This window comes from Maribacter stanieri (assembly GCF_900112245.1).
Lineage (GTDB): Bacteria > Bacteroidota > Bacteroidia > Flavobacteriales > Flavobacteriaceae > Maribacter > Maribacter stanieri.
The window spans coordinates 532,870-648,212 of sequence record NZ_FOYX01000001.1; the positions used below are offsets into that span (position 1 = coordinate 532,870).

At 34.4% G+C, this 115,343-nt stretch carries 105 protein-coding genes (2 of these 105 only partly in view); 60 read left to right on the forward strand and 45 right to left on the reverse strand.

What is annotated here, in order from left to right; genetic code table 11:
- Nucleotides 1-2,135: the 5' portion of a TonB-dependent receptor gene (locus tag BM296_RS02310; RefSeq protein WP_091901163.1), read on the reverse strand. It extends 607 nt beyond the left edge of the window; the window shows 2,135 of its 2,742 coding nt (coding positions 1-2,135); its start codon is at nucleotides 2,133-2,135; its stop codon lies off the left edge, out of view.
- A gap of 108 nt (nucleotides 2,136-2,243) precedes the next feature.
- Between BM296_RS02310 and BM296_RS02315 the strand changes: the two genes are divergently transcribed.
- Nucleotides 2,244-3,290, forward strand: coding sequence for an endonuclease/exonuclease/phosphatase family protein (locus tag BM296_RS02315; protein WP_091901166.1), 1,047 nt, complete (start codon nucleotides 2,244-2,246; stop codon nucleotides 3,288-3,290).
- On the opposite strand, the gene BM296_RS02320 is transcribed toward BM296_RS02315, so the two are convergent.
- From BM296_RS02320 to uvrC, 9 genes are all read right to left on the reverse strand, one after another.
- Nucleotides 3,287-3,883 (reverse strand): 3-keto-disaccharide hydrolase, encoded by a 597-nt coding sequence (locus tag BM296_RS02320; protein WP_091901168.1) that lies wholly within the window; start codon nucleotides 3,881-3,883, stop codon nucleotides 3,287-3,289. The two genes, BM296_RS02315 and BM296_RS02320, sit on opposite strands and share 4 nt — an antisense overlap.
- A 17-nt stretch (nucleotides 3,884-3,900) precedes the next feature.
- Entirely contained in the window at nucleotides 3,901-4,341 is a 441-nt protein-coding gene (locus BM296_RS02325; protein ID WP_027065769.1) for a hypothetical protein, read from the reverse strand.
- A 94-nt stretch (nucleotides 4,342-4,435) separates the two neighbouring features.
- The gene (locus tag BM296_RS02330) at nucleotides 4,436-7,117 is read right to left on the reverse strand and encodes a TonB-dependent receptor (RefSeq protein WP_027065768.1); all 2,682 of its coding nucleotides are present in this window, start codon (nucleotides 7,115-7,117) and stop codon (nucleotides 4,436-4,438) included.
- Between the two features lie 170 nt (nucleotides 7,118-7,287).
- Nucleotides 7,288-8,925, reverse strand: a complete 1,638-nt coding sequence (gene pgi, locus BM296_RS02335; RefSeq protein WP_091901170.1) for a glucose-6-phosphate isomerase — start codon at nucleotides 8,923-8,925, stop codon at nucleotides 7,288-7,290.
- A gap of 1 nt (nucleotide 8,926) precedes the next feature.
- Nucleotides 8,927-10,207 (reverse strand): peptidoglycan DD-metalloendopeptidase family protein, encoded by a 1,281-nt coding sequence (locus BM296_RS02340; RefSeq protein WP_091901172.1) that lies wholly within the window; start codon nucleotides 10,205-10,207, stop codon nucleotides 8,927-8,929.
- On the reverse strand, nucleotides 10,207-11,178 hold the full coding sequence (locus BM296_RS02345; RefSeq protein WP_091901174.1) for a tryptophan 2,3-dioxygenase family protein: 972 nt from the start codon (nucleotides 11,176-11,178) through the stop codon (nucleotides 10,207-10,209). The genes BM296_RS02340 and BM296_RS02345 overlap by 1 nt, the downstream gene beginning before the upstream one ends.
- Before the next feature lie 7 nt (nucleotides 11,179-11,185).
- Nucleotides 11,186-11,965 carry a DUF3108 domain-containing protein gene (locus tag BM296_RS02350; RefSeq protein ID WP_027065764.1) on the reverse strand — a complete coding sequence of 260 codons (780 nt, stop codon included), beginning with the start codon at nucleotides 11,963-11,965 and terminating at the stop codon, nucleotides 11,186-11,188.
- 354 nt (nucleotides 11,966-12,319) lie between these two features.
- Entirely contained in the window at nucleotides 12,320-14,611 is a 2,292-nt protein-coding gene (locus BM296_RS02355) for a patatin-like phospholipase family protein (protein WP_245786956.1), read from the reverse strand.
- The gene (gene uvrC, locus BM296_RS02360; RefSeq protein ID WP_091901176.1) at nucleotides 14,592-16,382 is read right to left on the reverse strand and encodes an excinuclease ABC subunit UvrC; all 1,791 of its coding nucleotides are present in this window, start codon (nucleotides 16,380-16,382) and stop codon (nucleotides 14,592-14,594) included. Before uvrC ends, BM296_RS02355 begins: the two co-directional genes overlap by 20 nt.
- A gap of 493 nt (nucleotides 16,383-16,875) precedes the next feature.
- Between uvrC and BM296_RS02365 the strand changes: the two genes are divergently transcribed.
- Nucleotides 16,876-17,445, forward strand: a complete 570-nt coding sequence (locus tag BM296_RS02365; RefSeq protein ID WP_091901178.1) for a 5-formyltetrahydrofolate cyclo-ligase — start codon at nucleotides 16,876-16,878, stop codon at nucleotides 17,443-17,445.
- On the opposite strand, the gene BM296_RS02370 is transcribed toward BM296_RS02365, so the two are convergent.
- From BM296_RS02370 to ileS, 4 genes are read right to left on the reverse strand one after another with little or no spacing between them, the layout of a single operon-like run.
- A complete protein-coding gene (locus BM296_RS02370) occupies nucleotides 17,442-18,095 on the reverse strand; it encodes a lipoprotein signal peptidase (protein WP_091901180.1) in 654 nt (217 codons plus the stop codon). The genes BM296_RS02365 and BM296_RS02370 overlap by 4 nt on opposite strands.
- A 33-nt stretch (nucleotides 18,096-18,128) precedes the next feature.
- Nucleotides 18,129-18,749: a DUF4097 family beta strand repeat-containing protein gene (locus tag BM296_RS02375; protein ID WP_143099034.1), complete on the reverse strand. Its 621-nt coding sequence runs from the start codon at nucleotides 18,747-18,749 to the stop codon at nucleotides 18,129-18,131.
- 38 nt (nucleotides 18,750-18,787) lie between these two features.
- Entirely contained in the window at nucleotides 18,788-19,171 is a 384-nt protein-coding gene (locus BM296_RS02380) for a TraR/DksA family transcriptional regulator (RefSeq protein ID WP_027065758.1), read from the reverse strand.
- A gap of 3 nt (nucleotides 19,172-19,174) precedes the next feature.
- Nucleotides 19,175-22,573 carry an isoleucine--tRNA ligase gene (gene ileS, locus BM296_RS02385; RefSeq protein ID WP_027065757.1) on the reverse strand — a complete coding sequence of 1,133 codons (3,399 nt, stop codon included), beginning with the start codon at nucleotides 22,571-22,573 and terminating at the stop codon, nucleotides 19,175-19,177.
- Nucleotides 22,574-22,761: 188 nt separating this feature from the next.
- Between ileS and BM296_RS02390 the strand changes: the two genes are divergently transcribed.
- Nucleotides 22,762-23,166, forward strand: a complete 405-nt coding sequence (locus BM296_RS02390; RefSeq protein ID WP_091901184.1) for a hypothetical protein — start codon at nucleotides 22,762-22,764, stop codon at nucleotides 23,164-23,166.
- Between the two features lie 54 nt (nucleotides 23,167-23,220).
- On the opposite strand, the gene BM296_RS02395 is transcribed toward BM296_RS02390, so the two are convergent.
- The 4 genes from BM296_RS02395 to BM296_RS02410 form a co-directional block, all read right to left on the reverse strand.
- Nucleotides 23,221-25,650 (reverse strand): TonB-dependent receptor plug domain-containing protein, encoded by a 2,430-nt coding sequence (locus BM296_RS02395; protein WP_091901186.1) that lies wholly within the window; start codon nucleotides 25,648-25,650, stop codon nucleotides 23,221-23,223.
- The gene (recO, locus tag BM296_RS02400) at nucleotides 25,625-26,353 is read right to left on the reverse strand and encodes a DNA repair protein RecO (protein ID WP_027065754.1); all 729 of its coding nucleotides are present in this window, start codon (nucleotides 26,351-26,353) and stop codon (nucleotides 25,625-25,627) included. Before recO ends, BM296_RS02395 begins: the two co-directional genes overlap by 26 nt.
- Before the next feature lie 118 nt (nucleotides 26,354-26,471).
- Nucleotides 26,472-27,815, reverse strand: coding sequence for an NADP-specific glutamate dehydrogenase (gdhA, locus tag BM296_RS02405; protein ID WP_027065753.1), 1,344 nt, complete (start codon nucleotides 27,813-27,815; stop codon nucleotides 26,472-26,474).
- A gap of 160 nt (nucleotides 27,816-27,975) precedes the next feature.
- Complete coding sequence (locus BM296_RS02410; protein ID WP_091901188.1) at nucleotides 27,976-29,130, reverse strand: cystathionine gamma-synthase; 1,155 nt, start codon at nucleotides 29,128-29,130, stop codon at nucleotides 27,976-27,978.
- Between the two features lie 84 nt (nucleotides 29,131-29,214).
- On the opposite strand from BM296_RS02410, the gene BM296_RS02415 reads away from it, so the two are divergent.
- Nucleotides 29,215-29,958 carry a PdaC/RsiV family protein gene (locus BM296_RS02415; protein ID WP_091901190.1) on the forward strand — a complete coding sequence of 248 codons (744 nt, stop codon included), beginning with the start codon at nucleotides 29,215-29,217 and terminating at the stop codon, nucleotides 29,956-29,958.
- 2 nt (nucleotides 29,959-29,960) lie between these two features.
- On the opposite strand, the gene BM296_RS02420 is transcribed toward BM296_RS02415, so the two are convergent.
- On the reverse strand, nucleotides 29,961-30,452 hold the full coding sequence (locus BM296_RS02420) for a DinB family protein (RefSeq protein ID WP_231500519.1): 492 nt from the start codon (nucleotides 30,450-30,452) through the stop codon (nucleotides 29,961-29,963).
- Between the two features lie 102 nt (nucleotides 30,453-30,554).
- On the opposite strand from BM296_RS02420, the gene BM296_RS02425 reads away from it, so the two are divergent.
- Together BM296_RS02425 and BM296_RS02430 are read left to right on the forward strand one after the other, a co-directional pair.
- Nucleotides 30,555-30,908: an arsenate reductase family protein gene (locus BM296_RS02425; RefSeq protein ID WP_027065749.1), complete on the forward strand. Its 354-nt coding sequence runs from the start codon at nucleotides 30,555-30,557 to the stop codon at nucleotides 30,906-30,908.
- Complete coding sequence (locus tag BM296_RS02430) at nucleotides 30,905-31,807, forward strand: DMT family transporter (RefSeq protein WP_091901192.1); 903 nt, start codon at nucleotides 30,905-30,907, stop codon at nucleotides 31,805-31,807. Before BM296_RS02425 ends, BM296_RS02430 begins: the two co-directional genes overlap by 4 nt.
- On the opposite strand, the gene BM296_RS02435 is transcribed toward BM296_RS02430, so the two are convergent.
- Both BM296_RS02435 and BM296_RS02440 read right to left on the reverse strand, forming a co-directional pair.
- A complete protein-coding gene (locus BM296_RS02435) occupies nucleotides 31,804-32,421 on the reverse strand; it encodes a GntR family transcriptional regulator (protein WP_027065747.1) in 618 nt (205 codons plus the stop codon). The genes BM296_RS02430 and BM296_RS02435 overlap by 4 nt on opposite strands.
- Nucleotides 32,422-32,472: 51 nt before the next feature.
- Entirely contained in the window at nucleotides 32,473-32,946 is a 474-nt protein-coding gene (locus BM296_RS02440; protein WP_091901193.1) for an acyl-CoA thioesterase, read from the reverse strand.
- Between the two features lie 122 nt (nucleotides 32,947-33,068).
- Here BM296_RS02440 and BM296_RS02445 point away from each other — a divergent pair, with 122 nt between their 5' ends.
- The 5 genes from BM296_RS02445 to trxA all read left to right on the forward strand — a co-directional run bounded on the left by BM296_RS02445 (nucleotide 33,069) and on the right by trxA (nucleotide 36,849).
- Complete coding sequence (locus tag BM296_RS02445; RefSeq protein WP_027065745.1) at nucleotides 33,069-34,043, forward strand: NAD(P)H-dependent flavin oxidoreductase; 975 nt, start codon at nucleotides 33,069-33,071, stop codon at nucleotides 34,041-34,043.
- A gap of 27 nt (nucleotides 34,044-34,070) precedes the next feature.
- Nucleotides 34,071-35,033 carry a YheT family hydrolase gene (locus BM296_RS02450; protein ID WP_091901195.1) on the forward strand — a complete coding sequence of 321 codons (963 nt, stop codon included), beginning with the start codon at nucleotides 34,071-34,073 and terminating at the stop codon, nucleotides 35,031-35,033.
- Nucleotides 35,034-35,203: 170 nt separating this feature from the next.
- Complete coding sequence (locus tag BM296_RS02455; RefSeq protein WP_027065743.1) at nucleotides 35,204-35,683, forward strand: c-type cytochrome; 480 nt, start codon at nucleotides 35,204-35,206, stop codon at nucleotides 35,681-35,683.
- Between the two features lie 143 nt (nucleotides 35,684-35,826).
- The gene (locus tag BM296_RS02460) at nucleotides 35,827-36,516 is read left to right on the forward strand and encodes a DsbA family oxidoreductase (RefSeq protein WP_091901197.1); all 690 of its coding nucleotides are present in this window, start codon (nucleotides 35,827-35,829) and stop codon (nucleotides 36,514-36,516) included.
- Nucleotides 36,517-36,552: 36 nt separating this feature from the next.
- Complete coding sequence (gene trxA, locus BM296_RS02465) at nucleotides 36,553-36,849, forward strand: thioredoxin (protein WP_027065741.1); 297 nt, start codon at nucleotides 36,553-36,555, stop codon at nucleotides 36,847-36,849.
- Here the strand turns inward: trxA and BM296_RS02470 are convergent.
- From BM296_RS02470 to BM296_RS02480, 3 genes are all read right to left on the reverse strand, one after another.
- The gene (locus tag BM296_RS02470; protein ID WP_091901199.1) at nucleotides 36,846-37,955 is read right to left on the reverse strand and encodes a lactonase family protein; all 1,110 of its coding nucleotides are present in this window, start codon (nucleotides 37,953-37,955) and stop codon (nucleotides 36,846-36,848) included. The genes trxA and BM296_RS02470 overlap by 4 nt on opposite strands.
- Before the next feature lie 68 nt (nucleotides 37,956-38,023).
- On the reverse strand, nucleotides 38,024-38,380 hold the full coding sequence (locus BM296_RS02475) for a DUF2237 family protein (protein WP_091901201.1): 357 nt from the start codon (nucleotides 38,378-38,380) through the stop codon (nucleotides 38,024-38,026).
- Between the two features lie 61 nt (nucleotides 38,381-38,441).
- Nucleotides 38,442-38,819, reverse strand: coding sequence for a DoxX family protein (locus BM296_RS02480; RefSeq protein WP_245786957.1), 378 nt, complete (start codon nucleotides 38,817-38,819; stop codon nucleotides 38,442-38,444).
- Between the two features lie 51 nt (nucleotides 38,820-38,870).
- Between BM296_RS02480 and BM296_RS02485 the strand changes: the two genes are divergently transcribed.
- Nucleotides 38,871-39,245, forward strand: coding sequence for a DoxX family protein (locus BM296_RS02485; RefSeq protein WP_091901203.1), 375 nt, complete (start codon nucleotides 38,871-38,873; stop codon nucleotides 39,243-39,245).
- 125 nt (nucleotides 39,246-39,370) lie between these two features.
- A complete protein-coding gene (locus BM296_RS02490; RefSeq protein WP_091901205.1) occupies nucleotides 39,371-39,640 on the forward strand; it encodes a hypothetical protein in 270 nt (89 codons plus the stop codon).
- A 28-nt stretch (nucleotides 39,641-39,668) separates the two neighbouring features.
- Here the strand turns inward: BM296_RS02490 and BM296_RS02495 are convergent, their stop codons facing one another.
- Nucleotides 39,669-41,294: a SulP family inorganic anion transporter gene (locus tag BM296_RS02495; protein ID WP_091901207.1), complete on the reverse strand. Its 1,626-nt coding sequence runs from the start codon at nucleotides 41,292-41,294 to the stop codon at nucleotides 39,669-39,671.
- Nucleotides 41,295-41,377: 83 nt separating this feature from the next.
- Entirely contained in the window at nucleotides 41,378-42,352 is a 975-nt protein-coding gene (locus BM296_RS02500; protein WP_091901209.1) for a phytanoyl-CoA dioxygenase family protein, read from the reverse strand.
- Nucleotides 42,353-42,496: 144 nt separating this feature from the next.
- Between BM296_RS02500 and BM296_RS02505 the strand changes: the two genes are divergently transcribed.
- Both BM296_RS02505 and BM296_RS02510 read left to right on the forward strand, forming a co-directional pair.
- Entirely contained in the window at nucleotides 42,497-43,345 is an 849-nt protein-coding gene (locus BM296_RS02505) for an AraC family transcriptional regulator (RefSeq protein WP_091901211.1), read from the forward strand.
- Between the two features lie 124 nt (nucleotides 43,346-43,469).
- On the forward strand, nucleotides 43,470-43,997 hold the full coding sequence (locus BM296_RS02510) for a DUF421 domain-containing protein (protein WP_027065734.1): 528 nt from the start codon (nucleotides 43,470-43,472) through the stop codon (nucleotides 43,995-43,997).
- Nucleotides 43,998-44,052: 55 nt separating this feature from the next.
- Here BM296_RS02510 and BM296_RS02515 read toward each other — a convergent pair whose 3' ends face one another.
- A complete protein-coding gene (locus BM296_RS02515) occupies nucleotides 44,053-44,967 on the reverse strand; it encodes a hypothetical protein (RefSeq protein ID WP_027065733.1) in 915 nt (304 codons plus the stop codon).
- Between the two features lie 110 nt (nucleotides 44,968-45,077).
- Between BM296_RS02515 and BM296_RS02520 the strand changes: the two genes are divergently transcribed.
- A complete protein-coding gene (locus tag BM296_RS02520) occupies nucleotides 45,078-46,079 on the forward strand; it encodes an NAD(P)H-dependent glycerol-3-phosphate dehydrogenase (RefSeq protein ID WP_027065732.1) in 1,002 nt (333 codons plus the stop codon).
- Here the strand turns inward: BM296_RS02520 and BM296_RS02525 are convergent.
- The 3 genes from BM296_RS02525 to BM296_RS02535 form a co-directional block, all read right to left on the reverse strand.
- Nucleotides 46,076-47,743, reverse strand: a complete 1,668-nt coding sequence (locus tag BM296_RS02525) for a glycerol-3-phosphate dehydrogenase/oxidase (RefSeq protein ID WP_091901213.1) — start codon at nucleotides 47,741-47,743, stop codon at nucleotides 46,076-46,078. The two genes, BM296_RS02520 and BM296_RS02525, sit on opposite strands and share 4 nt — an antisense overlap.
- Nucleotides 47,744-47,857: 114 nt before the next feature.
- Nucleotides 47,858-49,351, reverse strand: coding sequence for a glycerol kinase GlpK (gene glpK / locus BM296_RS02530; RefSeq protein ID WP_091901215.1), 1,494 nt, complete (start codon nucleotides 49,349-49,351; stop codon nucleotides 47,858-47,860).
- Between the two features lie 163 nt (nucleotides 49,352-49,514).
- Entirely contained in the window at nucleotides 49,515-49,871 is a 357-nt protein-coding gene (locus tag BM296_RS02535; RefSeq protein WP_027065729.1) for a hypothetical protein, read from the reverse strand.
- An 82-nt stretch (nucleotides 49,872-49,953) separates the two neighbouring features.
- Between BM296_RS02535 and BM296_RS02540 the strand changes: the two genes are divergently transcribed.
- From BM296_RS02540 to BM296_RS02575, 8 genes are all read left to right on the forward strand, one after another.
- A complete protein-coding gene (locus BM296_RS02540) occupies nucleotides 49,954-50,478 on the forward strand; it encodes a CvpA family protein (protein WP_027065728.1) in 525 nt (174 codons plus the stop codon).
- Nucleotides 50,479-50,666: 188 nt separating this feature from the next.
- On the forward strand, nucleotides 50,667-51,146 hold the full coding sequence (locus tag BM296_RS02545) for a CAP domain-containing protein (RefSeq protein WP_027065727.1): 480 nt from the start codon (nucleotides 50,667-50,669) through the stop codon (nucleotides 51,144-51,146).
- Between the two features lie 268 nt (nucleotides 51,147-51,414).
- Nucleotides 51,415-51,918, forward strand: a complete 504-nt coding sequence (locus BM296_RS02550; protein ID WP_177214909.1) for a CAP domain-containing protein — start codon at nucleotides 51,415-51,417, stop codon at nucleotides 51,916-51,918.
- 111 nt (nucleotides 51,919-52,029) lie between these two features.
- Nucleotides 52,030-52,572, forward strand: coding sequence for a 3-hydroxyanthranilate 3,4-dioxygenase (locus BM296_RS02555; protein WP_091901219.1), 543 nt, complete (start codon nucleotides 52,030-52,032; stop codon nucleotides 52,570-52,572).
- Nucleotides 52,569-52,940 carry a DUF1304 domain-containing protein gene (locus BM296_RS02560; RefSeq protein WP_091901222.1) on the forward strand — a complete coding sequence of 124 codons (372 nt, stop codon included), beginning with the start codon at nucleotides 52,569-52,571 and terminating at the stop codon, nucleotides 52,938-52,940. The genes BM296_RS02555 and BM296_RS02560 overlap by 4 nt, the downstream gene beginning before the upstream one ends.
- A gap of 80 nt (nucleotides 52,941-53,020) precedes the next feature.
- Entirely contained in the window at nucleotides 53,021-54,574 is a 1,554-nt protein-coding gene (amaB, locus tag BM296_RS02565; RefSeq protein WP_091901224.1) for an L-piperidine-6-carboxylate dehydrogenase, read from the forward strand.
- 582 nt (nucleotides 54,575-55,156) lie between these two features.
- Nucleotides 55,157-56,065, forward strand: coding sequence for an OmpA family protein (locus BM296_RS02570; RefSeq protein WP_091901226.1), 909 nt, complete (start codon nucleotides 55,157-55,159; stop codon nucleotides 56,063-56,065).
- Between the two features lie 32 nt (nucleotides 56,066-56,097).
- Nucleotides 56,098-56,763: a hypothetical protein gene (locus BM296_RS02575; RefSeq protein ID WP_091901228.1), complete on the forward strand. Its 666-nt coding sequence runs from the start codon at nucleotides 56,098-56,100 to the stop codon at nucleotides 56,761-56,763.
- 55 nt (nucleotides 56,764-56,818) lie between these two features.
- Here BM296_RS02575 and BM296_RS02580 read toward each other — a convergent pair whose 3' ends face one another.
- The 4 genes from BM296_RS02580 to BM296_RS02595 all read right to left on the reverse strand — a co-directional run bounded on the left by BM296_RS02580 (nucleotide 56,819) and on the right by BM296_RS02595 (nucleotide 60,880).
- Nucleotides 56,819-57,817 (reverse strand): acyl-ACP desaturase, encoded by a 999-nt coding sequence (locus BM296_RS02580; RefSeq protein ID WP_027065720.1) that lies wholly within the window; start codon nucleotides 57,815-57,817, stop codon nucleotides 56,819-56,821.
- A 64-nt stretch (nucleotides 57,818-57,881) separates the two neighbouring features.
- Complete coding sequence (locus tag BM296_RS02585; RefSeq protein ID WP_091901231.1) at nucleotides 57,882-58,616, reverse strand: metallophosphoesterase family protein; 735 nt, start codon at nucleotides 58,614-58,616, stop codon at nucleotides 57,882-57,884.
- Nucleotides 58,613-59,695 (reverse strand): TFIIB-type zinc ribbon-containing protein, encoded by a 1,083-nt coding sequence (locus BM296_RS02590; protein ID WP_091901232.1) that lies wholly within the window; start codon nucleotides 59,693-59,695, stop codon nucleotides 58,613-58,615. The genes BM296_RS02585 and BM296_RS02590 overlap by 4 nt, the downstream gene beginning before the upstream one ends.
- 51 nt (nucleotides 59,696-59,746) lie before the next feature.
- The gene (locus tag BM296_RS02595; RefSeq protein WP_027065717.1) at nucleotides 59,747-60,880 is read right to left on the reverse strand and encodes an SPFH domain-containing protein; all 1,134 of its coding nucleotides are present in this window, start codon (nucleotides 60,878-60,880) and stop codon (nucleotides 59,747-59,749) included.
- Nucleotides 60,881-61,066: 186 nt separating this feature from the next.
- Between BM296_RS02595 and BM296_RS02600 the strand changes: the two genes are divergently transcribed.
- Together BM296_RS02600 and BM296_RS02605 are read left to right on the forward strand one after the other, a co-directional pair.
- Nucleotides 61,067-62,011, forward strand: a complete 945-nt coding sequence (locus BM296_RS02600; RefSeq protein ID WP_027065716.1) for a carbohydrate kinase family protein — start codon at nucleotides 61,067-61,069, stop codon at nucleotides 62,009-62,011.
- 1 nt (nucleotide 62,012) lies between these two features.
- Nucleotides 62,013-63,953: an amylosucrase gene (locus tag BM296_RS02605; RefSeq protein ID WP_091901234.1), complete on the forward strand. Its 1,941-nt coding sequence runs from the start codon at nucleotides 62,013-62,015 to the stop codon at nucleotides 63,951-63,953.
- Here BM296_RS02605 and BM296_RS02610 read toward each other — a convergent pair.
- From BM296_RS02610 to BM296_RS02620, 3 genes are read right to left on the reverse strand one after another with little or no spacing between them, the layout of a single operon-like run.
- Nucleotides 63,940-65,076, reverse strand: a complete 1,137-nt coding sequence (locus tag BM296_RS02610; protein ID WP_091901236.1) for an ATP-binding protein — start codon at nucleotides 65,074-65,076, stop codon at nucleotides 63,940-63,942. The two genes, BM296_RS02605 and BM296_RS02610, sit on opposite strands and share 14 nt — an antisense overlap.
- Before the next feature lie 45 nt (nucleotides 65,077-65,121).
- Nucleotides 65,122-65,874, reverse strand: coding sequence for an SDR family NAD(P)-dependent oxidoreductase (locus BM296_RS02615; RefSeq protein ID WP_091901238.1), 753 nt, complete (start codon nucleotides 65,872-65,874; stop codon nucleotides 65,122-65,124).
- A gap of 12 nt (nucleotides 65,875-65,886) precedes the next feature.
- A complete protein-coding gene (locus BM296_RS02620) occupies nucleotides 65,887-66,750 on the reverse strand; it encodes an aldo/keto reductase (RefSeq protein WP_091901240.1) in 864 nt (287 codons plus the stop codon).
- A 171-nt stretch (nucleotides 66,751-66,921) separates the two neighbouring features.
- Here BM296_RS02620 and BM296_RS02625 point away from each other — a divergent pair, with 171 nt between their 5' ends.
- The 21 genes from BM296_RS02625 to BM296_RS02725 all read left to right on the forward strand — a co-directional run bounded on the left by BM296_RS02625 (nucleotide 66,922) and on the right by BM296_RS02725 (nucleotide 90,621).
- Complete coding sequence (locus BM296_RS02625) at nucleotides 66,922-67,923, forward strand: AAA family ATPase (protein WP_027065711.1); 1,002 nt, start codon at nucleotides 66,922-66,924, stop codon at nucleotides 67,921-67,923.
- Between the two features lie 96 nt (nucleotides 67,924-68,019).
- Nucleotides 68,020-68,886, forward strand: a complete 867-nt coding sequence (locus BM296_RS02630; RefSeq protein ID WP_091901242.1) for a DUF58 domain-containing protein — start codon at nucleotides 68,020-68,022, stop codon at nucleotides 68,884-68,886.
- 5 nt (nucleotides 68,887-68,891) lie between these two features.
- On the forward strand, nucleotides 68,892-70,553 hold the full coding sequence (locus BM296_RS02635) for a hypothetical protein (RefSeq protein ID WP_091901244.1): 1,662 nt from the start codon (nucleotides 68,892-68,894) through the stop codon (nucleotides 70,551-70,553).
- Nucleotides 70,554-71,552 (forward strand): vWA domain-containing protein, encoded by a 999-nt coding sequence (locus BM296_RS02640; protein WP_091901247.1) that lies wholly within the window; start codon nucleotides 70,554-70,556, stop codon nucleotides 71,550-71,552.
- 1 nt (nucleotide 71,553) lies between these two features.
- Nucleotides 71,554-72,600 (forward strand): VWA domain-containing protein, encoded by a 1,047-nt coding sequence (locus BM296_RS02645; protein ID WP_091901249.1) that lies wholly within the window; start codon nucleotides 71,554-71,556, stop codon nucleotides 72,598-72,600.
- Nucleotides 72,593-73,456, forward strand: a complete 864-nt coding sequence (locus tag BM296_RS02650) for a tetratricopeptide repeat protein (RefSeq protein WP_091902932.1) — start codon at nucleotides 72,593-72,595, stop codon at nucleotides 73,454-73,456. Before BM296_RS02645 ends, BM296_RS02650 begins: the two co-directional genes overlap by 8 nt.
- 59 nt (nucleotides 73,457-73,515) lie before the next feature.
- The gene (locus BM296_RS02655) at nucleotides 73,516-75,240 is read left to right on the forward strand and encodes a BatD family protein (protein WP_091901251.1); all 1,725 of its coding nucleotides are present in this window, start codon (nucleotides 73,516-73,518) and stop codon (nucleotides 75,238-75,240) included.
- A gap of 2 nt (nucleotides 75,241-75,242) precedes the next feature.
- Nucleotides 75,243-76,004 (forward strand): tetratricopeptide repeat protein, encoded by a 762-nt coding sequence (locus BM296_RS02660; protein WP_036145879.1) that lies wholly within the window; start codon nucleotides 75,243-75,245, stop codon nucleotides 76,002-76,004.
- A 58-nt stretch (nucleotides 76,005-76,062) separates the two neighbouring features.
- Nucleotides 76,063-76,356: a hypothetical protein gene (locus tag BM296_RS02665; RefSeq protein WP_027065703.1), complete on the forward strand. Its 294-nt coding sequence runs from the start codon at nucleotides 76,063-76,065 to the stop codon at nucleotides 76,354-76,356.
- A gap of 72 nt (nucleotides 76,357-76,428) precedes the next feature.
- Entirely contained in the window at nucleotides 76,429-78,021 is a 1,593-nt protein-coding gene (locus BM296_RS02670) for a SulP family inorganic anion transporter (RefSeq protein ID WP_091901252.1), read from the forward strand.
- Between the two features lie 39 nt (nucleotides 78,022-78,060).
- Nucleotides 78,061-78,888, forward strand: a complete 828-nt coding sequence (locus BM296_RS02675) for a universal stress protein (protein WP_091901254.1) — start codon at nucleotides 78,061-78,063, stop codon at nucleotides 78,886-78,888.
- 16 nt (nucleotides 78,889-78,904) lie between these two features.
- Complete coding sequence (locus BM296_RS02680) at nucleotides 78,905-79,534, forward strand: carbonic anhydrase family protein (protein WP_027065700.1); 630 nt, start codon at nucleotides 78,905-78,907, stop codon at nucleotides 79,532-79,534.
- A gap of 166 nt (nucleotides 79,535-79,700) precedes the next feature.
- A complete protein-coding gene (locus tag BM296_RS02685; RefSeq protein ID WP_091901257.1) occupies nucleotides 79,701-81,575 on the forward strand; it encodes a SulP family inorganic anion transporter in 1,875 nt (624 codons plus the stop codon).
- A gap of 71 nt (nucleotides 81,576-81,646) precedes the next feature.
- Nucleotides 81,647-82,666, forward strand: a complete 1,020-nt coding sequence (gene pheS, locus BM296_RS02690; protein WP_091901260.1) for a phenylalanine--tRNA ligase subunit alpha — start codon at nucleotides 81,647-81,649, stop codon at nucleotides 82,664-82,666.
- Nucleotides 82,667-82,675: 9 nt separating this feature from the next.
- Nucleotides 82,676-83,071, forward strand: a complete 396-nt coding sequence (locus BM296_RS02695; RefSeq protein ID WP_091901262.1) for a hypothetical protein — start codon at nucleotides 82,676-82,678, stop codon at nucleotides 83,069-83,071.
- Between the two features lie 49 nt (nucleotides 83,072-83,120).
- Complete coding sequence (locus BM296_RS02700) at nucleotides 83,121-83,582, forward strand: hypothetical protein (RefSeq protein ID WP_091901264.1); 462 nt, start codon at nucleotides 83,121-83,123, stop codon at nucleotides 83,580-83,582.
- Between the two features lie 180 nt (nucleotides 83,583-83,762).
- Nucleotides 83,763-84,242 carry a GbsR/MarR family transcriptional regulator gene (locus tag BM296_RS02705; protein ID WP_027065696.1) on the forward strand — a complete coding sequence of 160 codons (480 nt, stop codon included), beginning with the start codon at nucleotides 83,763-83,765 and terminating at the stop codon, nucleotides 84,240-84,242.
- Between the two features lie 101 nt (nucleotides 84,243-84,343).
- Entirely contained in the window at nucleotides 84,344-85,429 is a 1,086-nt protein-coding gene (locus tag BM296_RS02710) for an efflux RND transporter periplasmic adaptor subunit (RefSeq protein ID WP_091901266.1), read from the forward strand.
- A 37-nt stretch (nucleotides 85,430-85,466) separates the two neighbouring features.
- Nucleotides 85,467-88,613, forward strand: coding sequence for an efflux RND transporter permease subunit (locus BM296_RS02715; RefSeq protein WP_091901268.1), 3,147 nt, complete (start codon nucleotides 85,467-85,469; stop codon nucleotides 88,611-88,613).
- Nucleotides 88,614-88,620: 7 nt separating this feature from the next.
- Nucleotides 88,621-90,024, forward strand: a complete 1,404-nt coding sequence (locus BM296_RS02720; RefSeq protein WP_091901270.1) for a TolC family protein — start codon at nucleotides 88,621-88,623, stop codon at nucleotides 90,022-90,024.
- A gap of 18 nt (nucleotides 90,025-90,042) precedes the next feature.
- Nucleotides 90,043-90,621, forward strand: coding sequence for a TetR/AcrR family transcriptional regulator (locus BM296_RS02725; RefSeq protein ID WP_091901272.1), 579 nt, complete (start codon nucleotides 90,043-90,045; stop codon nucleotides 90,619-90,621).
- 17 nt (nucleotides 90,622-90,638) lie between these two features.
- Here the strand turns inward: BM296_RS02725 and BM296_RS02730 are convergent, their stop codons facing one another.
- Nucleotides 90,639-91,109: a CYTH domain-containing protein gene (locus tag BM296_RS02730; RefSeq protein ID WP_091901274.1), complete on the reverse strand. Its 471-nt coding sequence runs from the start codon at nucleotides 91,107-91,109 to the stop codon at nucleotides 90,639-90,641.
- A 52-nt stretch (nucleotides 91,110-91,161) separates the two neighbouring features.
- Between BM296_RS02730 and dinB the strand changes: the two genes are divergently transcribed.
- The 6 genes from dinB (at nucleotide 91,162) to BM296_RS02760 (ending at nucleotide 99,518) form a co-directional block, all read left to right on the forward strand.
- Nucleotides 91,162-92,265: a DNA polymerase IV gene (dinB, locus tag BM296_RS02735; RefSeq protein WP_091901276.1), complete on the forward strand. Its 1,104-nt coding sequence runs from the start codon at nucleotides 91,162-91,164 to the stop codon at nucleotides 92,263-92,265.
- A gap of 109 nt (nucleotides 92,266-92,374) precedes the next feature.
- Entirely contained in the window at nucleotides 92,375-92,794 is a 420-nt protein-coding gene (locus BM296_RS02740) for a hypothetical protein (RefSeq protein ID WP_027065689.1), read from the forward strand.
- Between the two features lie 146 nt (nucleotides 92,795-92,940).
- Nucleotides 92,941-94,026: an efflux RND transporter periplasmic adaptor subunit gene (locus tag BM296_RS02745; protein ID WP_091901278.1), complete on the forward strand. Its 1,086-nt coding sequence runs from the start codon at nucleotides 92,941-92,943 to the stop codon at nucleotides 94,024-94,026.
- Between the two features lie 17 nt (nucleotides 94,027-94,043).
- Nucleotides 94,044-97,292, forward strand: coding sequence for an efflux RND transporter permease subunit (locus BM296_RS02750; protein WP_091901280.1), 3,249 nt, complete (start codon nucleotides 94,044-94,046; stop codon nucleotides 97,290-97,292).
- Nucleotides 97,279-98,727, forward strand: coding sequence for a TolC family protein (locus tag BM296_RS02755; RefSeq protein ID WP_091901282.1), 1,449 nt, complete (start codon nucleotides 97,279-97,281; stop codon nucleotides 98,725-98,727). Before BM296_RS02750 ends, BM296_RS02755 begins: the two co-directional genes overlap by 14 nt.
- Before the next feature lie 266 nt (nucleotides 98,728-98,993).
- Nucleotides 98,994-99,518 (forward strand): PAS domain-containing protein, encoded by a 525-nt coding sequence (locus BM296_RS02760; RefSeq protein ID WP_091901284.1) that lies wholly within the window; start codon nucleotides 98,994-98,996, stop codon nucleotides 99,516-99,518.
- 74 nt (nucleotides 99,519-99,592) lie between these two features.
- Here BM296_RS02760 and pyk read toward each other — a convergent pair whose 3' ends face one another.
- From pyk to BM296_RS02785, 5 genes are all read right to left on the reverse strand, one after another.
- Nucleotides 99,593-101,035: a pyruvate kinase gene (gene pyk, locus BM296_RS02765; protein ID WP_027065684.1), complete on the reverse strand. Its 1,443-nt coding sequence runs from the start codon at nucleotides 101,033-101,035 to the stop codon at nucleotides 99,593-99,595.
- Nucleotides 101,036-101,037: 2 nt separating this feature from the next.
- Nucleotides 101,038-101,502, reverse strand: a complete 465-nt coding sequence (locus BM296_RS02770) for an IPExxxVDY family protein (RefSeq protein WP_027065683.1) — start codon at nucleotides 101,500-101,502, stop codon at nucleotides 101,038-101,040.
- A gap of 115 nt (nucleotides 101,503-101,617) precedes the next feature.
- On the reverse strand, nucleotides 101,618-102,352 hold the full coding sequence (rnc, locus tag BM296_RS02775; RefSeq protein WP_027065682.1) for a ribonuclease III: 735 nt from the start codon (nucleotides 102,350-102,352) through the stop codon (nucleotides 101,618-101,620).
- A gap of 8 nt (nucleotides 102,353-102,360) precedes the next feature.
- Nucleotides 102,361-103,611, reverse strand: coding sequence for a beta-ketoacyl-ACP synthase II (gene fabF, locus BM296_RS02780; RefSeq protein ID WP_027065681.1), 1,251 nt, complete (start codon nucleotides 103,609-103,611; stop codon nucleotides 102,361-102,363).
- Between the two features lie 107 nt (nucleotides 103,612-103,718).
- Nucleotides 103,719-103,952 carry an acyl carrier protein gene (locus tag BM296_RS02785; RefSeq protein ID WP_008269813.1) on the reverse strand — a complete coding sequence of 78 codons (234 nt, stop codon included), beginning with the start codon at nucleotides 103,950-103,952 and terminating at the stop codon, nucleotides 103,719-103,721.
- Nucleotides 103,953-104,242: 290 nt separating this feature from the next.
- On the opposite strand from BM296_RS02785, the gene purN reads away from it, so the two are divergent.
- From purN to BM296_RS02805, 4 genes are all read left to right on the forward strand, one after another.
- Entirely contained in the window at nucleotides 104,243-104,818 is a 576-nt protein-coding gene (gene purN / locus BM296_RS02790) for a phosphoribosylglycinamide formyltransferase (RefSeq protein WP_091902933.1), read from the forward strand.
- Nucleotides 104,818-105,453: a ribonuclease H1 domain-containing protein gene (locus tag BM296_RS02795; RefSeq protein ID WP_091901287.1), complete on the forward strand. Its 636-nt coding sequence runs from the start codon at nucleotides 104,818-104,820 to the stop codon at nucleotides 105,451-105,453. The genes purN and BM296_RS02795 overlap by 1 nt, the downstream gene beginning before the upstream one ends.
- Before the next feature lie 114 nt (nucleotides 105,454-105,567).
- The gene (locus tag BM296_RS02800; RefSeq protein WP_091901289.1) at nucleotides 105,568-106,494 is read left to right on the forward strand and encodes a PfkB family carbohydrate kinase; all 927 of its coding nucleotides are present in this window, start codon (nucleotides 105,568-105,570) and stop codon (nucleotides 106,492-106,494) included.
- Nucleotides 106,495-106,538: 44 nt separating this feature from the next.
- Entirely contained in the window at nucleotides 106,539-108,437 is a 1,899-nt protein-coding gene (locus BM296_RS02805; protein ID WP_091901291.1) for an amidophosphoribosyltransferase, read from the forward strand.
- Nucleotides 108,438-108,518: 81 nt separating this feature from the next.
- Here the strand turns inward: BM296_RS02805 and BM296_RS02810 are convergent, their stop codons facing one another.
- Together BM296_RS02810 and BM296_RS02815 are read right to left on the reverse strand one after the other, a co-directional pair.
- On the reverse strand, nucleotides 108,519-108,698 hold the full coding sequence (locus BM296_RS02810; protein WP_091901293.1) for a hypothetical protein: 180 nt from the start codon (nucleotides 108,696-108,698) through the stop codon (nucleotides 108,519-108,521).
- A 603-nt stretch (nucleotides 108,699-109,301) separates the two neighbouring features.
- The gene (locus BM296_RS02815) at nucleotides 109,302-109,910 is read right to left on the reverse strand and encodes a superoxide dismutase (protein WP_027065675.1); all 609 of its coding nucleotides are present in this window, start codon (nucleotides 109,908-109,910) and stop codon (nucleotides 109,302-109,304) included.
- A gap of 119 nt (nucleotides 109,911-110,029) precedes the next feature.
- Between BM296_RS02815 and BM296_RS02820 the strand changes: the two genes are divergently transcribed.
- From BM296_RS02820 to BM296_RS02830, 3 genes are all read left to right on the forward strand, one after another.
- Nucleotides 110,030-113,125, forward strand: coding sequence for a UvrD-helicase domain-containing protein (locus BM296_RS02820; RefSeq protein ID WP_091901295.1), 3,096 nt, complete (start codon nucleotides 110,030-110,032; stop codon nucleotides 113,123-113,125).
- Between the two features lie 6 nt (nucleotides 113,126-113,131).
- On the forward strand, nucleotides 113,132-114,325 hold the full coding sequence (gene kbl, locus BM296_RS02825; RefSeq protein WP_091901297.1) for a glycine C-acetyltransferase: 1,194 nt from the start codon (nucleotides 113,132-113,134) through the stop codon (nucleotides 114,323-114,325).
- A 113-nt stretch (nucleotides 114,326-114,438) separates the two neighbouring features.
- Nucleotides 114,439-115,343: the 5' portion of an OmpA family protein gene (locus BM296_RS02830; protein ID WP_091901298.1), read on the forward strand. The gene runs 439 nt beyond the window's last position; 905 of the gene's 1,344 nt are visible here — the first part of the coding sequence; its start codon is at nucleotides 114,439-114,441; its stop codon lies beyond the right edge, outside the window.

Genomic DNA, 115,343 nt, shown 5'->3' on the forward strand with positions numbered 1-115,343 from the left:
AAAGAGAGCTTAACCGCACTAGATAACTGATACTCTATACCAAGCTCTGCACCTAAATGTAATTTGTCTAAGTCAGTTAAAACTTCTTGAACAAAATCTGAACCTACACCTGAGTCAACAAAAAAGAAATTTACATCTGTAGTATTCTGAAAACGGGTATAAAAGCCAGTTAACCGCCCGGTAAGTTTTGGCATTCTTAAAAAATAACTGGCATCTACACTGGTTATTCTTTCACTTTGTAAATCGGGAACTATCGCATTATTTTCTCTGGGATTGATAAATATATTTTGCAGAACCGGTCCTCTGTTAATATGTGCGGTATTTACAGCTACCCAATGCCTACCTGTTATAGTATATGTTGCACCAGATTTAATAGACCAATTTGAGAATTTTATTTGCTCACTTTCCCCGATAGAATTATCAAGGAACCGTTCATTCTGGAACAAACCATTTCTTCGAAAATTATCTAAAACGTACTTTCCTGTCACAAATACTTTAACCTTGTTATAATTTGCATTTAACTGGGTAAAAATTGCTGTATTACTACCGTTCAAGTTATAATTGTAATTGAATATTTCTTCTTCAAATTTATTTACATCAGATGAAGTATCGTTGAGCGTTTCTGAAAATGTATCAATATCACGATGATATGCTGCCCCCAACAAATCATTTATTTGAGCAAAGTTTTTTGAACTAAGTCTTTTATGTGTAAAACCAATATCAACTTTTAAATGACTGTTGACATCAATGTTCGAGGTTATGTTTGCGGTAAATTGATTATCCTTAATTACATCATCATATAACACATAAGCTGCCTCTCCCCCTTGACTTATACTACTATTAGCTTTATACAAATTTTCCCAATCTAATTGTGGATTTAATACAAACCCCTCCTTTGCTTGAATAGCACTTTCATAGTTTGCACCTATTGGTGAGTTCAGATAAAAACTTGGTAAATACCTGTAATAAGTGGGGTCAGGATTGGGTGCATTAAAATAACCTAATCTACTTCGCTTGTAGCTCCCTGTTTGATATCCCAAACCTGCATTAATGCGTAAACCTTTGGACTCATGATTATAATTCAACAAAAACAAAGGTTCACTAATATTACGCTCTCTAGAATTTCGAATTTTCCCGTATTGCAGACCTGAATAAGGATTGTATTTATTTCCTTGAATTTCATAAACCTCTTCTGTAATGGCAGATGAACGCCCTCTTCTGTTTGATGCAACTATTGCGGTAGTAGAAATTGTATTTTTTTCATTTAGGAGATATTCGAATGAACCATAAACCGAATAAGAATCATACAATGTACCATCAATATAACCTTGTTTTGCCCAACGTCTAGAAGCAGAAATTATATATGCAAATTTCTCATTTTTAACTCCAGAATTATAGGTAGCCATGAGTCTGCCGCTATAAGTTCTGTTAGATATTGATGAAGATAATCTAGTACCCGGTCTTAAACCAGATGGTCGTAAGTCAATATTTGTATTTCCTAAAATACCACCAAAAGTAAAATCTGAAGCACCTAAACCATTAGAATATTGCTGATTTCTAATTACATCATTTAAGCCTCCCCAATTATTCCATTGAGGTCTGCCATCGTACATTTTATTCATTGGCAACCCATTAAGGTGTACTTCTCCATATTGTGAATCGTAGCCTCTAACCCTAAAAAATGCCTGTCCGAAATCAAAAGCGGCCCTGTTTAGAAAAATATCTTTCGTTGATTGTAATAAAGCTAGTGCGTTAGAATTTACCTCATCATCTAACAATTCGTCATCAGTAATATTGACTAGGTTAATTTCTTTCTCAACCGTAATATCACGTTCTAAAAAAATTACACCTAAATCAATTTCATTTCCAATTAGATGTAACGGTATTCGTTTCGGATTATAATCTGGTGCATATATTTGTAAAATATAATCTCCAGTAATTGAGACGACCATAGCAAACTGTCCCAAATTATTGGTTGTAATTGAGTTTGCCTCACCTTCTAACATTACTTCTACATCCGTAATTAGCTCACCTTTAATTTTATCCTTCACCACTCCTCTAATGGTAGACGTATTTTGAGCCTGAAGTGAAAATATTCTAAGAAAAAATAATAATAAAAGCGCATTCCTAATCATACGATACCTTAACACCTTATTAGTGAGCCCTTAAGATACTATTTTAAGAAATAATTAACATTAAAAATCCGTATACTCGCTATTTATTAAGATAAAATACCCTCAACAATGCGCTTTTTATGTTTTTTGTTCTTTCTGTTCCCACTATACTTATTAGCTCAAGACGGTAGTACCTATCAAATTAGAACCATAGCATTTTATAATCTAGAAAATCTATTTGATACTAAAAATGATACCTTAATTTTTGACGACGATAGAACTCCTACAGGAAAAGATAATTGGACAGAAGAACGTTATCAGCAAAAAATAGAGCAAATGTCAAAGGTTATATCTGAAATTGGCTCAATAGATAACGACACCGCACCAGATATTGTAGGTGTTTGTGAAGTAGAAAACCTAAATGTTTTACAAGACTTAATACAACATAAAAATCTGTCTATTTACAACTATGGAATTGTACATTATGATTCTCCTGATGAGCGAGGCATTGACGTAGCCCTACTTTACAAAAAGAGTGCTTTTGTTCCCGTAAATTTCAATAGCCACAGGTTATTACTCTTCAATTTAGATGGAAAACGAGATTACACCAGAGATCAGTTAATTGTTGAAGGGTTATTAGATAATGAAAAAGTACTTTTTATTGTTAATCATTGGCCATCTAGAAGTGGAGGCGAAGCAAGAAGCAGACCATATAGATTAGAAGCCGCAAAATTAAATAAACGTATTATAGATTCCGTTAGAAGACAAGACCTAAATGCTAAAATAATAAGTATGGGAGATTTCAACGATGACCCTATAGACCCTAGTTTCAAAAAAATTCTAAAAGTACAGAAGAATTTTAAAAGCTTAGATTCCGTTGGATTATACGGACCTATGGAAAAACTATTTAAAAAAGGAAGGGGATCATTAGCATACCGAGACAGATGGAATCTATTTGATCAACTTTACATGACTTCTAGCTTTATAAACAAAGAAAAAGATAGTTACAGCTACTGGAAAGTAGGTATATTTTCTCCCAACTATCTAATGGATCCAAAAGGAAAATATGAGGGCTACCCTTTTAGAACATATGCTGGCGGCAGCTATATTGGTGGTTATAGCGACCATTTTCCTGTCTTTCTTCATTTAATTAAGAAAGTAAATAAATCAGATTAATCTAATTCTTCAATTTCTATATTTTTCCACTTTACTTTAATACCTCCACCAGAGTGTATTTGTAACAAAATTGCACCTTCTCCTTTACCAATACGCCTATCCTTTAAAGAAACCATTTCAACACCGTTTATCCAAGAGGTTACCACTTTGCCTTCAACTTTGATTTTCATATGGTTCCAATCCCCAAATTTTAAAGCTTCGTCTTTATCTGCTGTTGGCTTAATTAACCATTCTCTACCGTAAGATTCATAAATACCGCCTGTAAAAGCACCTGGAGGGGCAACTTCCACTTGCCAACCACTAACAGTTGTACCTTCTACATTAGAGCGAATAAACACACCGCTATTACCATCAGCTTCTTGTTTAAAATCTAAATCAAGTATAAAATTCTTATAATCCTTATCCGTTCCTAAATACCCATACTCAGCATCAGGTCCGCTTTCACATATTAATAAACCTCCTTCTACATACCATTTTTCAGTTCCGTAGATAGTCCAACCATCTAAATTTTGTCCATTGAAAAGTTCTTGCTTTTGAGCGAACATTGAAGCACTAAAAAGCACCATCAATATTATTGACGAAATTTTATTCATTATAAAATTTTATAAGATTAGTTAAACCATTGACCCCAAGGAATTCTGCTAAGAATTAGCAACAATCCTATTCCGTAAAATATAGCAATACTCTTAAATTTCTTATTGCCTTCTACAAACTTCTTGTGTCTAGACCAGCCAATAGTTATAGCTGCTATTGCCAGTATGTTAATGAAAGGATGCTCTACCGCCAATAAACGTGCCGCCGAAGACAAACCACCCATGCCAAATTCTTGAATTGCACTTAACCCACTTGGAGAAACAAAGTATAGTATTAACCCTATTAATAATTGAATATGGCATAAAATAAGTGCAAACAGGCTTAATCTAAGATCTTTGCCCATATTAAAAATTCTCTTTCCTACTAGACCAGAAATAGCGTTGATAACCGCTAAGACCAATACAGCCAATGCTATATATGCCAAGTAAGAATGTAACATGTGAATAGTTTCGTACATAGTTCTATAATTTAAGTTTTAAATGTACTGATTTTTGGGCATAAAAAAACCCTGACTTTGCAGTCAGGGTCTATTTTTACTCTTAATATTTTTACTAGAATTCGTAACGTAAAGTAACGTTCCAAGTTCTACCCCAACCAAAGTAACCTTGGTTAGATACAGCTATACCTTTATACAATTCATCACCAGCTTCTGCAAAATTAGCAGTAGTCAATGTTGAAAGATACTCAGTATCAAGTAAGTTGTTAATGTTACCTCTTATTTTCAACTGCTTTAATTTATCAGCACCTAAAGGAACTCTAAAAGTAATACCAGCATCTAACAAGTTGTAAGAAGGTAATTTCAAATTCTCTTTAACAGCACCAACATCAGAATATAAATTATCATAATATCTCCAATCAGAATCGATAGAGAATTTTTGGTTGATTTTATAAGCAAAACCTAAACCACCAGATAATTGTGCAGCACCACCAACTTTACCACCGTCGTAATCAACGGTTTCAAAGCTAATTATGTTTCTATCTTCATCAGCAACCTGCGTAGTTGCATCACCTTTATATTCCCAATCTCCTACAGAAAATTGACCATTTATAGATAGGTCTGCAATAGGTCTAAGTTTAAAATCTACTTCAACACCAGAGTGTAATTGCTCAGTACCAAAATTGGTTGTAAACTGAAGAACATCATCAACTATGTTAGAGCTAGATACAACTCTATCTTTCCAAGAAGTTCTATACAAGTTAACGTTAGCAGAGAATATTGAACTTTTGAAACCATAACCAGCTTCTAAACCAAAAATCTTTTCATTTTCAGTTAACGGGTTTACTTGGTTTGTAAAGTTTAAGTAAATATTATCGTGGTAAGGCTGACGATTGTAGTAACCAGTGTTTACATAAAATGCGTGAGCTTCAGAAACTTTATAGCTTAAACCTGCTTTAGCGTTGTAACCTAAGTTATCTACTTTTTCAGAATCTGTACCAGGAGTAATACCAGCTGGTATAGGCTCATCTGTACCTTGACTAGAAGTACCATCGATTAATGCTTGATCCGCATATTGAAAAAAGTCAAATCTTTGGTGAGATTGGTTAGAAACCGAACCTTGGAAAAATGCAGACATATTATCTGTAGCATACTCTAATTGCGTAAACAAACCACCGTAAGAAATACGCTCATCATTGCTATATGCAATTTTTTGATCTTCAGGATAAGAATCAAAAGCAGCAGCCCAACCAGAAGGTCTAAAGCTTTCTGTTGCCAATACATTCTTATAAGTACCAAAAGTACCATATCTCTCGTGATTGTTATTTTGATCTCTTAAACGAATTGTTTCTGCCCAAGAATCAAGACCATGAAAATCAGAAACAACTCTAAAGTGCTTACCGTAATATGTTCTTAAATCAAAACCTACATTCCAAGAAAGTTCATCTGTAATTTTAGTTTCGAAGTTTGAAATTAAACCGTACCAGCTATGTAAGTTCATAGAAGAACGAGTAACATAACCTCCACCAGCTGTAAAATAACCACCAGCTCCATTTTCAATTTCACCGTTAGCAGCGTAAATAGCATCATAATCAATACGACCTTCGGCAGTTCTAATTCTGTTACCACGGTCACCAGTACCACCACCATTACCCCAAGAGGCATATAATACAGTAGAAAGGTTTGATTTATCACTGATAGTAAAATCCCAGTTTAAGTTAGCAACCGGTTTATGGTAAAAGTTTCTTCTTTCAGTTTTGTACTCACCATTGTAAGTACCCCAGTTATTATTGTAACGTAAACCATATTGCTGATAATCAGCTATAGATTTTGTAAAGTTTTGATCGTGAAATTGTGGTGCACCAGTTAATAACAAGTTAAAACCATGCTTTTCATTTGGTCTAAAACCAGCAGAAATAAAATAAGTTTGACCTTCACCAAAGTTACCTTCGTTGTAACCATCTCCTTGCCAGTGTGAAAGCATTACACTTAAACCCCAACCTTTTTCAGAAACACCTGTGTTATAACCTGCAGAAGTTTTAATATAGTTATCGTTAGCTACAGTTGCATAACCAAAACCACCTTCGTTCATTTCTGTTGCTTTAGTTACGAAGTTAACCGTACCACCAACAGAGGAAATCGCCAATTTAGAAGAACCTAAACCACGTTGAATTTGAACTCCACTTGCAATATCATTTAAACCAGACCAGTTAGACCAGTACATTTTACCGTCTTCCATACCGTTAATTGGCTGACCATTTAAAAGAAAGGCAGTGTTATCTTGCTCAAAACCACGAACTCTCATATCAGAATCACCAAAACCACCTGCTTGACCAGATACATATACAGAAGGAGTATTAACCAATGTCATGGTAATATCTTGTGTACCTATCTTCTCTTGAATAATCTCAACAGGAATAGAAGAAACAGCAATTGGAGTTTGTCTATCACTAGCAAGGTCAATAATACCTCTACCAACAACAACAACACCTTCTAATTCTTCAGCATTAGGCTCTAAAACAATTGAACCAATATTACCAGCAGAAGTAAAAGCAATCTGCTTTGAATCGAAACCGATATAAGAAATAACCAATGTTCCAGATTCAGCACTTACATTGATTGTAAAATTTCCATCAAAATCAGATGAAGCACCATTTGTAGTACCCTTTACCATTACGGTAGCACCAGGCAGTGGTGAATTTGTGTCACCATCTAATACGGTACCTGTAATAGTGCCTTGTGAAAAAGCAGTTACGGTCATTAAAAATGCCGCTATTGCAAAATACATTTTTTTCATTTTTTCAAGTATTTGTTAGTTTTTTAACTTGCTGCAAAAGTCTTTTAATTTTTGTCCTCTAACGTTAAGGTAACGTTAAATCAGCAGTGCAAAAATACCGTAAAAAATGAAACAATGAAACTGAATATTAAATAGTTATAGTTTTTAGATTAAGATTGTAGAATTGCCAATTATTTCTTAAAATATCGAAGAAGTTGCAACGTTGAGCTGTCATGTTTTGATATTTCTGAATTTTTAATATCATCTAAAATTGTACCCGCCAATTGTTTTCCTAATTCTACACCCCATTGATCATAGCTAAAAATATTCCAAATAACACCTTGTACAAAAATTTTATGCTCGTAAAGCGCTATTAATGAGCCTAATGACTTTGGAGTAAGCTTTTCTATCAATATTGTATTCGTAGGCTTGTTACCTGTGAACACTTTAAATGGAGCAAGCTTGTTAATTTCTAATTCTGATAAATTTTTAACTTTTAACTCTTCTACGACTTCTTCTTTCGTCTTACCATTCATTAAAGCCTCTGTCTGTGCAAAATAATTAGCCATCAATTTATCATGATGATCTTTATCTCCATGCAAAGAATGCTTGAACCCAATAAAATCTGTAGGAATCAATTTAGTCCCTTGATGTATTAATTGAAAGAACGCATGCTGAGAGTTAGTGCCTGGTTCTCCCCAGATTATTGTACCTGTTTCATAACCAACGGTATTGCCAGCTCTATCTACACTTTTACCATTACTTTCCATTATGCCTTGCTGTAAATATGCAGAGAACCTACTTAAGTATTGAGCGTAAGGAATTATAGCTTCTGTTTCAGCGCCATAAAAATTATTATACCACACACTTACCAATGCCATAATTACAGGAATATTCTCTGAAAATTCAGTTTCCTTAAAATGAACATCAACCTCATTGGCACCTTCTAATAGCGCATCAAAATTTTCATATCCAACTGCTAAGGCAATTGTAAGACCAACAGCACTCCATAATGAGAATCTACCACCTACCCAATCCCACATAGGAAATACATTCGCCAGATCAATACCAAATTCAGCAATTTTCTCACTGTTTGTTGAAACTGCCGCAAAATGTTTTGCTATATCTTCTTGTGTACCATGCTTTAAAAACCATTTCTTAATAGTAGTAGCATTACTTAAGGTTTCTTGGGTTGTAAATGTTTTAGAAACAACCACGAATAAAGTCGTTTCTGGGTCTAACGTTTTTAAAATTTCATGAACATGGTCTCCATCTACATTACTAACAAAATGAATGGATAAATGATTCTTATAAAATTTCAACGCCTCGGTTACCATCGCCGGACCTAAGTCTGATCCTCCAATACCAATATTTACTACATCAGTAAAAGCCTTACCAGTGTATCCTTTTAAATCTCCGTTGATTACTGAACTAGTAAATTCTTTTATATGTTCTTTTACTTCATAAATCTCTGGTATTACATTTACGCCATCTACCAAGACTTCATCATCTTTCTTAGCACGTAACGCGGTATGCAAAACAGCTCTACCCTCTGTTTCATTAATTAAGGCACCATCATAATAATCCTTAATAGCTCCTTTTAAATTAACCTCGTCAGCCAACTTAAGTAACAACTGCATTGTTTTCTCAGAAATTCTGTTTTTAGAATAATCAAAAAGAAAATCGTTCCATTGTAGCGTGAACTTTTCTGCCCTATTGGCATCCGAAGAAAATAAACTTCTTAGGTGTGTACCTTTAGTTTCTTCATAATGAGCCGTTAACTTTTTCCAAATGTCAGTTTGTTGTGGGTTAATTTTATCTAGTGCCATTTTATTGATTAAGTGTTAGTAAATCCTCTTCATCTTCTAATAAAACCTTAGGATATATAATACAATCCAATTGTTCTTTATAGGTAGAGATATATGTAAAATATTCTTCTTTTAATGAATCATGCAAGGGTTCTGCTTGTGGCAATTCCTCTCTTAAAGGATCAACCTGTCTTCCATTTTTCCAAAAACGATAACAAACATGTGGACCTCCTGTATTACCTGTCATACCTATCCAACCTATTACATCGCCTTGCCTTACAAATTCGCCCTTTTTAACATTTTGAGCTTTCATATGCAGATACTGGGTAGAGTATGTAGCATTATGCCTAATTTTTACATATTTACCATTACCACCCCTTCTCGTTGATTCTTCAACCGTACCATCGGCAGTTGCCATTATAGGCGTTCCAATAGGTGCAGCATAATCAGTACCCTTGTGTGGACGCAATTTGTACCCGTAATATTTAATTCTTCTTTTTAGATTGTATCTAGAAGATAACCTACCATATTCAACAGGCATTCTTAAAAATGTTCTTCGAAGATTATTTGCTTCTTCATCAAAATAATCTACAATACTTCTTAAAGAATCATTTTCATAAGCAAAGGCATAAATAGGTTTACCGTTATGCTCAAAATAAGCGGCCTCTATTGGCTCAGCACCTGCATAAACCGTATCGTTTATATATTTTTCATTGTAGATAATCTTGAACTTATCATTCTTTTGTAGTCTAGAAAAATCAATAGTCCAAGCATATACATTTGCCAAGTTGTGAGTAACATTATAATCTACCCCTTGATCCAATATCGCCTCTGACAAACTGGATTCTATAATCCCGGAAACTTCACGTTGAACAAATTTCACCTTGTTTTTATCCTTATACACCTTCACGCTATCACGTAAATCTACTACCGTATAATTAATTGGGTCGTTCTCATAAATAAATACCTGAGCCTGTGCCAATGTATCTTTAGATTGTAAGATAACATATGGCTTACCTACCCTAATTTTACGAACATCAAAACTGTCTCTAAAATTTTCTGAAATAGATAAGACCTTTGGATAATCAACTTTATGCTCTTGCATTAATTCACCAAAACTATCACCATACCTCACTGTATCTAGTTTAACATTGAATTCATCTAAATTAAAACCAAATCTTTCATTTACTTCTGGCACTTCAATTACACCAATCTCTTGCGCTATATCTTTCTTCTGGTCATTAGCGTCTTTGCATGATGCCATTAAAGTCAACACTAATATTATGCCCCAATATTTCTGCATTACTCTACTCTTGATTTATCTGGATTTAACATATGGTCTACCCATTGCTTACCCCAATTATTTAATTCTTGCTCTGTATACAATTCTGGAAAAAACACAATCTTCTGAAAGCTTGGTGGTAAATACTCTTTCCAATTTGTACCTCCCGTAGCCTCAATATCACCAGTATCTTTTCTTAAATACCTATGGGCAGAACCCATATGCATTAATTGCCAATTTATATTGGCGTTCATATCTAAAGTTTTTAACGCACTTACCAATGCACTATCTTCTCTTTGCTCTTTGGGTAAACTTAAGTATTTATGATATATTGTTGCGTTTTCCACCTGTTTGGCAATTCTTATTAACCTTGGCGTATATCGATACTCAAACTGTTTTAATGTTAAAGTTTTTTCTCCGGTAGATAAGTCTGTCGCTCCCTTTTTCCAATAGATATATTCGTACAATTCTTCAATGGAATCTTTTGATGAAAACTGAGCCCTATCTGTAACGTGAACCAAATTTTCTAAAGGAGTAGCGTACAACTCAATCATTCTAAATTGCGCTGATTGAAAACCACTTGCAGGAAGCAATGCCATACGGTATTGCAAAAACTGCTCACGCTCCATACCCTTTATCATTACACTAAAAGAGGATATAAGTACTTTATAATAGCTATTGACCCTTCTAACTTTTTCTATAAAAAATTCTAAGTTTCCACTTTTATCATCTACCAATTGTTTTTGCTCATGCAAAATCAATTTAAAATACAGTTCAGTTATTTGATGGTACATGATGAAAATTTCTTCATCAGGAAAGTGTGTTCTTGGAACCTGTAAGCTAAGTAAGGTATCTAAATGAATATAGTCCCAATAGGTAAGATAACGCTGGTGTAATAAGCCATCTAAATAAGAGCCTAAATCTTGCCCTGAATCTTTATATTTTTCTTCTAGTTTAGATATCTGGGATTCGATTTTCTCTTTATCTTCCATTTACGGTCTAATCCATTATAATTTTAAACTGATGCTTAAGACCATTATACCCGTCTAAATCTGCTTTTATAGCACCTACCGCTAAATCTGCTTTAATTCTTATGGGAATTCTGTTGTCATCATTCGACACCCATAACGATAAGCTTTCTTGCTCTTTAAATACACGCCCAGATTGAACTAGTGGTCTAAATTTTAAGCATTCTACTTTACCGTATTTTGTATTTAAAACTTCTAAACCTAAATACTTAAGTTTAAAGTCGAAAATACCATCATCATCATAAAGCATTTTCAAGGTAATCGCTTTTCCTACTTCAAGGTCCTCTGTTTTATAATTGTTCCTTAAAAAATAAAAAGCGGATATTAAGTCCTGTATATTGTTCTCTAATGTAAAATTAAGCTTTTTCTTGTTTTTCTTATCATTAAGTTCGGCTTTAGACGCATTATGATCAAAGTTTATTTCAACGTCTTTAGTATAACCGCCTTCATCAATTTTTCGAACAAACCTATATGGCTTGCCGTCTCTTTTATCGAAATAGCTTTCATAAGTATCATCTACTTTAAAAAACCAACTAGCGACACCAGTTGTTTCTCCATGCCCAACCACATGATATACAGGCTTGTCATCTATTGTTGTAGAATTAACTTGAAGTGTAGCATAACTGGCATTTAAAAAGCCATAGTGCATTCTAAATTTTAACCACTCACCTGTTTTAAAGGCAGATTGGGAGCTTTGACTTTGGACACCAAAATATGTTAAGAAAAGGGCGAATAAAAATATTTTTTTCATAGTCCGTAGTTTAATGTAAAAATAGTAATTGATCTTAATCAATCACTTTCGTTACAATATCTTAAACAATATTTATTCCAAAGTATTGTATAAAAAAAGCCCAGTCTAAAAACTGGGCTTTTCCTAAATAACCAACCAAACTTTAAATTATGAAAAACCACTACTTAAAGTTGTAAGGGAACCACCCCTTAGCTGATGTAAATTTAAGGCACATTATTATACCTATAGTACGGTTTAACTTACTTTAATGATAAACTTAACAGTTATTCACACTTCTAATTGATAATTGGGAATTTCTTAAGAAAACAAAATGTAGTTTAAGCTTTTTGAGCCATTATTATTTCTTGGTCATGATCAAAACCAATAGCCAATACTAACAAAAAACTGAGACCTTTCTATTTCTGGCGTCCATGAGTACATAAGGTTTATAGGTCCCAAAAAAGATTCCCAACCATAACCAATACCGTAGCCAGAATACGTTGGTGCCTGAAACCAATCTCCAGTTCTAAACAAATCATCATCTACATTGGCAAAGTTAGCGGAGAATAAGGCATGGTTCTTTTTAGCAAATTCATAATCTAACCTAGCATAGGCTTTCACAAAACTATTACCGGGCAGACTAATAAAATCATAGCCAACAAAAGGTACTAGGTTATTTATAAAATCTGTACCGTAACCTCCTAATATAAAATCGAACGAGGTTACTTTAGATGTACCTAATTTAAAACCACCTTCTGTTTCTATATTAATAGATAGATTTTTAACTAACGGTATAGCCATACCCATACGAGCTTTTGATACTGAAAAATCCTTAAAATTATTATTATAATCTGATGACAATACATAGTAATGCATATCACCACTAAAATATAATCCTCTAGATGGAAAATATTTATCATCGTACGTATCTAGTTTTAATTGACCATAAGTACTAACAAAATTACTTCTTTCAAAATACGTTCTACCACTGCTAGTAGTATTATCTGGCACAGTGGTGTCAGGTATATCCCCAAAAGTTCTAGTACTATATTGTAAGTGTTTAAATTCTGCCCCTAAAGTAAAAGCAAACTCTTCTTTAACTACGGTTTGAATATATAGTTGATTTGTAAAGTCAGATACATTCAAATTAATTGTATTAATTCGGCTTCCTGTGCCAACCTCAAAATTATCCTCTATTAAATCGAAATTTATTTCCTGTTCAAAATCATTGAATCTAGAATTAAAACCAAAACTCCAATACGAACCTTTATCTACATAATACTCGAAATTATATCTAATATTATCCCCTAAAATTAAATCAAAGGAAGCAACATCATCCTTTGATAATATTCTATGCTTTGTCAGGTTAATAATTGCAGCACTTTTATACAAATCATCAAAGTGAGCTCCTAATCTTAAAAATGAGGTATTCCTAGTTTCATCTAAAGGAAGAATTAAATCTTCTCCTCCATTTAAATTATCTAGCAATTTGTATTTTATGGTTCTAAAATTACCTGTTGCAGATAAATTACTAATACCCTGTTGTAGTTTTTTAAAATTAATAGATTCATCTAAATTGAATCGTAATTTACCTTTTACATACCCTCTTGTATGATTAGTATTACCATCAATCAACAATCTATTTACCGTAAGTTCTTCATCTGCCTCAATTACAGAGATTGAATTTTTGTTCTTCTTATAATCTGTTGCCAGCTCTCTTAATTCTTCTATTTTTAAATTTGCAGCATCTTCACCGGTTTTAACTATGTCTGCCAATTTATTGAAATCCAATACGGTATAATCTTCTATTTTAGGTTTTATATAAATATCGGTTTTTGCAGACTTAACTTTCATATCCGCAACCGTTCTATAATTATTAATCTGCAATAGAATTTCAGTAGCGGACAACAATGCTTCCCTGTCAGATAAATCATGCTGAACATCTACACCAATTATTATATCTGCTCCCATAGCCCTTACTTCATCTATAGGATAATTATTAACCACACCACCATCTATTAAAACTTTATCATTAATAACGGTAGGCTCAAATAAAGACGGCAAAGTACCACTTGCCAAAATAGCCTCTGGCAAATAACCAGAATTCAAAATTACTTGTTTACCTGTTTCAATATCGGTTGCTATGCAGACAAATGGGGTAGGCAATTTATTAAAGTCATCTATATCTTTCACATGATACAAAAGTCTAACAAACTCATTATATATATTCTGACCACTAGAAAATGCTGGTGGTACAGTTACTTTAAAGTTTTTAAAAGGCAGCGTTAATGCGTACCGTTCAGAGTCCTCTTTTTCATAAAAAGTCTTAGCACTTCTAGGGAGATTATCTTGTATTAACGAGCCTATATTTGTCGCTTTAAATAACGAATCTAATTCATTAGCGGTGTAACCTGCGGCATATAATGCCCCAACAATAGCACCCATACTAGAGCCACCAATATAATCGATTTCAATACCAGCTTCCTCAATTACTTTTAAAGCACCAATATGTGCCATCCCTTTTGCTCCGCCACCACTTAAAACAAGACCTATCTTTGGCTTCTTCTTTTCCTCCACATTTTGAGACATTAAAGAACTAGCGGTTAACATTGCCACCACTACCCAGATTATTGTTTTATCCAAATTATTATTTATGAAAAGACTCATATATCTTTTTTGCTTTTGACACACCTACCTCTTGACTTAAACTCTCTACCGAAGCTTCTTTGATACGCTTTACCGATTTAAATTTTTTCAATAATTGCTGTGCCGTTTTTTCACCCACTCCATCTATACTTTCTAGCTCAGAATTAATAGCTCCTTTACTTCTTTTATTCCTATGAAGGGTAATACCAAATCTATGCGCCTCATTTCTTGCAGTCTGAATGATCTTTAAACTTTCAGATTTTTTATCTAAATAGAGCGGAATTGGATCTTCTGGAAAATAAATTTCCTCTAACCTTTTTGCAATTCCTACAATAGCAATTTTACCTCTTAAACCTAAAAGGTCAAGACTTTTTAAAGCTGAAGATAGCTGCCCCTTACCACCGTCAATAACAATTAACTGAGGCAAAGGTTGCATTTCTTCCTGTAATCTTTTATACCTGCGATACACAACCTCTTCCATCGAGGCAAAATCGTCAGGTCCGGTTACTGTCTTTATATTATAATGTCGGTATTCTTTTTTCGACGGTTTACCATCTTTAAAGACAACACATGCAGCTACAGGGTTACTACCTTGTATATTACTATTATCAAAACATTCAATATGCCTAGGCTCTGCAGATAATCTGAGATCTTTTTTCATTTGTGCCATAATCCTATTGGTATGGCGATCGGGATCAATTATTTTAATTTGGTTGAATCGTTCTTGCCTAAAAAATTTGGCATTACGTTCAGACAGATCAAGTATCCGTTTTTTATCCCCTAGTTTAGGAACAGTTACCTTAAGACCTGGTGACACTGCAATTTCAAAAGGGACATAAAGTTCTTTTGAATCTGAGTTGAATCTTTCCCTTATTTCAACAACGGCCAATTCTAAAAGATCTTCATCTTGCTCTTCAAGCTTCTTTTTTATCTCCATGGTATGAGACCTAATTATAGAACCATGTGCCAATTGAAGAAAATTTACATAAGCAAAAGAATTGTCTGATATAATACTGAATACATCAACATTACTAATCTTAGGGTTTACAATGGTAGATTTAACCTGATAGTTTTCAAGTACATCTATCTTATCTTTAATTTCCTGAGCTTCCTCATATTTCATTTCAGCAGCCAAAGCTTTCATTTGACTTTTAAAATAAGTAATAGACGATTTAAAATTACCCTTAACAATTTGCCTTATATCATCTATTTGACGTTCATATTCGGTTATAGATTGATACCCCTCACAAGGTCCTTTACAATTCCCTAAATGATATTCTAAACATACCTTATACTTACCTGCATTAATTTTCTCTGCGGATAAATCATAATTACAAGTTCTTAAAGGATATACACTTTTAATAAGGTCTAAAAGGACTCTTACCGTTTTCATACTAGTATAAGGTCCAAAATATTCTGAGCCATCCTTTATCACCCTTCTCGTCGGGAATAATCTTGGAAACCGTTCATTTTTCAAGCATAACCAAGGATATGATTTATCATCCTTTAATAACACGTTGTACCTAGGTCTTAGCTCTTTTATTAAATTGTTCTCTAACAAAAGGGCATCTGATTCCGTAGGGACTACTATATGTTTTATAGCCCTAATTTTTTTTACTAAAACACGTGTTTTTCCGTACTCATGATTCTTATTAAAATATGAGGAAACACGTTTCTTTAAATTCTTTGCTTTCCCTACATATAAAATACTGTCATTACTATCATAAAATTGATAAACCCCCGGTCCGGTAGGCAATGCACTTAATTGTATGTTTAAGGGAATTTCTGTCATAATTCAACACCACTAATTTAGTCTATAATAGCCACTTTATATTACACAACAATGCTTAATTATTAATGCTAAAACCATAATTGCAGTTTACGAATTTGATATTTTTATAAATCTGAAATTGACAATTAAATAAAATTACAAACGTTAAATTATAACATTAATAATGTGTTTAAATCTTGATATAATTAATTTATTGATTTTCAGGTGATTAGATTAATAAATGTTGAGAAATATATACCATAATGTTAATTTTATTATAAAAAAGTGCATTTCAACGAGAAAAAAGTGCATTTCAAGGATAGTGTATTAATTATTTTACCTATTTTTAACTCAACAACAACGATTATTGGCTCATTTACAAAAAACAAAGACTATGGACAGTTATATCATCACCTTGGGAACTTATCTTATTTTAATGTTATTTTTTAAGGTATTTTTTGCTGTTGCAGGTAAAGAATAATTTGATAAATAATATCATTATACTCTCTTCACTATGCTGAAGAAAGATTTACGCATAAAATATTCTCTGCTACGTAGTTCCTTATCTACCCAAGAATTATCATCTAAAAGTATTGCAATTGCAAATTCAGTTTTGCAATTGCCAATATGGAATAATCAATATTTCCATATTTTTCTACCTATTGAGCAAAAGACTGAAATAGATACAGAAGGCATTATATCTATACTTCTTGGTTTGGATAAAAATGTAATTGTCCCAAAAGTTATTTCACCTACTCAACTGGAACACTTTCTACTTACTGACAATACAAAGTTTACAACCAATAATTTAAATATACCTGAACCTGTTGATGGTATTACCATTGAAACTAGCAAACTGGATGTAATATTTATTCCGCTTTTAGCTTTTGATGAATCAGGAAATAGAATAGGATACGGCAAAGGATACTATGATCGTTTTCTTAAAAATTGTAGAAAAGATGTCATAAAAATAGGTCTATCATTTTTTGAAGCTGAGGAAAAAATAGATGATATTGCACCAACAGATATACCGTTAGACTATTGTGTTACCCCTTATAAGACCTACTCTTTTAGAACTTCTTAATCTTGCAAAGTTTCATTTGCTTCAACAGCAACTTCTTCCTCTTTGTTAAAAGCACGTTTATTGAAAACAAGTAGAATACCAACACCTGTACTTATTGCTGTATCTGCAATATTGAATACTGGTTCAAAAAATCTAAAATTCTGACCTCCTACCATAGGCATCCAAGAGGGCCACGTAGAATCTACCATTGGGAAATATAACATATCCACTACTTTACCATAAAACAATTTACCATATGGCTCATCAGAAAAGAGCGTTGCTACTTCATTATAACTTTCATTGAAAATTGCACCGTAGAAGACTGAATCTAAAATATTCCCCAAAGCTCCCGCAAATATTAATGAAACTGCCCAAATCAAAGTATTGGATGCTTTTTTCTTAATAACATCAAAAAGCCAATAGCCAATGCCAAAAATTGCAAATAACCTAAAAACGGTCAGTACTAGTTTTCCTATATTATCTGATATAGGTAAGACATCACTTAGCTTTGCTCCCCAGGCGGCTCCTTCATTTTCAATGAAAAGAATTTTAAACCAGTTAAACACTTCAACAGATTCTCCCAACACAAAATGGGTCTTTATATAAATTTTACTCCATTGATCAATTATTAATATCAATAAAATAAATAGTACAGATTTTTTAATGTTCATGGGCTTTAATCAATGAGCGCAAAAATATAAATATTATTCGGTTTTACTAAGATCTATATTTCCGGTAACAGTTTCTAATTTATAAGTAGATGTTCCATAGGGAATAGAATTAAAAGATACTTTGCCATATTTACTTGTAGCGTTAATTTGAGCTGACTCAGAGACTACTTTTATATTACCACTCTGCGATTTAACCGTAGCATCTGCATCTACATTATTCAACAAGCAAGTGCCATCAGATAAGGACACGTTAAGCTCTTTATATACTCCATCTATGACAACTCTAGAATTAGTACCGAAGATTTCTAACTTTTTATGTACAGGCATGTTCAACCTCAACAAAATAGAAATTACTTTATGTGCACTTAATTTATCATTAGGATTTTCAAAACTTGGTGTAAAACCTGTTTCTACAATCAATGTATTACCATTTGTTACAACCTCTAAACCTAAATCTTGACTATACTCGCCTTCTATTTCTGCCTCTACGCTAATCTCGTTCCCTAAGCTAGTATGCACTTCTACAATGTAGCAATTGGTAGCATCTATTTGTATTAAGCCTATATGATCTGCTAATATTTTATTGTAAATTTTCTTTTGAGCATTAAGCCCCAAACAAAGCAATAGCAGAAAATACAGTAAACACTTCTTCAAAATATAGCTATTAAAAAACGCCCCTAAAGGCGTTTTAATTATGATTGCATATTCTTAGCTTCAATACTAAGCGTGGCATGCGGCACAAGTTTTAACCGTTCTTTGTTGATTAGTTTTCCTGTAACACGACAAATGCCATATGTTTTATTTTCTATACGTAGCATTGCATTCTTAAGATCACGAATAAATTTTTCTTGTCTAATAGCCAATTGCGTATTAGCTTCTTTACTCATTGTTTCAGAACCTTCTTCAAAAGCTTTAAAGGTAGGCGATGTATCATCTGTACCATTATTACCATCATTCATATAAGCACTTTTTAATAGCTCTAAATGACTTTTAGCCTTTTCTATTTTCTCTTCGATTAATACCTTAAATTCTGCCAAATCTTTGTCAGAATACCTCACTTTTAAATCTTCTGCCATCTCTTAATGTTTTTCAATAAACAATTTTGTGTTCACCTCGTCAAAAGTAATTTCAACACCTTCGTCCAATTTTTCTTCAAAAACCAATTCTGCTGTTAAAGTCTCCGTTTTAATATACTCAATATTATTCTGAACAGCTACTTCAACAAAACCGTCTTTTAAAATTTTAACCGTAATCTTATCAGTTACTTCAAAACCAGAATCTTTTCTTATGTTTTGAATTCTATTCACTAATTCCCTTGCAACACCTTCATTCCTTAATTCCTCATTGATGGTAACATCTAAAGCAACGGTTAATTTTCCCGAAGTTGCCACCATCCATCCTTCAATATCTTGCGAAGAGATTTCTACATCTTGTAACTGTAAAGTAATACTTTTATTATTTAATTCGATTGTTAATTCGCCATCCTGCTCAATTTTTTGGATGTCATTCTGAGTAAACCCGTTAACAACTTGAGCAATTTGCTTCATTTCCTTTCCGAATTTTGGACCTAAAGTCTTGAAATTCGGCTTAATACGTTTTACCAATATTCCAGATGCATCATCTAGCAATTGAATTTCCTTAACGTTAACTTCAGATTTTATTAATTCTGATACTGCTTCAATTTCTTCTCTGTCCTTATTATCTAGAACAGGAATCATAATTTTCTGCAATGGTTGACGGACTTTTATCTTCTCTTTTTGGCGAATAGATAATACCAAAGACGAAATTGTCTGTGCTTTCTCCATTTTAACCTCTAAGCTTGTATCTATCAAGGTTTCATCTGCTACAGGGAAATCTGCCAAATGAACACTTTCAAATCCTTTTTTCACGGTTGCTTTATTTAAATCTAAATACAAACGATCCATAAAAAACGGAGCAATCGGTGCCGACAATTTAGCAACTACATCTAAACAGGTATACAAAGTTTGATAAGCCGCAATTTTATCTTGAGCATATTCCCCTTTCCAGAAACGTCTTCTGCACAAACGTACATACCAGTTACTTAAGTTCTCTTGAACGAAATCTGATATTGCTCTCGCTGCCTTGGTAGGCTCATATTCTTCATAAGCCGTGTCTACAATCTTTATTAACGAATTCAATTCTGACAAAATCCAACGGTCAATCTCTGTACGTTGAGCCATTGGCACGTCTTCCTCGGCATATGTAAACTTGTCTAAATTTGCATATAGACCAAAAAACGAATACGTATTATATAAGGTTCCAAAAAACTTACGCTTAACCTCTGCTATACCTTCTGTGTCAAATTTTAAGTTGTCCCAAGGGTTGGCATTGCTAATCATATACCATCTTGTGGCATCTGCACCATGAGCGTTCATAGTCTCAAAAGGATCCACGGCATTGCCCAATCGCTTAGACATTTTCTTACCATCTTTATCTAAAACCAGACCATTAGAGACTACGTTCTTATATGCGACCGAGTCAAATACCATTGTTGCTATAGCATGCAATGTGTAGAACCAACCACGAGTTTGATCCACACCCTCTGCAATAAAATCTGCAGGAAATGTCTTTCCTTCATCTATCAACTCTTTATTTTCAAATGGGTAATGCCACTGGGCATAAGGCATAGAACCACTATCAAACCAAACATCGATCAAATCACTTTCTCGTTTCATCGGCTTACCTGAAGCCGAAACTAATGTAATTTGGTCAACAATATTTTTATGTAAATCTATTTTATCATAGTTCTCTTCAGACATATCGTCCACTACGAAATCTGCATAAATATCCTTTTCTAAAACTCCAGCCTCAACAGCCTTTTTCATTTCAGATTTTAATTCCGCAACAGAACCAATGATTATTTCTTCCTTACCATCTTCTGTTCTCCAAATTGGTAATGGAATACCCCAATATCTTGAACGAGACAAATTCCAGTCATTGGCGTTTGCCAACCAATTTCCAAATCTACCTTCACCTGTTGCTTTTGGTTTCCAGTTAATGGTTTTGTTCAACTCAAACATCTGATCTTTTACATCAGTTACTTTAATGAACCAAGAATCTAATGGATAATATAGAATTGGTTTGTCCGTACGCCAACAGTTAGGGTAACTGTGTACATATTTTTCAACCTTAAAGGCTTTGTTCTCTTCTTTTAATTTAATGGCAATTTCAACATCTATAGAACGTTCTGGAGCTTCGCCATCTTCATAGTACTCGTTCTTAACATACTTACCACCTAATTCTTTTAATTCAGGTCTAAACTTACCTTGCAAATCGACCAAAGGAACCAAGTTTGCGTTTTCATCCAATACTAGCATTGGCGGAATTTCCGGTACTGCTTGTTTAGCTACAAAGGCATCATCTGCACCAAAAGTAGGTGCCGTATGCACTATTCCGGTACCATCTTCTGTTGTAACGAAATCACCAGCTATTATTCTAAAAGCATTTTCAGCATTTTCATACGGAAGCACATAATCTAACAACTGCTCATACCTAATACCTAATAAGTCTTTACCCTTAAACTCTTTTACAACATAAAAAGGGATTTTTTTATCACCAGAAGTGTATTCAAGCAATTCAGATTTATCTGAAACTTCATTGAACTTTCCTGAGAACTGCTTACCTACCAAGTTTTTGGCAAGAATAACGTTCATGGGTTCAAAAGTATATTGGTTATAAGACTCAACTAATACATAATCTATTTTAGAACCTACAGTTAGTGCCGTATTAGAAGGAAGAGTCCAAGGTGTGGTAGTCCAAGCCAAGAAATAAATAGTGCCTTCGTTCTGCAAAAAATCTGGCAATGTTTCTTCTACAGCTTTAAACTGTGCAGTTACCGTAGTATCTGTAACATCTTGGTACGTACCCGGTTGGTTTAACTCATGAGAACTTAAACCTGTACCTGCTTTTGGTGAATATGGTTGTATGGTGTAGCCTTTATAAATCAAACCTTTTGAATAGATTTGCTTTAACAGCCACCAAACGGTTTCCATGTATTTAGATTTGTAGGTAATGTACGGATCCTCCATATCTACCCAATACCCTACTTGTTCGGTCATTGAATTCCAAACATCCGTATATCTCATAACCGCTTTCTTACAAGCAGCATTATACTCTTCAACTGAAATCTTTACTCCGATATCTTCTTTTGTAATACCCAGTTCTTTTTCAACTCCAAGTTCAATTGGAAGACCATGCGTATCCCAACCAGCTTTACGTTTTACTTGAAAGCCTTTCATGGTCTTATACCTAGGGAAAATATCCTTTATGGTTCGAGCCATTACATGATGTATACCAGGCATACCATTTGCAGACGGCGGACCTTCATAGAATACATAACTATCCTTACCCTCACGGGAAGAAATACTTTTCTCAAAAATGGCATTCTTTGACCAGTAGTCAAGTATTTCTTCTGCGACCTTTGGTAAATTCAATCCTTGATATTCTGTGAACTTCATACGAAATGCTTATTGTACTGGGATTTAAAGGCTGCAAAATTATAAAATTTTGGTCAAAAAGGAGCGTATTAATAGCATTGAAATGCCTCTAAACCATGTAATAAATGAATTATTAACCTGCTAAACATCCAAAAGTTAAATTTCTACGTATATAACTCCGAACAATTAACCATTAAACGTTTACACAAATGAAAAAAGTAATTTTAGGATCATTAGCAATTTTAGCACTTAGTATGTCTGTTTCATGTAGAGATGCTGCCGACAAAGCTAAATCTGCAACTGAAGAAGCTGGCGCTGCTTTAGAAAATGCAGGAGAAGAGTTAAAAGAAGCAGGTCAAGATTTAGAAGAAGCTGGCGAAGGTGCAATGGATGCTGCTAAAGAAGCAAGCGAAAATGCAATGGATGCTGCTGAAGATGCAGCTGAATCAGTAAAGGAAGCTGGTCAAGAAGGTATGGATGCCGCTAAAAAAGCAGGTGAGGATACTATGGATGCTGCTAAAGAAGCAGGTAATGATGTAAAAAAAGCAGCTAACGATGCAGCTGATCAAGCAGCAAAAAAAGCTGACGAAGTAAAGAAGGCGGTTAAACACTAACAATAACCTTTTTTTTATAATTATAAGAGACCCGTTAATAGCGGGTCTTTTTATTTAAAAATTATACCCTACACCAATAATTAAATTTATTCCCGGCGCTACTATACCAGAAGAATATGTTCTATATCGCTGATCGGTAAAATTTTCTAAACTACCTGTTACCTTAAAACGGTTGGTAATATCATACTGAGAGCGAAAATTTAAAGTATACCATGATGGTGCATATGGGTTTCCATTTTCATCTACAGCATAGATATACTCTTTTGATTGCTCTGACATTGCCAAATCATCATTAGCTATTTCCCCATTGTAATTCATAAACAAATCTGTGCGCAGCCTTTGATTTTTCCATACCACATGAAAATCTCCAAAAGTTGGTGCCGCATGTCTTGCAGGTGTTTCCGTACCGTCATCTTCTTCTTCTATACCTTCCGTCAACGTTAAATTAGAAGATAACGACCACTGCTCAGTCAAATATGCTTCTACTCCAAATTCAAATCCATAAACATATGCTTTCGCTGCATTTTGAATGGCTTGTACATTACTTAATTCACCACCATATTCTATTTCTGAGAAACCATTGAAACTAAAATCTCTACGCACCAAAGCATCTACTAAATAGGTATAATAAGCAGTACCTTTTAAAATAATCTTATCATTTATATTTCGCTGAACTCCTACTTCGACATTATATGCATACTCAGGTTCTAAATCTGTATTTGGTACAACAACAGAACCTGGCTCTGAATCGAAAATTTTACCAACATCGTCAATATTTGGAGCTCTAAAACCGGTAGACCCGTTTAGTGTAACCTGGAGATTTGCTCTAGGAAACCAGCTAAAACCTATACTACCGGTCAATGCTCCCGTACTTAAATCTGCTGTTTCAAATGGAAAGTCATAAAAAGTATCATCAAAAATTGCATCGACCCATACGTGACTGTAACGCAAACCAGACATTATTGTAAAATTTGGTTTTGCCTTGTATTCCCCATTTACATAACCTGCCAAACTTTGCCATGATGAATCATCTGGATATCGCGATGCCGCCGCGGTTCTTTCATTAGTATTGATATTCAGATCAAAACCGGTGGATCCAATTTTATTGTAGATATACTCACTACCATAATAAAGCCTAAAATCACCTAATTTTTTATTTTCGAAATCTACAGTAAAGTTTACTGCATCTACTTTTTCTTTGGTCGTATTTCTTACTTCATCTTGAAAATCCCTATTAATTCTGCTTTCTTCAAAATGTTGATATGCCAAGCCTAATTTTAAACCGTCGTATACTTTACCATCTCCCTTTTTCTGTAATTGAGCATTACCCATAAACCATTTTTGCGGTCCATAATACCATTCTGCAGAGCGCAAGCCCAAACCATCGCTCGTTGGTCTAATTAAACGATCATATCTAGAATAGTCTGAAGTTTCAGTGTAATATGCACCTAAATTTAAATCCCACTTAGCCTTTGGTTTATATAGGAATTTCTGCATTAGATTAATTTGATCGTAACCGGTTGGCACTTGCTTCTTTGGTGAATTATTCTCCACCAATTCATCAACTCCATTTACCGTGCGAACAAACGTATTTCTTAAATAAGAATCAGGACCATGGGCACCCATTCTCAAATCATTAAAGTTATTATAAGTAATACTGGTTAACGACGACCATGTTTTCTTTCCTAAATTAATATCTGCATGTACCGTATTCTCCATATTGGCAGAGGCAAACCTATAGTTGGTATTTCCATGCAATAAAATACTATCATTCTGGGACAGCATAGGTTTGTTCGTATAGAAATTCATTACCCCACCAATAGCATCGCTCCCATAAATAACCGATCCAGGACCAAATATTACCTCTGTATTTTTAATGGTAAAAGGGTCTATTGATATTACATTTTGCACATTACCTCCTCTAAATATCGCATTGTTCATACGTACCCCATCTACTGTCAATAACAATCTATTTGTAGCGAAGCCCCTAATCATAGGGCTACCACCACCCATTTGGCTTTTTTGAACAAATACTTTACCACTATTTTGAAGTAAATCTGCAGCCGTCTGTGGTGTAGTAAAGGCAATTGACCTGGCATCAAGAGAAATTATTCTATTTGGAATATCTCGTTTTTGCTGCTCCCATTTAGAAACCGACATTACCACTTCATCCAGTTGCTGCGCTTTCATAATCAAGAAAGCCTTATGACCTTGTCTCTGTAATTGTAGCCTGGTTGTTTTAAATTCTTGATAACCAATATGCTTTAAGGTAATGCGCTCTTTATCCATAAAGACGGCTGCATCAAAAACACCGTCAAAATTCGTTAATGCAATTTTAGACTTGTCTTTGTTAAATACGGCAACATTGGCAATCTCTTCACCACTATCCGCGTCTAAGACAGTTATTTGCTGGGCACTAACAATAGTGCTACATAAAAAAAGTGCTACAAACAGATACTTATACATACGTATTGAAAACTTCATTTAAAACGGCAAGCGACTTTGGTTTCCTGAATCCTTGTAAGTGTAATTCAAAATAAAGTATTAAGGATTTAAGTAATTCTTGGCGATTGGTTTTTTTCATCTTTACGGTATGCATTGCATCAAAATTTATGCCCAAGAAGGTCTTGAAATAATAAATATTTTCTCCCCTAAGAATCGGATTCAATGATTCTATAGCTACAAACTCACCTTCTAGCAAATCAAAATACGGCTTATCTATCTGATATACATCTGGATAAAAACCTAAAAACCGAGTTAATGACAACATAAAATACAGATGAAAATTAGCCACATCTTTATTCATATCCAACCATTGTAACGATGCTATAAGATATTCGAATAAATCCTCATTCTGTTCCTCTTCTCGAATACTATTGCCTAAAAGCTCTGCTAAAAATAATGTCATGGCATTTTTAGCCATATCTGCATAAAGTGTTTGGTAATGATAAGACACCTTTGCTTCTTTTATCGTCTCTAAAGTACCTTTGTTTTTATGGTTCGCTACAATTTCTAATTGCGTTAAAGGCTGAAAATAGGCTGACTTTAATTTCCCTTTTTTTGAAGCTAAAACTCCTCTTAACAAATAAGATTTAATACCGTCTGATGCTGTAAAGGCTTTTACAATAAGACTTGTGTCGCCATATTTAATTGCAGAAAATACTATCGCCTTTGTCGTTACCTGCATATTATAACATCTATTTCAACAAAGATAGTTGATTGGAGCTTGGTGACGAAAGGGTATAAAAAAATGCGAGGTTTCATAATAGAACCTCGCATTATATATAAAAAAGATATATTTAATACTAAATAACCCCTTGTGCTAACATAGCATCGGCAACTTTAACGAAACCTGCAATATTGGCTCCTTTTACGTAGTTACAGAAACCATCTTCTTCTTTACCATATTCAATACAAGAATCATGAATATCTTCCATAATATCTTTTAAACGCTCATCAACCTCTTCACGTGTCCAGCTAATTCTTAGTGAATTCTGAGACATTTCTAAACCTGATGTTGCTACACCACCAGCATTAGATGCTTTACCTGGTGCAAACAATATTTTTGCATTGTTGAATTCATGAACAGCATCTGTATCACAAGGCATATTTGCACCTTCTGCAACACACATACATCCATTACTCAATAGATTCTTAGCATCTTGTTGATTCAACTCGTTTTGAGTGGCACATGGTAATGCGATATCACATTTAACATCCCAAGGAGTTTTACCCGCGTGAAATTCTGCAGAAGTATACTTATCTGTATATTCAGAAATACGTCCTCTTCTGTTGTTTTTAAGATCCATTACAAAAGCTAGCTTCTCATCATTAATGCCATCTTTATCATAAATATACCCACTAGAATCTGAAAGTGTTACCACTTTTGCACCTAATACAATAGCTTTTTCAGCTGCAAATTGCGCAACGTTTCCTGAACCAGATATAACTACCGTTTTACCATCAAAACTTTCGTTTTTGGTCTTCAACATACTTTGTGCAAAATATACGGTACCATAACCTGTTGCTTCTGGTCTAATTTTAGAACCACCCCAAGAAAGCCCTTTACCAGTTAATACCCCGGTAAACTCGTTACGTATCTTTTTGTACATACCAAAAAGGAACCCAATTTCACGAGCACCAACACCTATATCACCAGCAGGTACATCTGTATTAGGACCAATATGTCTATTTAATTCTAACATAAAAGCATGGCAAAAACGCATTACCTCATCATCAGATTTTCCTTTTGGATCAAAATCAGAACCACCTTTACCACCACCCATTGGCAGTGTTGTAAGGCTATTTTTAAATACTTGCTCAAAAGCTAAGAATTTAAGTATACTAGCATTTACGGTTGGGTGAAAACGTAAACCACCTTTATATGGACCTATGGCCGAATTCATTTGTATTCTATAACCACGGTTTACATGTATTTCACCGTCATCATCTACCCACGCAACTCTAAAAGAGATTAAACGCTCTGGCTCAACCATTCTTAAAAGAATGTTCTTACCATTATATATGTCTTGATTTGCAATATATGGTATAACAGTTTCTGCAACTTCTTGCACCGCTTGTATGAATTCTGGTTCGTGACCATTTCTGGCGATAACCTCATCCATAAATGCTTTTATTTTATTCTCCATAAAGCTATTTACACTTATTTAAATTATTGATTTCAAAATATAACGTCAAAATTATGCTATTTGTGTAATTTGATTGCTTATTTTTTTAAAAATCGATATAAATTGTTGTTTTGGCAACAAACTACCTATTCTTACTACACATAATTTAACATTTAGGCAATTATCCTATCGCTTGCTCTAAATCTGCTATTAAATCATTAACATCTTCAATACCAACACTCAATCTAATTAACGAATCTTCTATTCCACTTTTTAGTCGTTCCTCCTTTGGAATACTTGCATGGGTCATACTTGCCGGATGACCTGCTAAGCTTTCTACCCCACCCAAAGACTCTGCTAATGTAAATATGCGTAGCTGCTCTACAATCTTAATTGTATCGTTATAACTACTTCCTTTGGGCACGAAAGAAATCATACCCCCAAAATCTTTCATTTGCTCTTTTGCAACTTTATGATTGGGATGGTCCTCAAAACCAGGCCAATATACTTTTTCAACCTTTGGGTTACTTTTTAAATATTCTGCTATTGCTCTTCCATTTTCACAATGGCGTTGCATACGTACATGTAATGTTTTAATACCTCTCAATACTAAAAAGCTATCCATTGGCCCACACACGGCACCACTTGCATTTTGAATAAAATAAAGCCTATCTGCTAATTCCTTCTCCTTAACTATTAGTGCACCAACAACAGTATCACTATGACCCCCAAGATATTTAGTTGCCGAATGCATAACAATGTCTGCACCCAACTCTAATGGTAACTGTAAATAAGGCGTGGCAAAAGTATTATCTACCGCTAAGAGAATATCCTTATCCTTAATCAAATTGGCTACTGCTTTTATATCTATGATATTCATCATAGGGTTCGTAGGTGTTTCTACCCAAATCAACTTTGTTTTGGAATTGATTTTATCTTGAATTGCATCCGCACTTTGCATACCTACAAAATGAAATACTATACCAAAGTTTTCAAAAATCTTTTTAAAAATTCTATAAGACCCACCATACAGGTCATTGGTTGAAATTACTTCGTCACCTGGCTTTAATAATTTCATTACTGCATCTATTGCCGCTAACCCACTACCAAAAGCCAAACCAAACTCACCACCTTCTATGCTTGCCAATGAATTTTCTAAGGCAGTTCTTGTAGGGTTAGCACTACGAGAATACTCATACCCCTTATGCCCACCTGGTGTAGTCTGTGCATATGTAGAAGTTTGATAAATAGGAGGCATTACCGCCCCATAGGCTTCATCTGGTTGTTGACCACCGTGTATTGTCTTTGTATTAAACTTTATGTCTTTTGCAGCCATATTAAAGTATTTATCATACAAATGTATCGTTATGTTTTGGGGTATACAATGAAGCTGTATTTTTACACTAAATCTAATTTTTCCATGAAGTCCAAGTTTACCTGCCTTATCATCTGTATTCTTCTTTTTGCCTGCAATAATAAGAACACTCTTTCTTTTGAACCACTAACAATAGCTACTGATTCTTGTGAAAACTGTACTACGGTAACCATAGAAATCCCTACTGCTAAAGGCAATACCAAACTAAGTGAAACCATTAATTCTGCTTTAGAAGGAGAAATAATAGCTTTGTTAAATTTTGATGAAGAAAGCAATGCCCAAAATCTTGAAGATGCTAAAAAAGCTTTCGTTTTTGATTACGAAGAACTAAACGGAAAATTTCCTGAGGAATCTATGCCATGGGAAGCTAATATCGAAGGCACTATTACCCACGAAAATGAAGAAATAATTACCATTGAAATACAAACATATATTTATACCGGTGGAGCACATGGCTACGGCACTAACCGCTATTTAAACTTTGACAAAGTAAAGGGCTCAGAATTATACCAAGAAAACTTATTCAAAGACATAGATGGTTTCAAATCTTTTGCCGAAACCTTATTTAGAAAACAAGAAAATATACCTGCAACAGGCTCTATTAACGATACTGGTTTTATGTTTGAAACTGAAAGTTTTTATTTACCCGATAATATTGGATATACTGAAAACGGATTAATTCTATTCTATGAACCATACGAAATAGCATCTTTTGCAGATGGTCCAATTATTTTGACCATACCCTACACAGATGCAAATCCCTTTTTAAACTTTCCACAAAAACTGTAGCACTACTGCTTTAGCAACAAAGATATTTGCCCAATATGTAATCCTTCATGAAATAAATTAAAAGCTATGGCATCCTCTACATTTCTAAGGGTTACACGAGCACTTGTGGTATACTCATTAAAAGTTTGAAAAAGCGCAGTATTATAATCTTCAATAAGCCATTCTGCCGTTGAAATCAAAAAATCTGCAACCTTCATGATTTCCTCATCTGAGGCAGTACCATCTGGAACAGTTCCTTTACTAAATTTCGAAATCAAATCATCTGGCACACGCATTTGTAAACCACTGAATTTATATATTAGAATTTGTTGTGTAACTACGGTATGCGCAATATTCCAATAAACATTATTATTAAATCCTTCTGGTATTTTAAGTAATTTTTCTTTTGGTGTTTTTGTCAATATCGCATGTAGATTTCTACGATTTTGTAACATTACTTCAAAAATATTCTCTGTCATCATTTCACATTTAAATGCATTGTAAAAGTAGCACATTAAATGATATTTAAGTTTCTTTGTACTCCTAACATCGTTTTTCAAAAACGAGTGTTTTAATCATCTATAGTATTAAATACACTTAATAAAATATCCAAAAGCATGAAAAAAATATACCATTTAAGTACTTGTTCTACCTGCCAGAGGATTATTAAAGAATTACAACCACTTACTGATTTCGAATTACAGGATATAAAAACAGAACCGATTACCGCTTCTCAATTAGAGCAAATGCATAGCCTTTCTAATAGCTATGAATCTTTATTCAGCAAAAGAGCAGTTTTATACCGTGAGAGAAACTTAAAAGAACAAAATCTTACAGAAGCAGATTTCAAAGACCTAATTTTAGAACAATACACCTTTTTAAAACGACCTGTTATTATTGTAGAAAACCAAATTTTTATTGGGAACAGTAAAAAAGTGGTTGAAGCCGCTAAAATGGCAATTCACTCGTGAACAAAAGACTACTCGCCATACTTGCTGCCTTAGGAGCAACTACCATCTATGGGGTAAACCACACTATCGCTAAAGGGATAATGCCACATTATGTTCAACCTTTTGGTTTCATTATCCTTAGGGTAACAGGTGCCGCTATTTTATTTTGGCTGATTTCACCTTTAGGGCCAAAAGAACGTATTGATCCTAAAGATTATCTACGTATGCTCATCTGTGCTTTATTAGGCATGGCAATGAATATGTTGGTTTTTTTTAAAGGGTTATCACTTTCTACCCCTATTAATAGTGCCGTATTAATAACCACTGTACCTATCGTAGTCTTAATACTATCGGCTGTAATTTTAAAAGAAAAGATTTCAGGCAGAAAAGTTCTAGGTATTGCCATAGGACTTCTTGGGGCTCTAGGTTTAATATTATTTGGAACTGAAGTTAGGCAAGACGCCCCAAATATTCCTCTTGGGAATTTCTTGATATTTATGAATTCTGTATTCTACGGCTCCTACCTTGTTTTAGTCAAAGTACTAATTTCCAAATACCACCCATTCACTTTCATGAAATGGCTATTCTCATTAGGTGTACTTATTTGTTTACCGTTCGGGTATGAAGAATTTATGGAAATATCATGGAATACATTACCCCCTGAAGCTTATTTTGGTATTGGCTTTGTAATTCTAGGAACTACATTTTGTACATACCTATTTAATATTTTTGCCTTAACCCAATTAAAAGCTTCCACGCTAAGTGCTTTTGTTTATGTTCAGCCTTTAGTAGGAATATTTTATGCCGTATTAACGGGACAAGATACAATCACAACTATTAAAATTGTAGCTGGTTGTTTTGTTTTAGTTGGTGTTTACCTTTCTAGTAAAAGACCAAAGCGACAAGTTCAAGAAATTTAAAGATGTGATTTTTTAGCGTTTTCTAAATGAAGTGATATTATTTTTACAGCTTGTTCCTCATCTCGTTGATGCATAGCTGACACCAAATTAAGATGTTCTTTCATAATTTCATTCAAAGGTCTATTTAAACCCACAAGATCCATGAATGATAAGATTTTTGCAGATTTAAAAAGCTGGTATAATGTTCTATTACCACAATTTTTAGCAATAAACTCATGAAAATATCTATCTATCTTATAGAAAACGTAGTTGTTTTTTGGACCATTTTCAAATGGAACAAGAAGATTCCTTAAGTCATCAATTTTAGATTGTGGCGCGTTACGGGTAAATAATTTTACCGTCATTGTTTCCAACGCTATTCTACAATCAAACATTTCTGCAATCTCTTGTTCACACAATTCCCTAACCAGAAGACCACTGTCCAAACTCCCTACCAGTAGATTCTCTTGTTTTAGCTGAAGCAGCACAACTGGTATGGTATCGTCTTTAATATTTAAGGTGTGCGATAGCCTATGTTCAGTTATTAGCTGACCAGGCGCCAATTTCTTGGTGACAATCAACTTTTTAACTTTACCGTATGTCTCTTGAAATACTTCTTCTGGTAGGCTAACCATTAATTCATTATAATTTGTTACTTAAAAATAACCTTTTTAACATTCCAATTCCTATAAATTTTTAGGAACTCTCGCGAATTTTCTAGAATCTTCTTTTGTAAGCACCTTAAAACCATCTGCTTTTTCTAGCGCACTGAACTTACTAAGTAAATCATTAGTTAAGCCTGTAAGCTTTCTAGCTTTTAAATCTATCCACGCACCCATCATTTCGCAACGGGCTATATTCTCGCCTTTATGATTATAAAAATTATGATGAAACTCAAAAAACATTCCATCTTCGCTTAAACCCATAATTTCTAAAGAAACTTTTATTGGCTTGCCAGGAAATGCTTCTTTAAAATAATATACATGCTCATAAAACACCACAGGTCCTATTTCATGGGCAGCCATTGTCTTATGATCAAAACCTTGCTCTATTAAAAAAGCCATACGCGTATGGCTCATAAAGTTAATATATGCCGAATTGGCCAAGTGACGGTTTGCATCAACATCGCTCCATCGTATCTCAAAATCTTTAAAGTACATATTTATATTTTTTGTTATGCATGCATAATACCCCATAAAAATAACATAGTTTTGAAATCTAAGAAATAAAGAACACCGTTTTTTATAGTTATTTTTAAGTCTCTTTCAAAATTCATATTGTTATGTCAACAAAACCTGCTTTCATAAAAGAATTATCATTACCAATAGTTGCAGCTCCAATGTTTTTAATTTCTGGACCACAGTTGGTCATTGAATGCTGTAAAAATGGTATTGTCGGTACTTTTCCTGCTTTGAACCAACGTTCAACTGAAGGATTTGAGGAATGGGTTATTGAAATTAAATCTGCCTTAAAAACGTTTGAAGAAGAAACAGGTAAAAAAGCTGCACCGTTTGGTGTAAATCTAATTGTGCACGCAACAAACCCAAGATTAGAAGCTGATATTAAAATTTGTGTAAAACATAAGGTACCGTTAATTATTACTTCACTAGGTGCAGTTTCACAAGTTGTAGATACTATTCATAGTTATGGCGGACTGGTTTTTCACGATGTTATTAAAAAACGTCACGCAGAAAAGGCGGCAGAAGCTGGTGTTGACGGATTAATTCTTGTTGCAGCTGGTGCCGGAGGTCATGCGGGTAACATTAACCCAATGCCATTAGTTGCAGAAATAAAGAAATTTTTCCATAAAACTATTCTACTTTCTGGTTGCATAAGTACTGGTAGAGATATTGCCTCTGCATTACAAATGGGCGCGGATTTAGCATATATGGGAACTCGCTTTATTAATACCAATGAAAGTAAAGCCACACCAGAATATCGCCAAATGATTATTGATGCCGGTGCTAGCGATGTGGTTTATACCGCTTCTATTTCTGGGGTACATGCCAATTTCCTTAGTGCCAGCTTAAAAGCTGCAGGTATTACGGAAGACGATTTAAAAAAAGATGTAAAAATAGATTTTGGAAAAGAGCTGGATACTGAGGCTAAAGCATGGAAAACCATTTGGTCGGCTGGGCAAGGTTCCGCTCTTATTAATGATTCTACCTCGGTAACCGAATTGGTATCCCATTTAAAAACTGAATTTAAGGAAGCCGTTGAAGAACAAATAAAAGTATTGGAAACTTACCCAAAGTAAATTCAGAAATTTAGCTTTTATATAAAGATGCCTTTAATAGATTCTTCATACAACCCGCCTTTATTTTTTAAAAACGGACACCTGTCTACCATATATTCTGGACTGGTAAGAAAGGTTGAAAATCTAGAACAAATACGCATTCGTATTACTTTGCCCGATTCTGACTTTTTAGACACCGACTGGAGTTATGGAAAATCTCCTTCAAACAAACTGGTAATAATAATTCATGGTTTAGAGGGTAGTACAAAACGGGCATATATAAAGGGAAGTGCTAAATTATTGACACAATCTGGCTTTGATGTTTGCGCTATAAACTTAAGAGGATGTAGTGGTACTGCAAATAAGCTCTTTCGCTCTTACCATTCTGGTGCCACCGAAGATTTACAAGCGGTCATTGAACATGTATTACAATTAGATGAATACACTAACATTTATTTACACGGTTTCAGTCTTGGTGGTAATCTGTTACTAAAGTACCTAGGTGAAGAAAGACAATTACCTAAAGAAATTAAAGGCGCGGTTGCTATTTCCGTTCCTTGTCAATTAGCAGATTCACTTCACCAGTTACTTCAATTTAAAAATGCATTGTATGCTAGAAGATTCAGAGGAAACCTTATTGATAAGCTAAAACTAAAACAAGAGCTCTTCCCTGATAATATCTCTGATACCGATATTGATAATATTAAAACTCTTAAAGACTTTGACGACATTTATACGAGTAGGGCTCATGGCTTTAAAGATGCAATGGATTATTACACAAAGAGCAGTAGTCTTCAATTTTTAGAAAATATTACGGTCCCAACGCTAATTATCAATGCTCTAAACGATTCTTTTTTAGGATCTGAATGTTACCCTATAGAAATTGCAAAACACCACAGAAACCTTTATCTAGAAACACCAAAATATGGGGGCCATGTTGGTTTTTATGGCAGCAACAACTTTACTTATGCAGAACGCCGTACATTAGAATTTTTAGAGAATCTCGCCTAAAACAAGCCTCTTAAATAGAACAGATATAAATTGATATCACAAATTTGTTAATTGCTTACTATTATTGGTGAAAATCCATAATACAACATTATTAAAATATACTGCAACCCCGCAAAAATTCATATATTAGTCGCTCATTTGATAGACAACATTTAAAATATAAAAAAGGTATGCGCAAATTATTCACTTTATTAGCTCTTAGCACATTGATTATCAGCTGCGGAGAAAAGAAAGAAGAGAAAAAAGAAGGTTTTGAAATGAACAGAACCAAAAAAGAAGTTAAAGCTGAAACAGCAAGCCAAAGTGTACCAGTAGATTTAGATAATAAAGGTGTTGGTCCTATAACTAGTGTCAAATTTGACGATACTATAAACGAGGAAATGGCTGCTGCCGGTAAAGAAAAATTTCAGGCAATTTGTACTGCTTGTCATATGGCAGAACAACGTATGATCGGACCTGCATTAAAAGGGGTTTACGAGCGTAGAAGTCCAGAATGGGTTATGAACATGATTATCAATCCTGATAAAATGTTGAAAGAAGATCCAATTGCAAAGGCATTATTGAAAGAATACAACAATGCTATTATGCTTAATCAAAATTTAAATGAAGAAGAGGCGCGTAACTTAGCAGAATACTTACGTACACTCTAAATTAAAACGCCAACCTAATACCGAAAACCCTTTCATATTTATGAAAGGGTTTTCTTTTTTTAAGCAACTCCCATTATCTTTATAAAAAGTATGTTTTCACCACTTTTTACGACCAAGTAGGGGTAATATGAAATGATCGAGATATGCAAAACGATAAAATAAAAATAGATATAGTTTCTGATGTAGCTTGCCCTTGGTGTTATGTTGGTAAGAAGAGATTAGAGAAAGCAATAGCGCAGTGGGATGGTGCCGAAATAGAAATAGAGTGGCATCCTTTTCAATTAGACCCTAATATTCCAAAAGAAGGATTGGATAGAGACACATACTTAACCAACAAATTTGGAAGTCTTGACGGTCCTCTTGAAATGACAAACCGCTTAATAGAAAGTGGGAAAGAAGAAGGTATTACTTTTAATTTTGGTAACAAATGGTTGGCCGTAAATACCTTACCATTACATCAACTATTACATATTGCAGGTGAAGAAGGATTTAAAGATGAATTGAAAGAACGTTTTATGAAAGCTTATTTTGATGAAAATCTTATTTTAAACGATGTTGATGTTTTAAGTTCCATCATGTCAGAATATGAATGGTCTGCTGAAAAAACACAGAATATACTTAATGATGACGCTATCGCATATGCGGTAAAACAAGAAATTGCACATTACCAACAACGTGGTGTTAATAGCGTTCCATTTTTTATAATCAATGATAAATTTGGTATTAGTGGTGCACAACCACCAGCTGCCTTTTTAGAAGCTTTTCAACAAGTGGCTCCTTTAAAAATTATAGGTATAGGAGACAGCTGCGACCCTAGTACTGGAGCTTGTTAATTTTAAAACTAATATAAAACTGATAAATCAAAAGATATGAAATCATCATTTTCTGAAATAATAAAAGGGGAAACTCCAGTTTTAGTAGACTTTTTTGCTGATTGGTGTGGACCATGTAAAACGCTTGCTCCTATTTTAAAGGAAGTAAAGGGAGACTTAGGCGACGCTATTAAAGTCGTTAAAATTGATGTAGATAAAAACCAAGCATTAGCCTCTCAATATCAAGTTAGGGGTGTGCCTACTATGATTTTGTTCAAAGATGGCAAGCAAGTCTGGAGACAGTCTGGAGTAGTTCCAAAAAACGACTTACTACAGGTCATTAAATCTAACTAGTAAAATTTTAAGCATACTGGACTAGGCAAATCAACCTGGCTTACAAAACCTAGGGTTCCATTCTCTGTATCCCTTTTAAAAACAACAATATTGTTGCTTCGTTGATTTGCTACCAGTACATATTTTCCTGAAGGATCAATAGTGAAATTTCTGGGCCAATCTCCTTTTACAGACTCTCTGCCCAACAATTTTAATTTTCCTGTAGTATCATCTATTTTAAAAATTACTACAGTATTCTCACCTCTGTTGGTACCATATAAAAATTTACCATCTGGAGATAAATGAAGATCTGCGCCATAGCTATCACCTTCAAAATCTGACGCTACCGTATCAAGGGTTTCAATACCATAATATTTATCTCCATCTTTTTTAAATACGGTAATGGTAGAATTCAACTCATTAATAACATAAAGATATTCTCCGTTAGCAGAAGTTACAAAATGTCTTGGCCCAGCACCTTCGGCAACCACCAATTCTTTCTGGTTACTTGCAACGAATTTTCCATTCAATTCACTGTATTTTTTTATTCTGTCTAACCCCAAGTCTGACACAATTAATTCATCATTTAAAAACGATGCCATGTGAGCGTGTGCCGTTTTACTTGTATCTATATGCTTATGATCAATTACTTGAGGAGACGGTTTAAGACTCCCATCTTTTAAAGCATTATAAATCGCTACATTTCCGCCGGTGTAATTGGCAACGGCAACTAATTTTCCATTTTCACTAACACCAACATAACATGGATTAGCACCATAAGTAGACTGTTCATTAACCTTAACAAGGGCTGTATCTTTAACTGTAAATGTGGTAATTGAACCATCATCCTTTTTGAAATCATTTACCTCGCTTACGGCATATAAAGAACTTCCGTTTGTAGAAAATGCTATATAAGAAGGATTCTTAATTTTTGCAGCTACTACTTTATTTTTTAATTCCCCGGTATCTAGATTGAAATTAAATCTATAGATTCCTTCACTATCACCATCTGTATAGGTTCCTACGAATAGTACCTCTTCATTTTTAACTTCTTCCACTTTACAGCTGTTTATAATACATAATGTGGTAATAGTTATTAAGACTACTACTATGGCTTTATATTTCATCCTTTAAAAATAAGAACAATTTTTACGCGCAACACCTATGTCGTAACAAAAATTGCTTTATTAAATGATTAGAACTTAGCCTCTAAAAGTGATGTAAAATCAATATAATCTAAGGTCTTTTTATGGGTAGCTTCTAAAACTACAGCAGGAGCAACACCAGCTTTATAAGCTTGTAACCAACGTTTAGCACATAAACACCATTTATCACCTGCTTTTAGACCTGGAAAATTATACATGGACAACGGAGTGATTAAATCATTTCCTTGATTTTTTGAGTATTCTAAAAATTCTTTGGTCATAACGGCGCATACTGTATGTGTGCCGCTATCTTCTAGTCCTGTTTTGCAGAAACCGTCACGATAAAAACCAGTTAGTGGCTCGTAACAACAGGCTATTAATTTGGTATTTAGAACATTAACTTCCATACTTTAAATTTTAAAGTTTCTTAATGAATTATCAAGGTAAATAATTTCTATACCATTAAAATCATTCATTTTCAAATCGAAATAAAATTACAAACAATATCATGTTTAAGACAGCATAAAATAAAGAAGGAAAAGATAATATAAATGGGTCTTTAATTTTAACTCTTACCATAAACCCAATAGCCATTAAAACCGCCAAACCTAAACTTGCTAATATTGCCCAATTTTTTGAAAAAAAACCAAGAAAAAGACCTAACGAGCCTAATAATTGAAGTAGACCTACCAAAACTCTAAATTTCTCTAAATCATATCTTTTAAACTCTAGAACCATAAAATTCGAGAACAAACAACTGATTCCAAAAAACAGAAATGATACTCCCGAAAATATGATAATCGCCTTGGTCAACCACATGTATTCTTTAAAATTTGTAAATAACATATCCAAGTTTAAAATATTTTGTTTAATTTTATTTCAAATATATTAAACAAAATGGATTATATCAGTATTCTAGCCAAAGTAATTATCTTCATATCAATAATTAATGTGTGGTTTTTTCGCTTTAATAAGAAAACAATGTACAGAGGAGGTGACGCTTCTTCAATGAAAGAAGAATTCGCCGCTTATGGATTATCAGAATCTACTATGTATTTTATTGGCGCCTTAAAAGTACTTAGTGCTCTAGGCTTAATAGTTTCAATCTGGGCACCTATGTTAACCCTACCTTCTGCCGGTTTAATGGCAATACTAATGGTAGGTGCCATATTAATGCATGTAAAGATTAAAGATTCACTAAAACAGTCAATGCCCGCAGCAATATTCCTACTACTATCTCTTTTTATTATTAGTCAATCCTACATGGTATAAATGGCTAAAAAAGATATGCTATCCTTGATAATTTAGAATCTTATAAGTAGCACCCATATATTAAAATAGATAAGATTTTATGTAACAAAACCTCCAAATTCTCTACATATAAGAAAGATATGACGATGGGATTCTCAGGGCATGCAACACAAGTTTTAAAGTCAAATAGGCTTTTACTTAAGAAAAGTAGAAGCTTTAGAGAATTACGTAAAGATTATATTGACTACTCACAAGAAACAAAACTTCACTTTAAAGAACTAACCGATCTTGAGCGTAAAGTAGTACGTGACAAAATAAGAGCTCAAGCCAAAAAAGATAACATACAAGAAATAGGTTTTTATATACTTTCTCTAGCTATTGTTTTAGGAATCTTTTACGCTATCTATCAATTTTAAGTAACAACAATACCTTAAGTAAGGTCTTCTATAAACCCCAAAGTTTAAATGGGTTTTTGGTTTCGGCATCTTTTGTTTTAGAAAGAGGCTTGTTTACCATAACCTTATATGTTGGGTCTTCCATAACATTTACCTCAATAATTTCTTCAGCATCAGCTAATAAACGAATGCAGTCTTTACTTAAATGACGTAGATGAAGTTTTTTACCGACTTTGGCATATCGTTCTGTAATTTTATTCAAGGCTTCTATACCACTCATATCAGCAATACGGCTTTCTTTAAAATCGATAATTACTTCATTTGGATCTCCTTGAACATCGAATTTTTCATTAAAAAGTGTTGTAGAACCGAAGAATAAAGGTCCGTAGATTTCATAATGCTTAACACCAAATTCATCAACGTATTTTCTAGCTCTAATTCTTTTAGCACTTTCCCAAGCAAATACTAATGCTGAAATTATTACTCCTATCAAAACTGCCAACGCTAAATTGTGTAAAATAACCGTAATTAAAGTTACCAAAATCATTACAAAAATATCTGATTTAGGCATTCTTCTAAAAGCTTTAAAACTTGCCCATTCAAATGTACCTACCGATACCATGACCATAACCCCTACTAATGCAGCTATAGGAACAAGTTCTATTACAGGTGCTCCAAACAATATTATTAACAATATAGTTAACGCAGCAATTATACCAGACAACCGAGCTCTTGAACCAGCGGATAGATTAACCAATGTTTGTGCAATCATTGGACAACCACCCATTCCTCCAAAAAATCCATTCAATATATTTGCTCCTCCTTGAGCCAAACACTCTCTGTTACTATTACCTTTTGTACCAGTAATCTCATCTACCAAGTTTAACGTAAGCAATCCTTCTGTAAGTCCAACTGCTGCCATTATTAATCCGTACGGTAAAATAATTTTAAAGGCTTCTAATGTAAAAGGAATAGTTGGTATATGAAAAGAGGGTAAAGACCCACTAAGCGACTTTAGTTCTTCTCCAGGTAGCGTGTCTTGATTGATGATATCCACTACTTGTTTGGTATCAATATTTAAAAAATACACCACTATAAAAACCACAATAATCCCTATTAATGAAGCTGGGACTGCTTTGGTAATTCTAGGAACAAAAACAATTATTGCAATTGTAAATAACACCAAGCCTACCATAGTGTACATGGCAGAACCGGTAAGCCAAACTGCAGCATCTCCTACGCCTACCTTAAATTGGTCCATTTGGGCCATAAAAATAATAATGGCCAAACCATTAACAAACCCAAACATAACGGGCTGTGGTACCAAACGAATAAACTTACCAAGCTTTAAAAAACCTACAATCAACTGAAATACACCTGCCAAAGCAACTGCTGCAAAAACGTATTCTAGACCGTGAGAATTCATTAGTGCCATTAGTACAACCACGGTCGCACCTGCTCCACCAGAAATTAATCCTGGTCTACCACCAAAAATTGCAGTAACCAATCCCATTATAAAAGCACCATACAAACCTACTAATGGTGAAAATCCTGCAAGAATTGCAAACATCAATGATTCTGGAATCATTGTCATAGCGACCGTTAAGCCCGCTAAAATTTCATTTTTATAATCTACCTTCTGATTGAAATCGAATAAATTGAAAACCTTCGCCATGTTCCTCTAACTTTAAAGGGCGCAAAAATAGTAATATTTACTGGCCTCACCACAAACCTGCTAATTATTACCAAATTATCTGTCTACCAGTCTTTTAATCCCAATAATCTTTCTCCTAACGGTGATAGTTTAGCAGTTTCATATTTGGTTTGTTCCCATTTACGCGGATCACCCGGAAATGCATACCCTTCAGGGGCGATTTTGTTCTTCCAAGAGTTGACTCTCCAATTACGCATTTCTTCATTTTCTGGCTCAGCTGGCATCATTGAAATGTACTGTGCTATCCTAACTTTATCTTCAGATTTATTAGGTCTTATACCATGTGGTTGGGTACTATTGAAAATCAATAAATCTCCCGCATTCATTTTTACTTTTACAATTTTATCTTCCAAACCATCTAAAGAAGGTTGAAAACGGTCTCTATCATCTGGTTGTGATAATTTCCAAGAATCATAATTGCGGTACAACCATGGTATACATTGAAAGCCACCCATATTCTCATCATCTTGATCAGCCAATGCCAATACTCCTTGAACGTTTTGTGGTTTGGTTTCCGGATCATAATCCCAATGAATAAATCCTTTCTTTTCTACTCCCTTAGGTAATGGAAAATTGAGATTAGCTCGATCAATGGTCACCCATAACTTTTCTGTTCCCCATACATCTACAAATGCATCATATACTCTTTGCATTTGTCTATTGTTCCATAAATGTTGATGGTTGTAAACCTCAACCATACCTGTTCCAGTTAATTCTTTCATTTGCATTTCTGCTCTTGGTGGCGCGTACCATGTTGAAGAATCTGTAGGATTCTTTTCATCAAATTCCCAAAGAAAATCAGCGGTTGCTTTTGCCTGGTCTAAAGGCACTGCATTTTTAATGACAATGTATCCGTTCTCTATCCAAAATTTCCAATCCTCTTCGCTGAGTACACGAAGTGAATTTCCATTAGAACGATCATTTAATTTTTGTTTACTACTAGTTGCGGTAGATGGATTTCCTGGAATATCTTTGTGTGCTTTATTACCTTGCTCTACAATATTTTTAGTCTGTTTCATAATGTTTGATTTAAGTTATTGTTCATATCAAAACTATTGAGTCTTAGCAACTTAAACCACCGTAATATTGACCATAATTTGAACAATATTGATTTATAAAACCCTAAACACATAAATTATCTGCAATTTTGTTACATTTATCGAATGAAGATTGAACTAGAAACCATCGATTCTAACTCTAAAAGTCCGTTCAGACTTTTGCACGACCCCAAGTTGAGCCATCTTTTCTTTTGGCATTTTCATCCAGAATATGAGCTAGTATATATTGAGAATGCAAATGGAACTAGACATGTTGGCGACCACATTTCTGAATTCGAAGAAACAGACTTAGTTCTTATTGGATCTAATATTCCCCACTTAAATTTCGACTATGGCGTCAATACAGATTATCGTAAAGAAGTTTTACATATTAAACCCAGTTTTAAGAACACATTTGTAGACCCTTTACCAGAATTACAAAGCCTAAATAGATTATTAGATTTATCACGCTACGGAATTGCATTTCATGGCGAAACAAAGAAAGAAGTGGGTAATTTATTAAAGGAACTGCACACTCTTAAACCTTTTGAATATTTTATGGCTATTATGAGTATTCTTAAAAGATTGTCGCAAAGCAATGAGTTCGAATTACTTCATAAGAAGCCTTATAAAAATAGATACAGTAAAAAAGAGCAAAGCAGAATACGTGATATTTATGCACTAATTGATGAACGTTACCAAGGTAAAATTTCTGTAGATGAAGTTGCTAAATTCTGTAATTTAACGAAACCAGCGTTCTGCCGATATTTTAAAAAAGCTACCGGCAGTACTTTTATAGAATTCTTAAATCAATATCGTATTAGCCAGTCTAAACGCATGTTACTTACTGGAAAAAATGTAACTGAAACATGCTTTGAATGTGGTTTTGAAAGTCTTTCTTATTTCAATAGAACATTTAAGAAAGTAACAGGGGAAAATCCATCTGCGTTCAAAAAAAGATTGCACACCAGTTAAATGAAGCATCATTATAGGCAATAGAGGAAACTTATAAAGTGAGACCATATTATTTTTAGAAAAATATTATTAATCTGTACAGCATAGCACATTTGCGACACTGTTTAGTTTCTAAAAAACAACCATGGAAATCTTTGATCCACTTTCTTTGAAAACCGTTTTACAAATGTGTATTGCGGCTGTTTTCATCTATTTATATATTATGTTCGTTACTAGAGTAACCGGTAAAAGAACATTTGCAAAAATGACAAGTTTCGATTTTGCCGTTACTATTGCAATGGGGTCTATTCTTGCTGATGCAGTAAACAAACCTGTTTCTAGTTTGATGCCTGCAATTGTCTCTCTTGCCCTATTGGCAGGATTACAAGCCATATTCGCAAAAATACTATCATCTTCTGATACGGCTCAAAAAGTTATAACAAACACTCCCATTTTATTAATGAAGAATGGTGTTATTCTTAGAGAAAATTTAAATAAAGCTTTGGTAAGTCAAGCTGATTTAATGGGGAAGTTACGAGAGGCTAATGTTTTACAACTATCCCAAGTAAAGGCAGTCATATTTGAAACAACTGGAGATATTTCCGTTTTACATTCAGAAGACCAAATAGATATTGATGCTATAATTATGGAAGATGTTAAATCTGATACTTAAAAAAAATGCCCTATTCAAATTGAATAGGGCATTCTTAAGACAATCAACTTAAAAACTATTTTGCTTTCTTCCTTTCAACATTCATTGTTGGGTTAGAAGATTTACTTCTCTTTTTACTCTCTGCACTTTTACTAGACTTCAAATACTCTTGGTAACCCCTTCCTTTAAATTCGTAAGTAGTTCCACTATCTGGGTGATATAATTCTATAGTGCTATCGTTTATTACATATAGTTCAAAATAATCATCACCCATAAAATTATAGTCTAAAGTCAATGTTTTCAATGAATTATCACCCTGTATATTGTACACTTGGTAATCACCTTCAAAATCCCATTGTAAATAAGAAATATTCGTATTTGGGGCATCTAAAGAAGACCTGAAAAAACGTGGTAAAAACTGTAGGTAATTTTCATTATCAAAATCATTTAATGCACCTGTTTCACTGGTATAGATTTTCTCCCAAGCATCATACTCTTGTATGAAGTAGTTGATATTATCATAGAATACCGTGTTATAATCAAAATTATTAATCTGGTACCCTTTCAAATAATAAGAAGTATCTGTACTGGCATCATACAACTCAATGGTATTATTATTAACCGCGTAAACTTCTAAAAACCAAGACCCGTCAATATCATGATCTATATCTACTGTACCTCTTAGGGTACCATAAGTACCTACATCAATACCATAGCCACCACCTGTTTTACCTATACCAACAATGTTATTATTAGCATATAATACGCCGCGATCAAAAGAAACCGTAAACGCCCTTTGTAAAAAAGGAACCTCACCATTACCACGTGTTGCATTGATATCTACATACCAAAGGTCATAGCTTTGCAAAACTTGATCTGTATTAAAAGCTGACTCTTCTATAAAATCATCTTCAATAATTACCTCTGTATAACAAGAAACCATTAAAGTGGCCAAAAGGAAATATCCTGTGAGTAGTTTTATTGTTTTCATATGATTTGATTTAAAAGATTATCTACCTAGAAACAATCTCTATGCCAAAATTTAAATAAGACTGATACTAATCATATTATGAGCATCTAAATATTTGGTAAATTTACACCATGAACAAGGATGCGAAATTTGCGGTTTTAGGAGGTGGAAGTTGGGCTACGGCTATTGTTAAGATGTTGACCAACAACCAAAAACAAGTAGGTTGGTATATGAGAAATACCGATGCTATTGAACATATAAAAACTCAAAAACACAATCCAAATTACCTTACTTCGGTTGAATTTAAACCTGAGCAATTACTCTTAACCAGTGATATCAATGAAGCAGTCGACAATGCAGATGTTTTGATTTTTGCAATTCCTTCTGCCTTTTTAGTAGGTGAATTAGAAAATTTAACCTCTTCACTAAAAGACAAAATTATTTTTTCCGCTATTAAGGGTATCGTACCTGAATCTGGATTAATAGTTGGCGAGCATTTTCATGAAGTTTTTAAAATACCATTTGATCACATTGGTGTTATTACCGGTCCATGCCATGCAGAAGAAGTTGCTATGGAACGCCTTTCATATTTAACGATTGCATGTGCAGATAAAGAAAAAGCCCAACTGATAGCGAAAAACTTATCAAGTAATTACATTAAAACGAATATTAGTAAGGATATCATTGGTACAGAATATGCCGCAATGCTAAAAAATATATATGCTATTGCAGCTGGAATTGCCCATGGTCTGGGATATGGAGATAATTTTCAAAGTGTATTGATGAGCAATGCAATTCGTGAAATGAAGCGATACACTAAACGTATTCATAACCTGGATCGTAACATTAATAAATCTGCCTACTTAGGGGATTTATTGGTTACAGGATACTCCATTTTTAGCCGAAACAGAATGTTCGGCAATATGATAGGTAAAGGGTACACGGTAAAAAGTGCACAAATGGAAATGAGTATGATCGCTGAAGGATATTACGCAGCAAAAAGCGCTTATAACATTAAAGAAAACTTCAGCAAAAAGGTTAAAACACCTATTATAGATGCTGTCTATAAAGTTCTCTATGAAAATAAGAATCCTAAAAAGGTTTTCCACGATTTAACCGACAAACTAGATTAAGGTCTTTCTAAAGAAAAATCTGAATGTTCTTTTAGTTCAGCATTAAGAGTTGTTCTCCATTCTTCAACTCTAGCATCGTCGACGCCAAATCTAAGTTTAAATTCTGCTAATATAGGCTCCATAAGAGTTCTTATACTGTCAATATCGAAATATAATCTACCCGTTCTTCTTATAAAGAAGTCCATTGGGTTCTGTACCATTTCATAATCAATACCAAATGCTAATTCTGCCTTAGCTAAACGAACATATTTATCTTCGTCAACTAATGTAGCGTAAGTTTCAAGGATCTTAGAGGTTTGTTTACCATAATTAGTTACTAAAAACCAAGCATCATGTTTGGTAAAACCTTCTTCTTTAATTTCACTATACACCTGATCAATGTATTTTTTAACGTGTTTAAATTTCTTGAAATTATCATTTCCACTTAAAAATATCTTCTCGGTGTAGCAATCTTTTAATTCAATATCATGCTCATCCTCCATCTTTTTAGCAATACGGTCTACCACTCTTTCCGCCATTTTACGGTAACCTGTTAACTTACCACCTGCAATACTTATTAAGCCCGAGTCTGATACAAAAATCTCGTCTTTTCTTGATAATTCTGAAGCAGATTTACCTTCTTCATGTATTAAAGGACGTAAACCTGCCCAAGAAGAAACAATATCATCTAACTCTAAATTAATATCTGGAAACATGTTATTCACCGCTGAAATTAAATAGATGGCATCGGCTATATTTGTTGTTACCTTGTCTTTATTATCATTATAGTTTGTATCTGTAGTACCAACATAGGTGATTTTACCTCTAGGTATAGCAAACATCATTCTACCGTCTGGAATATCAAAATACACAGATTGTTTAACCGGTAATTTCTCATAAGGGAATACCAAATGCACACCTTTGGTTAAATGAAGTTGTTTCCCTTTTTTAGAATTGTTTAAACTTCTTAAATCATCTACCCATGGGCCAGCTGCACTGATTACGTATTTAGATTTAATCGTAAATTCTTGACCTGTAACCTCATCTGTTGCTTTTACTCCGGCAACTTTCTCATTTTCATATATAAACGCGTTCACTTTGGCATAATTTAACGCCTGTGCTCCAAATAACAAACTTGTTTTAATGTTTTCAATAGTTAAACGGGCGTCATCCGTTCTGTATTCGGCATAATATCCCGCACCGTTTAAAATTTTCTTAGGTAATAAAGGCTCCAACTTCATAGCCTCCTTCTTTTCTATCATTTTTCGTTTATCGTCTCCAGATACCTGAGCCAGAATATCATAAACTTTAAGACCAATAGATGTTAACCATTTACCATAAGAGCCATTTTCAATTAACGGTAATAACATCTTCTCTGGCAATACCAAATGTGGCGCTAATTTATGTACAATTGCACGTTCAGAACCTACTTCTTTTACCAACCAAAAATCGAACTGTTTTAAATAACGAAGACCACCATGAATTAATTTGGTTGACTTACTACTAGTACCAGAAGCAAAATCACCTTTTTCCAGCAAAGCGACCTTTAATCCGCGAGATGCGGCGTCTAATGCTATTCCACCTCCAGTAATTCCACCACCAATAACCACTAAATCAAAATCTTCAGATTTTAGATTATCTATTGTTTTTTGGCGTTCCAAATTGGTGAATTTTATATATTTCATCAGTAGCGATCTATTTAGTTATTTAAAAGGTACTTATATAAATAAAGCAAAGTTAAAGCCCATTACCTCCTATTCTATGCTCTAAAGAATTAAAAAATTGTAAAATTGATTCGTCTACAATTCTTCGTCTTCCCATCCTTTGGTGCGTTCTACCGCTTTCTGCCATTTTTTATACAGACGCTTTCTTTTTACCCTATCAAAAGTTGGTTTAAAGATTCTGTCCATTGGTCTGCTTTCATCAATATCCGATTGCTTCCAAAAACCTACTTGTATTCCTGCAAGAAATGCAGCTCCCATGGCTGTAGATTCAATTATCTCTGGTCTATGAACTTCAGAATCCAAAATATCGGCTTGAAATTGCATTAAATGATTGTTGGCACATGCACCACCATCTACACGAAGGTTTTTAAGTTGAATACCAGAATCATCTTCCATTGCTTTTAAAATATCTTTGGTCTGATATGCCAACGCTTCTAAAGTTGCCTTTGCTAAATGTGCTTTGCCTGTATCCCTAGTTAACCCGAAAACGGCACCTCTTGCATACATATCCCAGTAGGGTGCTCCTAAGCCTGCAAATGCAGGAACTACATAAACAGGATTTTCACCTTCAATAGAGTTAGCCAGTTCCTCCGTTTCATTTGCATCTTCTATAAGCTCTAAACCATCTCTTAACCATTGTATAGCCGCCCCTGCAATGAAAATACTGCCTTCTAAAGCATAATTAACCTTACCATCTAAACCGTAGGCAATCGTAGTTAAAAGTCCGTTTTTAGAAAACTGTGGTTTTTCTCCGGTATTCATCAACATAAAACAACCTGTGCCGTATGTGTTTTTTGCAGTGCCCTTCTTAAAACAAGCTTGACCAAAAAGAGCCGCTTGTTGATCCCCGGCAATACCTGCAATAGGAATCTTTATACCATCAATTTCGTAATCGCCAAAATGAGCCGAAGATGGCTTTACTTCTGGCAACATAGATTTTGGTATCTCAAGAACCTTTAACATTTTATCGTCCCATTTTAGATTTACAATATCATAAATCATGGTTCTTGACGCATTGGTATAATCGGTACAATGCTTTTGATCTTTCGTCATATTCCAAACCAACCAAGTATCTATAGTGCCCATCAATAAATCACCCGCTTGGGCTTTCTTTTTTGCGCCATCTACATTATCAAGTATCCATTTTACCTTGGTTCCAGAAAAATAAGAGTCAATGACTAAACCCGTGGTCTTCTTAACATGCTCTGTTAATCCAATTTTTTTAAGGTGTTCGCAAATGTTTGCTGTTCGTTTATCTTGCCAAACAATTGCATTATATACAGGCTCACCGGTGTTTTTATCCCAGACAACAGTAGTTTCTCTCTGGTTGGTAATACCAATACCCACTATTTCTGTAGGTTTCACTTTTTCCTTTTCCAGAAGCTCTTTTAAAACTTCTAACTGTGAGGATAATATTTCTTTTGGATCGTGTTCTACCCAACCAGATTTAGGAAATATCTGCTTAAATTCTTTTTGAACCATTCCTTGAATAGTTCCATCATGGTCAACCAATAAAGCTCTAGAGCTCGTTGTACCTTGATCTAATGATACTATAAATTGCCTTGCCATGTGTTTTTAAGTTATTTCTTTAAATATAGCAGATTTAATACCTAATTCAAATATGAACTATAGAGGTATTAAGAATTTCTATAAAATGAAAAAATAACCTGAAGAAGATTTATCAAGTCAACACACGTACTACATAAAAAAAGGATAAATTTTTAAGCTTAATCTAATTTATAAACTCTTTTTCTACAAAATAAGAAACAATAGCCTCTTTCATTAAAACAGTTTGCTCCCCCGCTTTTAATGTTGGCAATTCTTCAACCACGTTATAATGCGGCCAACCTTCTTCATCAAAAAAACTAAACTCATAAAAACCATAAGGTTCTAAAAGACGACAGATGGCAATGTGCATTAAATCTAATTTATCATCCTTTTTATACTTTCTATGGTATTGCCCTAATTCTTGCACTCCGACTAAATAAATTATAGCATCTAACTCCAAAGGATCACCATCAGAAAACTTTCCAGAAAGCTTTTCCACCAAATAATCCCATCGTTCTTTTAATTGTATATCCCTAGCCATATAAATTTGTTGAGCCTGTAGTAAGGTACAGACCTTGCAAAGGTACAAATCAAAGTTCTATCTTTGTTAAAACACTTTACTAATGGGACTTTTGGATATTTTACTTGGATTACCCTTAATTTGGGGGCTATGGAAGGGATATAAAAATGGTCTTTTTATGGAAATAGCCTCTATTGTGGCATTAGTTGCCGGCATTTTTGGGGCAATCCATTTTTCATACATTACGGGTAACTACCTATCGGAACATTTAGATTGGGATGAAAGAAATATGAGTATTATAGCTTTTATTATTACATTAATTCTCATAATTATCATCGTTAATCTTGCAGGTAAAATATTGACCAAAGTTGCCAACTTTGCCATGCTTGGCTCTTTAAATAAAATTGCAGGTGGAATTTTTGGGGTTTTAAAGGTTGCTATTCTTTTAGGTGCCGCTTTCATATTTTTTGACCGAATGGATAACACATTTGGTCTAATAAAAGAGGAAACTAAACAGGAGTCTGTTCTCTACCAACCAATTAAGGATATTGGAGCACTAATTTTTGATACAGTATTGAAAAGTGAAGTATTGCCAAAAGAGTCTACCGAAGAACCTGTTACCATATAACTACACTGAACGCTAATCTTACTTTTTATACACTTTATCGAATAAGCATTTTTGTTATCATCCTGCATTTAATTTTTCAATAATATTACTATATCGATAACCCAAATCGATTTAGAGAACTTAGAACATTCTCGTTTTTCTTACCTACTACGCTACGCCGAGAGGCTACATAATTAAAAGACACTTATATGAAAATGAGATTGCTTTATGCGGTCCCTGTCTTTTTATTACTTTTTCTTGGTTCTTGCACTAGCGACTCTGTTGATGATACGCCGGTACTTGAAGCTGAAAATGTATTAACTATAGAACAGGACCTTCTAGAAATTGTCAATGAGCATCGATTAAGCTTAAATACCAATACTTTGGAATTTAGCGATGTGGCATACAAATACGCGAACCTTCATACTGATTACATGATATCTAAGGGCAGCATTAGTCATGATAATTTTAGCTCAAGAGCATCTAATATTAATACTGAGATAGCTGTTGAAATGGTAGCAGAGAACGTTGCCAAAGATTATCAAACTGCCATTGAAGCTTTTGAAGGTTGGTATACAAGTAGCAGTCATAAAAAAACCATGGAAGGAGATTTTACTCACACCGGTATTAGTGTAAAGAAAGACGATTTGGGTAATTATTATTTTACCCAACTATTTTACAAGCAATAATCAACTAGCTATTATTACCTAAAAACAGATAATTTTTAACTGCAGTTTAACCCATATGGGTTGACATGGTTCTTTAGTCGGACAAAGTGGGAAAAATCATATTAAATACACTTTTTGACGTTGAAATTTTACTTGTATTTTATCGATGAGGACCGTTTTTATCAATAGACGTAGCTTAACGAGTTTTTTGCCCTCTCTATAGATGTTTTTCTTCTTACCATTTACGTTGAGCCTATTTTTGAAACTCAATAAAAAAAGTTTCCCACTTATGAAGTACACATTAACTTACTTAGTATTAATCATTTCGCTATTATCATCTTGTTCTAAATATGAAAACTTTGCAGGATATGACAATGCAGAGGAACCTTTAACAAATTTTACTTTAGCTTCTTCTGAATCTCACAGTACTTTAGAAGATGAGCTTTTTGAAATGATAAATGATCATAGAGTTAATTTAGGTTTAAATGCATTGGTATTTGAAAGTACCACCTATTATTATGCAAATCTTCATACAGCCTATATGATTTCTAAAGGAAATACCAGTCATGATAATTTTACCAAACGTGCAGAGAATATTGCAAAAAGGACAGATGCTATCTTTATTGCTGAAAATGTAGCAAGAAATTACGATACTATAGAAGAGGTTTTCGATGCTTGGAAAAAAAGTTCTGGGCATAGAGAAAATATAGAAGGCGATTACGATTATTCTGCAATTAGCATTATACAGAATAGCCATGGTGATTTTTATTTTACACAAGTATTTTTTAGATAAGCTTAAAAGAAACTAATTTTATAATAGCCTTTGTAATTCAAAGGCTTTTTTTATGCTTAACTTTTAGGTAAGAAATAACGGTTTATTTAACTTTCACTTAAATTCATAAAAATGAGTATACAAGCACCATTTAATCTAACTAAATGGATAGAGGAAAACCGAGGGCTTCTTAAGCCACCGGTAGGAAATAAAAACCTATATAAAGATGCCGGAGACTATATTGTTATGATCGTTGCCGGACCTAACGCTAGAAAAGACTACCATTATAATGAAACAGAAGAGCTTTTCTATCAACTTGAAGGCGAAATAGAAGTACACATTCAAGAAGATGGTAAAAAAAGAACCATGCAACTAGGACCTGGTGATATGTATTTACATCCTGCCAAAGTGCCCCATTCCCCTGTGCGTAAAGAAGGTTCTATTGGTTTAGTCATAGAGCGTAAACGTGCAAACATGAATGTTGATGACGGCTTATTATGGTTCTGCGATAATTGCAATCACAAGCTATATGAAGCTTATTTTACGCTTCATGATATTGAAAAAGATTTCCTTTCACATTTTAAGCATTTTTACAGTTCAAAAGAATTAAGAACTTGCGATAATTGCGGCACTGTTATGCCTGTAGACGAACGTTTTATAGCTAAAGAAGAATGATAATTATAGCCAAAATTATTACCGCACTTGTTGCGCTCATACATATTTACATTCTTTGGATAGAAATGTTCTCATGGACCACTACTGGCAAAAAAGTATTTAAAAATTTTCCTAAAGATTTATTTGAACCTACCATACAAATGGCAGCCAACCAAGGTCTCTATAATGGTTTCTTAGCAGCTGGTTTAATTTGGTCATTTTTAATAGATAGTACAGAATGGTCAACAAACGTTGCTCTTTTCTTTTTAGGCTGTGTTACCGTTGCAGGTATTTACGGTGCTATTTCTGTAAGTAAAAAAATATTCATTATCCAGAGCATACCTGCTTTGATCGGAATTGTTTTATGGTCTATCATAAAATTTTCATAGTTTCAATTAGTTCTACTTGTGGATAAAATTCTTTGTATTTTTGTAATATATCTAACATAAATCACGTAAAAAGTTATAAAATGTCAAAAATAGCAGCAGATTTCGGAATACACGACGCTCTTAAAGCATTAGGAATTAAAGATGTCAATGAGGGAACTTCAACGGGATCCAATAATTTTTCATCCGGAGATATTATTTCTTCATATTCTCCAGTAGATGGTTCTTTGATTGCAAAAGTGAAGTCAACTACAAAAGCAGATTATGAAAAGGTAATGTCTACTGCTACAACTACATTCAAAGAATGGAGAACAAAACCTGCTCCTTTACGTGGAGAAATTGTTAGACAATTTGGTGACAAATTAAGAGAACTTAAAGAGCCGTTAGGTAAACTTGTTTCTTACGAAATGGGTAAAAGCTACCAAGAAGGTTTAGGTGAAGTTCAAGAAATGATAGATATTTGTGATTTTGCAGTGGGTCTCTCTCGTCAATTACACGGGTTAACTATGCACTCAGAAAGACCTGGGCATAGAATGTACGAGCAATATCACTCTTTGGGTGTGGTTGGTATTATTTCTGCTTTTAATTTTCCTGTAGCCGTGTGGGCATGGAATACTGCATTAGCTTGGATCTGTGGTGATGTTTGCGTTTGGAAGCCATCAGAAAAAACACCTTTATGTGGAATAGCATGTCAAAATATTGCTGCTGAAGTTCTTAAAGCAAATAATCTTCCTGAAGGCATTTCTTGTTTAATAAACGGTGATTATAAAGTAGGTGAGTTAATGACTCAAGACAATAGAATTCCGTTAGTATCCGCTACTGGATCTATTAGAATGGGTAAAATTGTTGCCCAAGCAGTTGCTGCTCGATTAGGAAAATCTTTATTAGAACTTGGTGGTAATAATGCTATTATAGTTACTCCTGATGCTGATTTAAAAATGACAGTTATTGGTGCCGTTTTCGGTGCTGTAGGTACCGCCGGTCAACGTTGCACATCTACTAGAAGATTAATCATTCATGATTCTATGTACGATAAAGTAAAAGAAGCAGTGGTTGCAGCATACCAACAATTAAGAATCGGTAACCCATTAGATGAAAATAATCATGTAGGTCCATTAATAGATACTGATGCTGTAGCACAATACAACAAGGCCTTAGAAAGAGTTGTCAAAGAAGGTGGTAAATTAATTGTTGAAGGCGGAGTGTTAGAAGGTGAGGGCTATGAAAGTGGTTGCTATGTAAAGCCTGCTATAGCTGAGGCTAAAAACGACTTTGAAATTGTACAGCATGAGACTTTTGCCCCTGTTCTTTATCTTTTAAAATATTCTGGTGATGTTGAAAATGCCATAGCAATTCAAAACGGAGTAGTTCAAGGTCTTTCTTCGGCAATTATGACAAACAATCTTCGTGAGGCAGAGCATTTCCTATCTGCATGGGGTAGCGATTGTGGAATTGCAAATGTTAACATTGGTACTTCTGGAGCTGAAATTGGCGGTGCCTTTGGTGGTGAAAAAGAAACAGGTGGTGGTCGTGAAAGTGGATCTGATGCTTGGAAAGTTTATATGCGAAGACAAACGAACACCATAAATTACACTACTGAGCTACCATTAGCACAGGGTATAAAATTTGATTTATAGATAATTTTTTAATTTTCTTTGCATGCTGCTTACTAGGTTGCTTTTCTGCCAGCTGGTTCATTAGACCAACTACCATGTAGTAAAGTTTGAGCACCCAGTACAATAAACATGCAAAGAAAATTTATAGTATTTTTTATTTTTTTCTTCATTTTTACAAGTGTAAATACCTTTGTATTAAACTAGTAAATTCCTCTATTGATTTCAATAAATTCTGTACGGCTTTACACAAATATTGTATAGTTGGATCATAGATTAGATAAATCTTAAACATAAAAAAATCCTGTCTACTAAAAGAAGACAGGATTTTTTAACCAACTAACTCAAAACTTTACACTGTATACTCAATGCCCAAACCTTGTGGGGAGAAATATACCGTTTAAGTATCTACGCAAAAATGCAAATAATAGTTGTTGTTCCTTACACTTTTTTTACCATCTAACACGTAGATCGTATAGTTGGTAATATATTTAACATATCTGAAATTTAGATAATGATTGATTCTAAGGTAATTAGGTTACAATCTTTTAACATTTTTAAGATTTTTTTAATAAATTGTGGACTAAACACTAAACATAAATTACAATGACGAAAACAACAAGGTATTTATTATACATGTTGATTGCCATTGTAGTTGGTACATTCCTTTACATAACCTATTGCAGCGAATGTGGTGCAGTAGCCACTGTGACAGAGCCAACTACAGAAAAGGTAATCATAAAAGAGCCCTCGGCAACATCATATCCATTTGCAATTGATGGTAATGGGTTCGCCTATAATACCAATGATAATTATAATTTTAATGTTTCTTCCCATAATATTCTTATGCCTTTAGGAGCTGAATTAACACAAGGTATTTCTGGATTACAGAATCATTTAGAAACCAATGACAGTAACGTTATAAACATAACGGGTTACTATACCAGTGAGGAAGAAAATAATACTGCATTTCCCAACCTAGGACTTGCAAGAGCAAATTCTATTAAAAATGATTTAGCATCTAAAGGTATTTCTACCGCTCAAATTAACACAATGGGTAAACTTATGGATGAGATGATTCCAAAAGATGGCACATATTGGGGCGCTGCTACCTTTGGCATTGTAGAAAAATCTGCAACCGCAGAAGATGATCTTAAGGCATTGTATGAAAAAATAAATGCAGATCCTTTAATTCTATATTTTAACTCCGCAGAAGCATCAATTAGTTTAGACGCTACCCAAAGACAAAAGGTTGCGGATATTTCTAGGTATTTAGATAAAGTTGCCGGAGCTACTACAAATGTAGTTGGGCATACAGATGCAACTGGGCAAGCAAGTACAAATATGAGATTAGGTAAAGAAAGAGCTGAATTTGCTAAAAGCTATCTAATGAAAAACGGTATCGCTGCCGATAAAATTATAGTTTCTTCTAAAGGACAATCACAACCAATTGCTACTAATGCAACTGAAGAAGGCAGAGTAAAAAATAGACGAACAGTAATTACATTAAACTAAGACATACACTAATCCTATAAATAAGTAAAATCATGAATTTTGAAAATATGAATATTTGGTGCTGGCTAATTCCAGCTTTAGTTGGTATTATCTGCGGTATATTAGGCTACCTAATAGGTAGACTTTTTGGTAAAGATTCTGTAGAAGTTGTAGATAATTCAGTCGAAATATCTAATCTTAAAGCTAATAACGACAAGTTAAAAACTGACTTAGCTGATTTAAATAACCTTAAGGCAACCAACAGCAAGTTAAAAGCAGATTTAGATGCATGTAACCAAAGAGTAATTGCCGCAAGCAAGGTCGTTAAACCTGCTCCGGTTACTCCAAGTGCGCCAAGTACAAATCTTGGTGCCTCTGCTGCTTCTTTCGCTGCAGGTGCCGCTACAAGTAGCGCGTTAGCTTTTGACGGATCTGCTGCCAAAGCTGCTTTCGGAAAGAATATAAAACAAGACGATTTAAAACTGGTTGAAGGCATAGGTCCTAAAATTGAAGGTATGTTCAAAGACCATGGAATTAAAACTTGGAAAGAACTGTCTGAAGCTAGTTTAACAGAATGCCAAAAAATATTGGATACAGGCGGAACTAGGTATAAGATTCATGATCCTTCTTCTTGGCCTTTACAAGCAAAAATGTGCTACGAAGGTAAATGGGCAGAACTTGTGAAATGGCAACAAGAACATAAACACGGTAAACTATAGCTTACTGTTTAAAGCAAAAAAAAAATCCCGATCATAACCGATCGGGATTTTTTATTTATAATGCTCCGTTTGCCTCTACCCACTTAAAGTGATATTGGTCTTGAGGAAATTTCATTCGCTCTGCAATTCTCTCTAATCTAGAAGGTAACTTAATTAAATAGTCACGTGCCTTTTCAGCTTCTTCATTTAATGAACGCACTGAATCTAATTCCCAATACGCATTTAGCTTTCTTAGAATCTCTACATAATCTTGTGCCGTATACACACCTAAGCGTTGTGCACAGTTAGAGAAATTCTCAAACGCTGATCCTATTGTACCACCAGACTCACGTAAAAAGTGCGCGGGCATTACAATCTTTTTCTTCATCATATCAGCAAAGGCAATCATCATACCAGATGGATCCTCACCAAGAATAGTCTTTACAAATTCTCTATATGCTAAATGGTGTCTCATTTCGTCACCAGCAATAATTGTACACATTTTACCTAGAAGGACATTTCCTTTTTTCTTGGCCATTTGCCCAACACGCTTATGAGAAATATTGGTTGCTAATTCTTGAAATGATGTATAAACAAAGTTTTTATATGGATCACGATCCGTACCAATATCAAAACCGTCAGATATTAAATGCTGGGTTGTTATTTCTATTTCTCTCATATTTACCCTTCCAGATAAATACAGATATTTATTCAACACATCTCCATGTCTATTTTCTTCAGCTGTCCATGCGCGAACCCATTTTGCCCAACCATTTGTTTTATGATCTCCATGCTGGTCCACACCTACTACATCCATTAACCAAGACTCATAAGTTGGCAATGCTTCTTCTGTAATAGTATCAGCTACCATGGTAACCCAAAAATCATATCCTAATTCTTTAGACTCCTCACGAATATCTTTTACTTCTTGTAAGAAAGTATCTTTCTCAGAATTTGGTAAAAAATCTGTTGGCTGCCATATATCCTCTGGTTGTATAAGGAAGGAATCCATAAATCCTTCTACCTGAGGTTCTAGAGCCTGCATCACTTCTAATCTTATATTTTTAGTAGACATAGTTTAGTTTTTATCAAAGATCGTCATTAAAACAATCTATTTTTTAGTAAAGTTAACGGTTTTCTTAGTTTCTTCCATTTTCATTAGGATAAAAGGTATATACCGGCTCACTTTGCCAATACTCTTTAGTATCCGCATTAAATACTGTCAATGGACCTTTGAATGCTGCACCCGTATCAATATTCCAAACATTGGCTGCTTTTTGCGGCGTAGTTTTTCCTATTCTTGTAACTGGCGTATGACCAATATAAATTTCCGAATAATTTTTTAATCGCTTCGGATAATGAATATGATCTTCTTCTAAGTCTTTATTAAGTGAAAGTGCTAACTCCCACAAGGTACGATCCCAATAGAACGTCTTTTTAAAATATTCATGCTCTATACCCTTTAAGTTTGTAAAACCTGCATGTAAAAACAACCTGCTTTCCGAATCTAAATGATAGTTCTGCAAGTTTTCATAAAACTTTAAATGCAAATCTTTGGTTTCCTTCGAGGCGTTACCATATGAATTGGATGTTGCTTCGCCACCATGCATAAACCAGGTTGGGTTATCCGCTTTGCCAGTTAACCACTCATAACAAAGTTCATCATGGTTACCTCTTAAATAAATACAATTATACTTTTCCTTTAATTGTAAAAGATAATTTACAGTTTCTACCGCTTCACTCCATCCATCAATATAATCTCCTAAAAAAATTATAGTATCCTTTTCTGTAATGGCAGCTTTTTCAAGTACCTGTTTTAAGGCTTGTAAACCTGAATGAATGTCACCTACTACCAGTGTTCTTTTTAAATTCATTTAGCAAAAATCGCAATTATGGCTATTATGACAAGGATAAATATTACTAAAAAGAAAATTTTCCAAAACGAATAAGGTCTATTTCCGCTTAGTACTCCTGTTTGGCCGTTAATGTAAAAATTGAACTCTTTACCATCATACCTATATGAACTTAGATAAATCGGAAGTAGTACATGTTTAAATTTCTCATCTGTTAACTTAATATCGGCATTTGCTACTCTTTGAGTATCCCCGCCAATATCTCGCTTAATCCAATTATAAGCTATCTTTTTAGCTTCTTGAAAAGATTTATGATGCCCTTCTTTTAAGGAAACCGTATATTTTTCCGTTACAAAACCTGATAGATATTTAGAATTGAAAACAACCAAATCTTTCAAGTTCCAAAAAGCGACTTTAGCGGGAATTTCCCTGCGTTTCTTTTCTGAAGCATTGATTAAAATATCATCTACAAAACCATCTACCTTGCCAGAAGCATACGTCCACCTTGTTTTTCTAACCTGTCTTGTTCTTTTTCCTTTATTACTATTATAAGTTTGGGTTTCATAGTAATAATCTCCACGTTGCCCTTGATAAGATGCAAACAGATTGGCATCAAACGTCCAATAAGGCACATAAAGACCGTGTAATCCTTCTGGATCTAAAGCAGCTTTTTTTAAATTGTCTGGTGCAAACCAAATTTTACCTACCCATCCTTTAAATATGGCTTGTGCCTTTTTAGCATCTAACTGAAATGGCACCAGAGCTCCAGGTAAAATCCACCCTTCTTTTTCAATATCTTCACGAATTAAAGGTTCGCTACAATACACACAGTTTAACGATTTATAATTCTCCTCTACATGTTGGTTGGCACCGCAATTTTTGCAATGCAATAGCTCTATGGTTTCGGTATACGCATTTTCGCCTACTATTTTTAGGTAGTGATCTAATTCTAGTTCTTCAAAACTACTTTTTGATTGCTCAATAAATTCCTCATAACCACAGTATTCACATGTAAGCTGATGAGAGCCTGGCTTAAATTTAAGCTCTGCCCCACAATTGGCACATGCTTTTTTAAACTCCGATTGTTGAATATCGTCCATAGAAAGTATCCCTTATCTATAAAAGGTATGTTATATGATAATTGTTTCTGATTATGCCGTTGGTAAAGGTGGTGGTGTATTACCGCCTAAGAAAGATTTTAATTCTTCTACTTCTTTCAAAGCGGTCCAACTTGCCATTCCTTGTTTCCAAATCAGAGAATCCCTATTAATGGTTCTGCTTGCAAATAACTCCTTAAGCTTTTCTAATGAAACCGGACCCAATTGCTGACCACTTACCGCATAAAAGTATGTAATCTGCGCAGGCATTGGCGGTGGTGCTTGTGGCTGTGCAGCTTGACCCCCAAATGGTTGTGCCGCAGGTTGCCCCATTAGACCACCCATTTGTTGTGCCAAAACAAAACCCATGCCCATGCCCATACCGGCACCAGCGGTACCACCTTCGTTTTTAGCCGCTAATTCCATTGCTTTTGCAGCTTTGAACTGGGCTAATTTGGTCATGTCCAACTTATCTAATCGGCTGTATTCGAAAATTTCTTTCTTCAGTTCTTCTGGCATCGATACATTTTCGATGTAGAATTTCTCTAATTCTATACCTACCCTATTAAATTCTGGTTGCATAACCACCTGGCATGTTTCAGAAAGCTCACTGGTATTGGCAGCATATAATTCTATTGGCAAGTTAGCCTCGCCTACTGTATCTGTAAAACGGGTTACTATTAAACTTTTTAAATGTTCATTTACTTCATAATTCGTGAAGTTACCATCTGTGCCAACTACATCTATAATAAACTTACCTGGGTCATTAATTCTAAAACTGTATGTCCCAAAAGCACGTATTTCTACAAAACCAAATCTATCATCACTAAGTATAAATGGGTTTTTAGTACCCCATTTTTCATCGGTAAAAAGGTGTGTATTTACAAAATACACCTCAGCTTTGAACGGACTGTCAAAACCGTATTTCCAACCTTTTAAAGTCGTTAATATTGGTAGATTTTGAGTGTTTAAAGTATAAGTACCAGGTTTAAAAACATCTGCTAATTGCCCTTCATTAATAAAAACTGCTGTTTGTCCTTCACGAACAATTAACTGTGCGTTGTTCTTTATCTCATTTTGATAACGTTCAAAACGATGGACTATAGTATCGTTTGTAGTATCTAGCCATTCAATAATATCAATAAACTCATGGCTTAGTTTCTTCTTAATCTCATCAAATATACTCATGGTTAGTGTGTGTTTTAAAATGTATAATATCAAGATATGAATTTCATGACCAGAGCCAAAATTAGCGGCATAATAAATCAAGAAAATAATCTACAAACTACAATAATTTAATATTTCCTTAAGAATATTTAGGAAGTAGGTCCTTTTTCTAATTAACTTAGATTTCCTTATTTTTCTTTTAGAACTATGAAAAAAGTATTTTGTATTGGTGAATTGCTAATTGATTTCGTTGCTGAAAACCAAGGTAAAGATTTATCTAAAGCTAAAGAATTTTCTAAAAAAGCCGGTGGGGCACCTGCCAATGTTTCTTGCGCTATTAGCAAGCTTGGTGGCGAAAGTCTTTTTATTGGATGCGTAGGTGACGACCCCTTTGGCACCTTTTTATTACGTATTCTTGAAAATGAAAAAGTAGACATTTCTTCAGCACAAAAAAGTGACACCTTTACTACTCTAGCATTTGTATCGATTGATGCCGATGGAGAGCGAGATTTTGTTTTTAGCCGTGGTGCAGACAAAGAACTTACCTATGATTCATCTCTTAAATCTAGATTTGAAAATAATATATTGCATTTTGGGGCTGCTACCGCGCTTTTGGGTGGTTCATTAGAGGAGACGTATAACAGATATTTATTTGACGGAATCACTAAAAATGCTTTCATCAGTTTTGACCCAAACTACAGGGTAGACCTTTGGAAAAACAAAGAGGATGTTTTTATTCGTAAATGCCATCCTTACATAGAAAAATCTCATTTATGTAAATTTAGTTTGGAGGAAGCACAACTTCTTTCAGGCAAGGATAATTTAGATGAGGCATGTCAAGTTTTCCATGAAATGGGAACCCAAATTATAGTAATTACCCTAGGTAGCGAAGGCACATTACTAAGTACTGCTAAATTCAGTAAAACTATACCAAGTATAAAAGTTAACCCAAAGGATACAACAGGTGCCGGCGACGCTTTTATAGGCTGTTTATTGCAACAAATCTCGCAACATTCTAAGTTTGAAAATGTATTAGCAGATGAAAAATTGCTAACCAATATGGTTGCCAGAGCTAATAAGGCTGGAGCAATTACTACCGAGAATTTTGGGGCAATTGAATCACTTCCTACTTTACAACAATTAGACTCTTAAAATGAACCAAGCTGAATTACTAAGGTTATTGGCTGAGAGAGGTCAAAAGAAAAAAGGTACAAATTCTTTAACTTCTTTATTTGAGCAAAGATTAGCGACCAATCTTTCTATTATTAAAACGCAGTTTTTTTCATTATACCCAGAATCAGAGCATAAAGCCTTTTTCTATACTCTTTTAGATAAAATAGAGTTACTGTTCAAAGCCCGCCCTACAGAACTTCAAAAGCAAGATATTGAAAGATTAGAGTCTGGAAACTGGTACCAGAGCGAACAAATGGTAGGTATGCAGATGTATGTTGATCGCTTTAACAAGGACATTAACGGACTAAAAGATAAATTATCATACTTTGATGACCTAGGCGTAAACTTTCTTCACCTTATGCCCATTACCACTAGACCAGCTGGTGAAAATGATGGTGGGTACGCTGTAAATAGCTATCATGAGATTGATAGTAAATATGGCACAAAAAATGATTTTACAACCTTTACAAAAAAAGCTAGAGAACATAACATATTCTTAATGCTTGATTTTGTTGTCAACCATACTTCAGATGAATTTGAGTGGGCACAGAAAGCAAAAGAAGGAAGCTTACACCATCAAAATTATTATTATACCTATTCTGACCGTCATATACCAGACGAATTTGAAAAAACACTACCTGAAATTTTCCCACAATCGGCACCAGGAAATTTCACCTATAATAAGGAAATGGAAAAATGGGTAATGACCTGTTTTAACAACTATCAGTGGGATTTAAATTATAGAAATCCAGAGGTATTTATAGAAATGCTTGGTAACTTAATGTCATTAGCCAACTTAGGTGTTGATGTTATCCGTTTTGATGCACTTGCTTTTCTTTGGAAAAAATTAGGAACCTTATCTCAGAATTTGCCAGAGGCACATACACTTATTTCTCTTTTTAGAATGTGCCTACAAGTTATAGCCCCAGGTGTTATTCTATTAGCAGAAGCTATCGTTGCCCCAAGAGATATCATTAAATATTTTGGAGAAGGTACTGCTGAGGGCAATGAATGCGAAATTGCTTATAACGCTTCATTAATGGCATTGTTATGGAATTCAATTGCCACCAAAAAGGCATCTTTAATGGTTAAAAGTGTAACCGAAGTACCAAACAAACCTAAAGATGGTACCTGGATCAATTATATACGATGCCATGACGACATAGGTCTTGGTTACGAGGATGATTTTGTACGTGCAATAGGATCTGAACCTGCTGCCCACAAACAGTTTTTATTAAATTATTACTGTGGCAAATTAGAATGGTCTCCGGCAAAAGGGCTCATGTTCATGTATAACCCTAAAAATGGTGATGGTAGAATTACCGGAAGTGCGGCATCTTTACTAGGACTAGAAACTGCTCTAGAACAAAACAACAAGAATATAATTGACTATGCTATCTCCAAAATTTTAATGATGCATGGTGTTATTCTAACCTATGGCGGTATTCCAATGATTTATGCTGGTGATGAAATAGGGACATTAAACGATTATAGTTACGAGCAGAATGAGGACCATGTTAATGATAATAGATGGGTAAATAGGCCTATGCAAGATTGGGACGCTGTAGCTCAATTGAAAAAATCCGATAACAATACTTCTGCTATTATATTCAACGGATTAAAGCATATGATTCGTCTAAGAAAAGAACATAGCGTATTTGCAGATTCCAATGATATAAAAATTCACGGCTGCCCTAATCAACATGTTTTTGCTTTCCAAAGAACCCATGAAGATGAAAGTGTTTGGGTACTGTCTAATTTTAATGAAGTTACCGAAACCCTAAATATTGGCTGGTTACTTTCTATAGGTATTCACGCAGGTGAAAATTCTATTGACCTACTTACTGGGAAAAATTTTGAGCTTATCCATAATGAGTTGCCATTAAAGCCCTACGAACAACTTTGGATTAAGAATATTTAACTTTCCTAAGCACGCGGAGAGCCTCTTTTAAAGAAGCATTTATTTTTGGGTATTTTGGTTTTAAGACTTGTCTGGCAAATTCCATTTGTTCTTTAGCTTCTTCAAATCCGTTTAAAAAGCATATTAAATAAGAATCTGCTAAATACTTTAAACTCCTTACCTCCTTAATGGATAGCTCCATACTTTTCTCCACCTTTACTACCAACTCATTATTACGCTTGTAAATCTTTTGTAATTCGGTAACATCATATGTTGGTGGCTCAAAAAGCAAATCGCTCTTAATTTGGTATTTGCCATTTTCACTGAAATTGATGACCACTTTTTCTAACGGAAAATATTTTTGCTTTGCCCCAAGACCCAGTTGCACAAATTCAATTGTAGTAAAAGAGTCATTATCAAAGCTAATAGTGACCTCATCTAAATTGGAGTAGAATAGTTTTACCTGTTCGTTTATTAATTCTATATCCACACGATAGTGGTAAGTAATTCCATTAACTACTTTTTTGTTCCCAGCCCAACATACTACAAATTGTTCTTTAAAAACTTTATAGTTGCTTTCAAGGTCTTTATGCCTGTAGTTTATAAAATCAATAACACCATCTAGGGTAAGTTCAATATTGTTTTTAGCATGCTGCTCAATAGTAGCAACAGCATCAGAATTTATATCTTTTAACTCTATACCATAGGCTTTAGGTAAACTAATACTCCCCTCTCTAAAAAAAACGGAACCCCCATAATATTTCCAGATATTCTTACGAAGAGAACAAACTTTACCTATAGATTTTATAGTCACCAAACCCACCACCTTACCTTCTGGTAAATGGGGGAAAGGTATGTTCTCATATGATATTAACGGAGGGTTATCTAAGTAGGCGTTTACCAAATTTTGAATTTTACTGTCATCAAAAAAATCAACACCTACTATTTTATTATCCTCATCTTCTACCCCAACTACTATAAAAGAATTGTTTGCCGGGTTACTGTTTGCCAATGCACAAACGTGCTTTAAAAATTTCCCTTTTCCCTCTTTTTCTCCAATGGAAATAAATCGCTTTTTGTCGTAAAAACTATTCTCGTCGTTATGTGCGAGCAAGTTCTTTACCAAAAGGCGTTTATTGATCATTTTTTAAATATTTAGCTCTTTAAAGGTTTGCAATATGTGGGAAGACTAAGATTTATTTACAATAGTTGAAGATGCTTGTGCGGTTGGCATAACAACTAAATCCGCAATATTTACATGGTATGGTCTAGTAACTACAAAGTAAATTATATCTGCTATATCTTCTGGTTTTAAAGGTTGAAATCCTTTGTAGACATTCTCTGCCCTATCTTCATCTCCTTTAAAACGAACATTACTAAATTCTGTTTCAACTAAACCTGGGTTTACCGCCCCAACACGAATACCTGTTCCATTTAAATCTATACGCATACCCTGGTTAATTGCATCTACAGCATGCTTACTGGCACAATATACATTTCCTTTTGGGTAGACTTCCTTACCTGCGGTAGAGCCAATATTTATAATATGACCACATTTTTGAGCAATCATTTTTGGAATTAATGCTTTTGAAACATAAAGTAATCCCTTCACGTTTATATCTAACATAGCATCCCAATCATCTAAACTACCATCTTGTATGGTATCTAAACCATGGGCATTACCGGCATTATTAATTAAAATATCTATTTGGGAAAATTCTTTTGGTAAGGAATCTATAGCCTCTTTTACTGATTCTTTATCTCGAATATCAAAATTTAAGATATGTACTTGTACCTCTTTACCAAGCTCTTCTTTTAAAGCATCTAACCGATCTTGTCGTCTACCACACAAAACCAAGTTGATTCCGTTAATTGCAAAATGAATTGCTGTTGATTTTCCAATTCCGCTTGTAGCTCCTGTAATGAATGCTGTTTTTGTCATTTTATCAATTAATTATGCAACTTCATGCCCTTCGTTAGCTTCTAACATCAGAAACCAATCTTGTAATTCTAAATTAATGGCTACTGCCTCCATCGCCATTTTTAAACGTTTTGGTGTCGCCGTACCAACAACAGGATGCACATTTGACGGGTGTTTTAAAACCCAAGCCAATAAAAGCTGATCTTCTGTAGCATCATATTTTTTAGTAAGCTCCACTAAAACCTTTTTAATTCTATCATTTGCCTTAGATTCTTCTCTAAAATAACTTCCAAGAGGACTCCAGCTCATTGCTAACCTATCATAAGTTATGCAATCATCTAAAGTACCATCGTTCATAACTGCATTAGAAGATAACGAAAACTCCACTTGATTGGCTTCTACCTGAACTTCCTTTTCTATAAGTTGTATTTGAGACGGAGTAAAATTAGACACTCCAAATTGTCTAATTTTCCCATCCTCACTTAACTTATCTACAGCCTCTGCAATTTCTGAAGGATTCATCAACGGGCTTGGTCTATGTAATAAAAGTAAATCTAAGTAATCTGTCTGTAGCATTTTTAAAGACCTTTCTACAGATGAGATAATATAATCCTTATCGTAATCATAATGCTTTACCCTATTGGATCTTTCTTTTACATCAAATTGAATCCCGCATTTACTGATCAGCTGAATATTTTCTCTCTTTATACCACTCTTATTGAACGCTTTGCCAAAATCTTCTTCGTTTGTATAATCACCATAAATATCGGCATGATCAAAAGTGGTAATATTATTTTCCACACAATGATTCATCAACGCTATCATTTCAGCTGCAGAATGTTGTTTCCCCCATTTGCCCCAGGTCATAGTTCCTGCAATAATTCTAGAATATTTCAATATATTGTTATTTGATTAATGAAATTAAAAAGAAATCCCTTAAAACCTTCATAAAAATAAGGGGTTTTCCAATTTTTTAACCTATCATTAACAGCGACTGAATGAATAAATTTTCAATTTGCATGACTGTTAAAATTAGAAGCCTTAACAATCAATAATATAAAGTTTTAAATGGAAGAAAATACTTCAATTGACATTAGTGCCGTAAATGAGAAGATTGCTCGCGAAAGTGCTTTTATCGATTTACTGATGCTTGAAATGAATAAGGTAATCGTTGGCCAAAAGTATATGGTAGAACGATTACTAATTGGTCTTTTAGGGCAAGGGCATATCTTATTAGAAGGTGTTCCCGGTCTAGCAAAAACCTTAGCCATTAATACGCTTTCAAAAGCTGTTAAAGGTAGTTTTAGTAGAATACAGTTTACACCAGATTTGCTTCCTGCAGATGTTGTAGGTACGTTGATCTATAACATGAAATTAAACGACTTCTCTATTAAGAAAGGTCCAATTTTCGCCAATTTTGTTCTTGCGGATGAGATTAACCGTGCACCAGCAAAAGTGCAGTCTGCATTATTAGAGGCAATGCAAGAAAAGCAAGTTACTATTGGTGACGAAACTTTTATTCTTGACAAGCCTTTTCTAGTGATGGCTACTCAAAACCCGGTAGAGCAAGAAGGAACCTATCCACTTCCGGAAGCACAGGTTGACCGTTTTATGTTGAAAACGGTTATCGATTATCCAAAAATTAATGAGGAGCAATTAATAATGCGCCAAAATTTATTGGGTAACTATGAGACCGTAAATGCTGTGGTATCTATAGAACAAATACTAAGCGCACAGAAAGCGGTACGTGAAGTATATATGGACGAAAAAATCGAAAAATATATTCTTGATATTGTCTTCGCTACTAGATATCCTGAAAAATATAATTTAGAAAGCTTAAAACCTTTAATCAGTTTTGGTGCTTCGCCAAGGGGAAGTATCAATTTAGGTGTCGCTGCAAAATGTTATGCCTTCATTAAAAGAAGGGGCTACGTTGTTCCTGAAGATGTACGAGCTATTGTACATGATGTTTTAAGACATAGAATAGGAATTACCTACGAGGCCGAAGCTGAAAATATTACCTCTGTTGATATCATCAACAAAATTGTAAACGAGATCGAAGTACCTTAAATTCAGTTCTTAATATTTATCGCTCGTAATATATTTTATTACTAAATGCTAAATATGATTTACTGAAACAGAGACTGTAAACTGTTTACTATAAAAATGGATACCAAAGAGCTACTCAAAAAAGTACGGAAAATAGAAATAAAGACGAGACGTCTTTCTGACCATATATTTGGTGGGGAATACCACTCTACCTTTAAAGGTCGTGGTATGACGTTTAGTGAAGTACGCCAGTACCAATTTGGGGATGATGTAAGAAATATTGATTGGAATGTTACCGCCCGCTATAGTGAGCCTTATATAAAAGTTTTTGAAGAGGAGCGAGAATTAACCATGATGCTTGTGGTAGATATTAGTGGTTCAGAATTATTTGGTACCACTAATCAATTTAAAAATGATATAGTAACAGAAATATCGGCAACCTTAGCGTTTAGTGCACTAAAAAACAATGATAAGGTAGGTATCGTTTTATTCTCTGATCAGATAGAGCTTTTTATTCCGCCTAAAAAAGGGAAGACTCACGCTTTACGTATCATTAGAGAATTACTAGAGTTTAAACCAAAAAGCAATAAAACAGATATAGCCCAAGCATTAAAATTCTTGAGCAGCGTCATGAAAAAGAAAGCCATTGTCTTTGTCCTTTCCGATTTTATTGATGAAGGATATGAAAAAACCTTGAAAATTACCGGAAGAAGACATGATTTAACCGGTATTCGTATTTATGATGAACGAGAAGAATCTATCCCAAATTTAGGGATGGTTCAAATGCAAGATGCCGAAACAGGAAAATTACAATTGGTAAATACCGCGTCTAAAAAAGTAAGAAATGCGTATGCAGAATTTCACAGAGAACGTGTAACTTATTTCAAAGAGTCTTTCACGAAATCTGGATGTGGGGTTTTAGATTGTAGAGTAGACGAAAGTTACGTTAAAAAATTATTGGGCTATTTTAAAAGAAGAGGTTGATACGAATGATTTATATAAATAGAATAATTGAAAATGGTGCTTCGTTCATAAAACGAATATCACCCTTATTCGTATTTCTACTGTTCATTTTTGAGCTATCTGCGCAAGAACGCCCAAATATCTCTACGAAGGTTGACACTACTTTCATAAAAATTGGCGAGCAAGTTCAATGGACCGTTACTGTTGATATAGATTCTACCGACTTTGTTATTTTCCCTGAAGGACAAACATTTTCCCCTTTAGAAACTGTAGAAGCTTTTGCGACAGATACCACAAGAAAAAAAGATAGACTAACACTTCAAAAAATATATGCCCTAACCCAGTTCGATTCTGGCGCATACAAGTTACCGTCTCAACGTATTGATATTAATGGAACAGGTTTTATGACCGATTCTATGTTGATTAATGTGGCTACTATTCCCGTAGACACACTAAATCAGAAAATGTATGACATTAAGCCACTTATTAATGTTGAGAAAAGTAACTACGATTTTTGGACCTACTTACTTATAGGTCTTTTAATCCTATCTATTTTAGGGGGATTATTATATTGGTTCGTATTCCGTAAAAAACCGTTGACAGAAGAGGAAAAAGTAGCCCTGTTACCTCCTTATGATAGAGCCTTACTTGAACTTAAGCGTTTAGAAAATTCTAAATACTTAATACAAGATGAATACAAACAATACTACTCTGAATTAACCACCATTGTACGTTCTTATCTAGAAGAAGATGCGCATGTAACAGCATTAGAAAGTACTACCGGACAATTAATTGAGAAATTGGAACTCTTAAAAGATGCCGGTGAATTGAAATTGGATGATGATACCATCAAACAATTTCAACAAATACTACAGACGGCAGATTTGGTGAAATTCGCTAAGAACAAACCATCTACTACCGTTGCAGAACAAGATAGAAAACTGGTAGAACAGATTGTAGAAAAAACTCATGAAGCTTTACCAGAACCTACAGAAGAGGAATTACTGGAACAAGCAGAATACCAAGAAGAATTAGAGCGTAGAGCTAAAAAGAAGAAAATTAAAATTGCCATAATATCCACTATTGCCGTGATACTTATAGGCATTACTATTGCTGGGGTCAAATTTGGGTTTGGCTACATGAAAGATACTGTTCTTGGTCATCCAACAAAAGAATTATTAGAAGGAGAATGGATTCGTAGCAGCTACGGTTTCCCTCCTATACAATTAGAGACTCCACAAGTATTAATACGTCAAAAAATAAAACTACCTGCAGAGGCAAAAGCTGCAATAGCAGATATACAAGCGTTTCAATATGCAAGTCCAATTGGTCTTTTTAATATTGGTACTACTTCCATTACTCTAACACAACAAGATGTTGAACCCGATTTTGAAAAAACAATTGAGCAAATTCTATCGAATTTTGAAAGTCAAGGCGCAAAAAACATCATTACAAAACAAGAAGAATTTAGTACCATAAGCGGGGTTAAAGGTCTAAAAGTTTATGGAAGTGGTCAGTTTATAGCACCTGGTGCAAAAAAATTAACGGAAGGTGAATATACCGTACTACTTTTTGGTGGCAAAGGTTTTCAGCAATACATTATTCTAACTTGGTTAGAAGACGATAACTACGCTCAAGAAATAGTAGACCGAATTTTAGCATCGGTAGAAGTTAAAACAGAATTATAAATGTTCGATAATATATCATTTGCAAATCCTGATTTCTTTTGGCTGTTCCTATTACTGCCATTGGCAATTGTGTGGTATATCTTTAAACAAAAAGAGCAAACTGCATCTCTACGAATTTCTAGCGCCAAAGGATTCAGTTACAATAGCATTTTACCAAAACTAAAACCAGGTTTATTCCTTTTAAGATTGTTGGCGTTAGGTGCTATTATTGTAGCATTGGCAAGACCACAAACAGAAGATATTTCTACACGATCTAAGACCACTAAAGGTATTGACATTGTTATGGCAATAGATGTGTCTTCTAGTATGTTAGCACGAGATTTAAAGCCAAATAGACTTTCTGCATTAAAAGAAGTAGCTGCAGATTTTATTAAAGAAAGACCAAATGATCGTATAGGTCTTGTTGTTTATGCAGGTGAAGGTTACACAAAAACACCTATTACTACAGACAAGTCAATTGTACTTAACGCGCTTTCAGAAATTAGTTACGGGCAATTAGATGATGGTACCGCAATAGGTATGGGGTTAGCCACTTCGGTTAACCGTTTAAAGGAAAGTAAGGCTAAAAGTAAAATTATTATTCTATTGACAGATGGTGTAAACAACTCCGGTTTTATTGAACCACAAACTGCTGCAGATCTTGCTATTGAATTTGGAATTAAAACCTACACTATTGGTATCGGTACAAATGGTAATGCCTTAACACCTATTCAATACAATCCTGATGGTTCTTTTAGATATGGAATGCGACAAGTTGAGATAGACGAAAACCTATTAAAAGATATTGCTACCGCTACCGGTGGAAAGTATTTTAGAGCTACTGATAATGAATCTTTAGAGGAAATCTATGACGAAATCAATAAACTAGAAAAAACAGAGGTAGAAGAATTTAAATACTACCGCTACGAAGAGAAATTTAGACCTTGGATTTTATTGGCGGGAATATTGCTGTTGTTAGAATGGATTTTAAGAAATACGCTATTTAGAAGCTTTGTATAATATGATACAGTACGACGAAACATTATATTTCTATTTGCTCATTATCATTCCAGTGATAGTGGTGTTGTATCTATTGGTATTGGTATGGAAAAAGAGAACCCAAAAGAAGTTTGCAAATACCGATCTTCTAAAAAGGTTAACTCCAAACCGTTCATATAACAAAGCAGGTATAAAATTAATTGTTTTCATCCTTGCATTGGCGTTATTAATTATTGGCTTGGTTAACCCTAAAATAGGGACAAAATTAGAAACCGTAAAGAGAGAGGGAGTTGATATCGTTTTTGCAGTAGATGTTAGTAAAAGTATGCTAGCGGAAGATATTGCACCAAACAGATTGGAAAAAGCTAAAAGATTGGTTTCTGAAATTATAAATCAATTAGCAAGTGACCGTATTGGTATCATTGCCTATGCCGGGCAAGCATACCCTCAATTACCGATTACCACAGATTATGGCGCAGCAAAAATGTTCTTGCAAGGCATGAATACAGATATGCTAACGTCACAAGGTACAGCCATTGATCAAGCAATAGAATTGGCTACTACCTTTTATGATGATGCTGAACAGACTAATCGTGTTTTGTTCATAATTTCTGATGGTGAAGACCATTCTGAAGGCTCAACTTTAGATGCTGTAGAGGATGCTGTTGATGAAGGAATTATAATTTACACTATTGGTGTTGGTAAAGAAAAAGGAGCTCCCATACCAATTAAGAGAAACGGAATTTTAGAAAGCTTAAAAAAGGATAGTCAAGGCGAAACCGTTATTACCAAATTAAATGAAAGTATTTTGGTTGATATCGCTAATGAGGGAGAAGGGCAATATATAGATGGTTCTAATACAGATGTAGCAGTAGAATTTATTAAGGAGGAGTTGTTAAAAATGGACAAGAAGGAATTTGAAGCCAAACAATTCGCAGAATATAAAGATCAGTTTCAATGGTTTATCGGTGGGGCATTGTTGCTTCTTTTTTTAGATATATTTATCTTGGACCGCAAGACGAGCTGGTTAAAAAAACTCAATTTGTTCAATGAGAAAAGAAATGAATAAAATTAGCGCAATTTTACTTTTGGTTTTTGCTTGCTTATCATCTTTTGCTCAAGAAGTTGACGAGAAGGAAAAAGAAAAGGCATTAAAATCATCTACAAACCTTACGTGGGATGCTAACAAGGCATTATCAGAAGATAATTTTGTTGCAGCAGAAGTAGATTATAGAAAAGCAATTGCTAAAAGTGGAGAAAATAGTGCAGCTCCCTATAATTTAGGAAACGCCTATTACGAAAACGAAACGTACAACGAAGCTTTTGGAAGATTTAAAGAAGCTGGCGAAGCATCTACTTCAAAAGCTGATAAACACAAAGCCTATCATAATATGGGTAATGTTTTCATGAAACGTAAAGACTATGCTAAAGCTGTTGAAGCTTATAAGGAAGCTTTGCGTAATGATCCTACAGATGAAGAAACTCGCTACAACTTAGCTTTGGCGAAAGAACTCCTTAAAAAAGACCAAGACGATAACAAACAGGATCAAGACGATAAGGATAAGGATAAGGACAAAGATCAAGACGAGGATAAAGATCAGGACAAAAAGGACGAAGGAGAAAACGAGGATAAAAAAGATCAGGGAGACGAAGGTGACAAGGGTGATGAAGGCGATAAAGATGAAGAAAAGAAAGACGACAATAAAGAAGGCGAAGGAGATAACAAGTCTGATCAAAAGAAAAAGCCAGAACAAGGCGAAGGTGATAACGAGCAAGAGCAACAACAACCTAGACCAAATCAACTTTCTAAGCAACAAGTTGAAAATCTATTGAGAGCCATGCAAAATGCAGAAAAAAAGGTTCAAGATAAAATAGATGCAAAAAAAGTAAAAGGTGCTAAAATTAAAAACGAAAAGGATTGGTAGACTTTAAGTCCATAACAAAACTTGGGTTACTTATAACCATTTTTCTATCATCAATATTGATGATGGGACAAGATAGTGATACCGTAACTTTTGAAATGAAATTGAGCAAACCAAAGCTTGGTTTAAACGAAAGATTACGCGTAGATTTTATCATGAACCGTGATGGCGATAATTTTAACCCTCCGGATTTTACCGGATTTAAAGTAGTTATGGGACCATCACAATCCATTAGTTCTTCTTGGATAAATGGTGTTAGAAGTTATTCCAAATCTTATTCTTATACACTAGCTCCTACTTCAAGAGGTAAATTCACTATTAAGCAAGCTTCTATTGTTATTGGTGGAGAAACTTATAAATCATTAGCTAAGGAAGTTGAAGTTACCGCTGCTGTAGATAAACCTAGCGATCAGATGACCGCTGATGATGTGGCAGATGAAAATCTACATTTAGTTGCTGAAATTTCAAAAACGAATCCGTATTTGAATGAAGCCATAACTGTAATTTATAAGCTATACGTTAGCCCTAACATAAGTGTATCAAACTATCAACCGCTAGATAATCCAACATATAATAACTTCTGGAGTCAAGACATTAAAGTAAATGCCCTTAGTGCACAAAATGGCACTTACAAAGGCAAACCTTATCGTTATGTAATATTAAAACGCGTTGTTCTTTATCCGCAGAAATCAGGCAAACTAGATATTGAACCTCTTTCTCTTGATGTTACCGTAGACGTACCTTCTAACAGACGAAATTTCTTTGGTCAAAGAATGTATGACCAAACTAACAAAACCGTATCTGCAGGTAAAAGAACAATTAATGTAAAGCCTTTGCCTTTAGAAAACCAGCCTGCTGATTTCAACGGTGCTGTAGGTGATTTTGATTTTTCAGTAACAACGAGCAAAACAAGCTTAAATGCTTCAGAATCTTTACAAGCAACCGTAGAGGTAAGTGGAAAAGGAAATCTTAAATTATTTAAGCTTCCTGAATTGGAATTACCAAGTGCGTTAGAGGTTTACGAGCCTGAATTCACAGAAGGTGTAAGAACAACTTTAGCAGGTATGCAGGGCAAGGTGAGCAACCAATATACCATTGTGCCTTCATTTAGAGGTAAATATCCTATTTCACCTTTAAATTTTAGTTATTTCAATCCGTCTACCGGGAAATACACCACCTTAACATCAGACGAAATTGTTATAAATGTTTTAGAAGGTCCACTAAGTGCATCTGCTAATGCCGAACAAAATTCAAATACTCAAAAACAGTCTATAATTACCAGTGGAGATCAATTTAATTTTATAAAATTGAATCCTGACTTAACAAGCAAATCTGTATCATACTTTTTTGGATCCACTTCATTCTATATTTGGCTGTTGTGTCCACTACTATTAATTCCTTTAGCTATAGTATTTAGAAAAAGAAGAGACTCCTTAGCCGGTGATGTTGTAGGTAATAAAATTAGAAAGGCGAACAAACTAGCCCGTAAGTATCTATCCGCCGCTAAAAAAGAACTTGGAAACAAAGAATCTTTTTACGTTGCCCTAGAGCGAGCGCTACATAACTATTTGAAAGCAAAGTTAAAGATTGAAACTTCTGAATTCAGTAAAGATAAAATTACGGAACTGCTTACAGAAAAACAGATAGACGATGCTACCGTAAACAGTTTCATCGACCTTCTTAAAAATTGTGAATCTGCCAGATATAGCCCTTTTTCTAACGTACAAATGCAGGCAGATTATGATAAGGCAAGTGAAGTAATCTCTAAAATGGATAAACAATTATAGGTATGTTCAAAAAGCTAACTACACTTATTATCCTCTTTACAGCGGTTCTTTGTGCTGCTCAGAACAATCAATTATTTGAGCAAGCAACTGAAGCATACAATGCCGGTGAATATGAAAAAGCTATAAGTTATTACGAGAATATTTTAACGAACGAAAAGCATTCGGCTGCAGTGTATTATAACCTCGGAAATTCTTACTATAAGCTTAATAATATTGCCGAGAGTATATATTATTACGAAAAAGCGTTGTTGTTATCCCCAAATGACAAGGAGATAAAAACGAATTTAAGTTATGCCCAAAATATGACCATAGATGCAATAGATACTATGCCAGAAACGGGTTTGTCTAGATTATATAAAAATATAACCGGTAAATTAACTTTTGACCAATGGGCTTATACAGCTATAGGGTTTATGCTCCTTTTTGTACTATTTTATATCCTATTTTACTATTCTAATTTTTCCACTAGAAAAAGGTTTACGTTTATTGGTAGTATAGTTGCCCTATTTCTTTGCATTATCTCAATTCTTTTTGCCTACATACAACGAAATGATTTTGACCAATACCAACCTGCAATTATATTTGCAGAGGAAAGCGTTATTAAATCTGAACCAAACGATACTAGCGCTCAAGTATTTTTAATTCATGCAGGAACAAAAGTGAATGTTCTAGATCAATTAGATTCATGGAAAAAAATTAAATTAGCAGACGGAAAGACTGGTTGGATTCAAAAAGAAGAACTAAAAATGTTGAAGGATTTTTAGAAATTTGTTAACAGTTTTTAAACCTTTGCAAACTATCTTTACCGCTCGATTTTAGTATATGAAATTTTTTGCACGCATTATTCTTTTGTTATTATGGCTTTTTGCAGTTACTGCACCAAGCATAGTAACTTTATGCGATGTTGAGAACCCAATTGTAATTACCAATCTTAACGAAGAAGAGCAAGAGACTGGTAAAAAATCTATGGGCGAAGAAAAGTTTGTTAAAGAAAGTTTATTAGATTTTTCAATAGCAGCCATTTTTGAAAATTCTATAATCAGCAACTTCAGCATGATAGGCTATATAGATCTGTCATTAGAAGTTCCATCTCCTCCTCCCGACTACATTAGTTAATTTCTTCTTTTTTATTTTATATCAATTAACTAATCTGTTCCAAAATAACTTTGGGACATAAACTTTTTATACATGTTTAAACATATTAAGAGCGATATTCCTGCGAGTATCGTTGTATTCTTTGTAGCCCTACCATTATGTCTTGGTATAGCATTAGCTAGTGGCGCACCTTTATTTTCAGGATTAATTGCTGGTATTGTTGGTGGTATTTTTGTTGGCGCACTTAGTGGTTCCAAAATTGGAGTAAGTGGTCCTGCAGCTGGTTTAGCCGCAATTGTATTAACCGCAATAGGTGCTTTAGGTGGTTATGAAAATTTCTTGGTAGCCGTTGTATTAGGTGGTATTATTCAAATTATTTTCGGAATTTTAAAAGCAGGTGTCATAGGATATTATTTTCCTTCTTCTGTAATTAAAGGTATGCTTACCGGTATTGGTATCATCATAATTCTTAAGCAAATACCTCATTTCTTCGGTTATGATCCTGATCCAGAAGGCGATTGGGCTTTCTTTCAAGTTGATGGGGAAAATACCTTTTCAGAAATTTTCAATACCATAAATAATATTAGTCCTGGTGCAACTCTTGTTGCCGTTATAGGTATGGCCATTCTTTTATTATGGGATAAAGTTCTTTCTAAAAAAGGAAAAATATTTCAACTTGTACAAGGTCCTTTAGTAGCTGTTGCAGTTGGTATCATATTCTTTATTGTTACACAAAACAGTGAAATATTTGCTATTTCATCTGAGCATTTGGTTAGTGTACCTGTTCCTAAAGATGCAGCCTCTTTTATAGGTCAGTTTAGCTTTCCTAATTTTAGTGCCATCACAAATCCGCAAGTTTGGGTAACAGCTTTTACCATTGCTTTGGTAGCTAGTTTAGAAACTTTACTTTGTGTTGAAGCAACAGATAAATTAGATCCACATAAAAATGTTACGCCAACTAACAGAGAATTGCTTGCGCAAGGTGCTGGTAATATCGTATCTGGTTTAATAGGTGGTCTGCCTATTACACAAGTTATTGTTCGTAGTTCTGCTAACATACAATCTAATGGTAGAACTAAGCTTTCAGCAATAATTCATGGTTTTCTATTACTGATTTCTGTTATTTTAATTCCTACACTATTAAATATGATTCCGCTATCAGTTTTAGCAGCCATATTATTTATTGTAGGTTATAAACTAGCGAAGCCAGCGTTATTTGTAAAAATGTATCAATTAGGTTGGAAACAATCCGTGCCTTTTTTCGTAACGGTATTCGGTATCGTTTTTACAGATTTATTAATCGGTATTAGTTTAGGTCTTGCCGTAGGTATTGTAGTAATTCTTTTAAAAAGCTATCAAAACTCGCATTTTCTACATATTGAAGATAATAGTAATGGTAAGCATAAGATAAAAATGTCTTTGGCAGAAGAAGTAACCTTTTTCAATAAAGGTGCTATTCTTAAAGAACTAGACAATCTTCCAAGAGATACGTATTTAGAATTAGACATTTTAAAGACCAGGTATTTGGATTATGATATCGTTGAGATTTTAGAAGATTTCAGGCTTAAGGCATCAGAGAGAAACATAGATATTAAGTTAATTTCAAAGAGAGGTGTTGTTGAAAATCCGCCAAGTTTTATAGGATTCTTTGAGGAACGCCCAAAATCTAAATTGAGCTTAAGCTAACAGATTGGGATTATATTCAATCAACTAAAAAAAACAAAAATGAGTAAAAAATATAAAATCGTTGTTTTCTCAGATTTGAAAAAATCTTTGGGAAATACACTTAAAAGTACGCTTAGCCTAGCTAAGATGCTCAATGGAGAAATAGCCATTTTCCATGTTAAGAAAGCGACAGAAGTAGTTACTGAAGACAGCCATCTTTCAGCAATACGTTCTTTGAATAGTGAATATAGAGATATGGATAACGATATAAATTCTATCGTCACAACATATTCCAAAGATTTTGGTGTACCATTAACCTATTCTTGTACTATTGGAAATCTTAAAAATGAAATAGCCAATTACATTGAAAAGGAAAAGCCAGATTTTATAGTATTAGGAAAAAGAAAATCTAAGGTATTTAACATCCTTGGAGACAATCTTATTCCGTTTGTACTTAAAAAGCATAATGGACCTGTTTTTTTGTCTGATGAAAATCAAGTTCTTAACATCGACAAAGATTTATCTTTAGGTGTATTAAGTGGTGACGAAGAGACATCAATAGCTTCACTGACAGAAAATTTACTTTTACATTCGCAAAAGCCTTTAAAATCATTTAGAATATTAAAGAATGCTGACACTTCAGATAAAACAAAAGTGTCAAAAGAAAGAAAGGAGATTGAATTTGTATTTGATAGTAACGATAATTCTATAAAGAATATATCAAACTATGTAGCTATCAATAATATTAATCTACTTTGCATCAATAGATCACAAAATAAGGGAGATTCTAAAAACAAATCTCTTTCTATGCCCACTAATATTAACGACATCATCAATAATCTTAATGTTCCTCTAATACTAATGGGCCAAACAAATTATACATTGTAAATAATTATAAAAAAATATGAAAGCACATACTAAAGAAACACAATCAACGATGACTCCTAAGAAATCATTAGATTTCTTAAAAGAAGGAAATCAAAGATTTCAGAATAACCTAAAAGCTAATCGTAACCTTTTAGAGCAAGTAAATGACACTAGCGAAGGTCAATTTCCTTTCGCTACTATATTAAGCTGTATAGATTCAAGAGTTTCTGCAGAACTAGTTTTTGACCAAGGACTTGGAGATATCTTTAGTGTTAGAATAGCTGGTAATTTTGTAAACGAAGACATACTTGGAAGTATGGAATTTGGTTGCAAATTAGCTGGCACCAATTTAATTGTTGTTTTAGGCCATACAAGTTGTGGTGCTATAAAAGGTGCTTGTGACCATGCCAGGTTAGGTAATTTAACTGCGCTTATCAAAAAAATAGAGCCAGCTGTAGATGCTGTTAAAGAACCGACCGATGAAAGCTTACGAAATTCAAAAAACTTAGATTTCGTAGATAGTGTTTCAGCAAAAAATGTTGAATTAACTATTGACAATATCAGAAAACAAAGTCCGGTATTAGCAGAAATGGAAGAAAATGGTGAAGTCATGATAGTGGGAGCTATGTATGATATCGCTACTGGTGCCGTTGATTTTTACAACTAGAATCAACAGTACATAACACAAATAGAGCCGATGTTAAACCATCGGCTCTATACTTAAGGGAAATCAATCAATTATTCGCAGCCAACGAAAATTTATTAATTAAACACGAGTAGAATCACTTCTAATTATTGTGACTCTATCTCATTAAAATTCATTATTTTAAATTATGAAGAATTTATTTTCAAATTTCAGAGGAGATTTATTTGGCGGTATTACAGCGGGTATTGTTGCTTTACCTTTAGCACTTGCGTTTGGGGTTAGCTCAGGTTTAGGACCTAGTGCCGGACTTTATGGTGCTATTTTTATAAGTTTTTTTGCAGCACTTTTTGGCGGAACCAGTACACAAATATCTGGACCTACAGCACCAATGACTGCTGTGAGTATGGTGGTAATAGCCGGTATTGTTGCCATGAACGATGGTAGTCTTGAAAAAGCCCTACCTGCAATTTTAATAGTTTTTCTTTTAGCGGGATTAATGCAAATTGGCTTAGGCCTTTTGGGTATTGGAAAATACATTAGATATATTCCTTACCCGGTAGTATCTGGTTTTATGACAGCTATTGGTGTTATAATTTTAGTTACACAAATTTTACCGGCTATTGGGTATTACCCAAAAGAAGATGCTGAGTTTGTAAACCTATACAAACCTATGGCCGAAGAGATTATTCTAGATAATATCTTAAAAGAAGAAGCTGGTGAAGGTATATTAGTTTTAGAGGATTTTAAGGAGACTATCTCTCGTGCTGAAGGAATAACGGAAGCCGATATGATGAAAGAGGCTCAAACATTAGCTAAATCTGAAGCATCTGGGGTAATAGGTGCTATTAAAGTATTACCAAGAGCACTTAAAAACATTAATTGGCTCGAATTAATTCTTGCCCTTTCTACCATTGCCATCATTTATGGTTTCAAAAAAATAACCACTACAATTCCAAGTGCTTTGGTTGCACTAATTGTGGTGTCTGGTGTGGCTTATGGATTTGGCTTAGACTATAGACCAATAGAACAAATACCAAGCGGTTTTCCTATGCCTAACCTTGGCATATTTACCCAATTTCAATTAAGTTCCGTAACTCCATATGTATTTACCGCTCTTACGTTAGCATTACTTGGTGCCATAGATTCACTTTTAACTTCTGTAGTTGCAGATAACATGACCAAAACCAAACACAAGCCAAACAAAGAATTAGTTGGTCAAGGTATTGGTAACAGTATTGCTGCAATATTTGGTGGAATACCAGGCGCAGGAGCTACTATACGTACTGTTGTAAATATTAATGCAGGTGGTAAAACAAAATTATCTGGTATGGTTGCCGGTGTTCTACTACTGATTGTACTTCTAGCTCTTGGCCCTATTGCTTCTCAAATTCCTGCTGCGGTACTAGCCGGTATTTTAGTTACGGTAGGTATTGGTGTTATGGATTATAAAGGTTTAAAGGCAATTCCAAGTTTACCAAAAGATATGAGCTTAGGACCTATTAAATTTAGCTCTGAGGTAGTTATAATGCTTGTAGTTCTGGTACTTTCTTCTGTTTGGAACTTGGTTTACGCAGTTGGTGTAGGTCTAGTAATTGCTTCTTTAATGTTTATGAAGAAAATGGGCGATTTAACAGCAGAACGATCAGATGTAAAATCATTAGAAAAAGAAGTAAACTGGCCAGATGAAGCTGCGTTTCCTAAAAGTCTACAAGAAGAAGTATTTATTAAGCATTTGAAAGGACCGTTATTTTTTGGATCTACTAGTGAGTTTCAACAAATGGCAGATCAAATACCTGAAACGGCATCTACCGTAATTATAAGAATGGGTAGAATGCAGTACATGGATCAATCTGGTCTATATACTCTTGAAGATGTTTTAATTAGCCTTAGGAAATCTGGGATTAACATACTTTTTGTTGAAGTATTAAAACAGCCTCGTTATATGATGGAACGTGTTGGGGTAATACCTCAATTAATACCAGAAGAACATATTTTTGATACATTTGATGAGTGTTTAGTATGGGTTAAATCTAACGTAAAAGACAAATTCGTTACTAGTTAAACCATCAAAACCAATAAAAACATATCATACCTCTTTTAAAAGTTTTAAATTTGGGGCTTTAATCAACATTCATGATTGATAAGATAAAGGAACAAATCTCTGAAGTAGCATCGTTCACAGCTGATAATTTAGAAGCCGTTGAAACGTTTAGAATTAAATATTTGGGTAAAAAGGGTATTCTTAATGACTTCTTTGCGGAGTTTAAGAATGTGCCTAATGACCAGAAAAAAGAGTTCGGGCAAACCATAAACGAACTTAAACAAGCTGCAACGGAAAAAGTAGAATCTTTAAAAGAGGTTTTAGAAAATAATCATACGGATGAACAGGTATATGGCGATTTAACCAGACCTGGAAATCCTATTGAATTAGGAGCGCGTCATCCTATTTCTATTGTTAAGAATAAAATCATTGACATTTTCTCTAGAATTGGCTTCAACGTTTCTGAAGGACCTGAAATTGAAGATGACTGGCATAACTTTACTGCTTTAAATCTTCCAGAATACCATCCTGCAAGAGATATGCAAGATACTTTCTTTGTTCAAACAGATCCAGATATCTTATTACGTACACACACCTCATCGGTACAAGTACGCTACATGGAAAACAACCAACCTCCCATAAGAACCATTTCACCTGGTAGAGTTTATAGGAATGAGGCTATTTCCGCTAGATCTCACTGTTTCTTTCATCAAGTAGAAGGGCTTTATATTGACAAGGATGTTTCGTTTGCAGATTTAAAACAAACACTACAATATTTTACGACAGAACTTTTTGGGAAATCCAAAATTAGGCTTAGACCTTCTTATTTTCCTTTTACAGAACCAAGTGCAGAAGTAGATGTTTATTGGGGACTGGAAACTGAAACAGATTATAAAATGACCAAAGGTACCGGTTGGTTAGAGATTATGGGCTGCGGTATGGTAGACCCCAACGTACTTAAGAACTGTGGTATAGACCCAGATATATATTCCGGATTTGCCTTTGGGATGGGTATTGACCGTATTGCACTTTTACTGCATCAAATTTCAGATATTCGTTTATTGAGCGAAAATGATTTACGTTTTCTAGAGCAATTTAGAAGTGCCCTTTAAAATCACTTTGTGAAAAAAGATATTGAAATACCTGTTGTCAAAGATGTTCATGTTGCCATTATTAGAGAATGGAACGAAGAATTTTTAGATAAAGACTGGAATGCCTATATCATAAATGATCGTAATACACCTATTGAATTGACCATGGTAGTATCCAAAGGTTATGATGGTGAACGCAAAACGTCAATAATGAGACACGCTATTGGTGATCTTGAATCTAAATCTTACAAGAAAATTGAAGTTGTTCAAGAGGACCTACTCGCTTTGGACAATGAATTTTTTGTTACATTTTATGCGGATAATAAATTGCACGAAAAACGCTTTGTGTTCGAAAAGAATACCGTGACAGAAAATAACTTGATTAACATTCAATTGATCGATAAAGAGGGCATTTTGGCTAAATAAGGTTTTAAAAAGCAACCTATGCGTCATGCGGCTATCTAGTAAATAAAACATGAAGCTTAAAATTGTAATCTTATTATTCATCATTATTTTAAACAATGCCTGTGACGTTTCTCAGGAAGGAACAGATTGTTCTTTAGTTGATTGTGCAGTTGGACAATTATTTTCTGTTGAGTTGATCGATAATCAACGTAATAATTTGATAACTAACGGTACCTATGCCATTTCAGAAATATCAATAACTACTAATGAATCTGAAATAGATTTAATACCCTTTAACTCTAACGATTTTCTAAATTTTATAGTTGAAAATAAAAGTGGAGAAAGCATTTATACCATACGATTTTCAGAATCTGAAATTGATACGTTAAATCTCAATTTGGTTGAGTTGAACCAAACCTCTGTATGCTGCGGTCCCTATTATTCAGTTCAAAATGCTACTTATAATGGTGCCGATCATGAGATACTGGCTAACGAGAATGATGATTTTTTTAAAATTACTGTAGTCAAATAACTAAAATTATTCCATTTCTAAACTCCTATAAATAGTAGAGATATAGGGCTAAATAGCTGTTTAACGGTATTCTACAACAACTTCGATTCTTCTATATTTCAATACTTTAACAATTTTTAAGTTCTTTTGGTTTGTTTGTAACCGAACTAATCATACCTTTGTCCCTTCAATTTGCGAATTATGGAAAAAGAAGAAAATAAACAAAGGTTAATAGAGGAGCTTGGAGTTCACTTTGAAGCCGAATATAATTTACCTCCATTAGCAGCAAGAATATTTGGAAATCTTGTAGTAACCGAAGAGGTTGGACTTACATTTGATGATTGTCTTACAAAAAGAGGAGCAAGTAAAAGCTCTATTTCAACATCACTCAATTTGTTGCTTCAGTTAGGTATGATTACCTATTTCACTAAATCTGGAGATAGAAGAAGGTATTTTAAGATATCGGATAAAAGCACATTTTTCATTAAGAAACTTGAACAAGCACTTAAAAAAGCAGCAAAAGAATCTAAAATGATACAAACGGTTGCTGAATATGATCAAAAGTATAATCCTGAAAAGTATGCATCTAATAAGCCAAAAATAGAAGCTTATTTAGAATGTCTTAGTCAAAATGAAAAAACATACCAAGACACTATTGAAGCATTAAAAAAGCTACTTTAAAAAAATTTAATCATTTAGTTCGTTTTAAACCGAACATTCAGAATTAACAAAACCTTAACAAGTACAAACAACTATTTAATACATATAAACATCCATCTAAAATGAGAAAGTTATCAATTATAGCAATTTTAAGTGCGACTCTTCTTTTGAGTTCCTGCTTTGGGTCATCTGAAAATCCGGCACAAGGAGCAGCAGCACCTCCTCCACCAAGCTTAAAAGTTGCCCAATTAAACAAACAGGATTTAACCGTTTACAACGAATTTTCTACCACACTTGAAGGAAAGCAAAATGTAGAAATTTGGCCTAAAGTTTCTGGCTTTGTACAAGAAGTATATGTTGAGGAAGGTCAGAAAATTAAAAAAGGGCAATTACTTTTTAAACTAGAGACACAAACTTTAAACCAAGATGCTAATGCAGCCAAAGCATCTGTTAACGTAGCTCAAGTAGAAGTTGACAAATTAAAGCCACTGGTTGAAAAAAACATCATCAGTAGTGTACAATTAGAAACCGCAAAAGCACAATTAGAGCAAGCAAAAGCTAGCTACCAAAGTGTAGCTTCTAATATTGGTTACTCACGTATCACTAGTCCGGTAGACGGTTATATTGGAGAAATTCCCTATAAAATTGGTGCTTTGGTAAGTTCTGCTATGAGTCAACCGTTAACTACGGTATCTGATGTTAGTGAAGTTCGTGCTTATTTTTCTATGAATGAAAAAGAGTTATTGAAGCTAAAAGAAGCTATGCCTAAAAATGACAAAAATGTTATGGACTTAGAAAAAGCTCCAAAGGTTTCGCTTATTATGATCAATGGTGAAGAATATGCTGAGCAAGGAAAAATTGCAATGATCAATACTATTATTAATAGTACAACTGGTAGTGTAACTGCAAGGGCAGATTTTGACAATAAAAGTAATTTACTAAGTAGCGGTAGTACTGGTAAAATAAAAATACCAACAGTTTATAATGGCGCTTATGAAATTCCACAAACAGCAACTATTGACCTTCAAGGTAAAAAATTAGTTTACGTGGTTAAAGATGATAATACAGTAACTACAATGCCATTAAATATCATCACTACTACGCAAAAAGGATTTATTGTTGAAAATGGAATTGATGAGGGAACAACTATCGTTTTAGAAGGGGTTTCTAAATTAAGGGACGGAATGACCATTAATCCGGTTAAGTAAGCATCCGCCAATAAACATAACATATAAATAAAGAACAATGTTTCAAAAATTTATAGATCGTCCCGTACTTTCTACGGTTATATCGATTATTATAGTCATCCTAGGTATTTTAGGTTTATCAACCTTACCTATTGAAGAATATCCAGAAATAGCACCGCCAACGGTGCAAGTAACAAGTACTTATACGGGTGCCAATGCAGAGACCGTACTTAAAAGTGTTGTTATACCATTAGAAGAGCAGATCAACGGTGTTGAAGATATGTTGTATATGACCTCTAATGCCAGTAATGATGGTGCTGCAACCATAAATGTCTTTTTTAAATTAGGTACAGATCCAGATATTGCTGCTGTAAACGTTCAAAATAGAGTTGCCAGAGCAAATAGTGTTTTGCCACAAGCAGTTGTGCAAACTGGTGTTATTACCCAAAAATCTCAAACTAGTGCATTGTTATTCTTTTCTCTGTTCTCAGATAATGATGAATATGATGCAACTTTTGTAGAAAACTATGCTAGAATTAATCTTGTACCTAAGCTTCAACGTATTGAGGGTGTTGGTAATGTAACCGTTTTTGGTGCAAAAGATTACTCTATGCGTATATGGTTAAATCCTGAAAAGATGGCTGCTTACAAACTTATGCCATCAGATATACAAGCTGCACTTAATGAACAAAACCTTGAAGCGGCTACTGGTAAAATTGGCGAGAATGCCGATGGTGTTTATGAATATGTATTAAAATATAAAGGTCGTCTTTCTGATGAAGCTGAATATGAGAACATTATTATTAGAGCTCAGGAAAATGGTCAATTCTTACGCTTAAAAGATGTTGCCGAAGTTGAATTAGGTGCCTTTAATTATGGTACCAAGAACGAAGGTATGGGTAAACCCGGTACTGCAGTTGGTATTTTTCAAACTTCAGGTTCAAATGCAAATGCCATAATTGATGAAATTCAGACTATACTAGATGAGAGTAGTCAAGATTTTCCTAAAGGATTGGATTATGTAATTCCTTATAACACTAAAGATTTCTTAAGCGCATCTATAGAGCATGTTGTACAAACATTAATAGAAGCATTCTTATTAGTTTTCTTAGTGGTTTTCATATTCCTTCAAGATTTCAGATCTACTTTAATTCCTGCTATTGCCGTTCCGGTGGCAATTGTTGGTACGTTTTTCTTCTTATCCTTATTTGGATTTTCAATTAACATGTTGACTTTGTTCGCAATGATACTAGCAATTGGTATTGTGGTAGATGATGCCATTGTAGTTGTCGAAGCGGTACATGCCAAGATGGAAGAAGGTGCTACCAATGCAAAAACGGCAACTAAATCTGCAATGTCAGAAATATCAGGTGCTATAATTTCCATCACCTTGGTTATGTCGGCAGTATTTATTCCGGTATCATTCATTAGTGGTTCATCTGGTGTGTTCTACCAACAATTTGGTATAACATTAGCAATCGCAATTCTTATTTCTGCTGTAAATGCATTGACTTTGAGTCCGGCTTTGGCTGCACTTTTGTTGAAACCACATCATAACTCCGAAGAAAAGAAAAAAAGCGTTGTAAAACGTTTCTTCTCAGCTTTCAATACAGGTTTTGATGCTGTTACAGATAAGTATATTGGTTCTGTAAAATTCATTACCAAAAGAAAATGGATAACATGGGTATCTCTTGCTGTCTTTGGAGTAATAGCCTTTTTGCTGTTCCAATCAACACCTACAGGTTTTATTCCAAATGAGGATAAAGCTATTGTATTTGCGGATGTTACAATGCCTCCTGGTACCACTTTAGAACAAACACAGAAAACGGTAAAGAAATTAGATTCTATCTACCAATCTATGGATATCATTGAAGCACGTATGAATATTACAGGTTTCAGTATTTTGAACAGTGTAAACGGTGGTTCTTACGGGTTCTCTGTGCTTCGTCTTAAAGATTGGGGCGAAAGAGAAGGAGAAGGAGAATCTGTTCAAGAAGTGATAGGAAGCCTATTTGCTAAAACAGCCGGATTGAAAGATGCAAAAATATTCTTCTTTACTCCGCCAAGTGTTCGTGGTTTTGGTAACTCTACCGGTTTTGAAATGAACTTGCAAAGTAAAGATGCTGATGATTGGCAAACAGTCAATAAAGTTACCAATGAATTCTTAGGTGCTATTAATGCAAGACCTGAGGTACAATATGCTATTACAAACTTCAACGCCAATTTCCCTCAGTATGAGTTAGATGTAGATGTTGAAAAAACAAAAATGGCAGGTTTAGCGGTTACCGATGTTTTCAGTGCCATGCAAGGATACTATGGAGGATTGTATACAACAGACTTCAACAAGTTTGGTAAGCAATATCGTGTTATGATCCAAGCTAAGCCAGAAGATAGAGCAGATGAAAATTCATTGAATCATATTTTTGTTACAAACGCCAATGGAGAATCTGTCGCTGTATCACAGTTTGTATCGTTAAAGAAAATATATGGTCCTGAAGTGGTAAGTAGATTTAACCTTTTGAGTTCTGTAAAAATTAACGGGGCAATGAACCCTGGCTATTCTACAGGGGACGCAATTAAGGCAATCGAAGAAGTAGCCGCCGAAGTATTACCAAACAATTATACGTTTGAATATTCTGGTCTTACTAAAGAAGAAAATAGTGCGGGTAGCCAAACTATCATGATATTTATATTGAGTTTGGTATTTGTGTACTTCTTACTAAGTGCCCAGTACGAATCGTATATTTTACCATTAGCAATTTTACTTTCATTACCGGTAGGTATTGCAGGCGCTATTGGTTTCGTAAGCATGGCAGGACTTGAAAATAACATTTATTTCCAGATTGCATTGATCATGCTTATTGGTTTGCTTTCTAAAAATGCCATTCTTATTGTAGAGTTTGCATTGCAACGTAGAAAACATGGTATGTCTATTATTGACTCTGCCATAGATGGTGCAAAAGCAAGGCTTAGACCAATTTTAATGACCTCATTTGCCTTTATACTTGGTTTAATGCCGTTGGCACTATCATCTGGTATTGGTGCTGTAGGTAACCGTTCTATTGGTATGAGTGCTGTTGGTGGTATGTTAATAGGTACCATATTTGGTGTATTCGTTATACCGGCATTGTATGTTATTTTCCAAACTATGCAAGAACGTATTACTGGTGCTCCACAAGAAGCTATTGAAGAATCTAAGAACTAAAGAAATCATGAATAAATTAGTATCTAATAAAATTATATTGGTCGCCTTTCTGCCACTTTTGTTGCAGTCTTGTTTTACCGCTAAAACATATGAACGACCAATTGTAGAAACCGAAAATCTTTACAGAACAGATAATCTGCCTCAGGACAGTGTTTCTTTCGCTTCGGTTTCCTACCAAGACCTTTTTACAGATTCTTATTTGAAGACATATATTCAAAAAGGATTAGAAAACAACCTTGACATTCGCATTGCTCTTCAGAGCATTGCGGCTGCAGAGGCTTATGTTAAACAAGGAAAAGCTGGTTATTTACCAACTATAAGCGGTGCCGCAAGTGCAACTAGAACCGCCAGAACAAGTGAAAACGGACAGTTTGGTAGTTTTTTCACTCAGCCTTTTAATCAGTATGAAACCTCTGGCACAGCTTCTTGGGAAGCAGATATTTGGGGGAAAATTAGAAGTACCAAACGTGCTAGTGATGCAAGTTACTTACAAACAGTAGCGGCACATAAAGCTGTAAAAACTAGTTTAGTGGCGCAAATTGCTACTACTTATTATCAGATATTGGCTTTAGACAAACAAATTTCCGTTACTGAAGAAACAATTGAAAACCGTTCTAAAAGTTTAGAAACGATTTCTGCGTTGAAAGAGGCGGGACAAGCAAATCAGGTTGGTGTTGACCAAACTGCAGCACAACTATATAGTGCTCAAAGTCAATTGTTAGACCTTAAAAATCTACTTTATCAAGCGGAAAATACCTTGAGCATTTTATTAAGTGAAGAACCACAAACTTACGAGCGCAGTTCACTAGACGAGCAGTCTTTAGCTAACGAAATGCAATTAGGTGTACCTGCTCTTTTACTTCGAAACAGACCTGATATTATGCAGGCGGAATATAGCTTAGTAAATAGTTTTGAATTAACGAACGTTGCTAGAAGTAACTTTTACCCATCTATAACGTTATCTGCACAAGGCGGATTTCAAAGTTTAGATCTTGATAATTGGATAGATTCTAGTTCAATATTCGCTAATCTGGTTGGTGGTTTAACACAGCCAATATTTAATGGCAGAAAAATTAGAACGGCTTATGAAGTTGCTCAAGTTCAACAAGAACAATCTTTGTTAAGCTTTAAAAAAGCGCTTTTAAGTGCCGGAAAAGAAGTTTCTGAAGCTTTATATGATTACAATATTTCTATTGAAAAAGAGGCATATATCTCTAAACAAGTATCGGCATTAAAAAGAGCCGAAAGTAATTCTGAAGAATTGTTGAATAGTGGTTACCTAACCTATTTAGATTTGTTAACTGCAAGAGAGAATTCTTTAAATGCTGAGTTAAATTTAGTAAACAACAAATTCTCTCAATTATCAGCTACAGTTGAATTATATCGCTCTCTTGGCGGTGGATGGCAATAGGCTTTTGATATTGTTAAAATGCAGAAAAAAAGTGAATGTGTAGCGTTAGCTTTAACGCTTTTCTCTAAGTATGGATGCAAAAGGGTCGGAATGGATGATGTTGCTGAGACCCTTGGCATCTCTAAGAAAACGTTGTACGAATTGTTTGAAAACAAAAACAATTTAGTCCAAGAAAGCGTTACACTTTTACTTAATAACACTCATGAGAAAATGAGTGGTTTTTTTCAATTACCTGAGTCATCATCTGACCCGTTTACCAAAATTATTCATATTTATAGCGTAGGACTTAAAGAACTAAGAAACTTAAGTCCTAATTTTTTAATTAGCCTTAAGAAGTATTATCCTATTGCTTATAAATCATATGATGATTTTGTTAAAGCCATAGTTTGGACTTATGTTCTTGACCTTTTACAAGAAGCTAAGAATAACGGCCAATTAAGAAGCAACATTAATATAAAACTGATTTGCGAATTATTTCTACTGCGAATCAATGAGATACTTTTACCAAACCGAGACTTCTTTGATAGTTATACTACAGAAGAATTATTAGAACATTTAATTATTGTACCATTAAAGGGTATTAAAAGAGCTAATTGATTACCCCCTTTTTTAATTTACTCCCAGTTAATAAAAGGATTTTTACTCAATTGAGAGTTGTAATATTTCACCTCTCCAGTAACTTCTTTGCCTAACCAATCTGGTTTGGCAAACAATTCGTTTTCAGAATTCAATTCTATTTCAGCAACTGTTAATCCTTGATTATCTCCGTAAAATTCATCAACCTCATATACATGATCACCCAAAGGAATTTCATATCTGGATTTTTCTAAAATCCCTTTTTCACACAATTTCAATAATGCATCTGCTTCTTCTACAGATATTTCTTTTTCCCATTCAAACCTAGATGTACCGGTATCGTTAGATTTCCCTTTAACGGTTATATACCCTATATCTCCCTTTATTCGTACTCTAACCGTTCTGTTAGGATCCGTATTTAAAAAACCTTGAACAATTCGTGTTTTAGTTCTTGCTCTAGCTTTATAAGCTTCAGATTTTACTAAAAATTTACGTTCTATTTCTATCATATCAATGGGTAAAACTTCTATACTTAAACTAAGATAAGTCTTAAATTTGCTTATGCCCAATGAAATGCCGTTACGAAAAATTATCCATGTGGATATGGATGCCTTTTATGCATCTGTTGAAGAATTGGACAACCCAGAACTAAAGGGTAAGCCATTGGCTGTGGGTGGTAGTGAGAAAAGAGGTGTTGTATCGGCCGCAAATTATGAAGCTAGAAAATTTGGTGTCCGTAGTGCCATGAGCGGATTTCTCGCTAAAAAAAACTGCCCGCATTTAACCTTTGTAAAACCAAGGTTTGAACGGTATAAAGAAATCTCACAAATAATAAGATCCATCTTTTTTGAATATACAGATTTGGTAGAGCCGCTTTCTCTAGATGAAGCCTATCTTGATGTAACGATCAACAAAAAAGGTAATCCTTCGGCAACTATGCTCGCCACTGAGATTAGACAACGTATTCTTGAAAAAACGGGCTTAAATGCATCGGCAGGTATATCTATTAATAAGTTTATTGCCAAAGTTGCGAGTGACATAAACAAACCAAACGGACAAAAAACAGTTAACCCAGAAGAGGTAATTCCATTTTTAGAAAATCTAGACATACGCAAATTTTACGGAGTTGGTAAAGTCACCGCCGAGAAAATGTACAAGCTGGGCATATTTACCGGTAAGGACCTAAAGAACAAATCTATTGAGTTTCTCGCAGAGAACTTTGGCAAAAGTGGTCCCTATTATTATCATGTTGTACGTGGTATTCATAACAGTGAGGTAAAACCACATCGCATACCCAAGTCTGTTGGTGCAGAAAGAACGTTCAATGAAAATCTTAGTAGCGAGATTTTTATGCTTGAACGCTTAGAGCATATTGCACAAGAACTTGAGAGGAGATTAAAAAAGGCTACCATAGCTGGTAAAACAATTACGCTTAAAATTAAATACAGTGATTTTACCTTAAATACAAGGAGTAAAACAATGCCCTATTTTATATCTGATAAAGACCTGATTTTTGAAACAGCAAAAAACCTTCTCTATCAAGAAGAGCTTCAAAACTCTGTAAGATTGCTTGGTATTTCTCTTTCTAACTTAAATACAGATAAGAAAACCGCCAAAAAACTTGAGGATAAATCAATATTAGTCCAATTAAAGTTCGACTTCTAAGAATTCATCCGCCATTTTTAGACTTTTATTTAATAATCTTAAATGTTAACAAAAATTAACGGGATATACTTGTACAGCATTAATTGCTAGAATAATTTTGACCTCTTAAATGAAAAAGAGTTTTTTAAAATTTCTTATTTCTACCTGCATATTACTGTCAGGAGTATTTAGCCCTCTATTTGCATATAGCAGTTTAGAGGATTCTTCTTTTAATTCAATTGAACAATTTAGGAGTACACCTACAACTAACCAAGAATTAGTTGCACATCAAAACGCCACAATTAAAGGTAATTATGGCAATTTAGATAAGACTCTTGAAATTGAAGCAGTAGAAATTGAGGAGGAAGAAAATGAGCATTCTTTCTTGAGCAAGGAGATTGAGTACCAAAAAGCTACAGTTTCTTTCTACCTTTTATCTATACTATTCTTATTCAGTTATTTTACAAATAGCAATTCACTACAAAGGCTATTTATTTTTTTACCTACAGCAAATAGGCGCTTTGTCCTATACCAAGTATTTCGTATTTAAAATCAATTTTAGTCAAAATTCTATTTTGACGTGACATCAATTTTTAGGCATCAGCCAATTTAGATTTTTGAATCTACATGCCTATAAATCTGTATGTCTCTGCATTTTTAAATTTCATTTTTCCAATCAATTAAATATTCATTTTTATGACCAAGAGCGTACTCCTGATCGCTACTGCATGTACTTTATTTATTGCTGCGAGCTGTAATTCCAAAAAAGAGAAAAAAGAAGAACACACAAAGTTTCTTATTACAAGTCCCATTAAAAAAGACACGTCGATCACCAAAGATTATGTATGTAATATTAACTCCTTTAAACATATTGAGCTTAGAGCCCTAGAAAAAGGGTATTTGAAGGAAATTCACGTAGACGAGGGTCAATTAGTGAAAAAAGGGCAAAAAATGTTCAATATCATGCCTAATATTTACGAGGCTGATCTACAAAAAGCCAAAGCCGAGGCTAAGGTTGCCGAAATAGAATTACAAAATACCCAACTTTTAACTGATGGTAATGTAGTTTCTAAAAATGAGCTTGCCATGGCAAAAGCAAATTTTGACAAAGCAAATGCCGAAGTTTCATTGGCGCAAACCCATTTAGGTTTTACAAATATTCGCGCACCATTTGATGGTATAATGGACCACCTGCATGCACGAGAAGGTAGCCTTTTAGATGAAGGTGAACTACTAACAACATTATCGGACAATTCTAAAATGTGGGTATATTTCAATGTTCCAGAAGCGGAGTATTTGGATTATATCATTAGCACGGATAAGGATACCAAAAAAGAGGTGCAGCTTTTAATGGCCAACAACAAAAAATTCAATCAAAAAGGAATTGTTGAAACTATTGAAGGAGAATTCAATAACGAAACTGGTAACATAGCCTTTAGAGCAACTTTTCCAAATCCCGATCAAATTTTAAGACATGGAGAAACTGGTAGCGTTCTTATGACCATACCTTTTAAAGAGGCAATGATTATTCCGCAGAAAGCCACTTTTGAAATACTAGACAAAAGATATGTGTTTGTTTTAGACCAAGATAACGTGGTACACCAAACTGAAATTTTTGTTGCTGCCGAGCTTCCTCATTTGTTCATCATAAGCAAAGGTTTGAAACAGAGCGACAGGATACTAGTAGATGGTATTAGAATGGTAAAAAATAATGAAAAGATTGAAACTGAATTTGCTGAACCAAATGAAGTGATTTCAAAATTAGCCGTCTACGCGGAATAACTAAAAACACATAAAAGATGTTCAGTAAGTTTATAAAAAGACCGGTATTGGCAATCGTCATATCGGTAATAATCGTATTCGTAGGATTGCTTTCTATTAAGCAATTGCCTATTTCACAGTTCCCAGATATTGCGCCTACAACGGTCAATATCTTTATTGCATATCCTGGTTCTAGTGCAGATGTACTGGTAAAATCGACACTTATTCCTTTAGAAACCGCTATTAACGGTGTTCAAGATATGCGATACATTGCTTCTGATGCCACAAGTGCCGGTGAAGGTACTATACGTATCATTTTTGAGCCTGGCACAGACCCCGACCAAGCAGTCGTTAGGGTAAAAACAAGAGTGGATCAAGTAATGCCATTATTGCCCGAATTGGTGCAACGAGAAGGTGTAATTATTACTCCAGTACAGCCAAGTATGTTGATGTATGTAAACTTGTATAGCGACAATTCTGATGATCACGAGTTGTTCTTATATAACTATGCATACACCAAAATGATTCCTGAAATTCAGAGAATTGACGGTATTGCAAGTGCTCAAATTTTAGGTAGTCGCAAATATGCAATGCGTGTTTGGTTAAAACCTGATCGTATGCGTGCTTATAATGTTTCCGCAGAAGAAATATTAAAAGCAATGGAAGAGCAAAGTATTTTAGCTCGCCCTGGTAGAATTGGTCAAAGTTCTGGTAAAACATCTCAATCTTTAGAATATGTTCTCATGTATCAAGATAGGTATGATGAGCCACAGCAGTATAAGGATATCATTCTCAAAGCAAATGCAGAAGGTGAAATTTTAAAATTAGGTGATGTAGCCGATGTAGAATTGGGCAGTGAATTTTTTGATATCTATTCTAACCTAGATGGAAAACCATCTGCTTCCATTGTACTAAAACAAACTTTTGGCAGTAATGCCAGCGATGTTATTGATGAAGTAAAAGAGAAATTAGATGAGCTTAAAAAAGACCTGCCTACTGGTTTAGATTACAAGATTAGTTATGACGTTTCTAATTTTTTGAACGCATCAATTGAGCAAGTACTACACACGTTGAGAGATGCCTTTATTCTGGTAGCCATTGTGGTATTCCTCTTTTTAGGAGATTGGCGTTCAACTTTGATTCCTATTATTGCAGTACCAGTTTCTCTAATTGGTGCATTTTTTATCATGCAACTTTTCGGACTCTCCATTAACCTTATTACCCTATTTGCTCTGGTGCTCGCCATTGGTATTGTTGTCGATGATGCTATTGTGGTGGTTGAAGCGGTACATGCCAAAATGGAAGAAACGCACTTAGGACCTTATGAAGCGGTAAAGCTTGTGGTCAATGAAATAGGTGGGGCTATTATAGCCATTACGCTGGTTATGGTTTCTGTATTTATACCTATTGCATTTATGACCGGACCTGTGGGTGTCTTCTATCGGCAGTTTTCTATTACCATGGCTGGTTCCATAATTTTATCTGCCATCGTAGCGCTTACGCTAACGCCTGTTTTGTGCGCTATGATTCTTAAGAACAATCACAGCAAGGAGCGCAAAAAATCTCCTATAGATAAATTTATAGATTGGTTTAATAGGGGATTTGAAAAATTAACGGGTAGATATGTCAAAATACTTAATAAGATTGTCGCCAGAAGAGTTCTTACTTTTGGAATTCTAGGAGCTTTCTGTGTTGGTATTTTCTTTACCAATAAGACGCTACCAGCTGGTTTTATACCAAATGAAGATCAAGGTATGATCTATGCCATAATACAGACTCCACCAGGATCAACGCTAGAACGCACCAATGATGTTGCTAGAAAACTTCAGAAAATTTGTGAAGAAACCGAGGGTGTTGAATCTGTCTCTTCTTTGGCTGGTTATGAAATAATGACCGAAGGTCGTGGGTCTAATGCTGGTACCGTATTGATCAACCTTAAATCTTGGGGTGAACGTCATCACTCTGTTCATGAGATTATGGAAGAGCTAGAAGAAGAAACGAAAGACCTTGGTGCCGTTATAGAGTACTTTGAACCTCCTGCAGTACCTGGCTTTGGTTCTTCTGGCGGATTCTCAATGCGTTTATTGGATAAGACCGATGGTACGGACTATCATGAATTTGAGAAAATTAACAATGATTTCATGGAAGCGTTGTCTAAACGAGATGAACTTACCGGTTTATTTACTTTCTATTCTGCCAACTATCCTCAGTACGAATTAAAAATTAACAACAAAATTGCTATGCAAAAAGGGGTTTCCATAGACAAAGCAATGGAAAACTTGAACATTCTTATAGGTAGTACTTATGAACAGGGCTTTATACGTTTTGGTAGATTCTTCAAAGTTTATACTCAAGCTGCTCCAGAATACAGAGCATTGCCTTCCGATTTAGAAAAATTGTTCGTAAAAAATGAAGAAGGTGAAATGGTTCCCTATTCTGCATTCATGTCCATGGAAAAGAAACTTGGACCTAATGAAATTACCAGGTACAATCTATATAACTCTGCTTCTATTAGAGGGCTTCCTGCTGCAGGATATACAAGTGGCGATGCAATTAATGCTATTAATGAAGTTGCAGAACAATCATTACCCAGAGGTTTTGACGTTGCTTGGGAAGGTTTATCATATGACGAGGCGCAAAGAGGCAACGAATCTATCTACATATTTCTTGTAGTATTAATTTTTGTTTACTTCGTGCTTGCCGCGCAATATGAGAGTTTTCTACTTCCATTCGCAATCATCCTATCCTTACCCATTGGTATTCTTGGATCGTTTTTTATGCTAAAAGCAATGGGTCTGGCAAATGATGTATATGCGCAAATAGGGCTTATTATGCTTGTAGGTCTTTTAGGTAAAAATGGTGTTCTTATTGTAGAATTCGCTGTTCAAAAAAGACGACAGGGCAGCACTATTTTAGAATCTGCCATTGAAGGTGCAAAAGTGCGGTTTAGACCTATTCTTATGACATCTTTTGCTTTCATTGCAGGATTAATTCCATTAGTGATAGCGCATGGAGCCGGTGCCATTGCCAACAAAACTATTGGTGGTTCAGCCATGGGCGGTATGCTTATGGGTACGTTAATAGGGGTGCTGATTATTCCTGGTCTTTATTACGTTTTTGCTAGAATGGCAGATGGTCGCGGACTAATTAAAGGTGAATCTGATGAGCCTATTTCAGAAGAATTTGTAAGAATAAGCGAAGGTGAAAGTAAAACGCGCCAAAAACTTCGCGAACTAAAGCAAATGATTAAAAAATTAACCAAAAAAGAAGAAGATGATCAAAATTAAAAAAACCATGAAGCATGGAAAACTACTTTTGGTGCTTCTAACCAACATAGGTTTGTTTTATTCTTGTGTTCCAACAAAGGAACTTAAACAAGAAAACAACAAGTTACCAAACCACTTTGCACAACAATCTACGGATACTACCAACAGTGCAATTATAAAATGGAAAGATTTTTTCAAAGATGATAATTTGATAAAATTAATTGATACTGCTTTGGTTAATAACCAAGAGTTGAACATTATGATGCAACAGATCAATGTTGCCCAAAATGAGGTAAAAGCTAGAAAAGGAGAATACTTACCGTTTATAACCTATGGCGTTGGTGCCGAAATTGAAAAAGTAGGCGAGTATACCAGAAATGGTGCTGTAGAGAAAAATCTAGAAGTAAAAGAAGGTAAAGAATTTCCTGAACCATTAACAGATTACTCTGCCGGACTTTTCGCTACTTGGGAGTTAGATGTATGGAAAAAACTACGTAACTCTAAAAAAGCTGCTGCTCTAGAATATCTATCTACCATTGAGGGTAAAAACTTTATGGTTACTAGATTAATTTCCGAAATAGCCGATTCTTATTACGAGCTACTAGCCTTAGACAATCAATTGGCGTTTATAGAGCAAAATCTTGAGCTTCAAGGTAATGCCCTGAAAATGGTTCGGTTGCAAAAAGAAGCTGCCCGTGCTACGGAACTCGCTGTTAAAAGATTCGAGGCTGAGGTATCAAAAAATCAAAGCCATAAGTTTGAGGTACAACAAGAAATTATTGAAATGGAAAACAAGCTCAATTTTTTAATAGGTAGACAACCACAGCCTATTGCCCGTAGTTCCGGCGGGTTTATAGATACTCCTATGGATACTATTTATGCAGGAATACCTTCTCAATTACTCTTGAACAGACCCGATATTAGACAGGCTGAATATGAATTAGAAGCTGCAAAATTTAATATCAAAGTAGCAAGAGCCAATTTTTATCCTTCAATAGGGCTAAAAGCAGGAGTTGGACTTCAGGCATTCAACCCAAAATATCTTACCGAGACTCCTGAGTCTTTAATTTATAGCGCGGTTGGCGATATTGTTGGTCCATTGATTAATAGAAACGCAATCAAAGCAGGATATAACACTGCTAACGCTAAACAAATTCAAGCCGTTTATGAGTATGAAAAAGCCATTTTAAGTGGGTATATAGAGGTGGTTAATCAATTGTCTAAAATGGACAACCTTAAAAAGAGTTATGAATTAAAGGAAAACCAAGTGAAGGCATTGACAGCCTCTATAGATTTATCTACGCGATTATTTCAATCTGCAAGAATTGAATACATAGAAGTTCTTCTAACACAGCGCGAGGCTTTAGAATCTAAAATGGAATTAGTGGAAACTAAAAAAGACCAACTTATGGCAAGGGTGAATGTATACCAAGCCTTAGGTGGCGGATGGAATTAATACTGTAATTCTAACTTAATTATAACCAAGCTTTAAACCCTAATAGGAATAATTCTTATTAGGGTTTTTATTGTTTTATTGATTTTTAATGAAAATGTACTCACTTTATGTTCAACCTTTTAAATACATTTTAGTGTATAAGTAGAGATTATTTAAACATTTCTATTAATCGTCTCTTAAAATTATAACTGTAGTCCGTAATTTTTTAGCTTTATGGCAAATTGCTGTGAAAAAGAAATTTTTATTACCAAGCTAAACTGTATAAAATGACAAATTTAAAAGATTACGACAATGCCGTAATCAAGTTTAGAAAAAATTTAAAATTAACCATGTTACCCGTTTTATCATGGGACTTTTATGCTTCAAATTATGAAGATATAAAACGAACGGAAGAAGATACCGTTTCACTTTTAAATCTAGTTGCTACTAATTCTTGGAATATTGATACCGATATTTTAGATGTTAAATTGAAAGCAGAGAAGAATGTTGTGGTTGTTACCGATACCAAATTAAATATCGTTTTTGCCACTAAAAATATGTGGAATATGAGTCAATACCATCCTGAAGAAATTATAGGTAAAAGTCCTAAAATGTTTCAAGGTAATTTGACATCAAAATCTACTTTAAAAATAGTCTCTGATGCCGTTAAACAAAAGAAACCTTTTGAAGTTACCGTTGTAAATTACAGAAAAGATGGATCTACATATAACTGTTGGATTCAAGGACAACCTGTTTTTGACCTTAAAGGCGATATAGTAAACTTCATTGCCTTTGAAAAAGAAGTAGCGTAATTATTATAGTTTAAAACATAAAAAAGGGTCGCTCATTAGCGACCCTTTTTTTATATAGAATAATGTTGATCTGCTTAAATATCCTCAGATTCAATTTCACTAACTCTTAATGTATTTACCATTCCTTTATCTTTAATAGGCATAGCTGCAAGACTAACTAGCATGTCACCAACCTGTAAGTATCCTTTATTAAAGGCGATACGGTTAACATCATCAATAGTATCATCTGTAGATACATACTTATCATAGTAAAAAGCTTTAACTCCCCACAAAAGATTCAACTGTGTAAGAATTCTTTTATTTGATGTAAATACTAAAATATGTGCACTTGGTCTCCATGCTGAAATTTGAAAAGCGGTATAACCACTATTTGTCAAAGTAGATATCGCTTTCGCTTTGATATCATTTGCCATTAAGGCTGCATGGTAACAGATAGATTTTGTAATAAATCTCTTTGTACGAATATGTGGTGGATCATGAGGAACATGAATTAGATCAGAACCTTCAACACTCTCAAGTATACTAGACATTTTTTCTATAACCTGTACTGGATAATTCCCAACAGAAGTTTCACCAGATAACATTACTGCATCTGCACCATCCATAACAGAGTTCGCAACATCGTTTACCTCTGCTCTTGTTGGCGTAAGGCTAGTAATCATTGTTTCCATCATTTGGGTAGCAATAATTACAGGGATTCTAGCTTTCTTAGCACGTAATACTAGTTGTTTTTGAATCAATGGAACTTCATGTGCAGGAACTTCTACACCTAAATCTCCACGAGCAACCATTAGACCATCACAATAAGCAACAATTTTATCGATATTCTCAACAGCTTCAGGCTTCTCAATTTTAGCTATAATTGGAATTTTATGATCTGAATGCTTGCTTATAATGTTTTGTAGATCAATTAAATCTTGACTGAAACGTACAAAAGAAAGTGCGATCCAATCTACTTCTAAAGAAATAGCGAATTCAGCATCTTTAATATCTTTCTTTGTAAGCGCAGGTAAAGAAATATTAGTGTTAGGTAAGTTTACCCCCTTTTTAGATTTTAGTGGCCCACCTTGAATAACTTTAGCTTTCACCTCGTTATCACCATTGGTTTCAACTACTTCAAACATTAATTTACCATCATCTAAAAGAATACGCTCCCCAGCTTTAACATCTCTAGGAAATTCTTTGTAATTCATGTAAACACGTTCTGCAGTACCTTCAAACGGCTCACCAGTAACGAAAGTTATTTCATCACCAGGACTAACCACAACATCACCGGCCATTACGCCTACACGTAATTTAGGTCCTTGTAAATCCGCTAAAATGGAGGTGTTGATATCCATTTCTTTATTTAATTCGCGTATCATTGATACACGCTCTTTTACATCATCGTAATCGGCATGAGAAAAGTTTATTCTGAATACATCGACTCCTGCACTAATCATGCTCCTGAGTACCTCTTTCTTGCTAGTTGCAGGCCCTAATGTGGCTACAATTTTCGTCTTTTTTACAGTTGGCATATTTAAAAAATTAGATTGTTCTTTGATTTTAGTTTTTCTGTACTTATTTCATATGCTGCCATAACTCTAGGCAACATTAGTATATTCTTAATTAAGGAATTTGTATCAAAATCCTTTTCTGTTTCTATTTTTAATAGATAATCAACATCTTTATACTCAGGTATTAACCTAGGTGTTTTATATGTTGTTTCATTCTTAAATAAATCATCATGTGTTACGAGTTCTTTTTCACTGCTATGATTGGCAACTAAAACCCAATACATGTCATTAAACTCATCTTCCCATTCAAAAATGGGAAACGATTTATTTTCAGCAAGATTAAAATTCTTTTTTGCTCTTACAAATTTTGCCTTAAGACTTTGGTTTAAACCGTAGGCTAAAGCAAAATCTTCTAAGGTAGTGTGTAAAGCAATAAGGCTAAAGGATTCATCGTAAAAATCATCATTTATTTTATAAGTAGTAGCCATACTTCAACAAAAAGGTAAATATAGAACTTCTAAGCTATAATGCCTAGTTACAAAAAATGATAAAATCATATTAATAGTTATTAAAATGTTAGCATTTTATCATTTTGGTAAATGATCAATTACCCATCTTATCCTGTAGCGCAAAAAAAGCTCTTTTAGATGCTCTCTCTTCTGCTTTTTTCTTTGAAGTTGCCCTAGCTTTTGCAACTACATTACCCCCAATTGAAAGTTTAACCGCAAAATGTTTTAAAGCATCATTGCCGGTATCTTCATACACATCAAAATCAAATGATTTCTTTTGCTTTTGACACCATTCAATCACTAAACTCTTATAACTAATAACCCTACCTTCTAACTGCTCGATATCTACATAGGGTTCTATAACTCTCTTTTTAATGAATTTTTCGCAGTACTTATAACCACGGTCAAGATAAATTGCGCCTACCAAAGCTTCAAACACATTACCATGTATGTTTTGACCAAAATGTGATTTAGGAATTCTACTTTCTACAAAATTAATTAACCCTAAATCTTTACCTAATTCATTTAAATGCTCTCTACTCACAATTTTAGAACGCATTTTTGTAAGATATCCTTCATCTCCTTCTGGCACTTCAAGGTAAAGGTGTTTAGAAATAATAGTGCCTAGCATAGAATCTCCTAAAAATTCTAAACGCTCATAGTTCATAGCATTACCTTCATCATCCTTTTTATTCATTGACCTATGAAGAAAGGCTTTTTTATAAAATGATAATGTTTTAGGCTTAAAACCAAGGATTTTGGTTATTCCCAAAAAAAAATCCCCATCCTCTTTTGGATGGGAATTAAATAAGTTTGTGGGAAATGACATAAAACTAATTAATCGATTTTTTTAAAAACTACACATGCATTATGACCGCCAAAACCAAATGTGTTACTCATGGCAACTTTTACATCTCGTTTTTGTGCCTTATTCAATGTAAGGTTTAAACTAGGATCAATATTCTCATCTACCGTAGTATGATTTATAGTTGGTGGAACAACACCGTGTTCCATTGCCAAAATTGAGGCAATTGCTTCTATGGCTCCTGCCGCGCCTAATAAGTGGCCGGTCATTGACTTGGTAGAATTAATATTTATGTTTTTGGCATGATCTCCAAATACTTGGGTAATTGCCTTAAGTTCCGCAACATCTCCTAATGGTGTTGAAGTACCATGTGTATTAATGGCATCAACATCTTCTATAGATAAACCTGCATCTCTTAAACAGTTCTCCATTACTCTAACCACTCCAATTCCATCAGGGTGTGGTGCCGTCATATGATAAGCATCACTTGACATACCGCCACCTGCTACTTCTGCATATATTTTTGCTCCTCTTGCAATTGCGTGCTCATATTCTTCTAGAACCAATGCCCCTGCTCCTTCACCTAATACGAAACCATCTCTAGTTGCATCAAAAGGTCTTGAAGCCGTTTCCGGACTTTCATTTCTAGTAGATAATGCATGCATTGCTCCAAAACCACCCATACCTGCAATAGTTACCGCTGCTTCACTACCACCTGTTACTATAACATCACAATGTCCTAAACGAATATAGTTTAAGGCATCTATCATTGCATTGGCCGAAGAGGCACATGCAGAAACAGTTGTATAGTTAGGCCCCATGAAACCATGTTTTATGGATATGTTACCCGGTGCTATATCAGCAATCATTTTTGGTATAAAGAATGGATTGAATCTAGGCGTACCATCACCATTAGCAAAATTCATTACTTCATTCTGGAAAGTTTCCAACCCTCCAATTCCTGCTCCCCAAATAACGCCAACACGAAATTTATCGACTTTTTCTAAATCTAATTTAGAATCAAGAATAGCTTCATCAGAAGATACAAGTGCATATTGTGCAAATCTATCTAGCTTACGGCCTTCTTTTCTTTCGAAATGATCTTCGGTCTTGTAATTCTTTAGCTCACAAGCGAATTTAACTTTGAATTTTTCTGTATCGTAATAAGTTATTGGCGCAGATCCACTTTTACCGTTGATCAATGCGTCCCAATACTCCTCAATATTATTACCTATTGGGGTAAGTGCCCCCAAACCTGTAACTACAACTCGCTTTAACTGCATTTAACTTCTTATTTGTTTAAATCTAAACCAAGCGTAAATTAAAAAAAATTATCCATGCGGAGCATTTACCACATGGATAATTTGAATTCTATTCAAGAAAACATGTTTTACTTCGCTTCTTCTATATAGCTGATGGCTTGACCAACAGTTGCGATATTCTCAGCTTGATCGTCTGGAATTTGGATATCAAATTCTTTTTCGAACTCCATTATCAACTCTACCGTGTCTAATGAATCTGCGCCTAAATCGTTAGTAAAGCTAGCCTCGGTTACCACTTCGTTTTCATCAACTCCTAATTTATCAACGATGATAGCTTTAACTCTTGATGCAATGTCTGACATAATAATATTTGTTTTAAAAATTTAAATTGAAGGCAAAAATAAAAAACTTTGGTTTAATTACACTAATTGTCGTTAAAATGTATTGTAATTTAATAAAATTAAAGACATGTGCTGTAATTTTACCGTATTAAATATTTTGTTTCGGTAACGTTTTTAAAAGGTATTGAAAAGAAGTGAGGTAATAGAACTATAGATGATAATCGTTTTTTTCTAAATACTGACAAGCTTTTTATTTGCTTTTTTTGCCGAATTTAATTTCATTGTTCGCTCTCTTAAAAAGACCACTTCTATTGAAAACCAAAAAAATTATTCTTTTTGCCTCAGGTTCAGGATCTAATGTTGAAAACATTGCCAACTATTTTAAACTCCGCAAAGATGTTACTATATGCTGTGTATTAACTAACAAAAGCGATGCCAAAGTCATTGAACGGTGCAATAGACTTGAAATAAATGCCCTATTTTTTAATAGACAAGCTTTCTCTAAAAGCGATTTTATACTAAATATGCTTCAATCTTTAGAGCCAGACCTTATTATATTGGCAGGGTTTTTATGGAAAGTGCCAGAAGCTATTACCCTCGCCTTCCCTAATAAAATAATAAACATACACCCGGCACTATTGCCAAAATACGGTGGCAAAGGCATGTACGGTATGCATGTTCATAATGCCGTGAAAGAGCATAAAGAAACAGAAACAGGTATTACTATACATTATGTAAATGCGCACTATGACGAAGGAGCTATAATTAAACAGGCAAAAGCTACCGTACTACCCAACGACAGTGCTGAGGACATTGCGTCAAAGGTGCATCAATTAGAATATGAGTATTTCCCTAAAGTTATTGACGAAATATTATTGAAACAGTAATGGCAAAAAAAGGAAAGTTCTATGTTGTCTGGAAAGGAAAGAAGCCTGGTATTTTTGATTCTTGGAAAGAGTGTAAAAAATCCATAGCTAATTATGCTGGTGCCGAATACAAGTCTTTTGAGTCTTTTGAAACCGCAAAAAAAGCCTACAATGGTAATTATGCCGATTTTAAAGGAAAGAAAAAAACAGCATCATCCCTGTCAAAAGAAGAACTTTTACGAATAGGGCAACCTAATTATCACTCTATTTCTGTTGATGCAGCTTCCAGCGGTAATCCTGGTGTTATGGAATACCAAGGTGTAGATACCAAAACAGGCAAGAAATTATTTAGACAAGGTCCATTTCCACAGGGTACAAATAATATTGGTGAGTTTTTGGCTATTGTACACGGGCTCGCATTTTTAAAGGAGCGCAAGAGCGACCGTATCATTTATACAGACTCTAGAACAGCCATGAGCTGGGTGCGCAAAAAGAACTGCAATACCAAATTGGCAGTAACCGCTAAAAACAAAAATCTTTTTGAACTTATAGACAGAGCTGTAGATTGGTTAAAGAAAAACCAATACAGTACGGTAGTGGTAAAATGGGAAACGAAGGCTTGGGGGGAAATTCCTGCAGATTTTGGTAGGAAATAATTACTATATTATATCAACAGCTCCTCTTTGATAACTAATGCAATTTGTATTTAATAAACCGTTTTAATTCGCTTTTCAAAACCTTATATTTGCAGCTTAAATTTTTTCATATTTATGGGCAAGCTTTTAATAGTAGGAACTGTCGCTTTTGATGAGATAGAAACTCCTTTTGGTAAAACAGATAAAATACTAGGTGGCGCAGCTACTTATATTGGTTTGGCAGCGTCGCAATTCGATGTAGATTCAGCCATTATATCTATAGTAGGTGATGATTTACCTCAAGAATATTTAAACTTACTTACCGACAGAGGTATCGATATTTCTGCTTTAGAAATTGTAAAAGGTGGTAAAACATTCTTTTGGAAAGGTAAATACCACAATGATTTAAATTCTAGAGACACTTTAGCTACAGAATTAAATACGTTAGAAGACTTTAACCCTGTTGTTCCTGAGGACTATAATGATGCCGATGTAGTAATGCTAGGTAATCTTCACCCAATTGTTCAAATGGGTGTAATTAAACAGATGAAAAAACGACCAAAGTTAATCATATTGGACACCATGAATTTTTGGATGGACAATGCTTTAAGCGATTTAATGGCGGTTATTAAACATATAGATGTATTAACCATCAATGATGAGGAAGCTAGACAATTAACTGGAGAATATTCTTTAGTTAAGGCGGCACAGAAAATTTTTACGATGGGACCTAAATATGTAGTGATTAAAAAAGGAGAACATGGCGCTTTGTTATTTAACGAAGACCAAGTATTCTTTGCACCAGCATTACCATTAGAAGAAGTGTTTGATCCAACAGGTGCCGGTGATACATTTGCCGGAGGATTTTCTGGATACTTGGCAGCAAGCGATGATAATTCTTTTGAGAATATGAAAAAAGCTATCATTCACGGATCTAACCTAGCTTCGTTTAGCGTCGAAAAATTCGGGACCGAAAGAATGATAAGTTTAGATCGTAAAGAAATTAGAGAAAGACTGCATCAGTTTAAAAAACTGACCCAGTTTGACATAGAATTACAATAACCCCTAGCCCCAAAATTTTTGGGGTTTTTTTAATACCAAAAACAATGAGTGACGCAATTAAGCATGAGTGTGGTATATCTGTAATACGGTTATTGAAACCGCTAGAGTATTACAAAGAAAAATACGGAACAGCATTTTATGGTGTAAATAAAATGTATTTAATGATGGAAAAACAGCACAATCGTGGACAAGATGGTGCAGGTTTTGCCAGTATTAAATTAGATGTAAAAGCAGGGGAACGTTACATGAGTCGTGTTCGATCATGTCAACAGCAGCCTATACAGGATATTTTTGCTCAAATTAATGACCGTATTAATACAGAGTTAAAAGAACATCCAGAATATGAAGATGATGTTGCGTTGCAAAAAAAGCACATACCTTATATAGGTGAGCTCCTTTTAGGACACGTGCGTTATGGTACTTTTGGTAAAAACAGTATTGAAAGTGTTCACCCTTTCATAAGACAGAACAACTGGATGCACCGTAATCTTATTGTTGCCGGTAACTTCAACATGACCAATGTTCATGAACTTTTTGACAATTTAATTCAGTTAGGGCAACACCCTAAAGAAATGGCAGATACAGTTACTGTCATGGAAAAAATTGGTCATTTTCTTGATGATGCGGTAGCAAAATTATACAAGCAGATAAAAAAAGAAGGTTTTACAAAACAGCAAGCTTCACCTTTAATTGCCGAACGTTTAAAAGTTTCTAAAATATTAAGAAGAGCGGCAAAGAATTTTGATGGTGGTTATGCAATGGCCGGTTTATTAGGTCACGGCGATGCCTTTGTTTTAAGAGATCCTAGCGGTATTAGACCTGCATACTATTATAGAGATGATGAAGTTGTTGTTGTTGCATCAGAACGACCTGCAATACAAACAGTATTCAACGTACCTTATGATGAAGTGAAAGAACTCGACCCAGGTGCTGCAATCATCATTAAAAAGAACGGTACAAGTGCCATTAAGCAAATACAGGAACCTAAGGAGCGTAAGGCATGTTCTTTTGAACGTATATATTTCTCAAGAGGTAGTGATAAAGAAATCTACCAAGAAAGAAAAGCATTAGGGAAATTGGTATTTCCACAAATATTGGAATCTATAGAAGAAGATATCAAAAACACGGTCTTCTCTTATATTCCAAATACCGCCGAAACTTCTTTCTACGGAATGGTCAAGGAAGCTCAAAACTATTTGAACAAGAAAAAGGAAGAGCAGATTTTAGCTTTAGGTACAGGAATTACTGGTGAACAATTACATGAAATATTAGATGTAAGACCAAGGATCGAGAAAGTAGCCATCAAAGATGCCAAGCTTAGAACATTTATTACTCAAGACAGCAGCAGAGATGATTTAGTTGCCCATGTTTATGACATTTCTTATGGTTCTGTAAAGGAAGGTGACAATCTTGTAATTATAGATGATAGTATTGTTCGTGGTACTACCCTTAAAAAGAGTATTCTTAGAATATTGGATAGATTATCTCCAAAGAAAATTATAGTGGTCTCATCTGCGCCTCAAATTAGATATCCTGATTGTTATGGTATAGATATGGCCAAACTAGAAGACTTTATTGCCTTTAAAGCTACTTTAGCCTTACATGAAGACAATAACACTATGCATATTGTAGAGGAAATCTACAAGAAGTGTTTAACACAGGTTAATACCCATGATAATGATGTTATCAATTATGTGAAAGAATTCTACGCTCCTTTTACTGCGAAAGAGATATCAAAGAAAACAGGAGAGCTTTTAAGTCCTGAAGGGATTAATGCTGAAGTATCTATTATATACCAAACCATTGAGAGCTTACACGAGGCTTGTCCTAAGAATTTAGGAGATTGGTATTTTACCGGTAACTACCCAACACCAGGTGGAAACAGAGTTGTAAATAGAGCATTCATCAACTTTTACGAAGGAAACAATGAACGTGCTTATTAAATAATATATCGATGAAATGCATGCTTTTTATGCATTTCATCGACGAATAAAGCGTTTTATCGACTGAATAGTCGGATTGACTTAACCATCTTTACTTTTAAAGCTACCATAGCATAAGTAGGTTAAGTTCATGGTAAGATTTGGGGCAAAAAAGGTGGAGACTTCTCCGCCTTTTTTATTTTCATAACTCAAGGTTTCTATAATTTGTAAACCTTTTCTGCCCAATGCCCCCTTTAACGTTATTTCGAGAAGTTCAGCCAATACCTTTCCTAGTCTCTAATAAGGCAATTACATTTACAGAACCATAGCATAAGTAGGTTAAGTTCATGGTAAGATTTGGGGAAAAAGGCGGAGCATTGCTCCGTCTTTTTATTTTATACCTATTTCTGATTCCCTTCTTCCAAAAATTATCGTTCAAAATTTACATTTTGCATTACAACCTAAGTTTAAGACTTACATCGAATAGCTTTTTAATAAGCACCCCACCACTATATATTTACAGAACCATAGCATAAGTAGGTTAAGTTCATGGTAAGATTTGGGGAAAAGACGGAGCAATGCTCCGTCTTTTTATTTTATATCAATCGGCTTATCTTCTAGACAGTTACCCTAACTTATTACTCCCTCACAAAAGTCCATTAGCAAAATAAAAGTTTAATTTTTTCACAAAATTCCTTTTTTTATTTACTCAATACCAGTAATTTAGTATTGCCATAGCATAAGTAGGTTAAGTTTATGGTAAGATTTGGGACGAAAAGGGTGGAGACTTCTCCGCCCTTTTCTATTTTTAAAAACGAAAAAACCACCCATGAAATTTTCATAAGTGGTTTCCTACAAAGTAGTTAAGAATATTTCTACTCTTATTTACTTGTTACTTGCATAAAGTTTTGAAACTTCATCCCAGTTAATTATGTTGAAAAATGCTTCAATATAATCTGGTCTTTTGTTTTGATAGTTTAGGTAATAAGCATGTTCCCACACGTCTAAACCTAAAATTGGATGACCTCCACAACCAACTCCTGGCATTAAGGTATTATCTTGGTTTGGAGTAGAACAAACTTCTACTTTACCACCTTTTTGAACACATAACCATGCCCAACCAGAACCAAATCTAGTACCTGCAGCAGTTGTAAATTTATTTTTAAATTCTTCAAAAGAACCAAAAGCACTATCAATTGCTTCTGCTAATTCGCCACTAGGTTTTCCACCACCGTTTGGTGATAAAATTGTCCAGAATAATGAGTGATTGTAAAAACCTCCTCCATTATTTCTTACAGCACCATTGTTCATATCCAAACCAGTTAAAATATCTTCTATTGATTTACCTTCTAGATCGGTTCCTTCAATAGCCGCATTTAATTTAGTTGTATATCCGTTATGGTGTTTTGTATGATGTATTTCCATAGTCCTCGCATCTATATGAGGCTCAAGAGCGTCATAAGCGTAAGGCAATTTCGGTAATTGAAAAGCCATAATTTTTTTGTTTTAAGATTAATATTAATAGTCACTCAAAACTACGAATTTTAACATTTATATTCACCAAATAATTTGTTAAGAACCGTGCAGGAATCCTTAATTTGCAGTAAAAACTAGTGTCAAGCAATTCATTTACCATATATAATGCTTCTGCGGGATCCGGCAAAACCTATGCCCTTGCTAAAGTATACCTGAAAATTATACTGGCATCTCCTCAAAATTTTAGAAAAATATTAGCTATCACATTTACTAACAAAGCAGTAAATGAAATGAAGCATCGAATATTAAATAGCCTATTTGAGTTTTCTAAAACCAATTCTATTGAAAATGCCTCTCCCTTATTTAAGGATATATTAAATGAAACCAATTACACTTTTGAAGAACTACCAGTACTAGGCAAACTTCGCCTAAAGCAAATTTTACACAATTACGCTTTTTTTGACATTTCCACTATAGATAAGTTCACACACAGACTCATAAGAACTTTTGCTAAGGATTTAAAAATTCCGCAAAATTTTGAAGTTGTTTTAGATGTTGATCTTCTTTTGCAAGAAGCTGTTGAACGTGTTATTAGCAGAGCTGGCGAAGACCCAGTATTTACAAAAGTCCTTTTAGATTTTGCGCTTGAAAAAATTGAAGATGATAGAAGTTGGGATATAGCATTCGATCTATTAAAAATTGGTAAACTTATATTCGATGAAAATAATGCCGATCATCTAAAACACTTAAAACAAGTGGAACTTGAAGATTTTTTAAAACTTCAAACTCATCTTAAAAAAGAAACAAAACACTTAGAGAAAAAAATTGTTGAACTCGCTTCTAAAGCCCTTGAGATAATTGTTGCCAGCGGATTGGATTTTAAAGATTTCCCAAGGGAAACATTACCAAATCATTTTAAAAAAATACAGGCTGGAAATTTTAACCCAACTCAACTTTACAACAACAAACTAGAAGATAATTTAATTGATGGTAAAATAGTAAAAGCGACTATTAAAGACGCTCCACAAGATTTAGCCCCACAATTACTTGCCCAATATCAAGCTATTAAAGAGGTTATCTATAAAAGAGGACTGTACGCTAATATCAATAGGAATATTATTCCTTTCGCTCTTCTAAATGCTATTCAAAAAGAATTAAAAATTATTCAGGAAGAAAAAGACCAACTCTCTATCTCTGAATTCAATACTTTAATCGCTAAAGAAATTAAAGACCAACCTGCACCTTTTATTTACGAGCGCTTAGGAGAAAAATATCGCCATTATTTCATTGACGAATTTCAAGATACGTCACAAATGCAATGGGAAAACCTTATTCCATTAATAGGTAACGCCATGGAAGGCGAAGATGAGCTCGGTACTACAGGGTCACTTTTTTTAGTAGGCGATCCAAAACAGGCAATTTACAGATGGCGTGGTGGTAAAGCAGAACAGTTTCTTGAACTGGCAACGCACCAATCGCATCCATTTACGGTAAAATCCGAATTGGTCACTTTACCAAAGAATTATAGAAGCTATGCCGAAGTCATTAATTTCAATAATAATTTTTTTCAAAGCATTAGTCCGTTTTTAGAAAACGAGGTATATCAAGAATTTTTTAAAATTGGTAACACCCAAGAAACTAACCAGAAAGAAGGTGGCTATGTAAATATTTCATTATTAGAAGAAGATTCTGATGAGGAGTATGCTACTAATACATTAGATACCATTAATAAATGTTTGGAGCAAGGGTATACCTATAGTGATATCTGTATTATTATCCGTAAAAAGAAACATGGTCTTTTATTGGCAGATTTTTTAATGCAACATCGCATACCTGTTGTATCATCAGATTCATTATTACTTAGTGAAAGTGCCAAAACTATATTCCTCGTGCAGCTTATTAGGTATATGGTTCAACCCACGGAACTAGAGATACAATATGAAATTCTAAATTTTCTATCCGAAGGAAAAAAAGACAAGCACGCTTATATCTATGAAAATTTAGGTCATCTAGATGAGCACTTATTAGCTGTATACGGTTTTGATGCTTCCCAACTTAGACAGACTTCAGTTTTTGATGGTTTAGCTTATGCTATTAAAACTTTTGACCTTATTCCTTCTTCAGATGCACACCTTTCGGCATTTATGGACTTGGTTTTTGATGTAGAGCAGAAATATGGTTCGGACATGCAATCCTTCTTAGATTATTGGGACAAAAAAGGTAATTCTGCCAGTATCAGTACACCAGAAAATATAGAATCGGTACAAATAATGACCATTCACAAATCTAAAGGGTTAGAATTTCCGGTGGTTATATTTCCTTACGCAAACTCTAATGTATTTGAAGAAATAGACCCAAAATTATGGTTACCGGTAAACAAAGATGAATTCCTTGGCTTTTCAGAAGTACTAATCAACAAAAAACAAGAAGTACAGGAATATGGTGAAATTGAATCACTTTTATATACTATTGATCACCAAAAGCTTCAATTAGACGCCTTCAATCTATTATACGTTGTTCTTACCAGAGCCGTAAATGCCCTGTTTATTATAAGCGCTAACAATCTTGACAAGAAAGGGGCGCACAACCCCAATTACTATTCCGGACTATTTATCCATTTTCTAAAAAGTATAGGTGCTTACCAACAAGATAAACTATCATATGATTTTGGTGATTTCTCATTGAATGAAGTAAAAGAACATACTACTACAAATCAACTTACTATACCTTATATATATACCAATAAAAATAGAGCAGATTTTAAGATACTTGCTTTGGCAGGTACACTCTGGGATGAAGGTTTAGATGTTGCCATTAACCAAGGGAATGTTATACATTATATTTTAGGTGCTATTTATACCACTACAGATTTAAATAGGGCTATACAAATGGCACTACAGAAGGGATTGATAAAGGAACAGGAGGTAAAAGAGATAAAGGAAATTGTAAAAAAGGTAATACTACATAAAGATTTAAACCAATTTTACGAGAAAGGTATAGAAATATTAAACGAGCGCGATTTGTTAATGGCAGATGGCACCATACAAAGACCGGACAGGGTTGTTATTAAAGATAATCATGCCTCTATAATTGATTATAAAACAGGAGAACAAAGTCCCAAATATCATCATCAATTAAATACTTACGCAGAGAGTTTTTCAAATATGGGATATATTATTGACCAAAAAATCATTGTCTATATTAATACAGAAATAGAATTAGATTATATATAAAAAGATATGTACGGAAAAATAAAAGAGCATTTACAACAAGAAATTGAAAACATTAAGAATGACGGACTCTTTAAAGAGGAAAGAATTATTGTTTCGCCTCAAGATGCAGTCATAAAACTAGATACGGGACAAGAAGTAATTAATTTCTGCGCCAATAACTATTTAGGGCTATCATCTCACCCAGATGTTATTCAAGCAGCAAAAGATGCTATGGACACGCATGGTTTTGGTATGTCTTCAGTACGGTTTATTTGCGGAACCCAAGATATACACAAAGAGCTTGAGAAGAAAATAGCACATTTCTATGGTACCGAAGACACCATATTATATGCTGCTGCATTTGATGCTAACGGTGGAGTATTTGAACCATTATTATCTAAGGAAGATGCTATTATTTCAGATTCTTTAAATCATGCCTCTATAATTGATGGTGTTCGTTTGTGTAAAGCCATGCGCTACCGTTATGCCAATAGCGATATGCAAGATTTAGAAACGCAGCTTATTAAAGCCAATGAAGATGGTGCACGTTTTAAAATCATAGTAACCGATGGGGTATTTTCTATGGATGGTATTGTAGCGCCTTTAGATAAAATATGTGACTTGGCAGATAAGTATGATGCTTTGGTTATGATAGATGAATGCCATGCAACCGGTTTTATAGGTGAAAAAGGTAAAGGCACCTTAGAAGAAAAAGGTGTTATGGGTAGAATTGATATTATTACCGGTACGCTAGGTAAAGCTTTAGGTGGCGCCATGGGTGGTTATACTACAGGGAAAAAAGAAATTATCACTTTACTAAGACAACGTTCAAGACCCTATTTGTTTTCTAACTCCTTAGCACCTGCAATTGTTGGTGCATCTATTAAGGTATTTGATATGTTAGAAAACGATACTTCCTTGCGAGATAAATTGCAGGAAAATACTGCATACTTCAAAAAAGGCATCAAAGCTGCTGGTTTTGATATAGTTAACGGAGATTCTGCCATAGTCCCGGTAATGCTGTACGACGCAAAATTATCACAAGACATGGCAAATAAGTTATTGGAAAAGGGCATTTATGTCATCGGTTTTTTCTATCCCGTAGTACCAAAAGGGAAGGCGCGAATTAGAGTTCAACTGTCTGCAGCGCACTCAAAAGATCATTTAGATGCCGCCATTAAGGCTTTCACAGAGGTGGGGAAAGAATTAAAAATCGTTTAAATGCATTATTTAATCTATTAAATGCATTAAAAAAAATAGGAAATTGATTTTGTTAATAATATTTAACAAGTTACATTTGCAGCTAATAAACACTTAAACTTAAAATTTAATACATGAAACATCTTAGCAAATTATTGGCGGTTGCCCTACTTGTAGTAGGTATCAACAGCATACAAGCGCAAGACGAGAATAACCCTTGGCAAGTGCAATTTGGGGTTAATGCCATTGACGTATATCCTACTTCGGATGTAAGTTCTTTCGGTAACGAATTCTTCAATGTGAACGATCACTGGAACATTTTACCTTCTATTTCTTATGTAGGAGTATCTAAGTCAATCGGAGATGGTTTCTCTGTAGGTGCTAGAGGTTCTCTTAACAAAATTAGCAAACTTGGTGACGTTAGCGTTGACGATCTTTCTCACTACGCTATAGATGGTACAATTAAATATGATATCATAAAAAGACAAACTGTTATCGATCCTTTCGTAGAAATCGGTGGTGGTTATACTTGGATTGACGAAATCGGTGCTGGTACTGCAAATGGTGGTGTTGGTGTTAATATCTGGTTTTCTGAAAACTTAGGTCTTACATTACAATCTTCTTACAAGCATGCTTTCGAAGATTACTTAGCTCCACATTTCCAACACTTAGCTGGTATTTCAGTTAAATTTGGTGGTACTGATACTGACGGTGATGGTATCTATGATAAAGATGATGCTTGTCCAGAAGTTGCTGGTCTTGAAGCATTCAACGGTTGTCCTGATTCTGACGGCGATGGTATCGAAGACAGCAAAGATGCTTGTCCTAACGAAGCTGGTTCTAAAGAAATGAACGGATGTCCTGATGCTGACGGTGACGGTGTTGCTGATAAAGATGATGCTTGTCCAAACGAAGCTGGTCTTCCTGCTTTAGCTGGTTGTCCTGATGCTGATGGCGATGGTGTTGCTGATAAAGATGACGCTTGTCCTTCTGAAGCTGGTCCTGCTGAAAACAAAGGTTGTCCTTGGGCTGATAAAGA

Excerpts from the sequence above, each read along its gene's own strand:
- BM296_RS02315 (WP_091901166.1), top strand. The coding sequence starts at position 2,244 with ATGCGCTTTTTATGTTTTTTGTTCTTTCTGTTCCCACTATACTTATTA.
- BM296_RS02320 (WP_091901168.1), bottom strand. The coding sequence starts at position 3,883 with ATGAATAAAATTTCGTCAATAATATTGATGGTGCTTTTTAGTGCTTCA.
- BM296_RS02325 (WP_027065769.1), bottom strand. The coding sequence starts at position 4,341 with ATGTACGAAACTATTCACATGTTACATTCTTACTTGGCATATATAGCA.
- BM296_RS02330 (WP_027065768.1), bottom strand. The coding sequence starts at position 7,117 with ATGAAAAAAATGTATTTTGCAATAGCGGCATTTTTAATGACCGTAACT.
- pgi (WP_091901170.1), bottom strand. The coding sequence starts at position 8,925 with ATGGCACTAGATAAAATTAACCCACAACAAACTGACATTTGGAAAAAG.
- BM296_RS02340 (WP_091901172.1), bottom strand. The coding sequence starts at position 10,207 with ATGCAGAAATATTGGGGCATAATATTAGTGTTGACTTTAATGGCATCA.
- BM296_RS02345 (WP_091901174.1), bottom strand. The coding sequence starts at position 11,178 with ATGGAAGATAAAGAGAAAATCGAATCCCAGATATCTAAACTAGAAGAA.
- BM296_RS02350 (WP_027065764.1), bottom strand. The coding sequence starts at position 11,965 with ATGAAAAAAATATTTTTATTCGCCCTTTTCTTAACATATTTTGGTGTC.
- BM296_RS02355 (WP_245786956.1), bottom strand. The coding sequence starts at position 14,611 with ATGAGTCTTTTCATAAATAATAATTTGGATAAAACAATAATCTGGGTA.
- uvrC (WP_091901176.1), bottom strand. The coding sequence starts at position 16,382 with ATGACAGAAATTCCCTTAAACATACAATTAAGTGCATTGCCTACCGGA.
- BM296_RS02365 (WP_091901178.1), top strand. The coding sequence starts at position 16,876 with ATGCTGAAGAAAGATTTACGCATAAAATATTCTCTGCTACGTAGTTCC.
- BM296_RS02370 (WP_091901180.1), bottom strand. The coding sequence starts at position 18,095 with ATGAACATTAAAAAATCTGTACTATTTATTTTATTGATATTAATAATT.
- BM296_RS02380 (WP_027065758.1), bottom strand. The coding sequence starts at position 19,171 with ATGGCAGAAGATTTAAAAGTGAGGTATTCTGACAAAGATTTGGCAGAA.
- ileS (WP_027065757.1), bottom strand. The coding sequence starts at position 22,573 with ATGAAGTTCACAGAATATCAAGGATTGAATTTACCAAAGGTCGCAGAA.
- BM296_RS02390 (WP_091901184.1), top strand. The coding sequence starts at position 22,762 with ATGAAAAAAGTAATTTTAGGATCATTAGCAATTTTAGCACTTAGTATG.
- BM296_RS02395 (WP_091901186.1), bottom strand. The coding sequence starts at position 25,650 with ATGAAGTTTTCAATACGTATGTATAAGTATCTGTTTGTAGCACTTTTT.
- recO (WP_027065754.1), bottom strand. The coding sequence starts at position 26,353 with ATGCAGGTAACGACAAAGGCGATAGTATTTTCTGCAATTAAATATGGC.
- gdhA (WP_027065753.1), bottom strand. The coding sequence starts at position 27,815 with ATGGAGAATAAAATAAAAGCATTTATGGATGAGGTTATCGCCAGAAAT.
- BM296_RS02410 (WP_091901188.1), bottom strand. The coding sequence starts at position 29,130 with ATGGCTGCAAAAGACATAAAGTTTAATACAAAGACAATACACGGTGGT.
- BM296_RS02415 (WP_091901190.1), top strand. The coding sequence starts at position 29,215 with ATGAAGTCCAAGTTTACCTGCCTTATCATCTGTATTCTTCTTTTTGCC.
- BM296_RS02420 (WP_231500519.1), bottom strand. The coding sequence starts at position 30,452 with ATGTGCTACTTTTACAATGCATTTAAATGTGAAATGATGACAGAGAAT.
- BM296_RS02425 (WP_027065749.1), top strand. The coding sequence starts at position 30,555 with ATGAAAAAAATATACCATTTAAGTACTTGTTCTACCTGCCAGAGGATT.
- BM296_RS02435 (WP_027065747.1), bottom strand. The coding sequence starts at position 32,421 with ATGGTTAGCCTACCAGAAGAAGTATTTCAAGAGACATACGGTAAAGTT.
- BM296_RS02440 (WP_091901193.1), bottom strand. The coding sequence starts at position 32,946 with ATGTACTTTAAAGATTTTGAGATACGATGGAGCGATGTTGATGCAAAC.
- BM296_RS02445 (WP_027065745.1), top strand. The coding sequence starts at position 33,069 with ATGTCAACAAAACCTGCTTTCATAAAAGAATTATCATTACCAATAGTT.
- BM296_RS02450 (WP_091901195.1), top strand. The coding sequence starts at position 34,071 with ATGCCTTTAATAGATTCTTCATACAACCCGCCTTTATTTTTTAAAAAC.
- BM296_RS02455 (WP_027065743.1), top strand. The coding sequence starts at position 35,204 with ATGCGCAAATTATTCACTTTATTAGCTCTTAGCACATTGATTATCAGC.
- BM296_RS02460 (WP_091901197.1), top strand. The coding sequence starts at position 35,827 with ATGCAAAACGATAAAATAAAAATAGATATAGTTTCTGATGTAGCTTGC.
- trxA (WP_027065741.1), top strand. The coding sequence starts at position 36,553 with ATGAAATCATCATTTTCTGAAATAATAAAAGGGGAAACTCCAGTTTTA.
- BM296_RS02470 (WP_091901199.1), bottom strand. The coding sequence starts at position 37,955 with ATGAAATATAAAGCCATAGTAGTAGTCTTAATAACTATTACCACATTA.
- BM296_RS02475 (WP_091901201.1), bottom strand. The coding sequence starts at position 38,380 with ATGGAAGTTAATGTTCTAAATACCAAATTAATAGCCTGTTGTTACGAG.
- BM296_RS02480 (WP_245786957.1), bottom strand. The coding sequence starts at position 38,819 with ATGTTATTTACAAATTTTAAAGAATACATGTGGTTGACCAAGGCGATT.
- BM296_RS02485 (WP_091901203.1), top strand. The coding sequence starts at position 38,871 with ATGGATTATATCAGTATTCTAGCCAAAGTAATTATCTTCATATCAATA.
- BM296_RS02490 (WP_091901205.1), top strand. The coding sequence starts at position 39,371 with ATGGGATTCTCAGGGCATGCAACACAAGTTTTAAAGTCAAATAGGCTT.
- BM296_RS02495 (WP_091901207.1), bottom strand. The coding sequence starts at position 41,294 with ATGGCGAAGGTTTTCAATTTATTCGATTTCAATCAGAAGGTAGATTAT.
- BM296_RS02500 (WP_091901209.1), bottom strand. The coding sequence starts at position 42,352 with ATGAAACAGACTAAAAATATTGTAGAGCAAGGTAATAAAGCACACAAA.
- BM296_RS02505 (WP_091901211.1), top strand. The coding sequence starts at position 42,497 with ATGAAGATTGAACTAGAAACCATCGATTCTAACTCTAAAAGTCCGTTC.
- BM296_RS02510 (WP_027065734.1), top strand. The coding sequence starts at position 43,470 with ATGGAAATCTTTGATCCACTTTCTTTGAAAACCGTTTTACAAATGTGT.
- BM296_RS02515 (WP_027065733.1), bottom strand. The coding sequence starts at position 44,967 with ATGAAAACAATAAAACTACTCACAGGATATTTCCTTTTGGCCACTTTA.
- BM296_RS02520 (WP_027065732.1), top strand. The coding sequence starts at position 45,078 with ATGAACAAGGATGCGAAATTTGCGGTTTTAGGAGGTGGAAGTTGGGCT.
- BM296_RS02525 (WP_091901213.1), bottom strand. The coding sequence starts at position 47,743 with ATGAAATATATAAAATTCACCAATTTGGAACGCCAAAAAACAATAGAT.
- glpK (WP_091901215.1), bottom strand. The coding sequence starts at position 49,351 with ATGGCAAGGCAATTTATAGTATCATTAGATCAAGGTACAACGAGCTCT.
- BM296_RS02535 (WP_027065729.1), bottom strand. The coding sequence starts at position 49,871 with ATGGCTAGGGATATACAATTAAAAGAACGATGGGATTATTTGGTGGAA.
- BM296_RS02540 (WP_027065728.1), top strand. The coding sequence starts at position 49,954 with ATGGGACTTTTGGATATTTTACTTGGATTACCCTTAATTTGGGGGCTA.
- BM296_RS02545 (WP_027065727.1), top strand. The coding sequence starts at position 50,667 with ATGAAAATGAGATTGCTTTATGCGGTCCCTGTCTTTTTATTACTTTTT.
- BM296_RS02550 (WP_177214909.1), top strand. The coding sequence starts at position 51,415 with ATGAAGTACACATTAACTTACTTAGTATTAATCATTTCGCTATTATCA.
- BM296_RS02555 (WP_091901219.1), top strand. The coding sequence starts at position 52,030 with ATGAGTATACAAGCACCATTTAATCTAACTAAATGGATAGAGGAAAAC.
- BM296_RS02560 (WP_091901222.1), top strand. The coding sequence starts at position 52,569 with ATGATAATTATAGCCAAAATTATTACCGCACTTGTTGCGCTCATACAT.
- amaB (WP_091901224.1), top strand. The coding sequence starts at position 53,021 with ATGTCAAAAATAGCAGCAGATTTCGGAATACACGACGCTCTTAAAGCA.
- BM296_RS02570 (WP_091901226.1), top strand. The coding sequence starts at position 55,157 with ATGACGAAAACAACAAGGTATTTATTATACATGTTGATTGCCATTGTA.
- BM296_RS02575 (WP_091901228.1), top strand. The coding sequence starts at position 56,098 with ATGAATTTTGAAAATATGAATATTTGGTGCTGGCTAATTCCAGCTTTA.
- BM296_RS02580 (WP_027065720.1), bottom strand. The coding sequence starts at position 57,817 with ATGTCTACTAAAAATATAAGATTAGAAGTGATGCAGGCTCTAGAACCT.
- BM296_RS02585 (WP_091901231.1), bottom strand. The coding sequence starts at position 58,616 with ATGAATTTAAAAAGAACACTGGTAGTAGGTGACATTCATTCAGGTTTA.
- BM296_RS02590 (WP_091901232.1), bottom strand. The coding sequence starts at position 59,695 with ATGGACGATATTCAACAATCGGAGTTTAAAAAAGCATGTGCCAATTGT.
- BM296_RS02595 (WP_027065717.1), bottom strand. The coding sequence starts at position 60,880 with ATGAGTATATTTGATGAGATTAAGAAGAAACTAAGCCATGAGTTTATT.
- BM296_RS02600 (WP_027065716.1), top strand. The coding sequence starts at position 61,067 with ATGAAAAAAGTATTTTGTATTGGTGAATTGCTAATTGATTTCGTTGCT.
- BM296_RS02605 (WP_091901234.1), top strand. The coding sequence starts at position 62,013 with ATGAACCAAGCTGAATTACTAAGGTTATTGGCTGAGAGAGGTCAAAAG.
- BM296_RS02610 (WP_091901236.1), bottom strand. The coding sequence starts at position 65,076 with ATGATCAATAAACGCCTTTTGGTAAAGAACTTGCTCGCACATAACGAC.
- BM296_RS02615 (WP_091901238.1), bottom strand. The coding sequence starts at position 65,874 with ATGACAAAAACAGCATTCATTACAGGAGCTACAAGCGGAATTGGAAAA.
- BM296_RS02625 (WP_027065711.1), top strand. The coding sequence starts at position 66,922 with ATGGAAGAAAATACTTCAATTGACATTAGTGCCGTAAATGAGAAGATT.
- BM296_RS02630 (WP_091901242.1), top strand. The coding sequence starts at position 68,020 with ATGGATACCAAAGAGCTACTCAAAAAAGTACGGAAAATAGAAATAAAG.
- BM296_RS02635 (WP_091901244.1), top strand. The coding sequence starts at position 68,892 with ATGATTTATATAAATAGAATAATTGAAAATGGTGCTTCGTTCATAAAA.
- BM296_RS02640 (WP_091901247.1), top strand. The coding sequence starts at position 70,554 with ATGTTCGATAATATATCATTTGCAAATCCTGATTTCTTTTGGCTGTTC.
- BM296_RS02645 (WP_091901249.1), top strand. The coding sequence starts at position 71,554 with ATGATACAGTACGACGAAACATTATATTTCTATTTGCTCATTATCATT.
- BM296_RS02650 (WP_091902932.1), top strand. The coding sequence starts at position 72,593 with ATGAATAAAATTAGCGCAATTTTACTTTTGGTTTTTGCTTGCTTATCA.
- BM296_RS02655 (WP_091901251.1), top strand. The coding sequence starts at position 73,516 with ATGATGGGACAAGATAGTGATACCGTAACTTTTGAAATGAAATTGAGC.
- BM296_RS02660 (WP_036145879.1), top strand. The coding sequence starts at position 75,243 with ATGTTCAAAAAGCTAACTACACTTATTATCCTCTTTACAGCGGTTCTT.
- BM296_RS02665 (WP_027065703.1), top strand. The coding sequence starts at position 76,063 with ATGAAATTTTTTGCACGCATTATTCTTTTGTTATTATGGCTTTTTGCA.
- BM296_RS02670 (WP_091901252.1), top strand. The coding sequence starts at position 76,429 with ATGTTTAAACATATTAAGAGCGATATTCCTGCGAGTATCGTTGTATTC.
- BM296_RS02675 (WP_091901254.1), top strand. The coding sequence starts at position 78,061 with ATGAGTAAAAAATATAAAATCGTTGTTTTCTCAGATTTGAAAAAATCT.
- BM296_RS02680 (WP_027065700.1), top strand. The coding sequence starts at position 78,905 with ATGAAAGCACATACTAAAGAAACACAATCAACGATGACTCCTAAGAAA.
- BM296_RS02685 (WP_091901257.1), top strand. The coding sequence starts at position 79,701 with ATGAAGAATTTATTTTCAAATTTCAGAGGAGATTTATTTGGCGGTATT.
- pheS (WP_091901260.1), top strand. The coding sequence starts at position 81,647 with ATGATTGATAAGATAAAGGAACAAATCTCTGAAGTAGCATCGTTCACA.
- BM296_RS02700 (WP_091901264.1), top strand. The coding sequence starts at position 83,121 with ATGAAGCTTAAAATTGTAATCTTATTATTCATCATTATTTTAAACAAT.
- BM296_RS02705 (WP_027065696.1), top strand. The coding sequence starts at position 83,763 with ATGGAAAAAGAAGAAAATAAACAAAGGTTAATAGAGGAGCTTGGAGTT.
- BM296_RS02710 (WP_091901266.1), top strand. The coding sequence starts at position 84,344 with ATGAGAAAGTTATCAATTATAGCAATTTTAAGTGCGACTCTTCTTTTG.
- BM296_RS02715 (WP_091901268.1), top strand. The coding sequence starts at position 85,467 with ATGTTTCAAAAATTTATAGATCGTCCCGTACTTTCTACGGTTATATCG.
- BM296_RS02720 (WP_091901270.1), top strand. The coding sequence starts at position 88,621 with ATGAATAAATTAGTATCTAATAAAATTATATTGGTCGCCTTTCTGCCA.
- BM296_RS02725 (WP_091901272.1), top strand. The coding sequence starts at position 90,043 with ATGCAGAAAAAAAGTGAATGTGTAGCGTTAGCTTTAACGCTTTTCTCT.
- BM296_RS02730 (WP_091901274.1), bottom strand. The coding sequence starts at position 91,109 with ATGATAGAAATAGAACGTAAATTTTTAGTAAAATCTGAAGCTTATAAA.
- dinB (WP_091901276.1), top strand. The coding sequence starts at position 91,162 with ATGCCCAATGAAATGCCGTTACGAAAAATTATCCATGTGGATATGGAT.
- BM296_RS02740 (WP_027065689.1), top strand. The coding sequence starts at position 92,375 with ATGAAAAAGAGTTTTTTAAAATTTCTTATTTCTACCTGCATATTACTG.
- BM296_RS02745 (WP_091901278.1), top strand. The coding sequence starts at position 92,941 with ATGACCAAGAGCGTACTCCTGATCGCTACTGCATGTACTTTATTTATT.
- BM296_RS02750 (WP_091901280.1), top strand. The coding sequence starts at position 94,044 with ATGTTCAGTAAGTTTATAAAAAGACCGGTATTGGCAATCGTCATATCG.
- BM296_RS02755 (WP_091901282.1), top strand. The coding sequence starts at position 97,279 with ATGATCAAAATTAAAAAAACCATGAAGCATGGAAAACTACTTTTGGTG.
- BM296_RS02760 (WP_091901284.1), top strand. The coding sequence starts at position 98,994 with ATGACAAATTTAAAAGATTACGACAATGCCGTAATCAAGTTTAGAAAA.
- pyk (WP_027065684.1), bottom strand. The coding sequence starts at position 101,035 with ATGCCAACTGTAAAAAAGACGAAAATTGTAGCCACATTAGGGCCTGCA.
- BM296_RS02770 (WP_027065683.1), bottom strand. The coding sequence starts at position 101,502 with ATGGCTACTACTTATAAAATAAATGATGATTTTTACGATGAATCCTTT.
- rnc (WP_027065682.1), bottom strand. The coding sequence starts at position 102,352 with ATGTCATTTCCCACAAACTTATTTAATTCCCATCCAAAAGAGGATGGG.
- fabF (WP_027065681.1), bottom strand. The coding sequence starts at position 103,611 with ATGCAGTTAAAGCGAGTTGTAGTTACAGGTTTGGGGGCACTTACCCCA.
- BM296_RS02785 (WP_008269813.1), bottom strand. The coding sequence starts at position 103,952 with ATGTCAGACATTGCATCAAGAGTTAAAGCTATCATCGTTGATAAATTA.
- BM296_RS02795 (WP_091901287.1), top strand. The coding sequence starts at position 104,818 with ATGGCAAAAAAAGGAAAGTTCTATGTTGTCTGGAAAGGAAAGAAGCCT.
- BM296_RS02800 (WP_091901289.1), top strand. The coding sequence starts at position 105,568 with ATGGGCAAGCTTTTAATAGTAGGAACTGTCGCTTTTGATGAGATAGAA.
- BM296_RS02805 (WP_091901291.1), top strand. The coding sequence starts at position 106,539 with ATGAGTGACGCAATTAAGCATGAGTGTGGTATATCTGTAATACGGTTA.
- BM296_RS02815 (WP_027065675.1), bottom strand. The coding sequence starts at position 109,910 with ATGGCTTTTCAATTACCGAAATTGCCTTACGCTTATGACGCTCTTGAG.
- kbl (WP_091901297.1), top strand. The coding sequence starts at position 113,132 with ATGTACGGAAAAATAAAAGAGCATTTACAACAAGAAATTGAAAACATT.